This window comes from uncultured Flavobacterium sp. (assembly GCF_963974175.1).
Lineage (GTDB): Bacteria > Bacteroidota > Bacteroidia > Flavobacteriales > Flavobacteriaceae > Flavobacterium.
This window is the reverse complement of record NZ_CAXBBR010000001.1, coordinates 288,358-403,700: the sequence shown is the minus strand read 5'-3', so window position 1 is coordinate 403,700 and position 115,343 is coordinate 288,358. Positions and strand designations below refer to the sequence as shown.

Sequence of the window (115,343 nt, the reverse complement as noted above, 5' to 3'; positions counted from 1 at the left end):
ATATACATTCAGGAATGTTCGCGAATTATGGATATTTCTGAGCAGGTATTGGTTAGTACTTTGGCGCAGTTAGTTCAGAAAGACACTGCTGAGGTTGGTAAAAAACAAAAGCAAGAATACAAAGCATTAGAAGTTGTTAAAAATGAAAATCCTGCCGACGCGGAAAAAGTAGATATTCTTTATCGTTTAGAACGAAAAATTATTGAGATGTTGCTTTTATACGGTGATAAAACGGAAGAATTTGAAGATGTACTTTTAAAATCAAATGGAGAAGGGGAGATTGAGCATGTAATTGAAAAAAAGGAATACAAAGTATTTCACAGAATCTATTTGAGCTTGCAGGAAGATGAGGTAGAATTAGCAAATCCTCTTTTTAGGGACATATTCAACGATCTGATTAATTGTTTTCTTCAAAATGATGGTTTCAGCTTAGAGCAATATCTGATGCATTTGCAGCCTGAGTTTGCTCAAGAGGTTACTGATATTTTAATGGAAGACGAAAGAGTTATTTTACACAATTGGGAAGGACAAAATATCTTTCCGAAATATAAAAAAGACACTATTGGTCAAAATGTTTCAGAGACTATTTTAACGCTGCGCTGGTATTTAGTAGGTAAAATTATTGAAGAAATAAAAAGCTCCATAACATCTGAATCAGATAATACGGAGCCTATGACAATGATTAGAGACTACCTTGGTCTAACTTTTGCTTTTTCGAAAAAATTAGGACGGGTAATGTCTCGCTTTTAATTAAACTATTTCTAATTTTTGTGCTTTGTTTACTAAATCAACTAGGTTAGTAACATTCAATTTCGTTAATAAACGCAATTTGTAGGTGCTTATCGTTTTCTCGTTAAGGCCTAGAATTTCAGCAATCTCGTGATTTTTTTTACCTCCGCTTAAATAACGCAACACTTCAACCTCACGATTGGAAAGCTTACGATACAAACGTTCGCTTTTGCTTTGTTTTGCAATTAAGGCGAGGTTTTTCTTCACGGTTTCGTTCATAATTATCTTACCTTGACTCACTTTTATAATTGATTGGCCTAATGTCTCCAGTTTTTCTTTCTTGTGAACGAATCCTGAAACACCTGCTTTAATAGCATTTGGCGCATAAATCTGTTCAGAAAGACCACTGAATATAATAATTTTTGTCTTTGGAAAGTTTTTCAAAATTGATTTGACTTCAAAAATACTAGAAAGACCTTCTAATTCTAAGTCTAAAATTAAAACATCAATTTCTTTAGTAAGAAGAATATCACGGATCATTAAAAAATTACCAACATTGGCTACTAGTGATATTTCGGCATGATCTTTAAAATAAGATTTCACTCCAAAATGCACTACAGGGAAGTTATCAGCTAAACAAACTTTTATCATGATTTTTGGTTTTTAGAGTTTTTTTTCACAATTCATTATTAAATATAAGAAAAATTATGTTTATTTTCTAATTATTCGGATAAAAGACAATTAATCCCGATTAAGTAAACAAACAGGTATTTCTTTCATTTTGTGTTGGTTAATTTTGTTTAAGCGTTTGTATATGTCAAATACCGTTTTTTCTCTTCCGGAGAAATCAGCACTAGATTTTCCTGCTTGGTCCTGATTCATAGCCCACTCTAATTCGTCATAGGTGGCGCCTAATTGTGCTTCATCTGTTTTTTCATCACCAAATAGTCCGTCAGATGGAGCCGCGTTTAAAATAGATTCTGGAACTTTTAAATAAGCCGCTAACATAAATACTTCTGATTTCATTAAGTCAGCAATTGGACTAAGGTCTACGCCACCATCTCCGTATTTTGTAAAAAAGCCAACGCCAAAATCTTCCACCTTGTTTCCTGTCCCTGCGACTAATAGTCCATGCACGCCAGCAAAATAATATAAAGTGGTCATTCGTAAACGAGCACGTGTATTTGCAAGAGTCAGATTGAGTTTGTTTTCTTCGAAGTCCGTAGGAACCTCGGTTTTGAAAGTTTCAAAAACAGAAGTCAAATCTGCTAGGGTTTCTGAAACATTAGGGTACCTGCTTTTTAATTGATTAATATGCTCACGTCCACGGCTGACATGACTTTCATGCTGATGAATGGGCATTTCAACACATAAAACCTTTAGTCCTGTTTGGGCGCACAATGTTGAAGTTACTGCTGAGTCTACTCCGCCGGAAATTCCAACCACGAACCCATTTACTTTTGCGTTTTCGGCATAGGTTTTTAACCAATTAACAATCTGAGTATTCACTTTCTCAACTTGAAGCGTATTTTTTTTAATCATAATAGTCTACGTTTTAACGAGCAGGAATGTATATTTGCAAAATCATTCAATGGTACGCTTGTTTTTCTGATTCTATATCGGCAAATTTAATTAAAAAATAATGAAATTATATCACATTCTGCTTCTCATATGTCTCTTTTTTCTATCATGTGGTAAGAAAAGCAAAGTAGAAAAAGCTGTAGAAGAAATTCCTGTGGAAATAAAGGTGGAGCGTTTCGACAAAATCTTTTTTGAGACTAAGCCTGAGGATCTTGACAAAGTAAAAAAGGAGTTCCCTTTTTTCTTTCCTCCCGGTAATGACGATGCGGTTTGGTTGGACAAAATGCAGAATCCACTTTGGAGGGAATTGTATACTGAGGTGCAGAAAAAGTACGCGAACTTTGACGCTGTTAAAGTGAAACTAGAAGAGCTTTTTAAGCATGTGAAGTATTATTTTCCTGAAACGAAGACGCCAAAAGTGATCACTGTAATTTCTGAAATGGATTACAATAACAAAGTGATTTATGCAGATAGTTTGGTCATTATTTCTCTTGAAATGTATTTAGGAAAGGAACATAAGTTTTATCAATTTCCTAATTATATCAAGCAGAATTTCGAGGAAAACCAAATTATGCCTGATGTCGTTTCCAGTTTTTACAAACGAAAAGTAGCATCAGATGGGGATAAAAATTTGTTGTCTAAAATGATTAGTGCTGGAAAGGAATTGTACCTTAAGGATCTATTACTTCCTGATTATAGCGATGAGGATAAGATGGGGTATACAAATGAGCAGATCGAGTGGTGTAATGAAAATGAGAGTTATATGTGGCGTTATTTTATAGAAAAAGAAATGCTCTACAGTGACGATCAAAAGTTGGTTCCACGTTTTATAAGTGCTGCTCCTTTTTCTAAATTTTATTTGGAAATTGATAATGAGACACCTGGTCAAGTTGGTGGTTGGATAGGATGGCAAATTGTTCGCTCGTATATGAAAAACAATGAAGTATCTTTGCAACAGTTATTAGATACAAATGCTAAAGAAATATTTGAAAAATCAAAATACAAACCTAAAAAGTAATGTCAGATAAAAACAGATCGGAAATTAAATTCCTTGTAGAGTTAGATGAAAACCGTGTTCCAGAAAAGTTATTGTGGACCGCAAAAGACGGTGGTGTAGAATTAGAAGAAGCAAAGGCGATTATGCTGTCTGTGTGGGATAGTAAAGCCAAAGAAAGTATGCGTATTGATTTATGGACAAAAGAGATGCCTGTAGATGAAATGAAAATATTCTTTCATCAAACATTGGTAGCGATGTCAGATACTTTTCATCGTGCCACAGGTGATGAGAAGATGGCAGATACCATGAAGGATTTTTGCGAGTATTTTGCAGAGAAATTAGAATTGAAGAAATAAGATTAATTTTTTTTCTAATACAAAACATCCCAAAGCTTAATTTTAAGTTTTGGGATGTTTTTTTATGAAGTACGGAATGTAGTTTGTTTTTAGAACTGACCACCGCCTTTAAAAATTTCTTGATTTACTTCGTCGATATAGCTTAGAACATCTTCTTTTCCTAAAGATTCTGTTGCAGAGGTCACGAAATATTGAGGCATTTCGGCCCAATTGTTAGCAAACATACTTTTCTTGTATGCTGCAATATGAGAATCAATTTTTACTTTACTGATCTTGTCTGCTTTGGTAAAAACAATACAAAAAGGAATTTCACTCTCTCCCATATAGGACATGAATTCAATATCTATTGTTTGAGCGTCATGACGAATATCAATTAAAACAAAAGCACAAACTAGTTGTTCTCTCGTCTCGAAATAATCGGTTATAAACTGTTGGAAAACTGATTTTGTTTTCTTGGATACTTTAGCATAACCATATCCAGGTAAATCAACTAAGAACCAATTGTTGTTTATTAGGAAATGATTAATTAGCTGCGTTTTTCCAGGTCTTCCAGATGTTTTAGCTAATTTTTTTTGGTTGGTCAACATATTGATTAATGAGGACTTTCCAACATTAGACCTGCCTATAAAAGCATATTCTGGCAAACGGTCTTTTGGACATTTGCTTACATCGGAGTTGCTAATTACAAATTCGGCGGTATTAATTTTCATATTTTTTTGTGTAAAACCTCTCCTTAGGAAGTGAGGTGCTTATAAATTGGATTTAGTTAGCCATTCTTCAAGCAAGCGATTGAACTCTTCTGGATGTTCCATCATTGCCGCGTGACCACATTTATCAATCCAATATAAGGTTGAGTTGGGTAATAATTTATTAAATTCTTCAGCAACATCCGGAGGGGTTACTTTGTCGTTTTTACCCCAAATAATACAAGTTCGAACATGCATCTTTGGAAGGTCTTTCGCCATATTATGACGAATGGCACTTTTGGCAATTGTTAATGTTTTGATCAGTTTTATTCTGTCGTTAACTGTAGCATAAACTTCGTCAATCAATTCTGGTGTCGCAATTGCAGGGTCGTAAAATACGTCTTCGGCTTTTTTCTTGATATACTCATAATCGCCTCTTTTTGGATAACTATCACCCATGGCACTTTCGTACAATCCTGAGCTCCCTGTTATCACAAGTCCTGCAACTTTTTCAGGGTACATTTTTGTGTGGTATAAAGCAATATGACCTCCTAGTGAATTTCCTAGAAGAATAACTCTATCAAATCCTTTAAAAGTGATAAAGTCCTTAACGTATTTAGCAAAACTTTTTACGTTTGTTTTTAAAATATTTTGGGTATAGATAGGTAAATCCGGGATTACAATTTTGTATCCTTTCTCAGAAAAATGACTGGCTACGGCATCAAAATTACTTAACCCTCCCATTAGCCCATGTAAGATTACAATTGGCGTTCCTTCTCCAGCTTCATAATAGCTGTATTTACCTTCCTTCTTATAGTTTTTTTCCATGTTCTTGAATACGGATTTTCAATTTTCACAAATATAGGATTTAATAAATTAAAAAGAATTTTTGAAAACGATTTTTGAGCATATTAATGCATTTTGGGCGTATTTATTTTTCAGGAGCTGATTATTGTGTGAAAGCAGTCCTTTTAAAGCGGTTTTCTATTGTAAGTAAAAAGGTATTTTAGTTAAAATGTTGAAAATAAAGAGCTGGGAATTTCGATACTTTAAGCTTTCTTTTGAATAACTTATAAAACAGCTAATAGTCTGACAGTCTGTTAGTCTTGTCTCTGAGGCGTTTTGCTTCATTGTGGTGAAACTTATTAACAAAGTGGTAGATAGTGGTAAATAGTGGTGATATTTTTCATATTTTTGCTCTATATCATTTTAAAACTATTCTTTTGAATACAATTGTTGGGACATATGAATGTAAGGTCGATGCTAAAGGAAGAGTGCTGTTGCCAGCGCCTTTGAAGAAGCAATTGACGCTTTCTCTTCAAAGCGGTTTCGTTTTGAAGCGTTCTGTTTTTCAGCCTTGTCTGGAGTTGTATCCTATGGAAGAATGGAATGTGATGATGGCTAAAATTAATAAGTTAAATCGGTTCGTAAAAAAGAATAATGATTTTATCCGAAGATTTACCGCCGGTGTAAAAGTGGTAGAAATAGATTCTTTAGGGAGGCTATTGATTCCTAAAGACTTAGTGTCTTTTGGGAGTATTACTAAGGAGGTTGTCTTTTCTTCCGCTGTTAACATAGTGGAGATTTGGGATAAAGATTTATATGAGACATCGATAAATGGGGAAGACGTAGATTTTGCAGATTTAGCAGAAGAAGTAATGGGAAATATAAATGACGACGACAATGGAATATCATAATCCGGTTTTGCTTCAAGCATCAGTAGATGGTTTAAATATTAAGCCTGATGGCGTTTATGTAGATGTAACCTTCGGTGGAGGTGGGCATTCGAAAGAAATATTAAGCAGGTTAGGGCCAAACGGGAAATTGTTTGCTTTTGATCAGGACGAGGATGCTTTGGCTAATGCTTTGCCAGATGAGCGATTCACGCTTATTAATGAGAACTTTAGATTTATCAAGCGCTTTTTGCGTTTTTACGGATTGAAAAGTGTAGATGGGGTTTTGGCTGATTTGGGAGTTTCTTCTCATCAATTTGATGTGGCTGAACGTGGTTTTTCTACTCGTTTTGATGCTGGATTGGATATGAGAATGAGTCAAAAAAATGACTTAAATGCATACAGAGTAGTAAATGAGTACGATGAGGCTGATTTAAAACGTGTTTTTTTAGATTACGGAGAATTGAAAAACGCTGCTGTTTTGGCAAGAACCATTGTAGAGGCTAGAGAAGTACAACCTATTAAGACTACCGATGAATTGAAGGAAGTTTTGGCAAAATATTTACCAGAAAGAGTAAGGAATAAAATACTAGCTCAGATCTATCAAGCCATTCGAATTGAAGTAAATCAAGAAATGGATGTTCTAAAAGAATTCTTGGAGCAGTCATTAGAAGTGTTAAAACCGGGAGGACGATTAAGTGTAATTTCATATCATTCGTTAGAAGATAGATTAGTAAAACGATTTGTGAAAAACGGAATGTTTGAAGGGGAGCCTGAGCGTGACTTTTTTGGTAATTTTTCCGTTCCGTTTAAGACAATCGGAAAATTAATAGTGCCAGATAAAGAAGAGATAAAGTTAAATAATAGAGCTCGAAGTGCTAAATTAAGAATAGCAGAAAAGATATAATTCAGAATGAAAAACGGTGTTTATAACATATTAAAAGCGAGATTTCTTATCGACGATGACGCGATGAAAAATTGGCGTTTTATCGTTTTTCTTATTCTTTTAGCTATTGTTATGATTGCTAATACACAACGTTTTGAGCAGAAAGTTTTTCAAATTGCCAAATTAACGACTGAGGTAAAAGAATTGCGCTCAGAATTTGTTGACAGACGTTCTCAGTTGATGAAATTGAAAATGGAATCGACTGTTTCTCAAAAAATGGTGGAAAAACAAATTTTCCCATCGACTGTTCCTCCAATTAAAATAAAAGTAAAAAAAGAAGAAGAGAAAACTTTTCTTAAAAAAATATGGCAGTAGAAGATAAACACATATCATATAGAATCTATCTCGTTGCATTTGCTATCTTTTTGGTAGCGATCGCTATTGCTGTTAAATTAACTAATATTCAGTGGGTTGAAGGGGATTATTATAGAAAATTAGCTAAAGAAAGAACGGTTAAGAATTTTGTTATTCCTTCCAATAAAGGGAATATATATTCATCAGACGGGAGTTTGTTAGCGACTTCGATTCCTAATTATGAAATACGCTTTGATGCTTTAGCACCAAAAATGGAAATATTCGAAAAGAATGTTCAGTCACTATCTGATTCGTTGGCATTTGTTTTGGGTAAGCCAAGTAGTTTTTATCAAAATGAACTTAGAAGGGCTAGAGCTAACAATAACCGATATTACCTAATAGCGCGTGATTTAAGCTACACAGATTATATAAAAATCAAAGGATTTCCTTTGTTTAAGTTAGGTGCTTATAAAGGAGGGATTATTATCGAACAAAAAACGGTTAGAGAACATCCAATCGGTAAAATAGCCGAACGTACTATTGGTTATGAAAGAAAAACACCATCCGGTACTTATGATGGTAAAGGTATCGAATGGGCGTATAGAAAATATTTGAATGGGAAAGACGGTAAAATTCTTAAACAAAAAATAGCAAAAGGGCAGTGGAAACCTATTCGTGATGTGAATGAAGTGGATCCGCAAGATGGATATGATGTTATATCAACTATCGATGTTTACATACAAGATATTGCACATCATGCCTTATTGAAACAATTAGAGGAGTATGAGGCTGATCATGGATGTGTTGTGGTAATGGAAACCGAAACAGGAAAAGTTCGTGCTATTTCTAATTTAGGAAGAGCTAATGACGGAACTTATTATGAAACAACTAATTATGCTGTTGCGGAATCTCATGAGCCGGGATCGACTTTTAAATTAGTGGATTTAATGGCGATACTAGAAGACAAAGTAGCTGACACAAGTACAATTTATGATACTAATGGTGGAGAAATAAGATATTCAGGAAAAGCAGTAAGGGATTCGCATAAAGGGGGCTACGGAAAAATATCATTGGCCAGAGGATTTGAATTATCTTCAAATACGGTTATGGTACGGGCAGTTTACGAGAATTATAAAGACAATCCTTCAAAATTTGTCAATCATGTAAATTCTTATGGATTCAATAAGAAGTTGAATATGGATTTCCAAGGGGAAGGAAGGCCTTTTATTCCTCAGCCAAGCGATAAAAGCTGGTCTAATATTTCGCTGCCTTGGATGGCATTTGGATATGGAGTTTCGGTAACACCAATGCAGACTTTGGCATTCTATAATGCTGTTGCCAATAATGGCGTGATGGTAAAACCACAGTTTGTATCAGAAATTAAAGAGTGGAACAAAACCATTGTAAAAATGGAAAAGGAAGTTATCAATCCGAAAATATGTTCTACCGAGACACTTTTAAAGTTGAAAGCAGTTTTAAAAAATGTAGTAAAAAAAGGTACTGCGTCAAAACTCTACTCAAAAGATTTTTCAATGGCAGGAAAGACAGGTACGGCAGCAGTGAATTATGCTAAAGACGGTGGGTCAGGTAAATATTATGCTTCATCATTTGTGGGTTATTTTCCGGCCGATCATCCTAAATATTCTTGTATTGTCGTAGTGCATAAGCCAAGTACGGTGAATAATAATTATTATGGTGCTGATGTAGCGGGACCTGTTTTTAAAAGAATTGCACAAAAGATTTTTACAGATGTTCCTTCGACAAATGAGATAAAAAATATAAACAGAAAAGTCCCTAAACAGGAGATAAATTATAACAACTACTTTGCTAAGTTGCAAAAACAGCAACACTCAATTCCAAATGTTAAAGGTATGCCAGGAATGGATGCTATTGCTTTATTGGAAAATTTAGGAGTAAAGGTGAAAGCAGTCGGAATGGGGAAAGTTAAGACACAGTCGCTTCAGGCGGGTCAGGATATAATAAAAAACACAACTATAACATTAGAATTATTGTGATTATACTAAAAGACATATTATATAAAGTTGCAATCGAAGCCGTACATGGTTCGACGGAAGTTGCTGTAGGTAAAATCGAATTTGATTCAAGAAAAATTGAAAAAAACGATATTTTTGTAGCTATTCGTGGTTCTGTTTCAGACGGGCATGAATATATTCAAAAAGCAATAGAATTAGGAGCTGTAACTATTGTTTGCGATACGTTTCCTGTGAATTTCGAAAAAGAAATTACTTACATTCAGGTAAAAGACACGAATAAAGCATTGGCTTTCATGTCCGCTAATTATTTTGGAAACCCATCTGAAAAATTAAAGTTGGTTGGTATTACCGGAACAAACGGGAAGACTACCATCGCTTCTTTATTGTATCAATTATTTAAAAAAGCAGGTTTTAAAGTAGGATTGATTTCTACGGTAAAAATTTTAGTTGACGATATCGAATACAAAGCAACACATACAACACCAGATTCAATTACCATTAATCATTACTTAGCAGAAATGAGAGATGCAGGTGTTGAATATTGTTTTATGGAAGTGAGTTCTCATGGTATTCATCAAAAAAGAACAGAAGCATTGCATTTTGTAGGTGGCGTTTTTACCAACTTATCTCATGATCATTTGGATTACCATCCCACTTTTGCAGAGTATAGAGATGTTAAGAAATCTTTTTTTGACAACCTTCCAAAAAATGCTTTTGTACTGACTAATGTTGATGATAAAAATGGTGCTGTAATGTTACAAAATACAGTGGCTAATAAACGCACCTATGCTTTAAAATCATATGCTGATTATAAAGCACAAATTCTCGAGAATCAATTGTCGGGATTATTGTTAAAGATTGAAGGGAATGAAGTTTGGGTAAAGCTAATCGGGACTTTCAATGCTTATAATGTTTTGGCAATATATGGTACTGCAGTTGAATTAGGAATGGATAGCTTAGAAACACTTCGATTGTTATCCGAACTAGAAAGTGTTTCGGGAAGATTCCAGTTCATTGTTTCTACTACAAATATCACCGCTATTGTTGATTATGCTCATACTCCAGACGCATTGGAAAATGTTTTAAAAACAACCAATGACATTCGTACTAAAAATGAACAGTTGATTACTGTTGTAGGCTGCGGTGGAAACAGAGATAAAACGAAACGACCAATTATGGCGAGTATTGCCTCTGAATTGAGTGATAAAGTAGTTCTAACTTCTGATAATCCAAGAAATGAGGACCCTGATACTATTATCCAGGAGATGGAAGTAGGTGTTGCGGCAGAGAATTATAAAAAAGTGCTAGCGATAACAGATAGAAAGCAAGCTATAAAAACAGCTTGTCAATTGGCTCAGCCAAACGATATTATTTTGATTGCAGGAAAAGGGCATGAGACCTATCAAGAAGTCAACGGTGTTCGTCATGATTTTGATGACATGAAAATAGTGAAAGAGATATTAGAACAACTTCATAAATAGTAAATATATGCTGTATTATTTATTTGAATACTTAAACAAGACATTAAACATTTCGGGAACGGGAGTGTTTCAATATATAACATTTAGATCGGCATTAGCCTTTATTCTTTCTTTGTTGTTGTCTACAATTTACGGGAAAAGAATTATTCGTTTTTTGCAAAATCAACAAGTTGGTGAAACGGTTCGTGAGCTTGGGTTAGCAGGCCAAAATGAAAAAGCGGGAACGCCAACCATGGGAGGTTTGATTATCATATTTGCTACGCTAGTTCCTGTTATGTTGTTTGCAAAACTGCACAATATTTACGTGGTGTTGTTGATTGTGACGACTTTATGGATGGGAACAATCGGGTTCGTGGATGACTATATTAAAATATTTAAAAAAGATAAACAAGGGTTAAAAGGGATTTTTAAAGTTTTCGGACAAGTGGGATTAGGTCTTATTGTTGGGACGGTTCTTTATTTTAGTCCAGCAGTAACCGTGAGAACGGATACTGGAAAAGGAGATGTTTTTAGTGTTACAACAGAGAACGTTATTACTCAAAGTCCAGTGGAAGAAAAATCTACAGCAACTACAATTCCTTTTTTTAAAAATAATGAATTCGACTATGCTGAACTATTGGCTTGGACAGGTGAAGGATATGAAAAGTGGGCTTGGGTGATTTTTATTCCAGTTGTTATTTTTATCATCACAGCTGTTTCAAACGGAGCGAACTTAACAGATGGAATCGATGGACTCGCGGCAGGTACCTCGGCGATATCAGTATTAGCATTGGGGATTTTTACCTTCGTTTCTGGAAATATTATTTTCTCTAATTATTTAAATATCATGTATATCCCTAATTCGGGGGAAATGACGGTGTTTATAGCTGCATTTGTGGGGTCATTAATTGGGTTTCTTTGGTACAACTCTTATCCTGCATCTGTTTTTATGGGTGATACTGGAAGTTTGACTATAGGTGGGATCATCGCAGTGCTTGCAATTGCAGTTCGTAAAGAATTATTAATACCGCTATTGTGTGGTGTATTTTTAGTCGAAAATTTATCTGTGGTATTACAGGTTAGTTATTTTAAATATACCAAAAAACGCTTTGGCGAAGGCCGAAGAATTTTCCTGATGGCGCCGTTGCATCATCATTATCAAAAGAAAGGATATCATGAAAGTAAGATTGTAACCCGATTCTGGATTGTAGCGATATTATTAGCGATACTTTCGATTATAACTCTAAAATTAAGATAGTATGAGACTAGTAGTTTTAGGTGGAGGAGAAAGCGGAGTAGGGACTGCCATTTTGGGTAAGAAAAAAGGATATGACGTTTTTGTATCTGATTTCGGAAAAATAAAAAACAATTACAAGGAAGTTCTTACTAATAACGGTATTGATTGGGAAGAGGAAAGACATACAGAAGATTTGATTTTAAATGCTGATGTAGTCATGAAAAGTCCAGGGATTCCAGAAAAAGTTCAGATTGTAAAGAAACTGATTGAAAAGGGAGTGCCGGTGATTTCTGAAATAGAGTTTGCAGCACCTTTCACAAAAGCAGTCACAATAGGAATAACGGGAAGCAACGGAAAGACAACAACAACTATGTTAACCTATCACTTGCTTAAATCAGCAGGATTGAATGTAGGACTGGGAGGAAACATCGGGAAAAGTTTTGCAGAGCAGGTTGCAGATGATACATACGATTCTTACGTGCTTGAACTAAGTAGTTTCCAGTTGGACGGAATTGTAGATTATAAACCGCACATCGCTATCATAACGAATATAAGTCCGGATCATTTAGATAGATATGAATATAATTATCAAAATTATATTAATTCTAAAATGAGAATTACGATGAATCAAACCGAGGATGATTACCTCATTTATGATGCAGATGACGAGGCCATTACAGCATGGTTAGAAAATAATAAAACGAAAGCTAAATTAATCCCTTTTTCCTTGACAAAAACATTCAACGAAGGAGCCTTTATACAAAACAACAAAATGGAAGTAAAAATCAATCAAGATGAATTTTTAATGGAAACAGAATCTATTGCATTAGAAGGAAAACATAATATGAAAAATGCAATGGCAGCAACCTCTGTGGCAAAATTGATGCAAATAAGAAAAGCAACAATCCGTGAAAGTTTATCTAATTTTCAAGGAGTGGAGCACCGTCTTGAGAAAGTATTGAAGATTCAGAATGTACAATATATCAATGATTCCAAAGCGACGAATGTAAATGCTACTTTTTTTGCATTGGATAGTATGAATATGCCAACAGTATGGATTGTTGGAGGTGTTGATAAAGGAAATGATTACAATGAATTGATGTCATTGGTTCGTGAAAAAGTGAAAGCTATTATTTGCCTTGGAGTTGATAATAAAAAAATAATCGATGCTTTTGGTAACGTAGTAGATATGATGGTAGAAGTTGACAATATGAATGATGCTGTTAGAATGGCGCAACGATTAACAGAAAAAGGGGATGCCGTTTTATTGTCACCTGCATGTGCGAGTTTTGATTTGTTTGAAAACTATGAGGATAGAGGGAATCAATTTAAGCAAGCGGTTCACAATCTTTAAGCAGAAGTCTATATTTTTTAAAAATTAAATAATACAAATGAAGGAACTAATAAGCAAGTTAAAAGGAGATAAAGTAATATGGTCATTCGTGGCTTTATTAGCGTTGTTTTCGTTTATGCCTGTTTTTAGCGCCAGTAGTAATTTGGCTTATTTGGGTCATGGAACCGGAAATACGTTGGGTTATTTGGTTAAACATTTAGCGCATATCTGTATTGGGTTTCTAATTATTTATGGCGTACATAGAGTGCCGTATCACTATTTTAGAGCAATATCTAAAGTGGCATTACCGGTAGTTTGGATATTGTTGCTATACACATTAGTTAAAGGTACTGTAATTGCAGGAGCAAATGCCAGTAGGTGGATTCAGGTCCCTTTTATTGGGATATCGTTTCAGACGTCGACATTGGCATCGGTTGTGTTATTCATATTTGTTGCACGTTATTTATCTAAAACTAGAGAAGAACCACTTACTTTTAAGTCTTCACTTTGGGAGCTTTGGCTGCCTGTATTTGTTACTCTGATTCTTATTTTACCTGCCAATTTCTCTACTACAGCATTAATTTTTGCAATGATACTCATGTTAGTGTTTATTGGGAAATACCCATTAAAATACATTGGAGCTATTGTAGGTTCTGGAATTCTATTTCTTGCTTTTTTTGTACTTGTTGCCAAAGCTTTTCCTGATTCCAGGTTTTTTAGTAGGGTAACAACTTGGGAAAGTAGAATCGAAAATTTCAGTACGGACAAACCGGATGAAGATGATTACCAAATTGAGAAGGCTAAAATTGCTATTGCATCTGGAAAAATTTATGGATTAGGACCTGGAAAAAGTGTACAGAAGAACTTTTTACCACAATCCTCCTCTGATTTTATTTATGCAATTATAGTTGAAGAATACGGTCTTATAGGTGGTTTTGGGGTTCTAATTTTATATTTATTGTTGCTGTTTCGATTCGTGGTAGCTTCACATAAGGCCAATACCCTTTTTGGAAAGTTGGTCGTCGTTGGACTCGGTTTCCCAATGATATTTCAAGCGATGGTCAATATGGCTGTAGCAGTAGAATTATTACCGGTAACGGGTCAGACATTACCACTGATCAGTAGTGGAGGTAGTTCGATTTGGATGACTTGTTTTGCACTTGGAATTATTATCAGTGTGACTAAAAAGGACGAAGAAATTGAAGAAGAGCTTAAGACTGCTGCTAAACGTGAGGAAGCGCTTCAAAAACTAATTGACGCTGAACTAGATTCTGAAAAAGAGGTTGATGAGGATTATTCGATTACTGACAAGGCGACAAACCCAATGAACGCAGTTTTTAATAAATAATATTTTTAAGGGTTAAATTAATTTTAAAACTAAAAAATTTCTATATAATGAGGCAATACAAATTCATATTAAGTGGTGGAGGGACAGGTGGACATATCTATCCTGCGATTGCTATTGCAAATGAATTAAAATTACGCTTTCCTGATGCCGAATTTCTTTTTGTAGGTGCCAAAGATAAAATGGAAATGCAAAAAGTACCTCAAGCTGGTTTCCAGATTAAAGGATTGTGGATTGCGGGTTTGCAAAGGAAAATAACTTTGCAGAACATGATGTTTCCATTAAAATTAGCCGATAGTTTATGGAAAGCAAAACAAATCATAAAAGAGTTTAAACCGGATGTCGTGATTGGAACGGGTGGTTTTGCCAGCGGACCATTATTGAAAATGGCCAGCATGATGGGAATCCCTACGGTGATTCAAGAACAGAATTCATTTCCGGGAATTACGAATAAATTATTAAGCAAAAAAGCAGATGCAATCTGTGTGGCATATGAAAATTTAGAACGATTTTTTCCAAAAGATAAAATGGTTTTAACGGGGAATCCGGTGCGTCAGGATTTAATTGACATTGATAGTAAAAGAACAGCAGCTATCGAGTATTTTAATTTAGATGCTGCTAAAAAAACATTATTGGTTCTTGGTGGAAGTCTTGGAGCAAGAAGAGTAAATCAGCTAATCGAAAAAGAATTAGGAAATATTCAAGACCAAGATGTGCAGGTAATCTGGCAATGCGGAAAATTGTATTTTGAGGATTATAAAAAATACAATTCGAATGCTGTTCAGGTTGTTTCTTTTATCGAAAGAATGGACTTTGTGTATGCAGCGGCAGATATTATTATTTCTAGAGCGGGAGCGTCATCAGTGTCAGAGTTATGTATTGTGGGAAAGCCGGTAATTTTCATTCCTTCTCCTAATGTATCTGAAGATCATCAAACTAAAAACGCAAAAGCTATTGTTGATAAAAAAGGTGCGCTTTTATTGAAAGAATCGGAACTTGAATCAGAGTTTAGCTTGGTTTTTGAAGCGTTATTAAAAGATAAAGGAAAACAAAATCAATTAAGTGAAAACATCAAACAATTAGCAATGCCTCTGGCGACAAAACAAATTGCTGACGAAATTGTGAAACTAATTAAAACTAAATAAAAACATACTTAAATCAATATGAACTTAAACCAAATACATAACGTCTACTTCATCGGTATCGGTGGCATCGGAATGAGTGCTTTGGCTCGCTATTTTAAAAATATCGGGAAACAGGTTTCTGGTTATGATAAAACGCCTACAGCTTTGACAAAGGAGTTGATAGAGAGTGGTATTGCAATTCATTTTGAAGATAGTATTGATATGATCCCTAAAGATTATTTCATCGAAAATACCTTAGTTATTATTACACCTGCTGTTCCTAAAACGCATTCTGAATGGAACTATTTTGTAGAGCGGGAATACAATATTAAAAAAAGAGCTGAAGTCTTAGGGATAATAACAAAGGATACGTTTTGTTTTGCAGTTGCGGGAACGCACGGAAAAACGACAACTTCCAGTATTTTAGGTCATATTTTGTATGAAAGTGGGGCTGATGTTACTGCTTTTATAGGAGGGATAGTTGAAAATTATAATTCGAATTTAGTAGGTAACGGAAAAACAGTTACCGTAGTAGAGGCTGATGAATTTGATCGTTCTTTTTTGCATTTACATCCTAATATTGCTTGTATCACATCAATGGATGCCGATCATTTAGATATTTATGGTACGAGTGATGCGATTGAAGAGTCATTTGTTGAATTTGCAAATAAAGTAGAAGATAAAAGCAGATTGTTTATAACGAAGGAGCTGCCTTTAGAAGGTGTGACTGTGGCGGTGAATGAAGATGCTGTATATAGTGCTATAAATGTTAGAATAGATAACGGGAGTTACATTTTTGATGTAAAAACTCCAAATGGAATTTTAAAAGATTTCCGTTTTGGATTACCTGGAAAGCATAATTTGATGAATGCTTTAATGGCTATCGCAATGGCAATAAATTTCGGCACCCCAACCGATGCCATTGCAATAGCCTTAGCTTCATTCAAAGGAATAAGAAGACGATTTTCTTATCAGATAAAAACGGATGATTTAGTGTACATAGATGACTATGCACATCATCCAACTGAGATTAATGCAGTCTATCAGGCGGTTAGGGAATTATATCCTACTAAGAAAGTTCTTGCTTTGTTTCAGCCTCATTTGTTCAGCAGAACAAAAGACTTTGCTGATGATTTTGCCAAAAGTTTATCTCAATTTGACGAGCTATTGTTGATGGATATTTATCCAGCTCGTGAATTACCGATGGAAGGAGTAACGTCGGAATGGCTATTGAATAAAGTGGATAATCGAAATAAGAAATTAGTCTCAAAAGAGAATGTGATAGAAAGTATTCTTGAAAGTGATGCTCAAATAATCGTGACGATAGGAGCAGGAGATATTGGGGAATTAGTAGGGTCAATTAAAAAAGCGCTAAATGAAAATATTTAACTGGACAAATACGAGATTAGTGCTCATGATTGGGGTTGTGATTTTCCTTTTTTCATTTACTTCAAATCGAAATGAAAACAGAAAACTTACTAAATCGGTGGTCGTTTTTGTTGGAGATAATGCTCTTTTTGTGAAAAGAGAAACGGTTAATAAATTGTTAATAGAAAATAAAGAGAATGCTTCAAGCATTGGAAAAGATAAATTAGATTTGAATAAGCTAGAGAGAAGACTGGATTCAAATGAGATGATTGAGAAATCAGATGTGTTTGTGAGTATAGATGGTGTTCTAAAAGCAGTAGTAAAACAAAAGACTCCGGTGGCACGGGTTTTAGATGGGAATGGCTCTTTTTATATTGATTACGAGGGAGGTGTGATGCCATTGTCAACTAATTTTACGGCCAGAGTTCCGCTTGTTTCGGGGATGATTAATAGAAAAAATAGCGAAAAATATGCCCAAGTATTTCGGGTGATTTATGACGATGATTTTTTGAAAAAAAACATCATTGCTGTTCAAATTATGCCCAACGGAAGGTTGAAAATGCTGAATAGGAATTATAATTATGAAATTGATTTTGGAAATGTCACAGATATGGAACAAAAATTCAAAGATTATAAGGCCTTTTTTCAAAAAGCAGTTTTAGATAGTTCGTTGTATAAGTATAAAAAAATAGATCTCAGATTTACAAAACAAGTAGTTTGCACTAAATAAATAGATAATGGAAAAAGAGAATGTTGCAGTGGGTCTAGATATTGGGACTACAAAAATTGTTGCCATGATAGGCAAGAAGAATGAGTATGGTAAGTTGGAAATTCTAGGAGTTGGTAAATCTAAAAGTTTAGGTGTTGCTAGAGGAGTGGTAAACAATATTACACAAACCATTCAATCAATTCAACAAGCAATTCAAGAAGCGGAGAATAACTCAGGCTATAAAATTAAGGACGTTGTTGTAGGAATTGCAGGTCAGCACATACGTAGTATTCAGCATACGGATTATATCAGTAGAAATAATCCTGAAGAAGTAATAGGAGGCGATGACATTCAACTTCTGATTGATCAAGTGAATAAATTGGCCATGTTGCCAGGGGAAGAAATAATTCATGTTTTACCTCAAGAATTTAAAATTGATGGTCAATCTGAAATCAAAGAGCCTATAGGAATGTATGGCGGAAGACTTGAATCTAGTTTTCACGTTGTAGTGGGACAAGCATCATCAATTAGAAATGTGGGACGTTGTATCCAAAGTTCAGGAATTGAATTATCAGGATTGACATTAGAACCATTAGCATCATCTGACGCTGTATTGAGTCAGGAAGAGAAAGAAGCTGGCGTTGCCTTGATTGATATAGGAGGAGGAACAACAGATTTAGCTATTTTTAAAGATGGAATTATACGCCACACTGCCGTAATTCCTTTTGGAGGAAATGTGATTTCTGATGATATAAAAGAAGGATGTTCAATCATTGAAAAACAAGCGGAATTACTGAAAGTAAAATTTGGTTCAGCTTGGCCAGGAGAAAATAGAGATAACGAAATTGTTTCTATTCCAGGATTAAGAGGAAGAGAGCCAAAAGAAATTTCTTTGAAAAACTTGTCAAAAATAATTCACGCACGTGTTGTGGAAATTGTGGAGCAAGTTTTTACGGAAATCAAAGCGTATGGACATGAAGACCCTCGCAAGAAATTAATTGCAGGAATCGTTCTTACAGGTGGAGGTGCACAATTGAAACATATTAAGCAGCTAGTGGAGTACATCACGGGAATGGATACCAGAATAGGATATCCAAACGAGCATTTAGCGGGTGACTCTGATGAAGAATTCTCTAGTCCATTATATGCTACAGCGGTAGGATTAGTAATGAACAGCATTGAGAATAAAACACAAAGTGCGGTGAGAATGGATGAAATAGCTCCGCCAAAAGCAGCGGTTTATCGCGCTCCTGTTGTTGAAAGTTATGATAGAAGAGAGGAAGAAGAGGAAGAGGTTGAGACAAGGACTAAAGCGAATAAAGAAGAATCTACTGGAGACAAGATAAAGAGATCATTTTTTGATCGTTATGTTGACAAGATTAAAGATTTTTTAGATAACGCAGAATAAGGGCATCGACCCAAATTAAAAATACAACAATTAATAATTAATATCAAAAACCAAATAAAATGATGAGCAACTCAGAATTTGGAAGTATTTCATTTGATTTACCAAAAAACCAATCAAATGTAATCAAAGTAATTGGTGTAGGTGGAGGCGGAAGTAACGCAATAAACCACATGTTTAAACAAGGAATTAAAGGAGTAGACTTTATTGTTTGTAATACTGATTCTCAGGCATTGCAAAGCAGTTCAGTTCCTAATAAAATTCAACTTGGTGTGAACTTAACTGAAGGACTTGGTGCAGGAGCAAATCCTGACGTCGGTCAACAATCAGCTATAGAAAGTATCGCTGAAATCGAAAAGATGTTGGATCGCAATACCAAGATGGTTTTTATTACTGCAGGAATGGGTGGTGGTACCGGTACAGGTGCTGCACCAGTAATTGCACAATTAGCTAAAGAAAGAGAAATTCTTACTGTAGGTATTGTAACACTTCCATTCTTATTTGAAGGTAAAGTTCGTCAAGAGCAAGCTAAAATAGGTATCGAAAAACTACGTAAACAGGTAGATTCTTTAATTGTTATTAACAACAATAAATTAAGAGAAGTATATGGAAATCTTGGTTTCAAAGCTGGGTTTTCAAAAGCTGATGAAGTTTTGGCTACTGCGTCTAGAGGAATTGCAGAAGTTATAACGCATCATTATACTCAAAATATAGATTTACGTGATGCTAAGACAGTTTTGTCTAATAGCGGAACTGCGATAATGGGATCGGCTGTTTCCGAAGGTGAAAACAGAGCTAAAGAGGCGATTGTGTCTGCTTTAGATTCTCCTTTACTAAATGATAATAAAATCACAGGTGCCAAAAACGTATTGTTGCTCATCGTTTCAGGTTCTAATGAAATCACTTTAGATGAAATAGGGGAAATTAACGACCATATTCAAAATGAAGCGGGTCACAATGCCAATATTATTATGGGTGTTGGTGAAGACGAAACATTGGGTGATGCCATTGCAGTTACTATTATTGCAACGGGTTTTGATATTGAACAGCAAAATGGAATTGTAAATACAGAGCCAAAAAAAATAATTCATACATTAGAGGATGAGCAAAGAAGTGTTCATAATCTATCACAAAATACAGTAGCAGCATTCGATTTAAATGCTGAGAAAACGGTTTCAAGTTCTGATGAAAGAGTTGTTTTTGATCTAGTAGAAGATGATGAAACTAGAGAAGCTGTAGTTCCTGTTGCAGGAAACGAAGACTTGATGGCAATGTCAGAGTTTATTAAGAACTTAGATGTTACTTTCGAAATTGTTTCCCCTATCAAGGATATTGATTTCACTTTTACTACTCCAAAAGCTGCAGAAGTAAAAGAAGTACAACAGCCTAAAGCGTTAGAAAGACAAGAACAAACTACTTTCTCTTTTGATTTACCAATACACAAACCGGAACCAGTACAAAAAGTGGAAGAAGATAAAGTATTGTTTGAATTAACTAATGAAACACGTGAGATCAAAGTGAATCAACCGGTTCAATTTGTACCAGTAACTGAATTATCAGACAAAGGAATTATTAAATATTCTCTTGAAGAGTATATGGAGGTTGAGGATAATTTTACAACTTCTAAACCAGCTGTAAAAGTTGTGGAAGAAGTTATTCCTGCTGAGTTAAACATTACGATGAAGCAAGTTGATAAGACAACAGAGGCACCTTCAAGGTTTGAGGAAATTTCTCCTATGGAAATGACAATTGAAGAGACTTTGAAGCTTAGAGCTGATGAGAGAAGAAAGAAACTAAAAGAATTCAATTACAAGTTTCATAACAATGTTTCTAAAATTGATGAGTACGAAAGAGAGCCTGCCTATAAAAGATTAGGAATAGACATCTCAAATACACAGTCAAACAATACAAATTCGAGAATATCTGTTGGAACTGATAGTAACAATGATTTACAGTTGCGTTCTAATAACTCTTTTTTACATGACAATGTAGATTAACACTCTCATAAACCAATATGATTTAACCCGAAAATTGAATTTAATTTTCGGGTTATTTTTTTTATCTTCGCACACACAATACGGGGTTATATTTTATGGGCCCATATCCTGCTGTCGTTTCAAGCTTTTTCTCGAAAATGCTTTTTTCAAAGCCCTTAAAAGAGCTTCCTTTGGTCGCTTTTTAAGTTCAAGAAAAAATGCAATTTCTCAAAAAAAAAAGGCTTTTCACTATCATCAGGGGCAAAAAAATAGATGCTTTTGCATAAATCACTTATAAGTAAACTAAGCAGCATTGCTTAATTAAATAAAAACAAAAATGAGTTTATCAATACAAATCATGGACGATATTAAAACGGCCATGAGAGCTAAAGATACAGTAGCTTTAGAAGCTTTAAGAGCAATTAAATCGGAAATCCTTTTAGCTCAAACAGCTTCAGGTTCAAAAGAGGAAATCACTGCAGCAGACGAGATTAAATTACTTCAAAGATTAGTAAAAACCCGTAAGGACAGCGCTAAAATTTTTACGGAGCAAAACCGTATGGATTTAGCTGAGCCAGAATTGGCGCAAATTGCTGTAATTAAAAAATTCTTACCCGCTCAATTAAGCGAAGCAGAAGTAGAAGTGGTAATCGCAAAAATCATCGCAGAAACAGGTGCTTCAGGAATTGCGTCAATGGGTAAAGTGATGGGATTAGCTTCGGCTCAGCTAGGTGGAACTGCAGAGGGGAAAACAATCTCTGCAATTGTAAAAAAACTTTTAGTTTAAAAACACAGTAGTTGATTAACGATTTTAGATCACAAATCTAAAATCGTTAGTCAATAATAATTTTTGGCTGCGTAGTTCAACTGGATAGAATATCAGATTTCGACTCTGAGGGTTGCAGGTTCGAACCCTGTCGCGGCCACATAAATAGAAGCAACAAAATGACAAAATAATTTTGCCGTTTTGTTGTTTTTTTTGTTTTTAAATGTGATAGTTTTGAAGGAACAATACTGCAACGACAATAAAGATGATTACTGCGATTCAATTTTTTCTAATTGTATTACTCGGCATTAGTATAGCCGTAATTATTGTTGAACCTATATATGTGTTTGTTTTTAATAAACCGTTTTATATTCATTGGTATCCATTTAGAAGAAAACTTAGTCATATACAACGAGATATTCTAAGAAAGGAATGTGCTTTTTATCGCAGCTTATCAGATAAGAGGAAATTGTTTTTTGAGCATCGTACGGCCACTTTTATCGCTAGATATAAATTTTTTGGAAAAGGCAATTTTGTTGTTACGGATCAGAGTAAGGTGTTAATTACTGCTACATATGTAATGATGACCTTTGGGATGCGACATTATCTGATTGGGATTTTTAATAAGATAATCATTTATCCACAGCACTATTTATCTACTATAAGTAATGAGTATCATAAGGGCGAGTTCAATCGGGGATTGAAAGCTGTAGTTTTCTCATGGAAAGACTTTCAGGAGGGGTTTCTTTTTGACAATGATAATTTGAATCTAGGCATACATGAATTTAGCCATGCTTTGTACTTTCATGGATTGAAGAGCAGGGACCAAAGTGCTGTCGTTTTTTCGAGTACTTATGTTAAAATACAAGAATATTTAGTGCAACCTAATACACTGGAAAAAATAGTTTTATCTGATTATTTCAGGATTTATGCCTATACAAATCAGGTGGAATTTTTAGCCGTAATTTTAGAACATTTCTTCGAAACACCTCATATTTTTAAGAAGGAGTTTCCGGAACTTTATAATAATGTTAGAGACATGATCAATTTCGATGAAAAAGATTCAAATTTCTAAATTTAGTTTTTAGAAAGGTACTTACGGCGTTATTAATTGTAGCAGTTTGCTATGATCTGCTTTTTTAGTTGTAAATTTAAGTTCAATTAAAAACGATGATGTCATGAAAGAGAATGTACCAGTGTCCGTAATTATGACTAAGAATGTAATTAAGCTTAATCTTTCGGATGATTTAACAAAGGCCGAAGCCTTATTTAAAAAACATAAAATCAGACATATTCCAGTTGTGAATAACCACAAAATAATTGGGTTGCTAAGTTATACTGATTTGTTGAGGGTTTCGTATGCAGATGCAGTCGATGATCAGGCTAAGGATGTTGAATCCATAGTGTTTAATATGTTTACCGTTGGACAGGTAATGGCAAAAGATATAATTGAGATTTCTTCCGAAACCACTATAAAGGAGGCTGCTGAAATTTTAGCTAATAATGAGTTTCATGCTCTTCCCGTTTGCGATAATGAGGTGTTAATAGGTATGGTTACGACAACAGATTTAATGAGATATTTACTGCAGCAATATAACGTCGTGAAATGAAAACTGGAACCTCATAAATAAATCACGACTGGCATAATATGTAGGTTGAATTATGCTGTATTGTTAAAGGATCATCCAGCTAATTTAAATTATAACAGTATTTTTTTTATATATTTGTTTTTCAAATTCTCTAATAAATTTCAGATAACATTGTTAAAAGAAATTTATCTTCAACTTTTTCATATACTTAAATAATCTATCCAAAAAAAAAGCGGACTATTTCTGCACTAACTTAGCATTTGCCGTAGTTGTTAGTATTAGTTGGCTAATGATATACTATAATAAACCAATCAAACCATGAAAAGAAGCACTTTATATATACTGCTTTTAAGTCTCGTTTTAATACAGAGCTCTTGTAATTCACCAAGCAAAGACAAACATAAAATTTCTATAGGATTCTCACAAAGTATTGATCACGATATTTGGCGAAAATCAATGGACCATGCTATGCAGGTGGAGGCCGCAATTCATCCTGAAATTAACCTTACTATATACAATGCAAATAGGAAAGCAAGTAAGCAAATTAGAGACATTCAGAAATTCATTGATAAAAAAGTAGATGTTATTATTGTTTCTCCTTTTGAATCAGATTCTATAATCCCCGTTATTGAAAGAGCAAATGTAATAGGGATTCCCGTAATTATTGTTGATAGAAAAGTAAATACGCTGAATTACACGGCCTATATTGGAGCAGATAATGTTGAAGTAGGACGAATTGCAGGGCGACATATTGTTTCTTTATCAAGGGGGAAAGCAAATGTAATTCAAATTAAAGGGGCTTCCTACGCTTCACCTGGTTTGGAAAGGAGTATGGGGTTTAGCCAAATTATAAGTCAATATCCTAACATCAAAGTAATTTCTATAGATGCTCAAAAAGATGAGTTGCCTGAGGATGCGTTTGTCAAAACTTTAGAAAGGTTTCCCAGTATCAATTATGTATATGCCTATAATGATGTAATTGCGTACCAGGCATGGAAGGTGGCAAAAGAAAAAATAGCAACGAATCAAATAAAATTCATTGGTGTTGATGGAATTAATGGGCCAAATGGAGGTATTCAACTTGTTAAAGACGGAGTTTTAGAATCCACTGTTTTATATCCTACAGGAGGGAGTGAAGCTATTAAATTAGCATTGAAAATAGCTAATAAAGAGATTGTGCCTAAAAATAATAAACTCAATACCATATTAATTGACTCAGTTAATGCGGATATTATGAGCAATCAATTGGATAAGATAACAATTCAACAATCTGACATTGAGCAACAACAGGGTGTTATTAGAAGTCAAGAAGAGAAATATGTTACTCAAAGTAACCTTTTAAAGCTTTTGTTTTTTCTATTTATGTTGGCACTAGGTTTAGTTTTCTTCAGTATTTATTCTCGTATAGCAATAAGCCGTAAAAAGATAGAATTGGAAGAGACAAATAAAAAAATTGTTAGTCAAAGAAATGAAATTGAAAAATTTTCTGAAGAATTAAAACTAAGTAATGAAGCAAGAGTTAATTTTTTTACAGGTTTGTCTCATGAATTTAAAACGCCTTTGACTTTAATTTTAAGTTCTGTCGAATCTTTGAGTATTGAACTTAAGAATAAAGGGATTTCTGTAAATAATGAAATTAGCCTGATGTATAGTAATTCCAAGAGATTACTCCGCTTAATCAATCAATTATTAGATTATAGAAAAGCCGAAGATAAAAAGTTTGTGTTAAGAGCTTCAAAAACTAATATTTTAGACTTTTCAAAGAATATTATTGCAGATTTTGAACGGGAGGCTAAAAAGAGAAATATTGATTTTTCATTGACAACTAACAATCCGGAAGTAGAAGTTTATATGGATCGAAATCTTATGGATAAAGTCTATTTTAATTTATTGTCAAATGCCTTCAAATTCACTGCTGAAAAGGGTAAGATTTCGATCGTAATAAAAGAAGACAAACCCAATAAAATCGTTAAAATTTATTTTAAAGATTCGGGTATTGGGATTCCAGACAAAGAATTTAAAGAAGTTTTTAATGCTTTTTATCAAGGTTCAAATAATTATAGAAATAGTTCCGGAATTGGGCTTCATCTTTCAAAATCTTTTATAGAGTTGCATAAAGGACGTATCGAAATTAATTCAAAAAACGGCGCCGAATTTATAATTACAATTCTATTAGGGAAAGAGCATCTAGAAGATAAAGAAATCATAAAAGATTCTGTATTAGTTTATGATGATCATCCAGATTATATAGATTCTGAGGATATTCAAAAGGTAGAACCCCAAAACACTGAAGATAAATACTCCATTCTTTACATAGAGGACAACAAAGAATTATTGGATTTTGTTTCTCTTAAGCTTTCAATGGAATACTCCATCTATACCTCAGACGGGACCAATGCCTTTGAACGCGCATTAGAGTTAATCCCGGATGTTATTATATGTGATTTAAATTTACCGGATAAAAACGGCTTCGAAATTTGCGAGCTACTTAAGAAAGATTTAAGAACATCCCACATTCCTGTAATTATATTAACGGCTTCTGATGATCTGGAATCTTATTCTAAAGCATTGGGGAGTGGAGCAGATTTATTTCTATCGAAACCTTTTAGTATAAAATCATTATCACAATCCATAAAGAGCTTGCTTTTTAACAGAGAGAAGGTACGCTTTTATTATTCAAATAACATTAAAAATATCGTCACTAATGTAGATGTTAATTTTGGCATTTCTGAACAGGATTTTCTTAGAAAGTTGAATGATTTGATAGAAAAAAACATCGATAAATCTTTATATACTGTTGAGGAATTGGCCAAAGACTTAAATATATCGCGCGTACAATTGTATCGTAAAGTAAAAGCAATTTTGGGAATTAGTGTTAGTGATTATATTAACAATATTCGATTAGAAAAGGCAAAAGAACTTCTTTTAAATTCTAATCAAAATATTTCGGAAATTGCCTATTCATTAGGGTTTTCTTCGCCAAATTATTTTTCAACTTCCTTTAAAAATAAATTTGGAGTTACGCCTAAAGAATATAAAAGTAAAAAGTAAATTACTTTCGACGGAACCATTTTCTTCTTAACAAAAAAATAGCGTAACATAATTGTACTTTATGTAACGTAAGAGCAACTACAATGAAGTAGTTGCTTTTTTTTATACGCATAATATATTGTTAGTCAATATCTTGAGTTTTTTTTAATGATTTAATAAAGCATTGTATGAAACTGCACCATTCTTGGTATAAAAGCTGATTTTTTTTAAATATCTTGTTTGTTGAATTCAAGATCTAAACATAATTAATTTTTTGTTTGATTTGAAATTACAGCTGCGAAAGGTCTTGGAAGTTTTTAATTTCTTTTTTATCGCTTCTTTTTTCTGATAGAAATATTTAATATGAGAGTATAAAGTCTTTTTTATGTACTTAGTAATTCTCGTAAATCATCAAAATATGAAAATAAGCCTTAAGTTTTTGTGCCTTCCATTTTGTTTAGCATCATTTAATAGTTGCACTAAAGAGGATAAACCAACTGAAACCTCTATTGTAGAAAAAAACGCCCCGGCGTGTCAAACTCTTAATGAAGGGGATAATGTGTATCGCACATTCTTTAAGCCTTCTGTGGGTTGGGTTGGTGATCCCATGCCATTTTATGAAAATGGTATTTTCCATCTTTTCTATTTGTACGATGCTAGAAATACATTGCCTACTTTTCACCCATGGCATAAAGTAACTACATCTGATTTTGCAACGTTCACCGATCCTAGTGAAATGATAGCCACAGGAACTGCGAATCAGCAGGATGGTGCATTGGGAACCGGATCTGTTTTTAAAAGGAATGGTGTTTATTACGCTTTCTATACAGGTCATAACGGAAATCTTGATCCTAAAGAAAAAATTCTGCTAGCAACTTCTACGGATTTAAAAAATTGGATCAAAGATCCTTCCTTTTTATTTCAGGCCTCTTGGGGATACGATCGCAATGAATTTAGAGATCCAATCGTCATAGAAGATAAAGGTACAGGAACATATAAAATGTTGATTGCGACACGTTCTGAGGTTGGTTTAGTTTCTAACAGCACTGTGCCATGGCGAGCGGTGATCGCGCAATACAGTTCTGCTAATTTAAGAGATTGGATTTTGGAAAAGCCATTTTATGAGGATACAACTACCTTTATAACTGAATGTCCTGATGTGTTTACGATGGGTGATTATCAGTATTTGATTTATTCAAATATTGATGATCGAATGGTACACTATAAATACCGTTTACTGACAGCCAATACTTGGATTACTCCCGTAAATAGTGCGTTAGATGGAATTGCTTTCTACGCTGGAAAAACAGTTACCGATGGCATGAATCGGTATATAGCAGGATGGTGTCCTACAAAAAACAAAAATAGTGATGCAGGTATTTTTGATTGGGCTGGATCGCTTGTAACGCATCGACTTGTACAGCATCCAAATGGAACATTAGATATTGCGATACCTAATGGTGTCGATAGCAAGTTTAGTGTTAATAGAGCTTTAAATGCGAAAATAGGCTTAGGAACTACAAAGCAAGGAGAGGCCTATACATTGAAGGCTAATGCATCTGAAAAAGCATTTTCAGTGTTTGACAGAGAAACTGGATCATTTAAAATTAAAACACATATAAAAGCGACATCATCTACTCAATTTGGTTTTGAATTTGGAGCCTGTGGAACGCGAAATGAAGTATTTGCCATTGTATTTGATTTAGCCAAAAATCAATTAAGATTAGATAAAGTTATAAAAAATGCGGCCTCGCTAAATCTAACGAAGCTTCCGCTAAATGTTCCGGCTAATAAAGAGTTTGATATTACAATCATTGCTGAAAATTCTGTTTGTGTGATATACATTAATGACGAAATTGCTTTTACAAACCGTATCTATAAAATGAATCAGAATCCGTGGGCTATTTTTGCGGATAATGGTGAAGTCACTTTTTCCGCCTTAAAAATTTTTAAATAATAAGGAGTATAGAAAAGGATAACTTTAGTCTTTTTAATCTTTATTATAACCCCAGTTTTATAAAGGTTCAGGTTTAGTAATTAAAATTAATTCTGTTCGTTTTTTACTTTTTTACCTGCGTAATGTTAAAATCAAAACCATCAAAATCTAATTTTGATGGTTTTTTTATGGCTCTACTTCAATGGAATAAATCTGCTGCTTTCCGTGCTGGATGTAAATTGAGAATCTGGGTTCGAGTGCCTTTTGCATAATAAAACGGAGCAGAAGATACATTGGGAATTCTATAAATATAAGTTGTCTTTCTTGTTGCAATTCCGATAGCCAGATATAAAAACAGCACTGAATCTTGAGCTCACATTGCATTTCATCTGTTTAATTTTTCCTAAAAGCTTTAGAATACTTCATAATATAGAATTGATTAATAGATTCATTTTTTTTATAAATTATTTTTGAACTTCCTGTAAAAATAAATTTAAAATTTTATTAATTAAATAAAATTAATCAAGTGACTTTTTTTATTTCTGAATATCCATTTTCAAGAAATAACATGTGTAACATAATTGTATTCTATGTAACATAATTAGAACTATAACGAGATAGTTGTTTTTGTTGTACGGCTGTTAGCTATTGCTATGTATGAGGTTTTGACTTTTTTATACTTTTTTTAAGAGGTATGAATCTATTTGTAACATCTGTAAAATACCAATCTTTTTTTTGCGCATAAATTAGCAATTCAATATAATAATTATACATAATGAAAAAAATAGTTGTTTGGGCTTTGATTGCCTCATTAGCAGGTTTCTTATTTGGTTTTGATACAGTCGTTATTTCTGGAGCAGATAAAAAACTTCAGGTTCTTTGGAATTCCTCGGATACATTCCACGGTACAGTTGTTATGGGAATGGCATTATGGGGAACCGTTATTGGAGCAATATTTGGTGGGATTCCTACTAATAAGATTGGAAGAAAGAATACTTTATTATGGATAGGAATATTATTCTTGTTTTCCGCAATTGGATCAGCTTTTGCCAACAACCCATTTATATTCGCTGCTTTTAGATTTATTGGAGGTTTGGGTGTTGGTGCATCAACAATTGCAGCACCAGCATATATATCAGAAATTGCTCCTGCAAAAGATAGAGGAAAACTAGTTGCTTTTTATCAATTCAATATTGTTTTAGGGATACTTATGGCTTTTTTGTCTAATTACCTTTTAAATGATGTGGGTGAGAATTCATGGAGGTGGATGATGGGAGTACAAGCAATTCCATCTGTGATTTATCTTTTATTAATGATTTCTATTCCTAAAAGTCCAAGATGGCTCTTGTCTAAGTTCAGGAACGAGGAAGCTAGGAAAGTATTGCGAATAATGGGGCAAGAAGCTGATTATGAAAAAATAAAAGAAGAGATAGATAAAGATAATAACGACGCCTCCCTTGCAAATGACACTATATTTTTGAAGAAATACAGAACACCCCTAGTGTTGGCCTTTTTAATGGCCTTTTTCAATCAATTATCTGGAATTAATGCTTTTTTATATTATTCTAGCAGGATTTTTCAGGAAGCGGGTCTTGGAGAAAGTACAGCTTTACTTAGTAGTATTGGAATTGGTGTGGTGAATTTGATTTTCACTCTATTGGGAGTTTTCTTAATTGACAAATTAGGACGTAAAGTATTAATGTACATTGGTTCTGTAGGATATATTATCTCACTTTCACTTGTAGCAATGGCTTTCTTTTTTCACTGGGGTGGAATAGCTGTTCCCGTTTTCTTATTCCTATTTATTGCCGCACATGCAATAGGACAAGGTGCTGTAATTTGGGTTTTTATTTCCGAAATTTTCCCAAATCATTTAAGGGCATCTGGGCAGTCCTTTGGTAGTACTACACATTGGGTTCTGGCGGCTATTATTCCATCATTAATTCCGTATCTATTTTCTACAGTAGGACCGGGAGTTGTATTTTTGTTTTTTGCAGTGATGATGGTTTTTCAACTTTTATTTGTTGCATTTATGATGCCGGAAACAAAAGGAATCTCTTTAGAAGAACTTAGTAAAAAATTAATTAAATAGAAATTATGAAAACAATAGTTAAAAAGGAATTTTTCAGACTCTTGTGTTGCATTATTGGTACAGTTGTCTCAGTAGGGTGCAAGCAATCTATAGTTAATGAAAAGAAGGATTACACGGAATCAGAATTATACAGACCTAATTTTCATTTTACTCCTAAAAAAGGGTGGATGAATGATCCAAATGGGATGTTTTACTATAATGGTTACTACCACCTTTTTTATCAGTATTACCCAGATTCAAATGTATGGGGACCTATGCATTGGGGACATGCCATAAGTACTGATCTCATAACATGGACAGAGAAGCCTATTGCGCTTTATCCAGATGAAAAAGGCTATATCTTTTCAGGAAGTGCGGTTGTTGATGTGAAAAACACTTCGGGATTTGGGAGCTTAAAAAACCCTCCTATGGTTGCCATGTTTACGTATCATGACATGAAAAAAGAAAAAGCGGGGGAGACTAATTTTCAGTCTCAAGGAATAGCCTATTCCTTAGATGAGGGTTTGACGTGGACTAAATATGAAGCGAATCCAATTATTAAAAACCCAAATATTAAAGATTTTAGAGATCCTAAAATGACTTGGGATGCCATTCATCAACAATGGATAATGGTATTGGCAGCAGGCGACAGAACAATGTTTTATGGTTCTAAAAATTTGAAAGACTGGAAGCTTCTTTCGGACTTTGGAAAGGATATTGGCGCTCATGGTGGCGTTTGGGAGTGTCCAGATTTTTTTCCTATGCTTGTTGAGGGTACTGATGATTACAAATGGGTTATGCTATTAAGTATTAATCCAGGAGGACCTAACGGAGGTTCTGCTACGCAATATTTCGTAGGTGATTTTGATGGAAATACATTCGTTATAGACGAGTCTTTTTCAAAAGATGTACAACAGCAAAAAGGGCTTTGGTTAGACTATGGAAGAGATAATTATGCGGGTGTTACTTGGTCCAACATATCTGAGGTGGATGGAAGAAAGTTATTTATAGGTTGGATGTCAAATTGGGATTATGCGCAAAAAGTACCAACAGAAACATGGAGAAGCAGTATGACGATTCCTAGAGAATTAGTACTCGTAAAAGAGGGTAGTCATTATATTGTTTCTTCTAAGCCTGTGAAAGAATTACAAAATTACATTGCAAAGACTATTAAAAAAGACGCACTTATAATAGATAAGGAAACGATTTTAATTGATAAGGGCTTGGTTGATTTGTCAAAGCTAGATATTCGCTTTTCTTTAAAAAATCTTAAAAAGGATGTTTACAGCTTTTCATTGTCGAATGATGCTAACAATACAATTCAATTTGGAATCAATAAAAAGGAGAATTACTTTTTTATTGATAGATCAAAATCAGGAAAAGTAGGTTTCTCTGATCTTTTTGCAAATACTATTTCAAAAGCTCCTTTTAAGGGAGAGTTTGATCAAATGGATGTAAGGATAATTGTTGATAAAACTTCAATAGAAATTTTTTATAATAATGGAAAAACGGTAATGACCGAAATATTTTTTCCAGATAAACCGCTGGAATACTTTTCGGTTTCTAAAGCAGAAACTAAATATACCATTGAAAACGTAATTATTAACCAACTAAATTTTAACTAAACTAACTAAATTATGAAACACAAAATTATTCTCTACTTAATCCTGATGGGGTCCTTTTTTTCTTTATCGGCTCAAAATATAGGAATTAAAGGAGTAGTAACTTCTTCTGAAGATGGGATGTCTCTTCCTGGAGCATCGGTACTAGTTTCTGGTACAAATATTGGAACTTCTACAGATCTAGATGGGCAGTTTTCAATTAACAACGTAGATAAAAACGCAAGTTTAATATTTAGCTATACAGGTTATGCTACTCAAACTATTAAGCTTAATGGTCAAACTACCTTAAATGTTTCATTGAAATCAGAGTCATTAAAATTAGATGATGTTGTTGTAACAGGTTATTCTAAAGAGAAAAAAGCTGATTTAACGGGCGCTGTTACAGTAGTAGAGTTGAAGCCTATAACGGGTCAGGCTTTGAGTTCTGGAAATGCTATGCAAGCTTTACAAGGAAGGGTTGCTGGTTTGACAATTGAAAAGTCAGGAGATCCGAGTGGCGCAAACAGTAGAATTTTAATTAGGGGGGTAAGTACACTTGGGAATACAGATCCTTTGTATGTTATTGATGGAGTTCCTACGGTAAGACCAGAGGTGTTCGCTAGTTTGAGCCCAAGTGCTATTGCTTCTATCCAAGTCTTAAAAGATGCTTCGGCCTCTTCTATTTATGGATCTAGAGCTGCTAATGGGGTAATCATTGTTACCACTAAAAATGCAGGAAAGAGCGATGTTACGACGGTTTCTTTCAGTACAAATGTTTCTGTTCTTTCTGAGAAAAAACAACGATACAAAATGCTTAATGCTTTAGATAGAGGAAAAGTGTTATGGCAAGCATCTGTTAATGACGGTGCAAGTCCATCTGGTGGATATGGTGAAATCTATAATTTTGATTGGAATAACGATTTTAGTAATCCAATACTGAATAGCGTAAGTGTAAAACCATTTGTAGGAGGAGATACTAATGTTCCTGTAGGGGATACGGATTGGCAAGATGCTGTATATCAAACCGGATTACTTGTAAATAATGACCTATCTGTTTCTGGAGGGTCTGAAAAAGCAAATGCAGTTTTGAATTTGGGATATCTAGATAATTCTGGGATGCTAAAATATACTAATTATGAAAGGTATTCTGCTAGATTGAATGCCAATTTCAAGTTGTTTAATGACAAAGTAAGATTTGGCGTCAACTCTCAATTTACCCAATCGAATGAAAGAAGTGCTGCTGGAGATGTAGGAAATGCTCCTACACCGGGTTTGGCTATATCTTTAGCTCCAACCATTCCCGTTTTTACTAGTACTGGCGAGTATGGTGGGCCTATTGGTTCTGGGTATTCAGATAGAAATAACCCATTGTTAATGCAATACTTGAATAGATGGGATAATACTAGAAAAATGTCGTTGTACGGAAATGTATTTACTGAAATTGACATTGTAAAAGGACTGACTTTTAGAAATAGTATTGGGATGGATTTTAATGATTTTAAGAATAAAAATATTGAACCTACTGTTAATAATGGATTTATTACCAGAAGTGTGAATAGCTTGGCTTTAGATACTAATAAATACTCAAGCTTAACAATCTCTAATACTTTAAATTATAGTTTAAGAATATCAGACCATAAATTTGGTTTCCTTATTGGAACGGAATCAACTAAAACTGATTTTAATTCTTTATACGGCCGTGCTGAAGGTTTTGCTGTTGAATCAGAATCTTATTTTACGCTTGCTGCGGCAACTGGGTCAAGAACGACTAACGGTACATCTACAGGAAGCAGATTACTTTCTCAGTTTGGAAAATTTAATTATGCTTTTTCTGATAGATATTTAGCTTCATTTACTATTCGTAGAGATGGTTCGTCAAGATTTGGTCAAGATAATAGATATGGTATTTTCCCGGCTGTTACAGCAGGTTGGAGGATAAACAATGAAGAATTTCTTAAAAATGTAACGGCAGTTTCAAACCTGAAATTACGTGCTGGTTACGGAGAAGTAGGGAATCAATCTATTGGTGATAATGCTCGTTTTGGACTATATGAAGCTAGATACGGACCGAATCAAAATGTATATTATCCAGATTTTTTCAATATTTATTACAATGTGGGTACTTCATATGATTTGAATGGGAATAATACAGGGAATTTACCTTCTGGATTTGTATCCATACAAGCAGCGAATTCAGGGTTAAAATGGGAAACGACCAAAGAGATTAACGTAGGTTTAGATTTTGGTTTTTTTGGAGATAAACTATCAGGTTCATTTGATTATTTTTCTAGAAATACCGAAGGAATCTTAATTGTTCCACCAGTAGCTTCAGCAGTAGGTGAAGGGCAACAACGATTTGTAAATGGAGCATCTACCGCAAATAAAGGATGGGAGCTTACAGTAGGATATGCAGAAACCTTATCTAATGGTTTGTATTTTAATGTAACCACTAATTTTGGTGCAACTAAAAATAAAATAACTGATTTACCAGAAGAAGTTAGAGCAGCATACCCTGGAACAGCAGCTAATTCGATAATTGGTCATTCTCAATTTGAAATTTTTGGTTATAAAACTGATGGCTTGTTTCAAAGTCAAGAAGACATTGATTCACATGCTACTCAAATCGCTTCTCGTTTGGGAGGTATTAAATATATTGATATCAATTCTGATGGAGTGATTAATTCTGATGATAGAACTTTTATCGGAAGTACTCTTCCAAAACTAGAATATGGTATTAACATTAGCTTAGCGTATAAAAATATTGATTTCTCCGTTTTCGGTTCTGGTGTAGCGGGAAGAATTGGACAGGATCCATATATCTATTGGAATAATTTTGTTCAGGGAAGAGAAAATGCAGGGCCAGGTACTTTAAATGCTTGGACTCCTACTAATACTAATACTGACGTGCCTTCTCTTTCATTAGCAAATAATGACAATAAAGTTTCTGATTATTTATTTAGAAACAATTCCTACTTCAAAGTTAGAAACATGCAAATTGGTTATTCGTTTTCAGATAAGCTAGTTGAAAAATCTGGATTCATTACTAGTTGCAGAGTATATGCTCAAGGAGAAAATTTATTTTGGTTTACACCAAAAGGATATATAGGACAGGACCCAGAGCGAACAGATGTTAACAGAATACCAGTACCAACGACATTGTCATTAGGTCTAAACATTAATTTTTAAGCAATTATCATGAAGAAATACAATAAAATAGTTATTAGCTGCCTGTCAATCTTGTTTTTGGCATCCTGTAGCTCCGATTTTTTAGATTATGAACCAACAGGAGTATTGTCTTCTGGAAATGTGGCAACGGCTGGAAATGCTGATGCCCTTGTTACCGCAGCGTATGCTGCAATTGGTAATGATGAAATGGTAGGGCCAATAACGAACCAATGGGTGTATGGAAGTGTCCGATCTGATGATGCCTACAAAGGTGGAGGTGGTCGTGGCGATGTTGATGTAATTGATACTTATGAACAATACAATACAACTATTGCAGATTATGGTGATTGGATGTTGCCTAGAACTTGGACAAATCATTATAAAGCAATTTCTAGAGCAAACTTTGCTTTGTCTGTGATCAATGAGATTCCAGATGCAGACTACCCATTAAAAAAAGTAAGACAAGCGGAATTGCGTTTTTTAAGAGCACATTCTCATTTTATGCTAAAGTTACTGTTTAACAAAGTTCCTTTTATAACCGAAGATTTAACTCAAGAGGAAATCTTAAAAACGTCAAATGATTTGACAAGTGACGCTTTATGGGACAAAATTGCAGAAGATTTTCAATTTGCATTCGATAATTTACCACAAAAACAGGATCAGGTGGGTAGAGCCAGTAAAAATGCAGCTGCTGCTTATCTTGCAAAATTAAATTTATATCAAGCATATAAGCAAAATGACGCGCATAAAGTAACTAGTATTGATGCAGTAAAATTACAAAAGGTAATAGATTATGCTGATAAAGTTACTGGTGCTTTAGAGGCCGATTATGGAAATAATTTTTTGGATGGTCATGATAATGGTCTTGAATCGATCTGGGCTGTTCAGTTTTCGATTAATGATGGTACAAATACTGGAAGAGTAAGTTTTGTTACAGGCTTAAATTCACCACACGGAACTCCTCTTTATGGATGTTGTGGTTTTCATATGGCTAGCCAAAATATGGTAAACGCTTTTAAAACAGATGCCAATGGATTGCCATTATTGGATACTTTTAATAATTCAGATGTTTTCAATATAATTACTAATGGAAATGCTCCTCTTGCCTCAGGAGTTACAGTTGATCCAAGAATTGACCACACAGTAGGAGTTCCTGGAAGACCATTTAAATATAAAAACACATTAAAAACTTCAGGCGATATGGTTTATAATTTCAGTTGGGCTAGAGATCCAGGTGTTTATGGGTATTTTGGTAATATGAAAGAGCAACAATCTCCAGACTGTTCTTGTTATGTAAAAAACGGACCATTTATAGGTACTTCTAAAAACGTTGATTTTATCAGATATGCAGATGTTTTATTATTCAAAGCAGAGGCATTAATTCAATTAAATAGATATACAGAAGCATTGCCAATAATTAATCAAATTAGAGCTAGAGCAGCTGCAAGTGGGTCTATGCCGTTAGCTGCAGGAGCATCAAATGTATATAAAGTACAGCCTTATGCATCTTTCTCATCAAAAGATTATGCAATCAAAGCGCTTATGTTTGAAAGACGTTTAGAATTTGGTATGGAAGGACCACGATTCTTTGATTTGGTAAGGTGGGGAATTGCTGAGCCTGTTTTGAATGCTTATCTTAATGTAGAGAAGACTAAAAGGGATTTTCTTACTAATGCTAAGTTTACGGCAGGTAGAGATGAGTATTATCCAATACCTCAAAGAGAAATTGATTTTACGGCAGGTTTATACAAGCAAAATCCTGGTTATTAAGGTCAAAATTTGTTTTGGTGTTTGTTTAAATGTGTTAAAGGCAAGATGTATTCTTGCCTTTAACTTTTTAACTGTTTCGTTGAATAGGTCATTTTTTTACTTATTTTTAATTTTTAATTAGTTTTTATTATGAATGCAAAATACAATTTGAGTGCAGTATGTTTTGGGGAAGTCCTATGGGATATTTTTCCAACACATAAAAAAATTGGAGGAGCTCCATTAAATGTGGCTTTACGGATGAACTCTTTAGGGGTTGAAACGACAATGATAAGTCGCGTAGGTGAGGATGAAAATGGAGAAGATATTTTATCCTTTTTAAATGCTCAAGAAGTTACTACTGACTTAATTCAAGTAACTAAGGAATATAAAACGGGTGCCGTTCATGTAATGATAAATGAAAAGGGAAATGCTTCTTATGATATATTATATCCTTCAGCTTGGGATAAAATTGTAGAAACAGAAGTTATGGATAAAGTAATTTCTGAAGCTGATGTTTTTGTTTTTGGAAGTCTAGCATCAAGAGATGAAGTTTCTAGAGAAACTTTGATTTCACTATTGGACAAGGCGAAGTATAAGGTTTTTGATGCGAATCTAAGAGCTCCATACTATACTACAGAAGTGTTAAGCGAGTTAATGCAAAAAGCTGACTTTATTAAGCTGAATGATGAAGAATTACGTGAAATAAGTAGAGAGTTAGGGTCGCCGTACAATTCATTTGAACAAAACATGAAATTTATTTCAGAGAAAACGAATTCAAAACAGCTCTGTGTAACTAAAGGAGAATTTGGAGCAGTTTTATATTGTAATGATAAATTTTATTACAATAGCGGTTATTTTGTGAAGGTAGTCGATACAGTAGGTGCTGGAGATTCATTTTTAGCTTCCCTTCTTATACGGTTGCTTCGAGGGAAATCGCCACAAAAGGCACTAAATTATGCCTGTGCGGTGGGAGCTCTAGTTGCAGGTCAAGAAGGCGCTAATCCTAAGATTAGTGAAAAAGAGATTAAGAAATTTATGATGATTTAATATAGTAAAACTCAATAAACGAAATGAAAAATGCCCCAAATAGTGTCTAACTTTATGGGGCATTTCCATTTAAAGGGCTTTTTTGTTTTTATATTGTTGTCAACTTTTTCAAATCGGCAATAGTTGCGATTGGGTCAGTAGCTTTAAATACATAGCTTCCTGCTACCAGAACATCTGCTCCTGCTTCTACAAGTTGCTTTGCGTTTTTATTAGTAACACCACCATCTACTTCAATTAATGTTGTTGCTCCTTTTCTAGTGATCAAAGATTTTAGTTTTTGAACTTTTGCATAGGTGTTTTCAATAAAAGACTGTCCTCCAAATCCTGGATTCACACTCATGATACAAACCAAGTCGATATCATTGATGACGTCTTCTAACAAGTCAATATTAGTATGTGGGTTGATAGCTACTCCAGCTTTCATTCCTTCCGCTTTGATGGCTTGTAGCGTTCTGTGAAGATGTGTACAGGCTTCATAGTGTACGCTTAGTATATTGGCGCCTAATTCAGCAAAAGTTTTGATATAACGGTCTGGATCAACAATCATTAAATGTACATCGATCGTTTTCTTAGCATGTTTGTTAATCGCTTCCAATACTGGCATTCCGTATGAAATGTTTGGAACAAAAACACCATCCATGATGTCAATATGAAACCAGTCTGCTTCACTATTGTTAATCATTTCGATGTCGCGTTGCAGATTTCCAAAATCGGCGGCCAATACTGATGGTGCAATAAGTGTATTTTTCATTGTGTTGTTGTTTAATCTGAGTTTGTTTCAGATTTTTTAGTTGTAGTTTCTGCAAAATTAGGTTATTTAAAACAAATGCGAAAGTTTTTTTGCTGGGACAACTTCAGGAAGAAGCGGGTTTAGTGCGTAAGGGATTGCAATGGAAATCCTTTTTTATTTATGGAGCGATAGCATAATAAATAAAAAAGATTGTAATGGAAAGCCCGACCCGAAGTTTTCACGAAGGGTAACGCCCATATTATTTCAAATTTCAAAATTTCCGGTTGGATATTCAAACCTAGAGATTGGTAAACAATAGACATAGAATATTCAATTTTGAAGTTTGAGGGACTGAAACAAATTCAGTCTAAAAAAACAAAACTCCGGAAACCCGAGAGCTTCGCTCGAACAGACCGAGAGTTTTTTTTGATAAAAAACAAAACTCCGGTAATCAGCCGGAGTTTCAATCATCAATCAAAAAACGAACAGTCAATCAAACTGTTGTTCATTTTGAATTAAAATGCTTAATAGTTTAACCATTTTAATTGGGGGATATTTTTAACCTAGGTAGGTTTTAAGTATTTTACTTCTAGAAGTATGTTTCAATCTACGGATTGCTTTTTCCTTGATTTGACGTACACGCTCACGAGTTAGGTCGAAAGTTTCTCCAATTTCTTCAAGAGTCATTGGGTGTTGGTCACCAAGTCCAAAGTACAAACGAACTACATCAGCCTCTCTTGGAGTTAATGTTTCTAATGAACGCTCGATTTCAGTACGTAAAGATTCGTGGATTAATTCTCTGTCTGGGTTTGGAGATTCACCTGAACGCAATACATCGTAAAGGTTAGAATCTTCTCCTTCAACAAGAGGTGCATCCATTGACAAGTGACGACCAGAGTTTTTCATAGACTCCTTTACATCATTTACTGTCATATCTAGTTCTTTTGCAATTTCCTCAGCAGATGGTGGACGCTCGTTAGATTGCTCTAATAAGGCATACATTTTGTTGATTTTATTGATAGAACCAATTTTATTTAAAGGCAAACGAACGATACGAGATTGTTCTGCCAAAGCTTGTAGTATTGATTGACGAATCCACCATACAGCGTATGAGATGAATTTAAAACCACGTGTTTCATCAAAACGTTGAGCTGCTTTAATAAGACCTAGATTTCCTTCGTTAATTAAATCAGGAAGTGTTAATCCTTGATTTTGGTATTGTTTTGCTACCGAAACAACGAAACGTAAATTTGCTTTTGTTAATTTTTCAAGGGCTTTTTGATCCCCGGCTTTAATCTTTTGTGCTAATTCTACTTCTTCGTCAGCGGTAATAAGGTCAACTTTTCCAATTTCTTGTAAATATTTGTCTAATGAAGCAGTTTCACGATTAGTTACCTGCTTGGTGATTTTAAGTTGTCTCATGTTTTTGTGTCCTCAGTTTTAAAGTGTACTGGTAGTTATACGTATCAAGTTGTAAAAAAGTTACAATTGAGATAAATAATTTTAATTTTAAATTGTATTTTATATGTAATGTTTTAATTTTTAGGGTTTTAATAAATTTATTTGTAAATTTAGACAGACGTCATTTATAAAAAAGGACTAAAAAATTCAAATCACATATTAATCTACCTGATGAGATTTTGATTTTAGATAATCAAAGGTGCAGTTTGATTATGTGTTTATAATTTTAAAATTCTATTATAAAATAAGTGGCTTTTTTTTAATGTGCTGTGTATAAATAATATAACTTAAAATTATTCATTATGGAACAATCAAAAATTGATGCAGTAGAAAGTAACTTTCACAAACTTGAAGATATTAAAAACTCATGTGAGAGTTTAATTCAAAAAATTGGGCATTTGCAAGTTGATTTATTTAATTTTCCAAATGCTAAATTAGAGAAGTTTTTAGGCAAACTAAATGGAGCATTAAGTGGTTCTCATAGTGAAATTGTCGAAGTGACATCGGCATATGAGAATGAGGTCTATATGCCTGCCAAAGGAATGGAGACATTTAATTCAGCTCAAGATGAAATGGATGAAAAGGCTTGATATAATTAAAAAGAAAAACAATTCGTTTTGTATCGCGAAATTTTAGTACAAGACATATAATAATAAGAAACCCATCTCAAAGTTATTGAAATGGGTTTTTTATTGATAAAAAGGGTGTAATACCAAATGAACACCTTAGTTTTTATGGCATTCCCTTCGGTCGGGCTGTCCGCACTCGCTTTATTGTTCCGTTCCACTCCACAATAAGAGCTCAAACAATTGCTCCCATCCCTAATGCAAGATCCATTGGGCGGCACGAGTCGTTTTATACTGAACAGTTAATTAGTCGTGTAATTCATCGCTAAAAATTAAATTAGTCTATTTTGTTAAGCGGTTTTAAATATTAAGCTTCTTCCATAACTTCTCCTTCATACTCAGATGCGATTAGATCGCTTCGGTCTAACCAATATTCAGAGGTGATCATTTCGTAGTTTTCATTATCAGAAGTATTCAGTTCCCAAAGAATTCCATCAGCATCAGGAAACTCTACTGCAGTAGTCATCGGTTCTTCAAAAAGGCGTTTGATAAGGTTGCCTTCCGTAAGTCCGTTGTTTAGTATTTTTAAGAACTGCTCTTTAGTCAAGATATTATTTTCTTCAGAAGTGATTTTACATTTTAATAGTACTGCTTTTGCATTAGGGAACTTTCCGTTGTATGCATGATGCAATAATTGGTTGCAATGAAACAAAGGAGCATGTAACTTGATTACAGGATATTCTTCGCAAATCTTGTCCAGAAGCATATCGTTAGAAATTTGTTCTATTTGTCCCTCGGTTAATTCTTCAGACAACTTGTAAGATAACAAGATAGCTGCTGCTTCATTAGGCTCATAATCACTTAGAGCCATAGAAAGTAGTGCACGCAACTCTTTATTATCTCTGCTTTTTGCATCTGGAAATCCATATAAGGCAAGAAGGTTTACATAGTCCTCAGTTGACCAGTATGTGCTTAACTCTTCTATTGTTTGAATGTTCTTTATCGTAACTTGATATTTCATTTTTATCTTTTTGTGTAAAAAAATGGAGTATAATCTATATCATACTCCATTTTATCCTATTGCGTACAGGAAGTATTATTTTTTAATAGTTGGCTTGTTTTTGTCCAACAAGGCTTTTTCTAGGACTTCAACTCTTTTTTTGAGTTTTTCGTTTTCAAGAGCGTTATTATAGTTGGTTTTATTCGTTTCCATAACTTTATCTATCAAACTTTCTAACTCTGCTGGTGACAATTTAATATATTCAACAGGAACGTTTTCGGTAGTTTTTACTTTAACTACAGGAACTATAGGAGTAACCACAGTTGTAGTTGTACTGTCGTTCGCCGTTTTGATTGCAGGAGCAGGAGCAGGAGCAATGCTGTCTTTTGCTGTTTTGATTGCAGGAACAGGAGCAATGCTTTCTTTTGCTACCGTTTTAGTCTCTTTGTTAGTAGCGATCGCTTTTAGCTGTTGAGTCTCTTTCTTTTCGATAGCCTTTTTTTCAATTGAGTTTACTTCCTCTAATGAATTTTGAGCTGTCTTCTTTTGTTCAAGAATAACCACAGCTTTGTCAATATCATTGTCGGCCTTCGCTTTTTCTAAGTCTGTTTCCAGTCCTTCAAGTTTGTTTTGGTATTCTTGTTTAAGGACTAAAATTTTCTCGCTGTTATCTGCGTTGTTTTGCGCAATTTTTTCATCAAGATATACTTGAGTTTCCTTGTCTTTGATGTCTAATTGTTCGTTTAACTTTGCATTGTAAACTTCATCAGGATTCGTTTTCTTACCACCAAAGCTTACTTTAATTCCAGCATTATACATGATGTGCGTCTGTAAATTGTCCGGACTCGATAGATCGGCAACATCAGCTGCAGATGTGATCATTCCTCTTGCTCCACCAGTAATTAAAATGTTTTTGCTTAACGGAATGTTCAATCCTAAACCTGCAGATGCAAATTCTTCGCTATCTACAGCCGTATTTGTTCTGCCTAGATAACTGTTTTGGCTATTTAAATAACCACCACCTAATATTAAGTAAGGTGTTACACCGTTACCGTCATTTAATCTAGCTCTCAATTCTAAACCATACATAGATAAGTTGTCAAAAGAAGTCGAAATTTGTTCGTTTTCGGTAGCTTGTAAATAGAATGCACGGATTCCAATATATTGATTAAAGTCAAATCCTGCGTAAAGTCCTAACAAATAGGTGTCTTTAAAAAGAGATTTATCATCAAATTTGATGTAATTAGCACTTGGTTCTAAAATCCATTGAATCCCTTTGAATCCATTGCTGAACTTGCTATAATATGCTTTGTCTAATTCGCTTAAAGTACCTGGTTTTCTTCCGCCTAAGTAAAATTGTAAAGAAGCTTGGGCAGACCAATTAGTTAATGCTTTGGTTTCAAAATCACTGTTGGTAACACCAAAATCAGTTTTGTTCTCTTCGGTAAGCAAATTTTCGCCTGCATTAAAGTTGTAACGGTTGTATTTCCCCTCGATAGTAAATACAATTCGATCGGTTAACTTCGTTTTAAATCCAAGACCTGCGCTAGCGTATATTTGGTCAAAATCATTTCTGTCTTTTATGGCTATATTTTGAACTCCAGAACCTAATGTTAGATAAGGAATGAAACGTCCTCTACCAAGATTGGTCTTAAATTCACCTCCCCAACGCGTCAATTTAATGTCTTGTGACTGAAACATAGCGTCGTTATAGCCAGCTATTCCAAAATCAGAAAAGCTAGTTTTTAATCCTAGCGATTGTAAATAAACCGCGCGGATTTCTACATATTCGCCAAAACCAAAACCAATTTTCCCACCTACAGAGGTTGCGTTTTCTAGTCCGGATTGTTTATCATAAAAAGTATAGTCAACAAAAGGCGAAGCGGTAAAGCTAATGTCTTTGACTTGTGCAAACCCTATCGTTGACAGGGTTAATAGCAGTAAGTTTATCGTTTTTTTCATAATTTTGTTTTTAGTTGATTTCTTGAGCAACCACAATTGGTGATTCGATCACCATAGAATTCATTTTAAGTGTTGCAATTTCGATATTTTTTTTATGAATTGTTATTTCATTTTTTAAATTATCAATCAGTGCTTCATTTTTCATTTGTTTGTTTTTGTCTATGAGGAAAAAGAACAAGCAAAATATCAGTCCAATAGCCATGACTATAATCACAGGGAATGTTGTGAATATCCCAAATCCTAAGTCAATATCTCTACCGGTTTGAAAAAGTTCAAAATTAAGGGTGTATAAAAATACTGAGATAATTATGTACCCCATTAATAGAATATTTCTCATGGTTTAATTATTAAGTTTCTTTAATTTTTTTTCTATAGAAATAAGATTTTTTTGATTCCCTTTATATTCTTCAACCAAAGAAGCAATTTCGGCAGTATTCAAGAAAGGTTTGTGTAAGGTGTCTGTTTTGACGTAATGTGCCAACGATTTTTCACCAAAATCGACTGTAATTTCTTTTTGCCTTTCTAGGATGCTTTTTTCTTCTTTTTGAAGCGACACTTTATCTGTGTATAAATGGATGCGCTGGCTCGCTTCTTCTGCTAATTCTGCGCTTGCTACGTATGCTTTTGCACTACTATCTTTTATTTTGTCAGTAACGACAGTGGTTCCTTCTATTACATTTTCGGTTACATTTTCAATGAAATTTTTTATTGAATCGAAAGCTGAAGTTGATTTTTTATCTGAAGCTTTTTTATTTGCCATGACTATTTAGTTTTGTTTTGTTGTTTTTTTCTTTTACCTATGATATAGAATACTGCAAACAGTACTATTACGGCTCCTACTGCAAAAAACGCATAATATAATCTGTTTTGAGTTTTGTTTGCATCTTCTTGATTTTGTGAATTAATATCATGTTGCTCGGTTTTGACTGCAATGCTGTCATTTAATGAAGCGACAGATGTGTTTATGTTGTTAACATTTCCAGTTAGACTTGATATTTTTGAATCAATTGTGCTGATTTGTTCTGCTATTTTTGATTCTTCTTCTTTTGCGAATTCTCCAAAAATATCTTGAGCGTTGTAATCTTCTCTGATTTTTTTACTCAAAAAATCTCGTTGATCATTAATAGAAATCACTTGTTCTTCTACATCTGAAATGTTTCTGTTCAATGACTTTACTTTTCTTTTTTGCTCATTTATTTTACTGTTTATTGTGCCTAGAAGCGTATCTATTTTTGCAAAATCTTTTGGAGGTGCACCTTTGTCATATAATGCTTTGTGCTGTGCATCATAAACTACTTTTTCTTGATTCAGTAAATCAATTTTTTTAGCAGCTAAGTCCATTTCTTTTTTTTGTAAAGCAACTTGCTCCTCAATGTTTTCTTTTTGGCCTTTAAGTTCATTTAGTTTTAAATTTACTCCTTGAATGCCTTTGTCAATTTTAGAGTCGTTCATTCGGGTCATAGATTCTTTTGTGCTTTTTAGCACGTTTAGTAAAGAATCTTTTTTTCTTGAAAGCGCTACAATTTGTTGCTTGATTTCTTCTTGCTCTACAAGTGTTTTGTTTAGTTCGGAATTGGTTTGAACAATTTCTTTTTGGATAATTGGATTTTCATTATCTTGCTTTTTTACACATGAAGCAAATGTAATTAAGCAAATGGCGAGTAAAGTTATTTTTTTCATCTTGTGATTATTTAAGTGGTTTAATATTTAGACACAAGAATAATCGATAGGTCACATTCTTTTTTTTTTTTTTTGAATAAAGTGACTTTTGTATTTATTAGGTGTCTTAACTATAAGTTACTCATAAATAAGGATAGCAAAAGAAAATGAAGTTAGGTAGAATATAAGGCCTAGGTTTTATTTTTATTAAATTCAATAAATAATATATTATGAAAATAAAAATAACATTTATAGTTTTACTTTTCACAGCTGTGGTTGTAGGACAAAATCAGAATGAAGGTGAAATAATTATTTCCAAAACACATTTAATTTCGCTTTTACAAAAATTTAAACAGCAGGATGATATTAAACTTGATAAAGAGGAAGTGACTAAGGAACTATTGTTTATTAATAAAACAGTAAAGAACGATAGTTTGACACAAAGAGTACGAGTCTTAGAAAATCAGATAGTAGTTTTAAATGCTAAGATTGATCCTGGAGCGAGAGATACTGTTGTTGTCTCCTCTTCAAAAACAATTGTAATTAGAGATACTCTATATAGAGCTATTGTAGATTCAAATGGGTATCAAAAATCAACTGTCGTTAGAGAGGACAATGAAAATTATGAAAATCAATTGAATACGTTGAATAGGAAATACGATGCCTTATTACGAAATCAAGAAGCGCTATTAGCGCGTCAAAAACAGAATATCGTTGTCGTTAATCCTGCTGTTGCTTTAAATAAGGAAACAAAACCGGATGAAAGCATTACTGCTGTAACAACGTTTGATCCAGTATCCAGTTTAGTTGTTGTAAAAGATTCTTTACCTAGTAATTCCACTGAGCTTAAAATAAAACCAGAGGTTAGGTCTGTGGTGGTTCCGGATGTAGTGAAAACAAAAATATCTGAAGTGCATACACAAGTATTTTTTGATAATAATTCGGCACAAATAAATAGCGGTGATACAGTACGTTTGCAGCAACTTGTTGAAGTGTTGAATGAGAATGAAAGTTTATCAGTTTTTTTGGAAGGTTATACGAGTAAAAAAGGGAATTCTGATTACAATAACAAATTATCTTTGTTACGTAATGATTCGGTAAAACAGTTTCTAGTAGAACGCGGGGTTTCAGTAAAAAGAATCTTCTCTCAACATCATGGTGTTGATTCAAAAAGTTTAAATGAAGCTGCAGCTCGTAGAGTTGATGTCAGCATCGATGTAAAGGACTAATCAAAATTATTTGATTTATTTTCAATTTAATAGTGACCTTTTGAGATTTTGGGTGTCTAAACTGCATAAAGTATATATAAATTGGAGAAATACAGTAGTGTGACTGATGAAGAATTAGCATCAATAATTGGCAAAACTAATGATACAGTTCTGTTTGGTGTTTTATATGATAGATACGAGCATTTGGTTTATAATAAGTGTTATGGATTTGTTCGGTCTATTGATGAAGCTAAGGATTTGACACAGGATGTTTTTTTACATGTTTATATAAAAATCGCTACTTTTAATGGCAAATCTAAGTTTTCAACTTGGTTGTATTCCGTTACCTATAATTTCTGCGTCAATTACTTAAGTCGCGATAAAGAACGGAAGATTTCATCACATTCTAGTCAAGTAGAAACGCAGTATGATTTAGCAATTGAAGTTAATGACTTTAGTTTATATCAAATGCAAGTCAATAAGCTAGAAAAAGCTTTAACATTAATCCCTCCTGAGGATCGAATGATTCTGCAGATGAAATACCAAGATGATGTTCCTATAAAGGAGCTTCAGGAAGTATTAGAATTATCAGAAAGCGCCGTAAAAATGCGGTTGTCAAGAGCAAAAGTAAGAATAGCCGAAGTGTATAATAAACTAGAGATATAATGGAGAATGAGAACCCTTTTAAAAAGATAGGCCTTCCACCACAAGAAGTACCTAAGGAATTAAAGCAAAAGGTAATGGATGATGTCAATGCAGTAAAATTCATTATGGAAGTAACTAGCTTGTTTTCGTCAAACTATGCTTCAACGATAGAAAGTATGTTTAAGACTAAAAATAAAAACAATAATAACGATACAAATAAATAGAACATGGAAGTTTTAGACCAGTTACGATCAGATACTTTAAATACCGTAAACACGCTTTTCTTTAAAATAGGAGAGGGGTTAATTAGCTTTATTTATGCTCTACTTGTTTTAATAATAGGTTGGGCGATTTCAAAAGGGATTATTTTTATTCTACGTAAAGCCCTTACCGTTTCTAATATTGATAAAATAGGGGATAAAATAAATCAATCAGATTTGTTCGGAAAAACAGATTTTAAAATTAATATATCAGAAGTTATCATAGGATTTGTGCGCTGGATATTGATTTTGGTATTTATGATAATTGCTGCCGATGTTATGCAGTGGACAATTATCTCTGTCGAAATAAGTAATTTGTTGCGTTATTTACCACGTTTATTCAGCGCAATAGCACTGTTCATGATTGGGATTTACATTGCTAATTTTGTTAGAAAAGCAATCCATGGTTTATTTACATCTTTGAATATGAGTGGTGCAAAAATAATTAGTGGCATGGTGTTTTATGGTATCGCAATTCTAGTAACTATCACGGCGCTCAATCAAGCAGGGGTAGATACCACAATAATTACTAATAATATTACGATAATTCTAGGAGCTTTTTTATTGACTTTTGCTTTAGCATTTGGCTTAGGCTCTAAAGATGTAATTACTAATTTATTATTTACTTTTTATGCTAGGAAAAATTATACTGTAGGCGAAAAAATAAAAGTAAACGGAAACGAAGGTGAAATTATCGCAATAGACAATATAAGTTTAACACTCAAAACTGCAACAGGAAAAGTAATAATTCCTATACTCCAAGTTATTGAAAATACTGTTGAAGTAAAGGAATAAGTCTAGAATAAGTAGACTTGAAAATAATTATTAAAAAATAAAAAAAAATGAAGAAAACAATACTAACTCTTTTTGTACTACTGTTTTTATCCTCGTTACAGGCACAAAAAAAAGCAAAGGTAAAAGGAGACAAAAATGTAATCGAAAAAACATATTCTCTAAATGGATTTGATACTATTGAGCTGTATGATGACCTTGAAGTAACTTTTACGACTGGAAACTTAAGTAGTAATTATTTCCTTAAAGCCGACGCAAATTTGCATGATGTAGTAAAGTTTGAAGTTAGAGATAGCGTACTTAGAATATCATCTTCTGAAAAAATCACCTCCAGTAAGCGACTAGAAATCGTATTGAATGTGACCACTATTCATGCCATCAAACTCTATAATGATTCTCAACTAAAACAATTAGGTTCATTAGTAGTAAACGATGATTTTGATATTATGGGTAACGATGATTCAAAAATGAAGCTGAACATCAGCGCCAGAAATATTAACTTTAGCCTAAACAATAATGCGGATGCAGATCTAGATTTACAAGCGCAGTCAATTAAAATGATTTTGAGTGATAAAATTGATGCAAAAGCAGTTATTAAAACAGATCTTCTCGATTTACAAATGTACAAAGATGCGGAGCTAAGTGCAAAAGGTGATACAGAGACTTTAAGATTAAGTCTTGTTGGGAGGCCGATTTTAAGAGCTTCAAAATTAATGACCCGCTATGCTGATGTTATGCAACATGATGGCTCTCAAGCTACCTTAAATTGTTCTAAAGAAATTGCAGTTTTTCTTGAAGGAAAGTCAAAATTGTATTTACACAATACCCCAAATGTGAAAATGAATGGAATTCATGGTACATCCGAGCTGTTAAAACGATAATTTAATATATTCAAAAGCCCGCTTCGTACTAGACTGAAACGGGATTTTTTTTGCAAAATAATTAAATAGTAGTATTCTTAACTAATTAGTTTCTTGTCGTCTTTGCTGTTTAATACGAGCACTCCCTTTATTGTTACTCTTCACAATAAGAGCACGCAGCTGCATATCCCGTATTGCAGTCAAACCCAAACAAAAACCCCATTTCAAATGAATGAAATGGGGTTTTTTATAAATAAACCTTTAGTAAACTAAGATCTGATTACTCTTTTCTTTCCTCACGTGGAGGTCTTGGCATAAGTGCTTTTCTTGACACTTTTTCTTTTCTTGTTTTCGGATCCATACCTAAGTATTTCACTTGGAAAACATCGCCCATGTTCACAACATCAGAAACATTTTCTGTGCGTTCCCATGCTAGCTCAGATACGTGAAGTAACACTTCATTTCCTGGAGCTTCTAGGTATTCGACAACTGCACCAAAGTCAAGCATTTTGATTACTTTAACATCATATGCTTCATTCATTTGTGGTTTGAAAGTGATTGACTTAATTTTAGCCAATACTGCTTCAATTCCAGCAGGATCTGTTCCTAAGATTTCAATAACTCCTTCTTCAGTAGTTGGATCTTCATTGATAACAATTGTTGTTCCAGTTGTTTTTTGTAATTCTTGAATCACTTTTCCACCAGGTCCGATCAATGCTCCAATAAAAGCATTAGGAATTCTTCTTGTAATAATTTTAGGAGCATAAGCTTTAACATCTCCTTTAGGAGCTGCTAAAGTTTCGATTAATTTTCCAAGGATATGTAAACGTCCGTCACGAGCTTGCGCTAGTGCTGCTTCCATAATCTCATATTTTAAACCGTCAATTTTGATGTCCATTTGACAAGCTGTAATTCCTACAGAAGTTCCAGTAACTTTAAAGTCCATATCTCCTAAGTGATCTTCATCACCAAGAATGTCAGACAATACAGCATAACGATCTCCATCAGTAATCAATCCCATTGCAATTCCAGAAACTGGACGAATCATTTGGATACCTGCATCCATCAATGATAATGTTCCAGCACAAACTGTTGCCATAGAAGAAGAACCGTTAGATTCTAATACTTCAGAAACCACACGGATGGTGTAAGGACAATCAGTAGGGATCATGTTTTTTAACGCTCTTTGCGCTAAGTTTCCGTGACCAACTTCTCTTCTTGAAGTTCCTCTTAAAGGACGAGCTTCACCAGTTGAGAAAGGAGGGAAGTTATAATGCAAGTAGAATTTTTCTTCTCCCTGTTGAGATGGAGAGTCAATTTGGTTTGCTTCTCTAGATGTTCCTAAAGTTGCTGTTGCCAATGCTTGAGTTTCTCCACGTGTAAACAATGCAGATCCGTGTACAGATGGTAAGTAATCTACTTCACACCAGATATCTCTAATTTCTGTAGTTTTTCTTCCGTCTAAACGTGTTCCTAAATCTAGGGTTACGTTACGAACTGCTTCTTTGTTTGTTTTTTTGAAATATTTAGAAACTAAATCTCCATCTACTGCCAATTCTTCTTCAGTAAATAAAGTTTTAACTTCTTCTTTCAATTCGTCAAATGCAGCTGTACGTTCTTGTTTAGAAGAACCTTTACTTGCAATTGCATATATTTTATCATAAGATGCTGCTTTTACTTTAGCGTAAATAGCTTCGTCTTCTCTTTCTCCTTCGTAAGTACGAACTTCTTTTTTTCCAAAAGCAGCTACTAATCTTTCTTGTGCAGAAATTTGATTTTTGATATGTTCGTGAGCAAATTTAATTGCTTCAAGCATTTCTGCTTCTGAAATCTCTTTCATTTCACCTTCTACCATCGCGATAGAGTCCATAGAAGCTCCAATCATCATATCAATATCTGATAATTCTAATTGTGCACGGCTTGGATTGATGATGAATTTTCCGTCGATACGACCTACTCTAGCTTCAGAGATTAATGTTTCGAATGGAATGTCAGATAAAGCTAAAGCTGCTGATGCTGCTAAACCTGCTAATGCATCTGGCATTACATCTTCGTCAAAAGACATTAATTGAATCATTACCTGAACTTCAGCATGGTAGTCACTTGGGAAAAGTGGACGTAAAACACGGTCAACAAGACGCATTGTTAATACTTCACTATCACTTGGTCTAGCTTCTCTTTTGAAAAAACCACCTGGAAAACGTCCAGCTGCAGCAAATTTTTCACGATAATCTACCGTAAGTGGTAAAAAGTCGATACCTGGACTTGCTTTTCTTGAAGATACCACTGTTCCTAAAATAACAGTTTTTCCTATTCTGATTACTACAGATCCGTCTGCTTGTTTTGCTAAACGACCTGTCTCGATTGTGATGTTTCTTCCATCACCTAAATCGATAGTTTCTACAAATAATTGTGGAATCATAAATTTATTTTTTTTAGTTAAACATGGGTTCTAGTTGTGTTGTAGTTGTTGTTTTGCGTAGTTAATGCCTAAAACCCAATGAAAAACCAAACTTTTTTTATTCTTATGTAAAAAACAAAAAGAGGCACTCTCGCGCCTCTTTAGTATATTGATTATTTTCTGATACCCAATACTTTGATAATCTCACGATATCTGTTGATTTCTTTCTTTTTCAAGTAATCTAACAAAGATCTTCTTTTTCCTACTAGCAATACTAATGAACGCTCTGTGTTATAATCGTGACGATTTTTTTTCAAATGTTCTGTTAGGTGGCTAATTCTGAAAGTGAACAAAGCAATTTGAGCTTCTGCTTTACCTGTGTTTGTTTTTTCTCCGTGTTGTGCGAAGATGTCTTCTTTAATCTCTTTAGTTAAATACATTCCAATATTTGTTTAATGATTTTTATGTATGTCATACAGCTATTGTAGGACGGGTGCAAAAGTACTATTTATTTTTGAAATAATATTTAAATTTATAAATATTTTAAGTTTAAATCAATTCCCGTTTTTGAGCTGGCTCTTTTATGATTTAATTTCAAAGAGAGTCTTAGTATAGTTTTGCAATCTCCTGATTTACAAATTCTAAAAATTTCTCGTCAGCCTCTGTAAAAGGATCTAAAACATGACTGTCGATGTCAATTTGTCCAATGTTTTCTCCGTTTACAAAAAGAGGAACCACTACTTCAGACTTTACCGTGAAGCTGCAGGCGATGTAATTGTCTTGTGCTGCTACATCAGGGACAACAAAGTTTTCATTTGAAACCGCTACCTGTCCACAAATACCTTTTCCAAAAGGAATAACAGTATGGTCCGTCTCTGCTCCTACATAGGGTCCTAGATGCAAGGTTTTTGTGTCTTGATTTGCAAAATAAAATCCAACCCAATTGTAATAATCTACATTGTCTTGTAATAGTTGGCAAACGGATAGAAGTTTTTCGTCTCTAGAAAGACTATTATTTAATGTAATTGCAGTTACCTTTGGTTGTAATTCCTGAAATGTCATGTTTTCTGATTTTTATACAAAAGTATTTAAAGTCTCTTTCAAAAATTATATAAATTTGTTAAAAAATAGATTTTGAAAAAATATTTTATTCGTTATAAACCTTTTTTACTGTTTTTGACAAAGTTTTTTTTGACTTTTATTATTCTTACGGTACTATATCAAGGTTTTTTGGGTAGGTTCGAAGATAATAAGATTGATTCTATTACCAAATTAGTTGCCAGAAATACAGAACAGTTAGTGGGTTTATTTCATACGGACGTAGCGTTAGAAGAAAATAAAGCAGAAACTTTTATTAAGTTGCTTTATAATCAGAAGTATGTTGCTCGGATGATTGAGGGATGTAACGCTATTAGCATCATCATCTTATTTATTTCATTTGTTGTGTCATTTTCAGGAAAGTTAAAGCCCACCTTGCTTTTTATTTTTGGAGGGAGTGTCGTGATTTATATATTAAATGTGATGCGAATCGCGCTGCTAACTGTCTTGATGTATCATTTTCCAAAGCAAGAGCCTTTGCTGCATGGAGTATTATTTCCTCTATTCATTTATGGAGTAGTTTTCATTTTGTGGGTAATTTGGGTACGTAAATTTTCATTATATGCTAAAAACACTGCTGTCACATAAGTTAAGAATTTTTCTGGGATTAGTGTTTGTAGTATTACTTGCTACGGTACGTGCTTATGAAAATCAATTGTTTTATGACCCTTTTTTGAATTATTTCAAAAGCGACTTTAATGTCTTGCCATTACCTTCTTATAACCCTTTTTGGTTATTCATTGGATTGCTGTTCCGTTATGGACTGAATTCTATGCTGTCATTAGGGTTGATTTATGTGCTTTTTAGAGATGTTACAATGATTAAGTTCGCTTCATTTCTTTATATTTTTTTCTTTCTTATTTTTGTATCCTTATTCTATACTATTATTTATTTGTACGGGGCTAACAATGACATGGTGCTTTTTTATGTACGGCGATTTCTGATTCAACCTATTTTTGTGATTTTGTTTATCCCTGCATTTTATTATCAGAAGCTAAATAATTAGGTTTTCTGATACTATTTTAAATTAACAATCTGCAAATATTTTAAAGAATCTTAAGTTAGATTTTTTAAAATATTTGCAGATTGTAATACAATTAGTGTGCTATGATTGCCTAGTTCTTAGCTTTCCAGTAATGCCTTAAATCTAGAGTATAAGGATATTCAGGATTGATTAACTCTATAGGAGTGTCAGGTTTAAGTTCTGATTTAGATTCTACTAAAAATCGAGAAGTTGCGGCCTGGTTTGATATTGCTTCTGTTCCTATTGCTGCAATAGTCGTAGAAGGAGTGTGACCAAAATCCCAAAAACGGCTCATTTTTCTTGATTCTGCTTCAAAGCTATTTACAGGGTAGGTGTCAAAACTTCTTCCTCCAGGATGATTTACAAAATAAGTACAACCACCAATAACTTTATTGTTCCAAGTATCTACTAAGTCAAAAACTAAAGGTACGTCAATACCAATGTTTGGATGCAATGCGGATGGTGGATTCCAGGCTTTGTAACGAATTCCAGCTACGTATTCTCCTTTTGTTCCTGTGCTTCTTAATGGAATTCTGCATCCTTTGCATAATAATATATGACGGTCTGGAACAATTCCAGAAACTTTTACTTGTAAACGTTCTAATGATGAATCTACAAAACGAGAAGTTCCCGTACTAGAAAGCTCTTCTCCAAGTACGTGCCAAGGCTCTATACCTAATCGGATTTCTAATTGAACGTTATCAATAGTAACGTTACCATGATGTGGAAATCTAAATTCAAAGAATGGATCAAACCAAGAAATATCAAAGTTATATCCAGAATCTTTTAAATCATTAACTACATCGATCATATCTAAATAGGCAAAATGAGGTAGTAAAAATTTATCATGCAACTCAGTTCCCCAACGAATTAGTTTTTTCTCATAAGGTTCTTTCCAGAATTTAGCTACTAAGGCACGAACTAATAAATTTTGAACCAAATTCATATGCTTGTGCGGCGGCATATCAAAAGCACGTAACTCTAAAATACCTAACCTTCCTGTTGAGGAATCTGGCGAATATAATTTATCAATACAAAATTCAGTCCTGTGTGTGTTTCCGGTAATGTCCGTCAATAGGTTTCTAAAAATTCTATCTACCATCCAGAATGGAACTTCTTTGTCTTTTGGAATTTGTTCAAACGCAATTTCCATTTCGTATAATTTCTCATCTCTTCCTTCATCTATTCTCGGCGCTTGACTCGTAGGTCCAATAAAAGGGCCTGCAAATAAATAGCTTAAAACGGGATGATGTTGCCAATAAGTTATTAAGCTTCGCAGTAAATCAGGTCTTCTTAATAGTGGACTGTCTTCTGGTTTTTCAGCTCCTAGAGTTACGTGATTTCCTCCGCCAGTTCCAGTATGACGACCATCAACCATAAATTTATCTGTCCCTAAACGGCATAAAAAGGCTTCTTCATATAATGCAGAAGTGTTATCAACTATTTCTTGCCATGTTTTTGCAGGATGCACATTTACTTCAATCACACCAGGATCTGGGGTAACCATCATTTTCTCAACTCTGTAATCAGTTTTAGGTTGGTAACCTTCAATTCTAACAGGCATTTGTAGTTTTTCTGCCGTAATTTCAATTGAGGTAATTAAGTCGATATAGTCCTCCAGATAGTCTGTAGGAGGTAAAAAGATATATAGCATTCCGTCACGTTCTTCTATACACATTGCTGTAATAAAAGTATCAACTTCAAATAAGGTTTCGTCTTTTTCCTCGTTCTTTTTCTGCTTATCTTCTTTTTTGGATAAAACCCTTTTTGCTGCTTCAAATAGTTTCGAAATAGTTCCGTAACGTTTTTTTACTTTTTCATCATAATCACCTAAAGCAGGTAAATCTTCAAATAAGCTTCTGTCCACAACAATTTCTCTCTTGTTTTTAGAAGTTTTTGGAAGTGAATCCAATGGTAAACGTAATCCGATTGGGGAATTACCAGGAACTAAAAAACAATTTCCTCTTCTAAATTCCCAAGCGCAGCTTTCCCAATTATCAGCAACATGGTCCTTTCGTATTGGGAGAACAAATCCTGCTGGATTGTTCAAGCCTTTTTCTAAAAGCATCGCTAGCTTATGTCTTTCTACAGAATCTTTTAAATTTACTTTTAAAGGATCTAAATTTACAGGAAGCTTTCCTTCTTCTAAAGCCCAATAGATAGGGTCTTCGTAAGTTGGTGTTACGTTTTTAGAATCAATTCCTAAATGTTTGGTAAGTTCAGTTGCAAATTTTTCAGCATCGTGGAAGTTGAATTTTGTTTCTCCTTCTTTGGCTACCAAAGCGTCATTTTTCCATAATGGCAAACCGTCTTTTCTCCAGTATAATGCATATTGCCAACGAGGGAATAATTCGCCAGGATACCATTTACCTTGTCCAAAATGGATAAATCCTCCGTGAGCAAATCGCTGTTTTAAACGAAGTGCTAAATCATAAGCTAATTTTCGTTTCAAAGGACCATCAGCGGCAGTGTTCCATTCAGCACCCTCGAAATCATCAATAGAAACGAAAGTGGGTTCTCCACCCATTGTTAGGCGCACATCGCCTTCAATTAAATCTTTCTCAACATCATTTCCTACCTGCATAATATCTTCCCATTGCTTGTCAGAATAGGGTTTTGTTACGCGTGGATCTTCATGAATTCTGGTTACCGTATTTTCAAAGTCAAAACTAACTTCGCATTTTTCTGTGGCACCAGTTACAGGTGCTGCGCTTTCATAATGTGGTGTGCAACACAATGGGATATGTCCTTCGCTTGCAAAAAGTCCAGAAGTTGGATCAAGTCCAATCCATCCAGCACCTGGTAGGTAAACTTCAACCCAGGCATGTAAATCTGTAAAATCTTTTTCAGGTCCAGAAGGTCCGTCTAGAGATTTAACATCGGGAGCTAATTGTACAATGTATCCAGAAACAAATCGTGCAGCTAATCCAAAGTGGCGTAAAACATGAATCAATAACCAAGCAAAATCTCTGCAAGATCCACTCTTGATACGCAAAGTTTCTTCGGGTGTTTGCACCCCAACTTCCATTCGTAAATTATAACTAAGTTCTTTGTAAACGGCTTGATTGATTGAGACTAAAAAATCATTAGTTGGTACTGATTTGTTTAGCTTTAGACCCTCCATAAATTTCAGGAAAATAGGACTTTCTTCGGTTAAATTTAGGTAAGCGGTTAATTCTTGTTGAAGCATTGGGTCATATGTAAAAGGAAATTCCTCTGCATATTCTTCTACAAAATAATCAAATGGGTTAATAACTTGCAGTTTTGCAATTACTTCCACTTCTACCGTTAGCTCTTTAATTTTTTCAGGAAAAACGATGCGGGCTTGGTAATTTCCAAAAGGATCTTGTTGCCAATTTATGAAATGGTTTTCTGGAGATATTTTAAAAGTATAGCCTTCAATAGCAGTTCTTGAATGTGCAGCAGGACGAAGTCTAAAAACATGTGGAAACAACTTAACACTTCGGTCAAAAGTGTAAGTTGTTTTGTGGGATAGGGCAATTTTAACAGCCATAATAGTAGTATTTTGTTTTTGACAATTTAATAAAAAAATATGTCATTAATATAGGTTCGGATAAGATATAAAAACATATAGGAAAATGAAAGTTTAGACACTATAAAATTATGGATACTATAAATTAAGTCCTTTTTAATAAGAAATAAAAAAGTCATCAGAGGCATACATCGGAATTAAATCTCCATTTAAATTTTCACATTCAATATTCATATATGTACAAGAAGCATTTCCAAAAAGACTTGCAACGGCAACTTCTGAACCGTCTTTTCCATGAGCGATTTTAACTAAACTACTTAAATTTGATAAGCGAGTGGGATCAAAAATGATCCATTGTCCACCTATATAAACCTCAAAACAAGCATGAATATCTGGCGGATTAATATTTGTTGCATAGCATGTAAAATATCTTGCAGGAATGTTTAACGCTCTACATAGAGCAATTCCAAGATGAGCAAAATCTTTACAAACACCTTCTCGCTGGTTCAATGTGTCATAAGCGGATGTGCTTGCGTCAGTTGTCCCTGGTACATAGTCGACATTATTAAATATCCAATCATTTACCGCAACTGCTTTTTCAATATCAGATTGTAGATATCCAAAAAGTTTAAAAGCCAAGTTCATTAATTTATCAGAAGGGCAAAGTCTACTTGGAGATAAATAAGGCACGATTTTATTATCTAAATCAAAAATAGAAGTGTTTTTAAACAATGTTTTTTTGCTTACTGTTTTATATTTAACGTCTATTTCCCCTTGATAACATACTTGAAATGGTACAAATTCATTGGCTTGAACTGTAATGAATCTAATTTTTGAATCCGGTAAAGAGAATTCTTTAAAAGGTAGATTAGGTGCTATTTCAAGAGATTCTGAAATGATCTTTTGGTTGTAAGAATTTCCTAAAGCTTGAATGTTAAAAATGCATGTGCTTGACGTATATACATCGTAGAAAAGGTCTGCTTTGATTCTAAATCTCATTGGACAAAAGTACTGTATATTAGAATATAACATGATGAATTTGTTAAAAAAAACTGTAAATTCGCGCCTTATAAAAATCGTGCATGAATACACCTATATCTTTTTTAGACTCCTATAAAAAAACAATTAATTCCTACGATGAGGTTATTAATAAAAGTGGAGAAGTAAAACCCTATTGGGCGACTATTTTTGCGGCTTTAGAAGCTGTAGGTGTGGAGGAATTAGGGGTCAGAAATAGAGAAATCATTAATAAACTCAAGGAGAATGGAGTTACTTATAATGTGTATGATTCAGAAAATGAATTAGTTCGACCATGGAAATTAGATCCTATTCCTTTTGTAATTCATCAATCTGAATGGGCGGCAATTGAAAAGGGACTTATTCAAAGAGCCAATTTACTCGATTTGATTTACAAGGATATTTATGGGGAGCAGCTATTAATTAAAAATAATATTATTCCAGCGGAGTTAGTTTTTAATAATTCAGGATTTTTAAGACCTTGTTTTGATATACAACAAAAGGAATTTCACCAACTTTCACTTTTAGCATGTGATATAGCTAGGGGGCCAGACGGTAAAATGTGGTTGTTGGATAATCGTGTTCAATCCCCTTCAGGATCAGGATATGCTTTGGAGAATAGAATTGTTATGGCAAATGTTTTTCCGCAACTTAATAAAAATATTCACCGTGGTAAATTAGGTCCGTATTTTAGTGAATTGCAAAAAACAGTTGGGAAACTTAGTACTAACGTTGAAAATCCAAATGTGGTTTTTTTATCGCCTGGAGCAGGAAACGAAACTTATTTTGAACATGTTTATCTTTCTTCGTATTTAGGATTTAAATTAGTAGAAGGAAGCGATTTACTAGTTCGAGAAGGATTTGTTTGGTTAAAAACGATTGACCAATTAGAACGTGTGGATGTAATTATAAAGCGTATTGATGACCAGTGGTGTGATCCTTTAGAACTTAATAAAAATTCACTACTAGGAATTCCAGGACTGTTACAAGTAATGCGTTTAGGAAATGTTACGGTAATTAATCCTCCGGGAATTTCAGTTTTAGAAAATCATGGATTGATGGCATTTATTCAAAATGCTTGTAAATTTTTATTGAAAGAGCCGCTAATCATGAACTCCACGGCTACTTGGTGGTGCGGGCAAACTAAGGAATTAATTTATGTTTTGAATAATTTACCAAAATTAATTATTAAGAAAACTAATAGAGATTTAGGTTTTAAATCTGTTTACGGAAGAAAATTAAATAAAGAACAATTGAAGGATCTCAAAGCTACTATTTTGAGCAATCCAAAAGAATATGTGGCTCAAGAGGAAGTGAGTTTATCAACTACGCCTTCTTTAATTGACGGGAAAATTCTCCCTAGATTAGCTGTAATTCGGGCTTTTTTAATTTCTGATGGTAGCAATTATAAAGTGATGAAAGGTGGGCTTACTCGTAGTTCAGTTGTCGAAGATAAGTTTCAAATTTCGAATCAATTTGGAGGAATTTCAAAAGATACCTGGATTATTTCTGATAATCTAGAAGAATTAGAAGAGCCGCAAGAGCGGCAAGAAGATATTATAGAAATTAAAAAAAATAATCCCATTTCTATTAGTACGGCTTTGACGAGTAGAAATGCTGAAAATTTATTTTGGGTAGGAAGGTTGTCTGAAAGAACATTGGTGTTAACTAGTTTCTTGAAAATAATTTTTAATCGATTAAACGAAAATGTAAGTAGTCATGGAAAAAAACAACCTGAATTTTTAGTCGTTTTGCTTAAAGCGGTTACACATCTTACACAAACTTATCCTGGCTTTGTAGGTGAAGATGGAGAGGAAGATGAGACTGTTTTTGAAAAACCCCTAGCGGAATTGATTCCATTGATTAATGATTCCAAAAAGGAAGGGTCGCTAACTTATAATGTGCAGTCGCTTTTATATACTATCAATCATATCAGTGAAAAATGGAATAACGATACTAAAGGAATTATATATTTAATAGAAGAAAGTTTAGTTAGTTTAAAAGCGTCTAATGAACAAAACATTAGTCAAACTACTCACGGCCTTGATAAATTATATATAAGGCTAATGGCATTTTATGGTAATACTTACGAAACGTTACCAAGAGAAAATGGTTTTTATCTGTTTGAAGCTGGAAAGAATATTGAGCGATTTTTATCGCTTGTTTCAGTCATTCAAACTTTATTTTGTTTTAAAAGAAGTGAAGAGGTAGAACAGCTTTTATTAGAATCTGTTTTAGAAAATCATAACTTATTAGCTCAGTATCGGAGTAATTATAAATCACAATTAAATTTAGTTACAGTTCTAAACATGTTGTTTTTAGAGAAAAATTCGCCTTATACGCTTGCTTATATTTTAGATACGCTTTCATATAATATTTCTAATTTACCAAAAAAATCAGAATTCAACCAATTGAGTATTACTGAAAAGAAGGTATTAGAAGCAAGTACAATAATTAAATTAATTGACCCTGAGGAATTAGAACAAGCTGACGAAAATAATTTTAGAAAGACATTAGATAGCACTATCAACAACGTTTCTGAATTAATTTCATCGGTAACTAGTAGCTTGTCTAGTTTGTATTTTAATCATTCAGTGATGCAACTTTCATTTTTAGCCACAGACAAAGATAATTCTGATGAAATATAAATTAGTACATAAAACGACCTATACCTACATAGATTCAATTCATAACTATCAATGTATTGTTTGTTTACATCCGATAAGTTCAGAAAGGCAAAATTGTGAAGATTTTAAATTGACAATAGAGCCTAATCCTCAAAATTTATATGCTCGAAAAGATTATTTTGGCAACACCCAATATTATTTTTCTATTTTAAAACCACATAAAGTTTTACAAGTTATTTCCACCAGTATTGTTGAGGTTTTTACGCCAAAAATAGTAGTAGCTAATGCAATTACGTGTGCTGAGGCACTAAATTTGTTTGACACTAAGTTGGTATTGAAGAATGAATTGTTACAATTTCAACTTCCAAGTCCTTTCATTTTTTGGGATGAAGAAATAAAACTTTTTGCCCAAACTTGCTTGGCTCCCAATGAATCGCTTTATGAATCAATTGCTAAATTGTCTGAAAAAATATTTACAGAGTTTGAATTTAGCTCAGGAGCAACTACAATAAACACACCATTAAATGAAGTTTTAAAACTCCGAAAAGGAGTTTGCCAAGATTTTACCCATTTAATGATTGCTTGTGTTAGAAGCTTAGGATTTGCCGCTCGCTACGTAAGTGGTTATCTAGAAACTCTTCCTCCAAAAGGTAAAGTGAAGTTGCAAGGTTCTGATGCTTCTCATGCATGGGTTTCTGTTTATGTACCTGAAATGGGCTGGTGTGAATTTGATCCTACAAATAATATAATATCAGGTGAACGCCATATTGTTACTGCCTATGGTCGAGATTACTCCGATATTTCTCCATTAAAAGGAATTATTTTTAGTTCAGGAGAACATAAGATAAAGGTGGAAGTTGATGTGATTCCAATTTTATAATTAAATTATTTATTTTTAATTATCTATCCATGCTTTTGTAATATAAAGCTCAATATTCGATTTGTTTTGCGTACCTTTAAGTAGGCTTAGTTATTTAACAATCAGTATTTTGTATGTATGAAGATAATTAAACATTCCGGTGATATTGTTGATTTTGACCCTGAGAAGCTCAGAAAGTCGCTGATGAAATCTGGTGCAGACGATTTGGTAGTTGAGGATATCTTGCGTAAAATTAGCAAGGAAATCTACGACGGAATTTCAACAAAAAAAATATACAAACGCGCTTTCGTTTTGCTAAAAAAGGAGGCGAACTCACATGCAGCCCGATATAATTTAAGGTCGGGGTTAGAGTTGTTGGGGCCTGCCGGTTTTTTCTTCGAAAAATATATCGCTCGACTTTTTGATGCTGAAGGCTATCACACAACCACCAATTTAACTTTGCCTGGCAAATGTGTTTCTCATGAAATTGATGTATTGATTAAGAAAGGCGATGCGCTAGAAATGGTTGAATGTAAATTTCATTCTGCTAGAGAAACGAAGTCTGACGTCAAAGTTTCCTTGTATGTTTTTTCGAGATTTAATGATTTGAAAGAAAGAAAACAGATCGTCTTCTCAAAAAACGAAACGATTTCAAAATGCTGGATAGTAACTAATAATCGATTTACGTCTGATGCGGTAGATTATGCAAAATGTTCGGGTATGAATTTATTGAGTTGGGATTATCCGAAAGGTAATAATTTGAAAACTAAAAATGATATTGATTGTCTTTATCCTGTGACCTGTCTTACTACATTGTCTTTGGCAGAAAAAGATAAATTGTTAATATTGGATGTAATCTTGGCAAAAGAACTAATAAATAATTCAGAACATTTGGATAAAATTGGTTTGAGCGCTAATAGGATTAAAAATGTTTTAAAAGAAGTAAGAGAGTTAGTCAGATGTATTTAAAATAAATATTGGTTTGATTTTTTAACCTTAATAACTGGGTCATGAAAGTAAAATTTATTGGAGCGGCAGGAACCGTAACAGGTTCAAAAACATTAATTGAAAGCAATGGAGTGCGTATTCTGATAGATTGCGGACTATTTCAGGGGATAAAGCCTTTGCGGGAACTGAATTGGCAGCCTTTGCCGGTTTTAGCTTCTTCTATTGACTTTGTTCTTCTTACGCATGGGCATTTAGATCATTGCGGTTGGTTGCCGAGATTAGTGGATCAAGGTTTTAAAGGTAAAATATATTGTTCAGGACCTACAAAAGAAATTGCTGAGCTTATTCTTTTGGATAGTGGTAAGATTCAGGAAGAAGAAGCTGAAAGAGCAAACAAAGAAAAATATTCTAAACACGAAGTGGCAGAGCCGCTGTATAATGTAGAACAAGCAAGAAAAGTTTTTCCACATTTCAGAGTCATTAATGCAAATGAGTCCGTGCCCTTAGATGCTGAAATTTCGGCTGTTTTTGTCAATGCGGGACATATAATTGGAGCATGTAGTATTGAGTTAACGATCGAAAATAAAACATTAGTTTTTTCAGGTGACATTGGTCGAGATAACGACGTTTTAATGTATCCGCCCACAAAACCAAAAAAAGCAGATTATGTCTTTCTGGAAAGTACCTATGGAGATCGAATTCATCCTGATACTGATCCTAAGTTAGAATTAGAAACGTATATTAATAATACGTTCAAGAAGGGAGGTACGGTCTTTATACCAAGCTTTGCAGTGGAGCGTGCACAAATGATCATGTATTTGCTTTGGCAACTCAAAGAAGAAGGTAAAATCCCTGACATGCCTTATATTGTAGATTCGCCTATGGGAGTGAGTGCTTTCGACATTTTTTTTGAAAATAGAAAGTGGCATAAGGTATCTTTAGAAGATTGTATAGCGATAAATAAAATGTTTACCATGATTACTGATTATAAGGAAACGATTGATACGATCTATAATAAACGACCAAAAGTAGTTATCGCCGCAAGCGGAATGGTAACTGGCGGAAGGATTTTGAGTTATTTAGAACGCTACATCAGTGTACCTGAGACTACCGTAATTATTGTTGGTTATCAAGCAGAAGGAACCAGAGGAAGGAAATTACTAGAAGGAGCTAAAGAGGTCAAGATTTATGGGAAATATTATCCCGTTGAAGCAAATATTCTAGAAATAGAAGGACTGTCAGCTCATGCAGATCAAAAAGGGCTGCTCAACTGGCTTTCAGAATTGGAAAACAAACCTATAAAAGTATTCTTAGTTCATGGTGAAAACCAGCCTGCAGATGAACTTCGAATAAAAATAAAAGAGGTTTACGGATTTGATTGTTCTGTGCCTTTAATGGGACAGGAATTCGAGCTCTAAATTTTGCATTGATGTAATTTAGAACAAAAGCCCATAGAGAAATCTTTGGGCTTTTGTTTTGGAGATAATTCCGAGTGTTTTTTACCTAAAAAAAAGAGAATACGAACGTGTTAATTCCAAACTTCTGTGGCCAAAAATATTTAATTAATAAAAGCGATAACTAATTACAGGACTAAGCCATTTCAAATGGTCGTTTAAGCGTTAATTAAACTTTAAAATTATGCAATAAATTGTGGTTAATATAATTTATACCTACTTTCACGCATTAATAATTTAAGCGTTAAACCCCAAAGAATGAATAGTTTTGATTGGAAGAATTTAATAGACCCGCTTTTTTACATTCACTTTGATGTAAATGGAGTAAAACTAGGTATTTATATTGTGTTATTTATCATCTTTGCTGAAACAGGCCTGTTTGCTGGGTTCTTTTTACCGGGTGATAGTTTGCTTTTTTTGGCGGGAATTTATAATAGAGAGTTAATAGAAAATGTACTTTTTATAAGTAGTGATTTTATTAATGTAGTGATTTTATCAACTTCTGTTGCAATCGCTGGTATTTTAGGTAATATAGTGGGATATTGGTTTGGGTCTAAAAGTGGATATTATCTATATAATAAAAAGGATACTTTTTGGTTTAAGAAAAAATATCTTGTCCAATCCAAAGACTTCTTCGAAAGACATGGAGGTAGAGCTATTATTTTTGCCAGATTCTTACCTATATTCAGAACCTTTGCTCCAATTGTAGCGGGGATTGTAACTATGGATAAAAAGAAGTTCATGTTTTATAATGTCGTAAGTTCATTTCTGTGGTCCTTTACATTGATTTTTGCAGGTCATTACTTATATGGGTTTTTACTCGAGAACTATCAAATAGATTTAAAGAACCATATTGAATTGATAATTATTGGTTTAGTGGTATTAACACTTTCTCCTGTACTGCTTAAATTGGCTAAAAAAAGTACAGTAGCTGAGGAATAAAAAGATATATACAAAACGAAGCGTCAGTAGTGTTCTTCATATAGTGATATAAATAAGAAATCCGTCCCGTTATTAAACAGGGCGGATTTTTTTATGTAAACGTTTTGATATTACATGGTTCTGGTTAATCGATACCTATTTGTAGTCCGTTGCAGTTTTCTTCTTTAATATCAGTTAAAGCACATTCATTGGTTAATATCATTGTAATAACTGAGGTAGGATTTTATAATGCTATACGTATTGCTTTTTTAGAATTAATATTCCGGATTTCAGTATATCAGTATAAATGAAAAATCCGTTCTGTAATTAAACAGAACGGATTTTTATATATAAAATGGTTTGAGATATTACATCATTCCCGGCATACCGCCACCCATTGGCATTCCGCCTCCGTTTTCTTCTTTAATATCAATCAAAGCACATTCAGTAGTCAAAATCATTCCGGCAACTGAAGCAGCGTTTTCAAGCGCTACACGTGTTACTTTTTTAGGATCGATAATTCCAGCTTTCAGCATATCTACATATTCGTCCGTTTTAGCGTTGTAACCAAAATCGCCTTTTCCTTCGGCTACTTTTGCAACAACAACAGAACCTTCAAGACCTGCATTTTCAACAATGGTTCTTAATGGAGATTCAACTGCACGAGATACAATTTGTATTCCTGTTGCCTCATCTGCATTGTCAGCTTTTATAGTGCTTAATACATTTTTAGCTCTTAATAATGCAACACCACCACCAGCAACAATTCCTTCTTCTACAGCTGCGCGCGTTGCGTGAAGTGCATCGTCAACTCTATCTTTTTTCTCTTTCATTTCTACTTCAGAAGCAGCACCAACATAAAGAACAGCAACTCCACCAGCTAATTTAGCTAAACGCTCCTGTAATTTTTCTTTGTCATAATCAGAAGTTGTAGCTTCCATTTGACCTTTAATTTGGTTTACACGGTTTTTAATCATGTCAGCTTCACCAGCACCACTTACAATTGTAGAGTTGTCTTTGTCGATAGTTACTTTTTTAGCAGTACCTAACATTTCTAAAGTAGTATTTTCAAGAGTATATCCTCTTTCTTCAGAGATTACAGTTCCTCCAGTTAAGATAGCGATATCTTCAAGCATCGCTTTTCTTCTGTCTCCAAAACCAGGTGCTTTTACAGCAGCGATTTTTAAGGCTCCACGTAATTTATTTACGACCAATGTTGATAGTGCTTCACCATCTACATCTTCAGCAATAATTAATAATGGTTTCCCAGATTGAGCAACTGGCTCAAGAACTGGTAATAATTCTTTTAGAGAAGAAACCTTTTTGTCGTATAACAAGATATAAGGATTCTCTAACTCTACTTCCATTTTTTCAGAATTGGTAACAAAATAGGGTGAAAGATATCCTCTGTCAAATTGCATTCCTTCAACAACATCTACATAGGTATCTGTTCCTTTTGCTTCTTCAACGGTGATAACACCTTCTTTTCCTACTTTTGCGAAAGCAGTAGCAATTAATTCACCAATTACTTCGTCGTTATTTGCAGAAATAGAAGCGATTTGTTTGATTTTGTCTGAATCAGTACCTACAACTTTTGATTGTTTTGCTAAGTCAGCAACAATAGCTTCTACTGCTTTATCGATACCGCGTTTCAAATCCATTGGATTTGCTCCTGCAGCAACATTTTTTAATCCTTCTTTTACAATTGCTTGCGCTAAAACAGTTGCAGTTGTAGTTCCATCTCCAGCCAAATCATTGGTTTTTGACGCTACTTCTTTTACCATTTGAGCTCCCATGTTTTCTAACGGGTCTTTCAATTCAATTTCTTTAGCTACAGTAACTCCATCTTTTGTTACTGTTGGTCCACCAAATGATTTTCCAATAATTACATTACGACCTTTTGGCCCTAGTGTAACTTTAACTGCATTTGCTAACGCATCAACGCCACGTTTTAGTCCGTCACGTGCTTCTATATCAAATTTTATATCTTTTGCCATTTCTTTTATTTTGTTTAAATTTTTTGAAGAGACAAGTTACTACTTGTCTGTATTATTTTAGATTTATTTCTGCAATTATATTATTGCAAGAATATCATCTTCTCTCATTATCAAATAATCTTTACCTTCTAATTTCAATTCAGTTCCAGCATATTTTCCGTAAAGAACGCTATCTCCAACTTTTACAGTCATTGTATGTTCTTTTGTACCATTCCCAACTGCAACAACAGTTCCTTTTTGTGGTTTCTCTTTAGCAGTATCTGGAATAAAAATCCCTGACGCAGTTTTAGTTTCAGCAGCTACTGGTTCTATAAGAACGCGGTCAGAAAGTGGTTTAATGTTTAAAGCCATGATTTTATTTTTTAATTATATTAGTGTGTATTGAAAGTCAGAAATTATGCCACCCTTATTAAACTGACATAATTTCTTATAAAAAATGCCAGCTTTGACAGGCTGGCATTTTTTATAATATATGTGATGAATTATTTTGTAGCTGGTACGTCTTGTATCGGTGTAGCAGGTGCAACTGGAGCTGCAGTTTCTGTGTTGTCAATAATTTTAGAATCCGTATCGCTTAATGTTCCTGTGAAGCTTAAACTTGATAATAATATTAATGCGATAAGTATTGTAGCCAATGTCCAAGTACTTTTATCTAAAAAGTCAGTTGTTTTTTGTACCCCACCTAACATTTGAGAACCACCTATTGTAGATGATAATCCACCACCTTTAGGGTTTTGAACCATTATTACTACAATCAATAGAAAACAAACTATTGTTATTAAAACTAAAAAAATTGAAAATGTGCTCATTGTTTAATTATTATTTTGTTGTAAAATCTTAATATCCGCTATACGGTCTGCAAAGAAACTACTTTTTTCTGGATATTTCAAAATTAATATTTCATAAGCTTGAATCGCTTTTTGATATTTTTTTTGTTCTAAATATACCCTGGCTAAAGTTTCAGTCATTAGTGAAGAATGATCGTCCTTATTTATATCAATTCGAATCGTAGATGCTACTCCATGTTTAACGGGGGAGATCTTTGGGCTGGTTTCAATAAACTTATCGATTAATGCGGCTTTTTTCTTTTGACCTTCGTTTTGTGGTGTTGGTTTTGGAACGTTTATTTTTTCGTTACCCCTGTCGATAGGCTGTGTTCTGGATAGTTGAAGCCATTCTTGGAAAGAATGTTGCTCGTTCTTAGAAAAATCTAATGGCGTACCGATGGCTAGTTTCTCTTCAGTAGAATTTAAATCAGTGTTTAAGTCAACAGTAGAGGATTCTTTTATAGAGGTTAGAATAGATTGTTCTAATGTATTCTTTTTAGGCTCTATTTTCTCTTCAAAGGTGATTATTTCGCCGTCTATGACATCGATGTCCAAAAGTTCAAGCGCTTTTTTATCATACAATTCTTTTTGAATAGCGATAAAACTGTCTGAAGTTATGAAGTCAAACAATACCGTTCTGTCGGTTGTATGTGCAGCAGTAACTTTTAAAACAAAATTATACTTAAAACTATTTTGGTTGTATAGTCCTTTTAATCGCAAAGCTCTTGCACTTTGAAAAAAAGGAAATTCATCCAATACTTTTTCTAAAGCTAAAGTTTGCACCTCAGAAATAGTGTTTGGTTTATTGATTAAGGTTGTATAAGCAGTTACGTTCATTTTTAGGTTTCAGATTTTTTAAATCGAATAGCAAAGTGTGATTACCATTTTGCGAGAGATTCATTAAATATGTCTTGCGTGATTCTTTCATAAATCACTTTAATGGCACTGTTTAAAGTGGAGCCAGAAAGTTGTTGGGCAGCTGGATAATCGTAAAAGAATTCAAACGTTTTTTCGAAATTATCGACTTCCTTCTTTTTATTAGTAAATCTTACGTTTACTCTAATTTTTAAGCGGTTTTGAGAAGCTTGTTGATCTGCGGTCGCTGTCATTGGACTTATTCTGTAATCGACAATCTCTCCTTCATAAATTAAATCTCCTCCACTTTTTACTAAATTTAGATTAGTTTGATTCATGATGATATCTTGCAAGGCAAGTGTAAATGTCCTGTCAATTCCAGGTTCAATCAACTCTGCATTGTTTTGAAAAAAGTTAACCTGGAATGTTTTTGCATCGATCTTCCCGGTTCCCGTGAAGTTGTACACGGAACAACCGCTTAAAATAAATAACGAAAATAGAGCTAGTAAAGAATATATTTTTTTCATATTTATTATTGAAAATTTCAATTTTACCAAATATACTAATTTGGATTGTAGAATTGATTTTTGACGTTTTATTTGTGTTACAAATCGAATTGTTTGATTTTCCTATACAAGGTCCTTTCCGAAATCCCTAACTCATCAGCTGCTGCTTTTCTTTTTCCTTTGTTTTTTTCTAATGACTTTTTAATCATTTCGATTTCCTTTTGTTCTAATCTCAATACTTCTTCTTCCTCTTCTACAGTTTCTGCGAAGGTATAATTATCGTCATTCTCTTGATAGTTTCCTTCATTGCTTTGGCTGGAGATCAATGCGGTTCTTGGTTCTTCTTCAAAGTCGATTTCGTTATCATTCTCTTTAGATCCGTATATTTTTGTAATCAGGTTTTTATTGGTTTCCTGAACTTTAGAACTACCATTTTCCATCAATTCTAAAGTAAGTTTTTTTAGATCATGCAAATCACTTTTCATGTCAAAAAGTACTTTGTATAAAATTTCTCTTTCGTTGCTAAAATCGCTCTCGTTTTTTTTATCTTTTATAACAGAAGGTAAATTACTGCCTTCAGAAGGTAAATATGATTGTAAAACAGCAGCAGTAATATCACGATTGGTTTCCAGAACAGAAACTTGTTCAGCAACATTTCGCAGCTGACGTATGTTTCCGCTCCAGCGAAATTTTTGTAATACTTGCACTGCACCTTCGTCTAGTTTTAATGGTGGCATTTTGTATTTGAAGGCAAAATCAGCAGCAAATTTTCTGAATAATAAATGAATATCATCTTTTCTGTCTCGTAATGGAGGTAGTAGAATATCAACGGTACTTAAACGATAATATAAGTCTTCTCTAAACTTTCCTTTTTCGATAGCATCAAATAAATTGACATTGGTAGCTGCTACGATTCTTACATCTGTTTTTTGAACCTGAGAAGAACCAACTTTCATAAATTCGCCATTTTCTAGAATACGAAGTAATCGAACTTGGGTTGTTAATGGGAGTTCACCTACTTCATCAAGAAAAATAGTTCCGCCATCTGCTACTTCAAAATAGCCCTCACGAGTACTTGTTGCTCCTGTAAAAGCACCTTTCTCATGACCAAAAAGCTCACTGTCAATTGTTCCTTCTGGTATAGCGCCACAGTTTACAGCTATGTACTTCCCGTGTTTTCTGTGCGAAAGGGAATGTATAATTTTTGGAATGCTTTCTTTTCCAACACCACTTTCACCTACAACCAATACTGAAATGTCAGTAGGCGCAACCTGAATGGCCTTTTCTATTGCACGATTAAGTTTCGGGTCATTACCGATAATCTCAAATCGTTGTTTTATAGCTTGAACTGTATCCATGTTCTATATTGTTTAAAGTTGTTTTTGTTTAAAGTTTAAAGTCGGCCAATTGAGGAAAACTTTAAACCTTAAACTGTACACTTTTTTTAATTCATTTCGCTAAATCCCACAGCTTCCCCTTTCAAAGTTCCGCTAGTACAAGATGTTATTTTTACATTTACAAAGTCACCAATAGCGTACGTTTCTTTCGGGAAAACTACTGTGATACTTTGTGAGTTTCTTCCAGAAAATTCTTCAGTAGATTTTTTCGAAACTTTCTCCACTAAAACCTCTACGGTTTGTCCGATAAATTCCTCAGAGCGAGACCAGGCATGTTTTTGTTGTAAGTCTACAATTTCTTGTAATCTTCTAGCTTTGGTTTCATCGGTAACATCGTCTTCCATTTTTCTTCCTGCCAATGTTCCAGGTCTTTCAGAGTAGGAATACATATAGCCAAAGTTATATCTTACATACTCCATTAAGCTCAAGGTGTCTTGATGGTCTTCTTCTGTTTCCGTTGGGAAACCGGCAATCATATCTTGTGATATGGATCCGTTTGGAATAATAGATCTGATTTTATCAATTAATGTCATGTATTCTTCGCGGGTATGCAAACGGTTCATCTCCTTCAAGATTCTATTACTTCCTGATTGAACGGGTAGATGAATGTGTTTACATATATTTGGATGTTTTGCAATTACGTGCAAAACACTTTCGTGCATGTCTTGTGGATTAGAAGTAGAAAAACGAATTCTCATTTTTGGAAATCCAACAGCCACCATTTCTAATAATTGATCAAAATCAACTGCGGTTGCTTTTTGCATTTCAGAAGCGGTTGCGAAATCTTTTTTTAATCCACCTCCGTACCAAAGATAACTGTCCACATTTTGCCCAAGAAGTGTAATTTCCTTAAAACCTTTGTCCCATAAGTCCTGAATTTCCTTCATTATACTTTGAGGTTCACGACTGCGCTCGCGTCCGCGGGTGAAAGGTACTACACAAAAAGTGCACATATTGTCACAACCGCGAGTGATAGAAACTAAAGCAGTAATGCCATTACTCATCAAGCGAACCGGTGAAATATCACCATAGGTTTCGTCTTTCGACAAAATCACATTGATTGCGTCACGTCCTTCTTCAACTTCTGCTAATAAATTAGGGAGGTCTTTGTAGGCATCAGGCCCCACAACAAGATCCACAATTTTTTCTTCTTCCAGAAACTGACTTTTCAATCGTTCTGCCATACAACCTAGAACCCCAACTTTCATTTTCGGGTTTATGCGTTTCACTGCATTGTATTTCTCTAATCTTTTTCTAACTGTCTGTTCAGCTTTATCACGAATGGAACAAGTATTTACTAGAACTAAATCGGCTTCTTCTAGAACTTGAGTAGTATTGTATCCGTTAACTGATAGTATCGAAGCTACAATTTCGCTGTCCGAAAAATTCATCGCACAACCGTAGCTTTCTATAAATAGTTTTTTAGTATTCTCGGGTTTGTTTTCCAGTACAAGACTTTCGCCTTGTTTGCTTTCTTCAATTATCTTTTCCATCATATTTTTTCAAGGCACAAAGATAAGGCAATTGCAATAGATGTGACAAGATGTCAGATAAAGATTTAACAATGTTTTTGGTTTTTATTTGTAATGCGGTTTAAGATTATAGTATGGAGCTGTTTCCAGCTTTGCGTTACAATCTTTTATCTTGTTTTTTTAACAAAATAAAAGTATTCGCACTTTAAACGAAGTTTGCTGAATCCTTAAAAAAGTAAATGTATTGTGAAGTAGTTCGGGCTAGAGAAATATATTTAGATAGCCTTGAATAAAACAGCCTGTACCTGAATATTTATAACAATTAGCTAAGTCCCATTATTAAAACTAGAATAAAAATCCGATGACTAATTTAAAGTAAAGTGTTTTTCATTGACTTAGATAGGGAGCGTTTTTTAGACTTTACTAGTTATTGATATATTCATGTTTTTAATTAAAAAAATATGAATTATACAACTATTATAGATAATTTTGTAATGTTTTCGTAAAGAATCAGTGTTATATTTGTGATATATAAACGGTTAGCGTTCTGTTATAGCGTTAGTTAAAAAAATAATTCGACATGAAACAGTTATTAAATTTCGGCGGAATTTCAAAAAAGTATTTAGCGATAGGCACATTTTTCTTTTTTCAAAGTATTGTTTGGGCCCAGGAAGATCAAACAATAGATGTGAATTTGAATGTGGATGGTGGTCAGAGTGATTGGTATGCGGAGCCATGGGTTATGGTGGTAGGAGCAGCGGTGTTTATAATAATAATAGTTGCGTTACTAAGGGGTAAGAGTAGCAAGTAACTCCTTGATGCTTTTTTGTAGTAATTAGATTATTCAAGTAAATACAGGTGTAAATAGCTCCTCAAACGCTGCGTTTATGCCTGTTTGTATTTTATGTAGCGATGAATACTAATACATAAAAAGGACAGGATTTCCATCGCGATATTTCATTTCTTATTGATATCCCTTTTACAAAAAGCCATTAGCTAATTTTTTAAAGGAGTCTAATTGACTTTGTTGTCAAGTTGAATCAGGACTTAATTCTTTGATCGATAAATTACATACTTTTTCAGAAGGTAGCCGGCAATTTGCCACGTGATCGTCATGATCTGGATTCATTTTCTTTCTCATTTCGTTTTTTTTACTTTTCATTGTACGTATTTTAAAGATATCAGTTGGATAAAGATGTAAATGATTTTTCCTGCCTATTGTATTTATTGTTTCTATTAAAGGGAATGTTTTTATTTTTCGATCTTTTATCAGGTCATAGCAACAAAATAGGAGCGTGTTCTCTTCGGTAAGGTTTACGACTCGAGAAAGTTTTAGATGAAAAAAGTCCCTTTTATTTCTAAAAGAGAGTTTTGACTACAAAATTAAATACAATAGTAAAGTTTAAAATAGGTTCACATCTAGTTGAATTCTTGCAATTTTATTAGCGGGATTCCACATTGCAGTTGCCGAAACGGGTAGTTGATAATGAAATATTTCAATGTTTTTAGTGACTGTCATACCTGCATTTACGATGTCAAAATCACTTTGCGCTTTGTTGGTATATAAGTGCTTACTTCCATTAATAGGAAAAGCAGCCCCCATAAATACATTTAGATTTACTTTTTGATCTCTAATCAACGGATAACTTAATTCTACATAGGTAGAGTTTCTATTACGATAGTCATTGCTATTATTAAGTTCGCGATCGTTTAAGCCACTATATAATAATACATCAGCTTCAATGCGTAAAGGAAAGGTTTCTGGGAAACGATAGGAAGTTCTTAAATCAATGATGTGTGTGGTAGTAAGTTTGTCGTAGTTAAATACTCTTGGCGTGGTGATTCCTGTTGTGTTAAATAGATCCCATAAACCGATGGAGAAATTATTTTTTTGGTATTGAACGAAATAATTTATTTCAGTGTATTTTCCATCAAATCCTGCTCCTCCCCATAGTCCAACTGTAAAGTTTTGTTCTTTGTCTAAGGCATAATGAATGTATCCAGTAGCGGTCATCCCATCATTAATAACTAGTCCTCTCCATAAATGGCTGGTTCTAAGGTTAACATTAAAGTCTAATCGAGATTTTTTTATTTCTTCTTTAGAGGTAAGTATTGTGTCTGAAACTGTTGTTTTTTGAGCGTATCCAGCTAACCCTGTAAGTGAGATTACAGCGGCAATTATAAATTTCTTCATTTTATTTTAATTTATTAGGAGCGGTTTTAACTAAGCATTAGATAACATAATGCTGCAAGGCTAGATCCTATTATCGGACCTACAATTGGTACCCAGGCGTAGCTCCAGTCGCTATTCCCTTTTAGAAGTATGGAATGTACAATTCTGGGGCCTAAGTCTCTAGCAGGATTGATCGCGTATCCGGTAGTGCCTCCTAAACTTAGTCCAATCGCCCATACTAAAATAGCAACAGGTAAAGCTCCTATTGATCCTAATCCTATTTTGGCGTCAGCCGCAGCTGCAATGTGTACATCTGGTCCTGCGAGGTAAAAAATCACAAAAATAAGAACGAAGGTACCTATGATTTCGCTAATTAAATTAGAAGTGTAGTTTCTAATAGCCGGACCTGTACTAAAACAAGCTAATTTTCCAGCTTCATCTTCGGTTGCTGCAAAATGATCTTTGTGCGAAAGCCAAACTAAGAAAGCGCCTAACATAGCTCCAATCATTTGAGCGACAATGTAAGGGACTACTTGGCTCCAGGCAAATTTGCCTACAAATGCTAGTCCGAGTGTTACTATAGGGTTTAAATGGGCGCCGCTTATAGGGCCTGCCACTGCTACCCCAACAAAAACGGCAAATGCCCATGCTGCGGTAATTACAATCCATCCTGAATTATTTCCTTTGGTGTCTTTAAGAACTACGTTTGCAACTACTCCATTACCTAATAAGATAAGGAGCATTGTGCCTATTATTTCTGCTATAAATGGTGTCATTTTTCAGTGTTTTTTTTATGATTTGCAATTAGTCTTCAATCCAGTTTCCAACACGTCCAACTGCTTTATCCCAGTTTTTTACTAGTTCATCTACTTCCACTTTAGGCATTTCTGGAGAAAATTCTCGATCAATGGACCATTGTTGTTGTAGTTCGTCTACACTTTTCCAGTAGCCTACGGCCAGTCCTGCTAGGTAGGCAGCGCCTAATGCCGTTGTTTCTAGCGTTTTAGGTCTGATTACTTTAAAGCCGAATAAATCTGATTGAAATTGCATCAGTAAATTATTAACAGCGGCTCCGCCATCCACTCTCAGTTCTGTCCCTTTCTTGCCAAAATCTGCTTCCATCGCTTTTACTAAATCATACACTTGATAAGCAATTCCTTCTAGCGTTGCTCGCGCTATATGTGCGTTTGTAGTTCCTCTGGTAATACCTAGAATCGCTCCTCTGGCATATTGGTCCCAATATGGAGCGCCCAATCCTGTCAAAGCAGGCACAAAATAAACACCACCGTTGTCTGGAACACTCGATGCTAGGGCTTCGATGTCCTCGGCTGAATCAATCATCTTTGCACCGTCTCGCAACCATTGTACTGCCGCTCCTCCTACAAAAACACTTCCTTCTAAGGCATAAGTTATTTTGCCGTTAATTTTCCAAGCGATTGTAGTTAGTAAATTATTTTTAGAATAAACAGGTTTGTCGCCAGTATTCATTAGCATAAAGCAACCGGTTCCGTAGGTGTTTTTAACCATTCCGGGTTTAGTGCATAATTGTCCAAAAAGTGCTGCCTGTTGATCTCCTGCGACACCTGCAATTGGGATTTTTGTCGAAAATAGCGTAGTACAGGTTTCTCCATATATTTCACTGCTTTGTTTCACTTCGGGAAGCATAGCTCTTGGTATATTAAATAATTCAAGTAATTCAGTATCCCATTCTAATGTGTGAATGTTTAATAATAAGGTTCTGCTTGCATTAGAGACGTCGGTCATGAACATTTTGCCTCGTGTTAGTTTCCAGATTAACCAAGTGTCTACAGTTCCGAAGCATAGCTTTCCTTGCTCTGCTTTTTCTCTAGCACCTGGGACATTGTCTAAAATCCATTTTACTTTTGTTCCCGAAAAATAAGCGTCTAAAACTAGTCCTGTCTTTTTTTGAATCATCTCTGCATGGCCGGCTGCTTTTAATTCGTCACAATATTTTGCTGTTCGGCGATCTTGCCAAACAATGGCATTGTATAAAGGTTCGCTTGTTTCTCGATCCCAAACTATTGTTGTTTCGCGTTGATTGGTAATTCCAATTGCAGCTATTTCCTTTCCTGAAATTCCTGTTTTTGCGATTACTTCTGCAGCGCAACTAATCTGAGAAGACCAAATCTCATTAGGATCATGTTCTACCCATCCCGGTTTAGGGAATATCTGTTCAAAAGGTTTTTGAGAAATACTTACAATTTCTCCGTCATGGTTAAAGACGATTGCCCTAGAAGATGTTGTTCCTTGGTCTAGGGTCAAGATTAATTTGTTTTTCATGGTTGTTATATAGTGGTTAGTATTATACAGAAGGGGTAATTAATTTGATTTAAATTCGGTTAAAAGAAACCCGTTTGCGAGTGTTTTAAATTGAGCGATTTGCTGTTCGACCCAAGTATCATCGTGTCCCAGTTCTTTTGCAAGTAGTTTTGCAACTTTGTCTGAAGCTTCAATAGCTGCACGAGCATCTAAGAACAAAAGACGCACTCTTCTCGATAGGACATCATCTATGGTTCTAGCCATCTCGTTTCGTATAGCCCATACTACTTCGGCAAGAGTATAGTCGTAATTTGGGTGTAGCTTTTCTTTTAATTTTGGTTCTTGGTTTTGGAGTTCTATTATTTTAGGAATATCAGTTCCGTAAATGTATAAATGGTTTTTACGATCAAGAGTAGTGCTTATTATGTTTCCGTGAATGGGTATATGTTCTGTTTTACATTCTTTTTTAGGTAAATGACGAACTGTGATTGCTTTGTCAATAATGTCTTCGGCAATTTTTCTGTAAGTTGTCCATTTGCCTCCAGTAATTGTGATTAATCCTGTTTCTGAAACAATTATTTTATGGCTTCTAGAAACTTCTTTCGTGCTTTTTCCTTCTTTTTCTGGTGCTGCAAGAGGTCTGAGTCCAGCAAAAACAGATAATACATCTGCGCGAGTAGGTTTTTTCGCCAAGAATCTTTGCGCAGTTTCAAGTACAAATTCAATTTCTTTTTCTAATGCTATAGGTTCTAAACTATGACTTTTTATTAAAGTGTCTGTTGTTCCCACAACAATTTTATCATGCCATGGTACCGCAAATAAAACTCTTCCGTCACTTGTTTTAGGAATCATCAATGCGTGATCACTAGGTAAGAATGATTTGTCAAAAACAAGGTGGATTCCTTGGCTTGGTACAATGTATTTTTTGTAAACAGTATCGTTTAGCTTCATTATTGCATTGGTGAATACACCAGTTGCATTTATAACGGCTTTTCCTTTTAAGTCGAATAATTCTCCTGTTTCTTGATTTTTAACCTGAACTCCAGTAACTTGATTGTTGCTGTCTTTTAGTAAATTAACAACCTTAGTATAGTTTAAAAGGCAAGCGCCGTGTTCTACTGCGGTTTGAGCGATATTAATAGCTAAACGCGAATCGTCAAATTGACCGTCTTGATAGATGACGCCACTAATTAATCCTTTTTGTTCAATTGTAGGAAGTAGTTCAATTGTTTTTTTCTTCGAAATATATTTAGATTTCCCCAAGCTTAATTTACCTGCAAGCATGTCATAGATGGTAAGACCTAAGGTGTAGAAATAACCACCCCACCAGTTGTAGTTAGGAATAACGAAAGATTGATTTTTAACAAGATGCCCAGCGTTTTGTGCCATTAAGCCTCTCTCTTTAAGTGCTTCTCTAACAAGAGATATGTCACCTTGTTCAAGATAACGTACGCCACCATGAACTAATTTAGTACTTCTACTAGAAGTTCCTTTAGCAAAATCTACTGCTTCAACCAAAATAGTTTTGTACCCTCTGCTGGCAGCATCAAGTGCAGTACCAAGTCCGCTAGCGCCTCCACCAATGATGATTACATCCCATTCTGGAGTTTGTTTTAGTTTTGTTAATTGTTCAGATAGTTTCATTGTGTGTAATGTTTATTGTTTTTTAGTTCCGTATGCTTTCGAATTACAAACATAGTGAAATTAAACGAAACCAAATTAAACTAAATGAAATTTATTAATGAAATTTATTTTTGTATCTTTAAATGCTACCAATATTAAATAATTACGAGTTATTATGACTATAATCAATAGAAGACAAGAGGATATACTTAAGGAGTTAGATCAAAAAGGATATGTGAATGTGGTAGATTTGTGTGAAACGCATAATGTTTCAACCGTAACCATACGAAAGGACTTAAATTTTTTGGAAAACGAAAAGCTTTTGCATCGTACGCATGGAGGAGCTAGCAAGCAGCCTATTTATGCTTTTGAAAGAGATGTAAGTGACAAGGAGGCTTTACAGGTAGAGCAGAAAAAGCAAATTGCCTTAGAAGCATTAAAGTATATAAGTAACAACGATTATATCATATTAGGTTCGGGTTCTAATATTCATTATTTGTCTCGAATTATTACAGGGTTTAATAAGCTGACAGTACTTACGCCGTCATTAAAGGTTTCATTGGAACTATGTAAAGAGCCAAGTATTGATACAATTCAGTTAGGCGGAGATATTCGAAACAGTTCCACTTCTGCAGTTGGACCTATTGCTGAGGCTATTTTAGGGCAATTTTCTTGTAATAAATTGTTTTTAGGAACTGATGGGGTTCATTTAGAGTTCGGTCTAAGTACGTCAAATGCACTTGAAGCACATCTAAATCAGGCAATGATAGAAGTCGCTGAAAAAGTTATAGTTCTGGCTGATTCAACAAAAATGAATATTAGGGGTTTTGGTAAAATATGTAATTTAAACAAAATAGACGTCTTGATTACTGATGATGGGATTGATCCCGAAACTAAAACGAAGCTCGAAGAAATAGGTATAAATGTAGTTGTAACAGCTAAGCTGTAATTTTATTTTTTGAATTAAGACCTTTTTAGTAATCTGAATTCCAATGTTTAGGGACTAAATGTTTCGGTTGTATTTGAAGACGTGTTTTGTTGGAAAACAGTATGGGTCTTACCTTTATTTTAGTGCTTATTAATTTTTAATGCCACTTTTAAAATTGTCAAAAGCACTATATTTAAAAAAAACTTCTACTTTTGTCTCAGAAAAATAGAGCAATGGCAAAGAATTTAGTAATAGTGGAGTCCCCTGCAAAGGCGAAAACAATCGAGAAATTTTTAGGTAGTGATTTTCAGGTAGAGTCAAGTTACGGGCATATTGCCGACTTGCCTTCTAAAGAAATTGGGGTAGATGTAGAGAATGGTTTTAAGCCTAAATATGAAGTTTCTGCTGATAAGAAAGCCTTAGTAACTAAGTTGAAAGGATTAGCTAAAAAAGCCGAAATGGTTTGGTTAGCAAGTGATGAGGATCGCGAGGGTGAAGCTATTTCTTGGCATCTTGCCGAAGAATTAAAATTAGACAAATCAAAGACAAAACGAATTGTATTTCATGAAATTACCAAGACCGCTATCCTAAAAGCGATTGATAATCCTCGTGAAATAGATTATAATTTAGTAAATGCACAACAGGCTCGTCGCGTCTTAGACCGATTAGTAGGTTATGAATTATCTCCTGTTTTATGGAGGAAGATTAAAGGAGGACTTTCAGCTGGTCGTGTGCAATCTGTTTCGGTTCGTTTAATTGTGGAGCGTGAAAGAGATATTCAGGAATTTAATGCAGTAGCAAGTTATTCTATTGTTGCAGAGTTTACCAATGAGTCAGGGAAATCATTTAAGGCAAAGCTTCCTAAAAATTTCAATACCAAAAAAGAAGCGGAAGATTTTTTAAACAAAAATATTGGTTCTACTTATAAAGTAGCAGACTTAGAAACAAAACCAACCAAAAAATCACCAACAGGACCTTTTACTACTTCGACATTACAACAAGAAGCGGCAAGAAAATTATATTTACCTGTTGGAATTACAATGCAATTAGCGCAGCGTTTATACGAAGCTGGACTTATAACTTATATGAGAACGGATAGTGTGAATCTATCTAAAGATGCCATGGAAGCTGCTGAGGCAGAAATCATAAAATCGTACGGGAAAGAATTTTCTAAACCTCGAACTTTTGTCAATAAAAGCAAAGGGGCGCAGGAAGCACACGAGGCTATTCGTCCCACAGACATGTCGCGTCATACGGTGAACATTGATAGAGATCAAGCTCGTTTATATGATTTGATTTGGAAAAGAACTTTAGCTTCGCAAATGAGTGATGCAAAGTTGGAACGAACAAACGTAAAAATTGAAGCAAACAATCACGGTGAAATTTTTACGGCTTCTGGTGAGGTTTTGCTTTTTGAAGGTTTCTTGAAAGTGTACTTGGAAGGTCATGATGACGATGAAGAGGAGCAAGAAGGGATGTTGCCAGCAATGAAAGTCAATGAAAAACTACAGAATAATTACATTACAGCAACGGAACGATACTCAAGAGCTCCAGCGCGTTATACAGAAGCTTCTTTGGTTAAAAAACTGGAAGAACTAGGAATTGGTCGTCCGTCAACTTATGCACCTACCATTTCTACTATTATCAACAGAAATTATGTTGAGAAAGGAAATCTGGACGGTCAGGAACGTAATTATACGCAATTGGTTTTGCAATCAGGAAAACTAGAAGAGAAGTTGCTTAAGGAGAATACAGGTTCTGATAAAGGAAAATTAGTTCCAACAGACATAGGAACAATTGTTACTGATTTCTTAGTGAAGAATTTCGGAAATATTTTAGATTATAATTTCACTGCAAAAGTAGAGCAGGATTTTGATGAAATTGCAGAAGGGAATGTGAACTGGACGGAGATGATGCAGGAATTCTATGATAAATTTCATCCAATAGTAAAAGATGTAGAAGCAAATGCTGAAAGAGAAAGCGGTGAAAGAATTCTAGGAAAGGATCCAAAAACTGGAAAACAAGTTTCCGTTCGTTTAGGAAAATTTGGACCAATGGCTCAAATTGGAGAAGCAGATGATGAAGAGAAGAAATTTGCTAGTTTAATGCCTGACCAAAATATTGGAAATATTGGTTTGGAAGAAGCGTTGAATTTGTTTTTGCTTCCGAAAAATTTAGGAGTGTATAAAGAGGAAGAGGTTGAGGTGAGTAATGGTCGTTATGGTCCTTACATTCGTCATGGAGCCGCTTTTGTTTCCTTGCCAAAAGGAGAAAATCCTTTAGATGTAGATTTTGACAGAGCAAAAGAATTGATTGATGAGAAAGCAATCGCTGATGCGCCTATTGCAGTCTATAAAAGTGAGGGTGTTCAGAAAGGTGTTGGTCGTTTTGGTCCTTTTATTAAATGGAACGGTTTGTTTATCAATGTAAGTAAGAAATATAATTTTGATAATTTGTCACAATCAGATATTGAAGCCTTGATTGAAGATAAATTGCAGAAAAATATTGATAAAGTTCTGCATAACTGGGAAGAGGAAGGGATTTTAGTTGAAAAAGCACGTTGGGGGCGCTCTGTTATAACCAAAGGAAAGATAAAAATTGAACTTCCCAAAGAAGTTGATGCTACAAAATTGACATTGGAAGAAGTTCAGGAAATGATAGCTAAGAAGACACCTGCAAAAAAAGTGGCTGCCAAAAAAGCGCCAGCTAAGAAAGCAGCTGCTAAAAAGCTCGCAGTTAAGAAACCTGTAGCAAAAAAGAAATAGAATGGAATTTGATTTTTTAGAACCTATCGATACTGAAATTCTTGAATTAGTTCAGGGGTTGACTTCTCAACAGTTGGGGAGTAAGGTGGTTTTTCATACAAAAGACCAGTTTCCAGATTTAAATAAGATTAATATTGCTGTAATTGGGGTTTTAGAGAGCCGCGGTAGTGGTGAAAAGACAGAAAATGTTGATTTATCAGCAATTCGTAAAGAATTGTATACTATGTTTCCGGGTAACTGGGATGCGTCAATCGCTGATTTAGGGGATATCTTGGCCGGAAATTCTATAGAAGACTCTTATTTTGCTTTGCGAAAAGTAGTTTCAAACTTAATTAAGAAAAAAATCATCCCTATAGTTATCGGTGGTTCCCAAGATTTGACATTTGCACTATATAGAGCTTTTGACGAATTGGAACAGATGGTAAATTTAGTTTCAATAGACAGTAAATTCGATTTTGGAAAAGAAAATGATGAGGTTTCCGCTTCATCTTATTTGACTAAAATAATTATTGATGAGCCGAACAATCTGTTTAATTATTGCAACATAGGGTATCAGACTTATTATAATTCGCAAGAAGAGATTGACCTAGTTGAGAAGCTGTTTTTTGACGGCTATAGATTAGGAGAGATTTCTAATAACATTGCGTTAGCGGAGCCAGTATTTAGAGATGCAGATGTAGTTAGTCTTGATTTGAATTCTGTGAAATCATCAGATTCGGGAAATTTTAATACGTTTGCGCCTAATGGTTTTAACGGAAAAGAGATATGTTCTTTGTCTAGATATTCTGGTATTAGTGATAAAGTGTCTATATTTGGGATATTCAACCATAATAATTCAGCTCAAGAATCTGTTCTGATTGCGCAGATAATTTGGTATTTTATAGAAGGATTTCATTACAGATCTAATGAATACCCTTTTGGAAGCCGAGAAAATTATATAAAATATATCGTTCCTCTTGAAGAAGAAGTTCTTATTTTTCATAAAAGTGACAAAACGGACAGATGGTGGATAGAAATACCATTTATTTCCAATGGGAATAATAAATTAAAGAGAAATACGTTATTACCTTGTTCTTACGATGAATATTTAGGAGCATGTAATCAGGAATTGCCCGAAAGATGGTGGAAGGCACAACGTAAAAACAGCATTTAGAAAGAAGGTTTTATACAACTAAATTAATTTTATAAAAAAGAATGTTTAGTTTAAATTTATTGTTTTTTTAAAAAATAATAAATAGGTTTACAAAGTTTTATAATAATGAATATATAACCCGCATTTATATGAAGAAGTTCATTGCATTTATGGCAATATTGGCACTGTTAGTCGGCTGTGGTAAGTCAGGCGACAAAGGTGAGTTGGTCGGAGCTAAAGGAGGTAAATGGCATCCTGAGAAACCATATGGTATGACTTTAGTACCGGGAGGTGCTTTTACTATGGGTAAATCTGATGATGATGTAGCTTCAATACAAGATGCACCAACAAAGACAGTAACTGTTAGGTCATTCTATATGGATGAAACTGAGATAACAAATAGTGAGTACCGTCAATTTGTGGAATGGGTAAAAGACTCTACAATGAGAGTGCGTTTAGCTATTCTTGCAGACATGAGTGGTATAACCGCCGCAGATGGAAAAGGAAAAGGTAAGAATTCTGGCAGTATAGGGGATTTTGCATTCAATGATTCAGATCCTGAAAAAATGACAGCTTACGACAAGTACATGTACGATAACTATTATAGTATTGGTACAGATGATGATCCTTATGCTGGAAGAAGGCTTAATAAAAATGTAAAGTTAATCAAAGACCCTAAATTATATCCAGATGAATATTATGTAGAAGTTATGGATTCAATGTATTTGCCATTGGAAGCTTCTTATAACGGATTGCGAACTATCGATGTTGATAAATTGAAATTTCGATATTCTTGGATGGATATTCAAGCTGCAGCAAAAGCTAAGGTTGGGAAAAGGAAAGATTTTATAAAAACAGAAGAAGTAAAAGTATATCCAGATACCACAGTTTGGATTAAAGATTTTGCATACTCGTATAATGAGCCAATGCATAATGACTATTTCTGGCATAAAGCGTATGGAGATTATCCTGTCGTTGGAGTAAAATGGACACAAGCAAAAGCTTTTTGTGCTTGGAGAACATTAAATAAAAACAGCTATATTAAATCAAAGAAAAAAGGGCGTGATTTAATTAACTCATTTAGATTGCCAACAGAAGCGGAATGGGAATATTCTGCAAGAGGAGGTTTAGAGTCAGCTACATATCCTTGGGGTGGACCTTATACTAAGAACGATCGCGGTTGTTTTCTTGCAAATTTCAAACCAAACAGGGGAGATTATGCAGCCGATCAAGCATTGTATACAGTGGAGGCGAAATCATATGAGCCAAATGGTTATAATTTATATAATATGGCAGGAAATGTTTCTGAATGGACAGATTCTTCTTATGACCCAAATGCATATGAATATGTTTCCTCAATGAATCCAAATGTATTAGATGCTTCTAATAAACGTAAGGTAGTTCGTGGGGGGTCATGGAAAGATGTTGCTTATTTCCTACAGGTAAGTACAAGGGATTTCGAATATGCTGATTCTGCACGAAGTTTTATCGGATTTAGAACCGTTCAGGATTACATGGGATTGCAAACGACCGGAAACGGTAAAAAAGTTAAAAACAGATAAAAAAAACTCCTTAAATCAAAAAAAATTATGGCATTATTAAGTAAAAAAGCAATGAATTTCTCATATGGAATGGGAGCTGCAGTAGTAATCATAGGTGCGTTATTTAAAATTACGCATATTGAGTTTGGAATTATTACTGGAAATTTAATGTTGACAATTGGATTGGTTGTTGAAGCCTTAATTTTTGCTCTTTCTGCATTTGAGCCCGTTGACGATGAGTTAGATTGGACATTGGTTTATCCAGAATTAGCTAACGGTGTAAAAGGACCGGCTAAAAAAAGAGTAGAAGCGCCTTCAGATTCACAAGGAATGTTATCTCAAAAATTAGATGCTATGTTGAAAGATGCTAAAATTGACGGAGAATTAATGTCAAGTTTAGGAAACAGTATCAAAAATTTTGAATCTGCGGCAAAAAGTATTGCTCCAACTGCTGAATCTATGGCTTCAACACAAAAATACAGTGAAGAGTTAAGTATAGCGGCTGCGCAAATGGAATCTCTAAACAGTTTATATAAAGTACAGTTGCAAAGTGCTTCAAGAAATGCACAAATCAATGAAGAAGTTCTTGATAACAACTTAAAATTAAAAGAACAAATGCAGTCATTGACGACTAACTTATCATCATTGAACAATGTTTATGGTGGAATGCTTTCTGCAATGGGTAACAAAGGGTAATTAGTTTCGAACTATACAAAAAACAACTAACTAATTATTAGAAAATATGGCAGGAGGAAAACTAACCCCAAGACAGAAGATGATAAATCTGATGTACTTAATTTTTATCGCAATGTTAGCTTTGAATATGTCCAAAGAGGTTTTATCAGCTTTTGGGATATTAAATAAAAAAATTGTTGAATCAAACTCAATTACTGATACTAGAAATGAAAGTTCATTTTTGCAATTAGCTCAAAAAGCAGTGGATCAACCAGGGCAGTTTGGAGACAAAAAAGTAAAAGTTGAGAAAATAAGAGCGGTTTCTAAAGAGTTTAACGACTATTTGGAAAACATAAAAACAGCAGTTACCAAGGATTTAGTAAGAGATAAAGAAGGAAATTTGCCTTACGAACAAATGGATAAAGGAGATTTAATTGACAGGATGTTTTTTACTGGAGATAAAGTTTCTAAACAAGGTCAAGAGTTTCTTGATAAAGTGAATAATTACTCTGCTCAAATAAAACAAATTGGAGGAAGTTCAATTGCTGAATCTGAAATGAAAAAAATTGAAGCAAGATTTGCTACAACTCCGGTATACTCAGAAAAAGCAGGTGCTAAATTAGCTTGGATAGATTATAATTACAAAGGATTTCCACTTATTGCTACTATAACTAAATTATCTCAATTACAAGCAGATATAAAAGCGACAGAAAGTGATGTAATGAGCGGAATGTTTCAAACTGACTTAGTTGCTGCAGCTTCATTAACTGCTTATCAACCGATAGTAGTGCTAGATAAATCAGTGTTTTTTCAAGGTGAGGCAGTTACAGGTAAAATTATATTAGGAAAATTTGACCCATCATTAAAGGCTAAATCCGTTATTATTAATGGTTCTAGTGTTCAAGCAGAGGCTGGTCAAGCTAAGTTTTCTTTTGGATCAGGTAATATTGGAGAGCACCCAATAGGAGGTTCTTTCAATTTTGATGAAGGTGGTAAAGTAGTAAGTTTACCTATAAAAGATAAATATGTTGTTGTTGCCAGACCTAAATCAGCTACAATATCAGCTGATAAAATGAATGTTGTATATAGAGGAGTTGTAAATCCTATGACAATATCATTTGCTGGAATTGCAGATAGTGATGTGTCAGCAAGCGCTACTGGTTTGTCTAAAGTGGGTGGTGGAAGATACAACATGAGCCCTGGAGGAGGAACAGAAACAATAATTAATGTTACTGGAACGCTTCCAAATGGTGATAAAGTTTCGGATAGAAAAACATTTAGAATTAAAGGAATTCCGGGTCCAACTGGTACTATTAGAGGAGAAACAGGTGTAGTAAAAGGACCTAAATCAAATTTAGAGATTGCTACAATTGGTGCTAAGCTAGAAGATTTTGATTTTGAAGTTGGTTTAGATGTTGTAGGTTTCAATTTAAAGGTTACAGGTCAAGGAACAGTTGTTGTTCAGGGAGATAAATTGAATGCACAATGCAAAGCTGTTCTTTCTAAAGCAGGAAGAGGAGATCAAGTTACGATTTCAGAAATTAAAACTAAGCTTGTTGGTGCTGGTAGTTATTTATTGCCAAGAACTGCTCCAGTTATTTTTGAAATACAATAATAAGCAAGTGGTCTTAAGGGCTACTTCAATATCTTATAATCATATTATGATGAATGTTAGAAATTTTTTAATAGTTATTATTTCCATTACTGGAGGTTTTGCTTCTTTTGCACAATCTAATTTGCTAAATGCAAAAACACCAGATGAGATAGGTCTTAAAACTGCGGCACAACTCATATCAGACAATGATAAGCCATTGGCTTATGGTTATGTGCATGACAGAGATATTTTGATGGGTAAAACTGTTTGGGAAATTATAGATTTAAGTGAAAAAATAAATTTTCCTTTATATTTTCCAATAGATACTGCAAATATTGGTTCTAACAGACGTTCGTTATATGATGTTCTGATTAAAGCTGTGAAAAGTAAAGAAATTACTGAAGTTTATTCGGATAGTTATTTTAATACAAAAAAATCATACAAGGATATACAGTCAGCATTAAGTTTTACTGAGATGACAGATGCCGGTAGAGAGCAAGTAAACGCAGGTTTACAAGTATCTCCTGAATATATTTTAACCTCTGATATAACAGCGCAAGACGTGGTTCAGTATAAAATTAAAGGATATTGGTATTTCGACAAACGTCAAAGTGAATTAAAATACCGTTTATTGGGTATATGTCCGGTGACACCTGATGTTTATACGTTGAATAATGATGAGAAGGATTATATCGAGTTGTTTTGGGTGTTCTTCCCGTCTGCTAGAGAAGTTTTGCATGATGCAAAAGCTTTTAATGATGCCAATTCTGCAATGCCAATCTCGTTTGACCAAATATTGAACTCCAGACATTTTAACAGTGTTATATACAAAGAAGAAAATGTATATGGAGATAGAGCAATTGACGAGTACATGAAAGATAATGCACAAAATCAATTGTTAGAAGCTGAAAGAGTAAAAGAAAAAATTCGTGATTTTGAATCAGATATGTGGAATTATTAATTTCATATTTTGTTAAATAAAAGGAAACTCTTATCGATTACGATAAGAGTTTTTTTTATAAGTATTTTTTAATTTTGGTACTTTTAATGTTCTTTCTTTGTGTTTTGTTTTAACGGTTAGTTTTATAGTATGATTGATTATTTAATAATAGGTTCAGGACTCGCGGGTATTGGATTTGCTGAAACAGCTTTGCAGAATAATAAGACGATTTTGGTAATGGATAATAATTCCCAAAATTCTTCCAAGATTGCGGGAGGATTGTACAACCCTGTTATTCTTAAGCGTTTCAGTGAAGTTTGGCAGGCACAAGAGCAGTTGCTGGCTATGAATGAGTTCTATAGAGTTTTGGAAGATAAACTAAAGACTAAAGTTGATTTTAAGAAACCTATTCTTAGGAAGTTTTTTTCTATAGAAGAGCAAAACAATTGGTTCGCAGCGTCAGATAAAGCTGCATTGGCACCATTTTTATCTACGGAATTAATCAAAAAAAAATATTCGGGAATCGATTCGCCGTACAATTACGGGGAAGTATTACAGACAGGGTATGTAGATACTGTAGTTCTATTAAAGAAGTATAGGGAGTATCTCGTTAGTAATAATTTGTTCCTAGAGGAGTCATTTGATTATGAATTACTCGAGATTATACCTGGCGGTATTCGGTATAAAGATATTGAAGCCCAACACATTATTTTTGCAGAGGGTTTTGGGATGCATGCTAATCCTTTTTTTAAGCATTTACCTTTAGACGGTACAAAAGGGGAGTTGTTTATAATTAAGGCTCCTGGACTTGATTTGGACGTTATTATGAATACAAGTGTTTTTATCTTGCCTTTGGGTGACGATCTTTTTAAAGTGGGTGCAACTTACAACTGGAAAGATAAAACAGATCTAATTACTGAAGAAGGGAAGCAGGAATTAATTGACAGAATAAAAGAAATTGTTAGCTGTGACTTTACAATTGTCGAACATTTTGCCGGAGTGCGCCCAACAGTAAAAGACAGGCGGCCCTTAGTAGGTACACATCCCATGTACTCTTCAATACACATATTAAATGGATTAGGTACGCGAGGCGTAATGCTTGGGCCTACGATGGCTAAGGCTTTGTATGATGCCGTAGAAAATGAGATTCCTTTGGATTCCTCAATTAATATAAGAAGATTTCTTCCTAAAGGAGAGAGGTAGTCTTGTTATTGCTTAAAATTGGGATCATAGGACACAAACATATTAATATATATATTTCTGGACCATCGTAATACAATTGGAAATAGAACAAGAAGGGAAGCTATTATAGATATAAAAGCCACTTTTAGTGAAGAATTTAATAGCACATACGATATTATAAAGGCTGCGATTCCAATAGCTACATTTAGTCCGTAACTAACATACATAGCTCCATAAAAGAAGGAAGGTTCAATTTGGTATTTCAACCCACAATGGCTGCAATTTTCGTTCATTTTTAAGATATTACCCAAATGAAGTGGATTTGGGTCTAAATACATACTTTCTTTCTGACATTTTGGACAAGTTCCTGTTAAAATGCTATATAATTTGGATCCTTTTTTTAACATTTGCAAAAAATTTAATTTTTCCTTTTTTTGGAGTTACAAATTTACTAATTCGAAAAGGAATAAAATCATAATACATGCTTAATATACACAATTTATCTGTCTCGTTTGGAGGTTCCTATTTATTTGAAGAAGTTACTTTTAGATTAGGTGCCGGAGACCGTGTTGGTCTTGTTGGAAAGAATGGTGCAGGTAAATCGACAATGCTCAAAATGTTGGCTGGGGATTTTCTACCTGATACAGGCGTGATTTCTCAAGAAAAAGAAGTTCGTATGGGCTTTTTACGTCAAGATATTGATTTTGAGCAAGGCCGTACAGTTTTGGAAGAGGCTTATGAAGCTTTTGTCGATATAAAGATAGTAGAAAAGAAATTAGAAGAAATCAATCATCAATTAGTCACTCGTACTGATTATGAAAGCGAGGAATATTCGAAAATAATTGAAGATTTATCTGATTATACGCATCGTTTTGAATTATTAGGTGGTTATAACTATGTGGGTGATACCGAGAAAATTCTTCTTGGATTAGGTTTTAAAAGAGAAGTGTTCAACAATCAAACGGAGACTTTTTCAGGGGGTTGGAGAATGCGTATTGAATTAGCCAAATTATTATTGCAAGCCAATGATGTATTATTGCTGGATGAGCCAACCAACCACCTTGATATTGAAAGTATCATTTGGTTGGAGAGTTTCTTGCGTAATTATATAGGTGTTGTAGTAATTGTTTCGCATGATAAGATGTTTTTAGATAATGTTACCAATAGGACAATTGAAATCTCTCTAGGTAAAGCATATGATTTCAATAAGCCTTATTCTCAATACTTAGAGTTGCGTCACGAAATACGTGAAAAACAATTGGCTACACAAAAGAATCAAGCCAAAAAAATTGAAGAGACAGAAAAATTAATCGAGAAGTTTCGTGCCAAAGCATCCAAAGCTTCTATGGCACAGTCGATGATTAAGAAACTGGATAAAATTGAACGCATCGAGGTCGATGAAGATGACAATTCAGTAATGAACATTTCGTTTCCACTCTCTAAAGTTCCAGGACGAGTGGTAATCGAAGCAGACCATGTTACAAAAAGCTACGGAGATAAAACCATTTTAAAAGACATTTCACTGTTGGTAGAACGTGGAAGCAAGATTGCGTTTGTCGGTCAAAACGGACAAGGTAAATCAACTTTCATTAAGGCGATAGTCAATGAATTTGAATATGAAGGAGATATAAAGTTAGGGCATAACGTACAAGTAGGTTATTTTGCGCAAAACCAAGCAGAATATCTGGATGGTGAGATTACTTTACTTCAAACTATGGAAGATGCCGCATCGGATACTAATCGTATGAAGGTGCGTGATATGTTGGGTTCATTCCTGTTTCGTGGCGACGATGTTGAGAAAAAGGTAAAAGTCCTTTCAGGAGGAGAAAGGAACCGTTTAGCGCTTTGTAAATTGTTATTACAACCTATAAATGTGTTGGTAATGGATGAGCCTACAAATCACTTGGATATTAAATCTAAGAACGTTTTGAAATCAGCATTACAAAAATACGAAGGAACTTTACTTCTGGTTTCTCACGATAGGGATTTTCTTCAGGGTATGTCGAATATTGTTTATGAGTTCAGAGATCAAAAGATAAAAGAGTACTTAGGAGATGTTAACTACTTCTTAGAGCAACGCAATTTAGAGAATATGCGCGAGGTCGAGAAGAAAGATGCACTTAAAGCAGCTGCTCCTAAAGACAGTAATAAAGCTTCCTATGAAGAACAAAAGAAGGGGAAAGCTTTACAAAATCGTTTGAGTAAAATTGAAAGTCAAATTAAGCAATTAGAAAAAGACATTCAGCATGACGATAAAATGTTAGCTTCAAATTACAATAAAAACATTGAAGATGCTTCTTTCTTTAAAGCATACAATAAAAAGAAAGCCGAGTTAGATAAATTACTTTTGGACTGGGAAGTGGTTCAAGAAGAGATTGATAAAGCCTAATTAATAGGTCGTTTTAGAATTTATGAGGAGCTTTTTCCAGCTGTTCATTCCATCCTTTCTGGTCTCGTTTATTTTTTTCTACATACTAAAAGGAGCTTCCGTAGGTCGCTCTTTTAGTCTAATAAAAAATATAACGAGGCTGTAAAAGGATTTCATTGCCATCTGGGCTATTGCATCCTTGCAGTGAATAACTTCTTTTTTAAGAAATTAAACCTGCCTTCTTCGAATGTGAAATCGCTTGGGCACTATTTTTAAAATAGCAAACCGAAATATCCAGCGTTTCTAGATTTTCCAATACTTTCGTTACCTTCTCTTTTTTATATTCCCCCGTTTGTCTTATATATACCGCTTTGACAGTCAATGGAAAAATTTTACTTATAGCTTCATATAAAAAAGGATCATGTTGGGAGTCATCTCCAATCAGTACATACTTCAAACTGGGATAGAATTCTAAAATATGTTTTATTTTTTCAAACTTATGATTATGGCCTCCTCTTCCAGACCATAAAAAATTCAATAGACTTGTTTTAATATCTTTTAACAGTAAAACAGCTTTGGGTAATTTGTGGATTTCGGTAAATAGCACAAGAAATCGGTATAAATTCCACTCACTACTGGAGACGTAAAAAAAAGCATTTAGTTCTCCTACATTCGCTCTTCCTGAAGAGCTTAATGCTTGGAAGTGCGGGACAACATCTTCAAAAACTTTTCTGGAATGGACATTTCTAAATAAGAGGTGGTATAATTTTTTAAATGGATTTAGGGTATACGATACCAGAAATGTATCATCAATATCAGATATGATTCCTAAATTACCTATCCTTGGTCGGAAGTAGCTTTCTTTGGTTACAATAGTCTCGTTCTTATAAATAATACTTACTTTATAGTCAATCCAACCATAATCATCAGTTTGTGCTAACGGGATGCAAAATTTGAAATAACCGTCAATTAACGTTTTTGTATGTATTTTTATATCGTTATGAACTAGGTACACGTCTGCGTTTGCTTGTGTTTTAATTCGAAACATACTGATTACAGATCTTGCATTTCGTAAGTTTTTTGACAGGAAATCGTAATCTTTTTTTGTGGTAGGTTTGAAAACATGCCCCATCACAATTAGTTCTTGCTCATTTGCATAACCACGATATAATTTTAGGATCGGTCTCATTTTGTTTACTACTTTTGAAGTATGTTGAAAATTAATTATTTTTAATCAATAAAAGAAGTAAAACCTTGAAAAAGAATATCATATTGATTGTTAATCCTGTTGCGGGGGGAATTGACAAATCAGAAATTATTGAAGCAACTTCACTTTTTGCAAATAACGAAGGGCTGAATTTTGTGTTGTATACCACTACAGCTATTGATGATATTTCTAAAATAAAGAACTTATATGATGCATTCAAACCGGAAAGGGTAATTGTAGCCGGAGGTGATGGAACCATAAAATTAGTTGCTGAAGCATTGGAAGGCGTAGATGTTATTTTTGGAATAATACCAGCTGGTTCTGCTAATGGATTGGCTACAGATTTAAATATCCCTAAAAAACTGGAGGAAAGCCTGCTAATAGCTTTTCACCATGCATTTATGGAAATGGATATGATCGTTATCAATGATAAGAAAAGTTTGCATCTCAGTGATCTAGGTTTAAATGCAGAACTCATAAAAAACTACGAGAATAGTGCTGTGCATGGAAAGTTAGGGTATGCTTTACAAGTTTATAATACGTTGGCTGATAAAGAAGAGCCATTCACAGCCACAATTACTGCTAATGGTCAAATAATAGAATGTATAGCGCAAATGTTAGTTATAGCCAATTCTAAAAAATACGGAACAGGTGTAGTTATTAATCCCGAGGGCATAATGAATGATGGAAAGTTCGAATTGGTAGTTTTAAAAAATTTGGATTTGAGCATTTTTGCTAAAATTATTACCGGTAATATACCAATCGAATCTGGAGATGTAGAAATTATTTCAACTGATAGAGCGAATATCAAATTGCATTCACCGGTAAGTTTTCAAATTGACGGGGAGTATTGTGGTAGAGAAATAGAACTGAATGTAGCCATTTCTCCTCACAAATTAAAAGTTGCTATTCCTTAATGTTTTTTTTATTTAAAGGGATTTCGTTCCTTCCATTCCATTTTAGGTTCAAAATAGCTAAAAGTTCTTGAAACAAACAAGTTAATAAAAGGATTGCTGTGTTGCATCATCCCGTACATATTCACAGGTTTTGCGCCCACTGAACTTTTAATTTCTAATGCTGTCCTGGCAAAAATAATACGGCTGTATCTTTTGTTAATTGAAAAACCAATCATGTCATAGAGCATATTTAGATATAACATCTTTTCTCTTTGGTAGATTTCGTCATAACCTAGGAAATAGGTGTCAATATCTTTCCCGTTTTTTATCAGTGTGTTGAATCCAATTAATTCGTCTCCGACGAAGTAACCGTAAAAAAGAAATTTATCTTTTAGTAGTGTTTTTAAAGTTGTAAAATGGTTTTCAGATAAATAAAAGGTATTAAACGGAGCGTTCTTAGCCACATTCATATACAATGAATATATTCTTGTATTATAATTTGTGATTTCTTCGAGAGATAACTTTCTTTTCGAAATTGCTTCTGCTTTTTTTCGAGCCCTTTTATACTGGTCTCTGTATTTTTTAGATAAATCTGCAATGTAATCATCAAAATTAGACCAGGAATCCCTAATATTGAAGATCATATTAGGTTGGGTTGTAAACTTAAAAAAGGATTTAAATTCTGGAATTTGGAAATGCTGAACTCCCTCTTCTGAAAAATCTTTAAAGATTGTAAGATGGATTTTTGTGCCGTTTGTACGGAAATTTTTCTTTAACTCATCTGTCGCTTTTTTTAATAATGCGAATCCTTCTGAAGTAGGTAATTTTGCACTGAAACAACATCCATTTTGCCCAGTTAGCATATTGTTACCAAGTACCAATACATTAGAACTGAAATTTTTAAAGACGAAGTCGCGTACGATTGTTTTTAGGCAATGGTCTCTTTCTCCAAAGGAATGTAGTTCACTCAAGTTGATGTACTGCGTCACTGCTATGCCGACCAATTCTTCATTAAGAAACATTCCGATAAAATGGCACTGCACATTTTTTGGAGCTGAAATCGCTAATATTTCTAAATAATCTCTAGAAAGAAATATATTGTTTGTTGCCAAAGAGTCCCAATTTGGAGGAGTATTTGTAACCGAAGAATAAATTTGGAAGGAAAAGGTAGAGCTCAAGGGATCGAAAAGTTAGTATTTGTCTAAATTAATATATAAAGTTAAATAGCAAAGCAATTAGACAAATTTTAACTAATTTTAATAAAAACGGAAATCATGAATATATACAATGAAGTTACAGCTCAGCCAATATTAAAAGATTTGAAAGACTGGAAGTATAATGATAGCGGAATCGAAAAGAAATTTGTATTCAAGAATTTTAGTCAAGCACTCGCTTTTATAGTCCAGGTAGGTATTATAGCTGAGAAACAAGGGCATCATCCCGAACTATTCAATGTGTATAATAAGGTAGATATTCGCTTATCAACTCATGATGCAGACGGTTTGACGGATAAAGATTTTAATTTGGCAAAAGCCATTGAGCAACTATAAAATAAATCTCGCCTCTTTATTCTAAAAAGAGGCGAAACTTTATGATAAAAGGAAATGGTTATTCCCAAGCGCAAATTATACCACCCATTAACATAAGGCAAACAATCCAAAAACCACCGTTTATTAAAGTGTATTTCCAGCTTCTTTTTTCGAATAATGCATTGGTTCCAATAATTGGTAATGCAAGAAACAAACCAGCAATAAAGCCGTGAAGTAGGCCGTGTTTAAAGGTACGGAAAGCGGTTCCGTAATCAGCCATAAAACTCACATAAGATGGTTTTGCCAATGTTGGGTCGCCACCAATCATACCGACTGCACCCCATTGATGAATGACTAAAAATTGAAGAGTCATCGCAATTAGAAAAGCATAAAATACTGCCATTCCAAAAATTAAGAACATGTTTCTAGCTTTCATTATGTCTTCGGTCATACCTGCTTCTTTCATCCACATAGTTCCAAAAACTTTTGGGTGATACCAAACAAATCCTACCAGTAATGTTGTGACTGCTGCAACTAAAAGTGCTAAAAAATTGATTTCCATAGGGTTAGTTTTTTAATTAACAAATCAAATGTAGTATATTTTTTAGTAATATTAAAATGACATTATGTAGGAAAAACACTCTTTAATTTAATAATAAGATGTAGTTCGTCGATTTTATTTGTCGATAATCTGTTTAGTATGTACATTTAATCATTGGAAAACGTATAAATTCAAGATTATGAAAAATATTTTCACTCTACTACTAACAGTTTTGGCATCAGTTGCAATGATGGCAGAAGTTTCAGTTTCTGACAAAACAGTTCTTTTGAAATTGTATAATGCTACAAATGGAGCAAATTGGAATACAAAGTGGGATTTATCTTCCCCTATATCAACTTGGTATGGTGTTGTATTGGAAGGAGATAAAGTAGTGTCGATAAATTTAGCAGATAATAATCTTACTGGTGAAATACCGAGTGAAATAGTGAATCTTACTGATTTAAGAGAGTTGAATTTACATAAAAACGGGATATCTGGTACAATACCATCAGCTTTAGAAAATTTAAAACAATTAGTGGTTTTGGATTTGTCATTTAATAAATTGACAGGGACTATTCCATCTTCAGTAGGGGAGTTGAACAAGTTGGTCGTTCTTGAACTTTATATGAATAGACTTTCTGGTGAATTACCTGCTCAAATTGGAAAATTAAAACACTTAGAAACGTTGGCCGCTTTTAATAATGAATTGGAAGGTCAAATACCAAGTTCGCTTTATGATGTTGCTACGTTAAAGACATTGCTTTTAAGCAGTAACAAGCTAAGAGGTAAATTAAGTGCCGAAATTGCGAAGTTAACAATGTTAGAGAACCTTAGTTTATTTGAAAACCAAATGGAAGGTCAAGTTCCTTTTGATTTAGAGAAATTAAATAACTTAAAAGAAATGAATATTTCTTACAACCAATTTAGTGGATTGATATCAAGAAAATTAGCAGTGTTAGATACTTTAAATATGACAATGGTAAATGATAAAGGTGTTGCTATTTTGTTAGATGTGGCGATGGATATTGAAAGACCTTTAGTGTCTGAAGATTAATAATAATAACTTCATATTAAATATATAGTTTGTTGTTTTGAATAAGTTTAGTTAGTTTTATTAAACCTGTGTGGCTTGAGCTTCATGGGTTTTTTTATTTTAATTATGTAATAACTATTATGGTAAAGCTATTAAGTTATTAGAGCAATGTAATATCAATAATGTCAACGAGTGCAAATAAATAGGTTTAAAAGGATTGAAATAACGAACATAACATTGGTGTTATAAGATTATTATGATGTTTGATGTTAATGCAAAAAAAAGTTTAGAGAGTTTCGTTGCTACAAAAAAAAGCTTCACATTGCTATGAAGCTTTTTTTATTGACTGTGTGTTGACAACTGTAAGTTGTTTTCTCTTGGTGTATGTGAGTCATTGTTAAGATTTAAGAGTAAATGCAATAAAAAAAACCTTTCATTTCTGAAAGGTTTTCTTAGTAGCGGGAACTGGACTCGAACCAGTGACCTTCGGGTTATGAGCCCGACGAGCTGCCTACTGCTCTATCCCGCGATGTGCGTTTGCAATCTCAATAAAATTAACTTAGTAGCGGGAACTGGACTCGAACCAGTGACCTTCGGGTTATGAGCCCGACGAGCTGCCTACTGCTCTATCCCGCGTTGTTTCGGGTGCAAAGGTACAACGAATTTTATCATTTGCAACAAAAATTTTAAAAAATGTTTTATTTTATCTATTCACTTGATATAACTACCTTTGTAAAATAAATAATATATTAAATGTCACATAAAGCAGGTTTTGTAAATATCATCGGGAATCCAAACGTTGGGAAGTCCACATTAATGAATGCCTTTGTAGGGGAAAGATTGTCTATCATTACGTCTAAGGCACAAACGACTCGTCACAGAATCCTTGGGATCGTAAACGGAGAAGATTTTCAAATGATCTTGTCTGATACTCCTGGGATTATTAAGCCAGCGTACGAAATGCAAGCATCGATGATGAACTTTGTAAAGTCCGCTTTTGAAGATGCTGACATTTTAATTTACATGGTCGAAATAGGAGAGCAAGATTTAAAAGACGAAGCGTTCTTCAATAAAATCATTCATTCAAAAATACCTGTTTTATTATTGTTGAATAAAATTGACAATTCTAATCAGGAACAATTAGAAAAACAAGTGGCTTTTTGGACAGAGAAAGTGCCTAATGCAGAAATATATCCTATATCAGCTTTGCAGAACTTTAATGTTCCAGAAGTTTTCCAAAGAATAATTTCGCTTTTACCAGAATCACCGGCCTATTATCCAAAAGATCAATTAACAGACAAGCCAGAGCGTTTCTTTGTAAATGAAACGATTCGTGAGAAAATATTGTTGAATTACAGCAAGGAAATTCCATACGCGGTAGAAATTGTAACCGAAGAATTCTTTGAAGATGAAAACATCATTAGAATACGTTCTTTGATTATGGTGGAGCGTGAAACGCAAAAAGGAATTATTATTGGGCATAAAGGAGCTGCACTAAAAGAAGTAGGGATGGACTCTCGTGCCGATTTAGAGAAATTCTTTGGAAAGCAAATCCACATCGAGTTATATGTGAAAGTAAATAAAAACTGGAGAAGCAACGTAAACATGTTGAAACGTTTTGGTTACAACCAATAAGCTTGTAGTTTTATCGTTTTGATGTTATATCAAGAGTAAAGAATCTAGCGTTTAGTTTCGTCAGATCTTAAAAATAAAAAAAAATCAATATTGGAATTTAAATTCCAATATTGATTTTTTTTTGCAAAATTCGCTCGTGACGGGATAAGGTTTGTAATAATTAGGATGCTAGAATCTTTAAGAAGAGCGTTTCTAGTTCATTCATTTGGTCATGGCCATTTTCGCGAATTTGTTTTGCGATAAAATACAATAGAAACCATGAAAATATCATGAGGCCAATAACTATAAAATCGAACGTCATGCTATTTTTTAAAACATAGTCAGAATAGGCTATGCCACTAAAAGTTAAAAATATTCCGGCAATTATAAAATGTAGAAACATAAAAAAGGTCCATAAGGTAGGGTCAGGGCCAAATAAGCCTCTTATATGTGTTTCGTTGTCGTTTTTGGGCTCTAATTCCAAATGTAAATGAGGGGAATAATAGGACTTTTTGTTGTCTTTGATATTTAGCCAAATATGCGTCCCACCCGTTTTTACAGAAAAATCGTCGCAGTTTGATTTTTTGTAGTTTTCAAATTTTTGAAGTACTATGTCTGTGTTTTCTGGAACATCTTTGTAAAATCGTAAACGAAGTCTTAATTCATTATTGGTGTCCATGATAGCAATGTTATATCAGTTAAAAAGGTAAGGATGTGCTAATGTATCAAAAAAATTGATAGTCACGGGATTAAACACTACCTTTGCGGAATATTTGAAAATTAGATTATGAATAACATTGTTGCGATAGTAGGAAGACCTAATGTAGGGAAATCAACCCTTTTTAATAGGCTGATACAAAGAAGAGAAGCTATTGTAGATTCAGTTTCGGGAGTTACCCGAGATAGAAACTATGGTAAAAGCGAGTGGAACGGAAAAGAGTTTTCTGTGATTGATACAGGAGGATATGTTCGTGGTTCTGATGACGTTTTTGAAGGCGAAATCCGTAAGCAAGTAGAATTAGCGATCGACGAAGCCGATGTTATTATATTTGTCGTTGATGTCGAAGAAGGGATCACGCCAATGGATGATGCTGTTGCGAGACTATTACGTAAAGTAACTAAACCGGTTTTACTTGCTGTAAATAAGGTGGATAATGCGATGCGTGAAAAAGATGCAATTGAATTCTATAACTTAGGTTTAGGAGAATATTACACTTTTGCAAGTATTTCAGGAAGTGGAACTGGAGATTTATTGGACGCATTAATTGATGCATTTCCTATAAAGCCAGAACCAACACAGGAAGAAATTGAATTGCCTCGTTTTGCAGTAGTAGGAAGGCCAAATGCTGGAAAATCAAGTTTTATTAATGCATTAATTGGTAAAGACAGGTATATTGTTACTGATATCGCTGGTACTACTCGTGATTCTATTGATACGAAATTTGACCGTTTTGGTTTCGAATTTAACTTAGTTGATACTGCGGGAATTCGTCGTAAGGCTAAAGTAAAAGAAGATTTAGAGTTTTATTCTGTAATGCGTTCGGTGCGTGCCATCGAGCATTCTGATATTTGTATTTTGATAATTGATGCCACTCGTGGATTTGAAGGTCAGGATCAAAGTATTTTTTGGCTAGCTGAAAAGAACAGAAAAGGAGTTGTGATTTTAGTAAACAAATGGGATTTAGTTGAAAAGGAAACGATGTCAACTCGTGATTATGAAGAAAAAATAAGAGAAGAATTAATGCCATTTACTGATGTGCCTATTCTTTTTGTTTCTGCATTAACAAAACAACGTTTATTGAAAGCATTAGAAGCAACTGTAAAAGTTTTCGAAAGTAGACAACAACGTATTGCTACTTCTAAATTCAATGAGTATATGTTGAAAGTGATTGAAGCGTATCCACCACCTGCAACAAAAGGGAAATATGTAAAAATCAAATACTGTATGCAGTTGCCGACTAAAACGCCACAGTTTGTATTTTTTGCTAATATGCCACAATATGTAAAGGAACCGTACAAACGTTACCTTGAAAATAAAATTAGAGACAACTGGGATTTCTCAGGTGTTCCAATCGATATTTACATTAGAGAGAAATAGTTTTTATTTCCATATTTATAGAAGAAAGTTTATCGAGTTAGTCATAACTCGGTAAACTTTTTTACATTTATAATAAAAAATGGCATCTATAAATAACAAGGTAGTTTGGATTACTGGAGCTTCCAGTGGTATTGGGGAGGCTTTAGCGTATGAATTAAGCCAAAGAAACTGCAAGCTCATACTTTCTGCGCGGAATATCGAAAACCTCGAGCGTGTGAAAGCCAAATGCTCAAATGCAGACGTGGCTGTCCTTCCTTTTGATTTAGCAGATTTTAATAATGCTAACAATCATGTTGAAAAAGCCATTTCTTTTTTTGGAAAAATCGATGTCCTAATCAATAATGGAGGAGTGAGTCAACGCTCACTTTTAGTCGATACTGATTTTGAGGTAGACAAAAAACTCATTGAAGTAGATTATTTAGGAACGGTTGCTATCACAAAGGCGTTATTACCGCATTTTATTTCGAAAAGAAAAGGACATTTTGTAACCATCACTAGTTTAATGGGCAAATTCGGTTCTCCATATCGCTCCGGTTATTGTGGGGCAAAACATGCCTTACATGGTTTTTTTGATGTGTTACGAATGGAGCATCAAAAAGACAATATCAATGTCACAATCATTTGCCCGGGATTTATACAGACGAATGTCGCAGTAAACGCACTGACGGGAGATGGATCACTACAAAACAGCAACGACCAAGCTACGCTGAACGGTATGCCGGTAGCAGTCTTCGCTAAAAAATTAGTAAAAGCTGTCGAATCAAATTCGTTTGAATCTTATATAGGAGGAAAAGAAGTGCTTGGCATTTATATAAAACGATTTTTTCCTAAACTGCTACATCGTCTTGTGCTAAAAAGCGAAGTGAGATAATCTACCTTTATTTTTCTTCTATAGATATTATTATAAAAATCACCTTTAGTACTGTTTTACGTTTGTTTTGTGTAAAAAGGGAGCGCTTAAAATTGGATACGATAATAATCGCCGATTCTTTCTTTTTGAAAGTATCATATAATTTTTTTTATCGGTTTTTAATTAAATAGCTGCTGTTTGTTCTATCTCTAGTCATCTAAAGTATCCATAGGATGATCACCGTACCAGTCTTTAAATGTTTTTGTCGTGGTGTATTTATCAGTCAGAACCGTATAAACCATAAAAAGGATTAGTAATTCTCCAAAAATCACTAAACTTAGGAGTATGGGTAATGCTATGTTGGTTTGACATAAACCGACAAAAATAAATACAAATGCAGTAGTAAACCACACTAGTTTTATTGCAAAATTTTTCATGATTTTTTTCTACTAAATTTACAAGTAATAGTTTAAAAAATAAGTTAACTATTTGATAATCAATTATTAAAATAATTAATAATTAAAAATTAAATTGATTTGCCGTAAATGAAGTAGGTTAATACAAAATACTAGAAACTTGGTGTTAGTTAACAAATGAAAGAGTTTATAATCATAAAAAAAGCTGCAAATTGCAGCTTTTTTTTATAATTGAATAAAGTGAATCTTTTTTACCAACTTCCGCTTGATCCCCCTCCAGAAAATCCCCCACCGCCAAATCCCCCACCGAATCCGCCGCCGCCAAATCCTCCACCAGAAGACCCACCGCCAAAACCACCGCCTCCGCCACCACGACCAAGACTGCTTAGGAGAATGACGTCTAATAAGCTTGGGCCACCGCCACCGCGATTACCCGAGTTACCGCCACCACCTTTGTTTTTAGAAATAAGGACAAGGATAATAACGATAATAATAATGAAAGGTAAAACAGGAAAATCTTTTCCTTTGGTCTGTTTTCTTTCGCCTTTGTATTTTCCTTTAAAGACATCAATCAACGCATCTGTTCCTTTGTCAAGTCCGTTGTAATAGCTACCAGATTTAAATTCAGGAGTAATGATATTTCTAATTATCTCACCACCAATTCCCGCAGTTAAACGATCTTCAAGTCCGTAACCAGGATTAATTGCTATTTTTCTTTCGGCTTTAGCCACCAAGATTATAACACCATTGTCTTCTTTTGCTTGGCCGATTCCCCAAGTTTGAGCCCAGCGAGTGGCTAATTGGCTCACGTCTTCGCCTTTCAGGCTTTCAATGGTAATGACTACGATTTGAGTAGTAGTGGAATCAGAATAATGGATTAATTTTTCTTCTAATTGAAGTTTTTCCGTTGAGCTAAGAACGTTGGCATAGTCATAAACTGAAGTTGCTAAACTGGGTTTTTCAGGTATTGTAAATTGTGCGAATCCTATTTGTGTAATAAAAAAACAAATAAGTAGTTTAAAATAAAGAGAGATATTTAATTTAGGTATAATCATATTAGCCTTTTGAGATTTCGTTTGATAATTCATTCGTGTCATCTTCTGACCAGGGGAAATGTTTTTTTAATTGTTCTCCAGCGATAAGAATTCCGTCAACTAGGCCTTGTTTGTAATTGCCGTTTTTAAAATGAGCAACCATAGCCTCTTTTGTAGTGTCCCAAAAATCATTTGTAACAACATCATTAATCCCTTGATCTCCGCAAATTACAAATGTTTTGTCTTCTACTGCAAGGTAAATTAAAACCCCGTTTTTTAGTTCGGTTTCGTCCATTTTCAGTTCGTTAAAAACTTCTAGCGCACGATCAAATGCGTCTAATTCAGTCGTTTTTTCTAAATGAACTCTAATCTCTCCAGAAGTGTTTTTTTCGGCCACGCGAATAGCTTCAACAATTTCTTGTTCTTCTTCTTGGGTTAAAAAATCTTCTACTTTTGACATGGGAAAAATTTTTGAATGAAGATTAACGATTTTTCATTTTAGAAGTATTTACTCTGCAATCAAAAATCGTTAATCAAGAAAATGAAATCGTTTTTTAGAATTGTACTTCAACCGGTTTTTCAGCACCTACAACAGCTTCGAAATATGGTTTTTCCTTAAATCCGAACATACCTGCAAAGATCGAGTTTGGGAAAATTTTGATATGATTGTTGTATGGTTTTACCGCCTCGTTAAAACGCGTTCTGGCTGTAAGAATTTGATTTTCTGTGCTTGCCAATTCATCCTGTAATTTCAAGAAATTTTGGTTTGCTTTTAATTCAGGGTAACGTTCTACACTAACCAATAATCTGGAAAGAGAACTGCTCACGCCACTTTGTGCTTGATTGAATTGTGCTAATTGTTCCGGAGTGATGTTTGTAGGGTCAACTGTTACCGAAGTCGCTTTGGCACGTGCTTCTATAACTGCAGTCAAAGTGCTTTTTTCGAATTCAGCAGCTCCTTTTACAGTATTCACTAAGTTTCCGATTAGGTCATTTCTTCTTTGGTAAGAAGTTTGAACATTACCCCAAGCTTCATTAATACCCTGCTCATATACCACAGCAGTATTGTTGATTCCTTTTACATAACTGTATATACCGATGATAACTACGGCTCCGATAATCCAAGGCAAAAATCTTTTCATGTTTGTTTAATTTAAAGTTGATTTTTAATATTTGTTAATTGTGTTCTTATTGTTTCTAATTTTCGGATAATTTCAAATTTATCCAATGTTTTCTTTTGCCCTTCTTTTAAATGGGTTTTTGCCCCTTCTAATGTGAATCCTCTTTCTTTTACCAAATGATAAATAAGCTGCAGGTTTTTTATGTCTTCCGGAGTAAACATCCTGTTTCCCTTTGCGTTTTTTTTTGGCTTGAGAATGTCAAACTCACTATCCCAAAAACGAATCAGGGAAGCATTTACGTCAAAAGCTTTGGCAATTTCACCAATGCTATAATATCTTTTATCTGGTTGTAGCTCTATGTGCATTAGTCTAATGATTGATTTTCTTGGTTAGCTAATTTTGATATGGCAACATATTCCACTGCTGAAATGTTTCCGTAATAAAAATTAAGCGGATTAACTACTTTGCCGTCTTTGTGTACCTCATAATGTAAATGAGGGGCTTCAGATCTACCTGTGCTTCCCACATATCCTATGATGTCTCCACGTTTTACTCTTTGTCCTGCTTTACAATTGTATTTACTCAAATGCCCATACAGGGTTTCGTATCCATAACCATGCCTAAGGACAATATGATTCCCATAACCAGAAGCGTTGCTGTTTGCTTGTGCCACAACTCCGTCGCCAGTTGCAAAAATCGGGGTGCCTACTTTAGCTGTAAAGTCCATTCCTTCATGCATTTTACGCGCTTTAGTAAATGGGTCTGTACGATATCCAAAGCCTGAAGCCATGCGTTTTAAATTTTCGTTCCTGACAGGCTGAATGGCAGGAATGGCAGATAATAATTTGTTTTTGGCTTTTGCCAATTTTAAAATATAGTCAAGCGATTTCGATTGGATGGCTAATTCTTTTGTAAGAACATCTACTCTTTTGGTGGTATTAAGGACCAATTGTGTGTTGTCATATCCCTTTAAAGCAGCATAGCGATCTTCGCCACTAAATCCTGATTTTCGTTCTTCCTCCGGTATTGGCGATGTATTAAAATACGTTCTGTATAAATTGTTATCCCGGTCTTCAATAGCACCAATTACATTGTCAAGCTGATCCATTCTTTTGTCTAAAACGGCATAATTCAATTTTAAATTGTCATTTTCACGAATTAGTAGCCGGTCTTTAGGCGTATCAAAGTAAGGAGTGTTTAATAAAAGCACAAATATAAGCGAGCCAAATAATGCCGAGGCCACTAAAAACAAGATGACAAAACCAAATTTCTTTCTTTTTTTTGTTTTTATTTTTCGATACGCCAGATTTTCCGAATCGTAATAATATTTTACTTTCGCCATATTTTAAAATACCCTATTTTTGCACATTGTAAAATGTAAGATGAACAAATTTAATAAATGTTTCATTTGTTCCCGCGTTTTTTCAATAATAAATAAAATAATGTGCCTATTCCAGCTATTCGTTGCAAGTTCTCGTTTAGTTCTCGTTTTTTCTAATGATGCAGCAGGGGCTTCCGCTGGTTGTTCTGCCTTTTTAAGAAAAAATCGACTACTCAATCTCGAAGCTTTACACTGCAAACAAGAAGTGTTCAGTGAATTCCGATGAAAATAGGAGCGTGTGAGATAATCTGGTGCATAAAATGCTTTCGAGCAAAATATAAATTAAAAAACTTTGTGCCTTAGCGCCTTAGTGGCAAAAATAAATAAATAATGAAATCACAAGACGTACGTAAACAATTTTTAGACTTTTTTGAAAGCAAGGGACATTTAATTGTTCCGTCAGCACCCATAGTTCTTAAAGATGATCCCACTCTGATGTTTAATAACTCAGGAATGGCACAGTTTAAAGAATATTTTCTGGGTAATGCCACACCAAAAAGCAATAGAATTGCCGACACTCAAAAATGTCTTCGTGTTTCAGGAAAACATAATGACTTAGAAGATGTAGGTTTTGATACTTATCACCATACTATGTTCGAAATGCTAGGAAACTGGTCTTTTGGCGATTATTTCAAGAAAGAAGCCTTGCCTTGGGCTTGGGAATTTTTAACCGAAGTGTTGAAATTAGAGAAAGACCGTTTGTATGTTTCCGTTTTTGAAGGAAACGAAGCAGAGAATGTGCCTTTTGATCAGGATGCTTTTGATATCTGGAAACAATTCGTTCCTGAAGATCGAATTATCCTTGGAAACAAAAAAGACAATTTCTGGGAAATGGGAGATCAAGGACCTTGCGGACCATGTTCTGAAATTCATATCGATTTACGTACTGATGAAGAAAGAGCTGCAGTTTCAGGTAGAAGCTTAGTTAATGCCGATCATCCGCAGGTAGTTGAAATATGGAACAACGTATTTATGGAATTCAACCGTAAAGCCGATGGTTCTCTTGAAAAGTTACCAGCACAGCACGTAGATACTGGAATGGGATTTGAGCGTTTGTGTATGGCAATGCAAAACACTACTTCAAATTATGATACCGATGTGTTTACACCGCTTATTGAAAAAGTGGAGGAAATTACAGGGTTAAAATACACTTCAAACGAGGTGAAAGATATCAGTGAAGAGCAAAATAAAACCAATATTGCGATTCGTGTAATTGTAGATCACGTACGTGCGGTAGCCTTTGCTATTGCCGACGGACAATTGCCTTCTAATACCGGAGCAGGATATGTAATTCGTCGTATTTTGCGTCGTGCAATACGTTACGGATTTACTTTTTTGAATACCAAAGAACCTTTTATATTTAAGTTGGTTGCTGTTTTAGCAGATCAAATGGGTGAGTTTTTTCCTGAAATTAAAAAACAACAAGGCTTAGTTACTAATGTAATCAGAGAAGAAGAAACGTCTTTTTTGCGTACACTAGATCAAGGATTGCAGTTGTTAGATAACGTGATAGCTACAAATCAAGGGAAAGAAGTACCGGGAGCAAAAGCATTTGAATTGTACGATACTTTTGGGTTTCCAATCGATTTGACGGCATTGATTCTTAGAGAAAGAGGATTCAGTCTGGACGAAGCTGGTTTTGATAAAGCCATGCAAGAACAAAAAACACGTTCTCGCGCTGCCTCTGAAGTTTCAACAGACGACTGGAAAATTTTAGTAGAGGGAAATACAGAATCTTTCGTAGGCTATGACCAAACAGAAAGTGAAGCAAAAATCACCCGTATTCGTAAAGTCGACTCGAAAAAAGATGGTGTTATGTACCAAATCGTTTTAGATAGCACGCCGTTTTATCCAGAAGGTGGAGGACAAGTGGGAGACAAAGGGGTTTTGGTTTCGGCAAATGAAACAATTCAAATTACAGATACTAAGAAAGAGAATAATTTAATTCTGCATTTCACTAAAAAATTACCGGAGAATGTAAACGGTGTTTTTGTGGCTAAAGTGGATAGTAAATTAAGATCAGATACTACAAAAAATCACTCTGCAACACACTTGATGCATCAGGCATTGAGAAGCATATTAGGAACACATGTGGAACAAAAGGGATCGTTAGTAAGTCCAAACCATTTGCGTTTTGACTTTTCTCATTTTGCAAAAGTGACAGATGAAGAATTACAGCAAGTAGAAGACTTTGTTAATGCTAGAATTCAAGAACAATTACCATTAATAGAGCGCAGAGATATTCCTTTCGCGCAAGCGGTAGAAGAAGGTGCTATGGCTTTGTTTGGTGAGAAATATGGAGATCATGTTCGCGCAATTAAATTTGGCGAAAGCATGGAGCTTTGTGGAGGAATTCACGTTAAGAATACTGGCGAAATCTGGTATTTTAAAATCGTTTCAGAAGGAGCCGTTGCCGCAGGAATTCGACGAATCGAAGCGATTACTGGTGATGCTGTTAAAGTTTTCTTTGCTTCTCAGGAAAATGCATTGAATGAGATTAAACTCGCGCTAAAAAATCCTCAAGATGTAATTAAAGCGGTAGTGTCTGTGCAAGAAGAGAATGCGAAATTAAAAAAACAGGTTGAGCAATTAATTAGAGATAAAGCAAAAGGTTTAAAAACAGAATTGGCACAGCAAATCCAAGAAATAAACGGAATACAGTTTCTAGCTGTTCAAGTGGATCTTAACGCAGAAGGAGCTAAAGATTTGGCATATGACTTAGGGAATTTAGGAACTAATATGTTTTTAGTTTTGGCTACAGCCGAAGAAGGAAAGCCAATGCTAAGTTGTTATATTTCTAAAGAACTGGTTGCTGATAAAAAATTAAATGCAGGACAAGTAGTTCGTGAATTAGGGAAGTACATACAAGGTGGAGGAGGAGGTCAGCCTTTCTTTGCAACAGCAGGAGGAAAAAACGCAGACGGTATTCAGGAAGCTTTAAATAAAGCAGTTGATTTCGTGAAGTAGTTCACATTTATATTAAAACAACAACCCTTTCCCTTTGCATGGCAAATCGAAAGGGTTTTTGATGATGTGAAAGCGACTTTCAGAGGTTAATTTAAACAATTTTGTATTGAACAAGAGATATAAATCGAGACTTTGGGGATAAAAAAATAGTTCAGTTGAATATTGCGTCGTTCAAGTATTTGAAATAGATAACAGGGGGTTTTTAATTTCCCATTTCAATAAATCACCATTTAAACGAGTTTTTAGGTCGTTGGGCTTGTTTAGTTTGCTTAATTCAATTTATTTTCTACATTTATTCGCCCTAAATATAGCCAGCCCCTATAACCTACTATCATGAAAGACTTAAATAAAATATTTTTTTTCGTATCTATTGTTGCCGTTTTATTGACTTCGTGCTCGGATGATAAAAGCGGTAAAAGTAAATTCCTTACAAAGTTAGTTGAAGTTTCAGAGGATGGGACGTCAGTTACAACTTTATTCAAGTACAATGACAAGGAAATCGTCAATATAGATGGTGTTCAATTGCATACAGATTTTACTTATACAAACGGTCTGATTACAAAAATAAGTACACTAGATAAAGCTACTAAGCTTAGTAGTACGGTTGAATATTCATATGATACTGATAAGTTAATACAGGTACTCTCTCCAGGAAATTACGTGATAAATTACATTCACAATACAGACGAAACTATTTCCTACGAGAAAAAGAGTTTGAATTCAGGGAATCAAGACGCAAAGCTTTATCACGGAGTATTGTATTTTAAAAATAAAAATTTAGTAAAAGACGAAAGGATTTTAGATGATACTGCAGCAGGTGTTGTTTCAAAATATACTGTAAATTTTCAATATGATTCTAAAAACAATCCTTTTTATTCTATTTTGGGATATAGTAAATTATTGGACCACAATGAGGTAATTTCATTGAATAATATGGTTAGTAATGTTGCTGAAAGTAGTATTGCCAATTCAGCAGATCAAATCACATCTTCAGCTAAATTTTACAAAGGGACGTTTAAATACGACACGGAAGATTACCCAACGGAACAGCTTACCGAAACAGCTAAATCTGGATATTTGAAATCACAATATTTTTACTAATATTATTTGGTTTACATCTTGGAGTAAAGTGTAATTTTAAGTTAATGATTCTAGGTTGTTAAATCTTGTCGGATTATTTTTTTTGCTTTATCTGAAATAAAAGCGTTGGAGAAAAATTAGGATAATTTTACTTGTAATCTTGTTTTTTCTTGTTCTTTAAGTAATGAAGAATGCCCAATGTAAGTTACTCCAGATGCCGTTTTAGTAAAGAAGATCGTTAAATGTTTTCGACTGATACACGAAGTGCTATCTAAAACCTAGTTTGGGAGGGTAAATTTGTTTTTGATTCTAATAAGAATCATATTAAAACGGAATCATCAGATTCTCCGTTAATTTATAAGTTTTCAACACTCTTCTTAATTCTTTTGGACTTCAAATTCTGAAAGGATTTTAGATTTACTACCATTTATTTCATTAAAATTATTCAAATTTGTATAAAATAAATTGTTGATGCATTTCAGAACTCAAATACCCATTCCGAAAAACACCCAGCCGATAGATTATAATTCGAAGATCATATCTTTGGGTTCTTGTTTTGCGGTAAATATGTCAGAGATACTAGATTATTTTAAATTTCAGAATTCCTGTAATCCATTTGGTATTTTGTTTCATCCGCCGGCAATCGAAAGGCTAATTGCCTTCGCTGTTTCACAAAAAGTCTTTACGGAAGCTGATATTTTTTTTTACAATGAACGCTGGCATTGTTATGATGCCCATTCTGATTTAAGTAATCCTGATCCAATTGCGCTGATAAATGATTTGAATACAATCATCCAATCAACATGGAAACAACTAAGTGAAGCCACAGATATCATCATAACGTATGGGACGGCCTGGGTTTATCGAAATAATGAAAATAGCGCAATCGTTGCTAATTGTCATAAAGTGCCTCAAAAGCAGTTTGAAAAGCAATTGTTGTCAATCGAAGTGATTCAAAAAAGTATTCAAAATACAATCCATTTAATTCAATCTATAAATCCAGAAGTAAAAATCATTGTTACGGTTTCGCCGGTGCGACACATCAAAGATGGTTTTGTCGAAAATCAATTAAGCAAGTCCCATCTGATAAGTGCTATTCATGGAGCTTTTTCCTTGCAAGTTTCGGCTTTTAACTATTTCCCCAGTTACGAAATCATGATGGATGAACTTCGTGATTATCGGTTTTATGCTGACGACATGTTGCATCCCAGTCAACTTGCAATTGACTATATTTGGAAGCGTTTCAAGGAAACTAATATTTCAGAAACTGCATTGTCAATAATGGAGGAAGTAGAAACGATTCAAAAAAGTTTGTCTCATAAACCTTTCAATCCTGATTCAGAAAGTCATCAAAAATTTGAAGCTAAACTGAAGGATAAAATCGCTACATTGGTTTCTCAATATTCATTTATGAAATTTTAATTATGCTTAGAAGATTACTTGTTTTTATGGGATTGATAGTTACAGTTGTGCTATTATTTAAATATTGTGAATTCAAGAAAGAGGACGACTCTGCAATGGATTACAATACGAACCTGATACAGCAACAAATTGTTAACGTAGGTAAGCTTGTTGTAACAGAAGGGCATTTCTCTGAAGTGGTTACGTATAAGAATAAGGCAGAATACTTGATGGGTATAGTTTCATTCGATAAAAAAGCGTTGATTGTCGTTAATGCTGATGTTACTGTTGCTTATGATTTGCATAAAATGAAATATGACATCGATGAAAAAAATAAAACGATTTCAATTTTAAGTATTCCAAAAGAAGAAATTAAAATTAGTACCGACATTCAGTTTTATGATGTGGAACAAAGTAAGCTAAATCCTTTTACTGGGGATGATTACAATAAAATTAATAAATCAGTAAAAGCAAATCTTGCCAAAAAGATAGAAAAGTCGACACTTAAGACCAATGCTCAAAACAGGTTGGTTAGTGAGTTGTCGAAGTTTTTAATTCTTACCAATAGTTTAGGATGGACCTTGAAATACGAAGGAGTCGTAATTGAAAACGAAAAAGATTTTGGACAGAAAATAAAATTATAGCAGGTTTACAATTTGTTTTAAATAATAAGGGTTTGAATAGTAGTAATCTGATTCAAACCCTTTTTTATTATTTTGATAGTCCTAATTCTGCTCTCATGGATTCTCTCATCTCCGCTTTTCGAATTTTACCTGTAACGACCATTGGGAATTCATGTACAAATTTCACGTAATAGGGAATCGTATAGTGTGATATTTTTCCGCGGCAATATTCTTTAACTTCAGCCTCAGTGAGTTTATAATTGTCGTGCATTTGAATCCAAACGCAAACCTGTTCTCCCATTTTTTCGTCTGGAATAACGAAAAACAGAGACTTCTTTTATGTTTTCATGGGTGTATAGAAACTCTTCAATCACTTTTCGGTAAATGTTTTCCCCGCCACGCATAATCATATCCTTGATTCTTCGAACAATGTTGATATAGCCTTAGTCATCCATATTGGCTAGATCGCCACTGTGCATCCAACCGGCAGTATCGATCGATTCTTTCGTTTTTTTCGGATCATTCCAATAGCCCAGAATTACGCAATTGCCACGGGTGGATAATTCTCTTGTTTCCCCTAGAGAAACCACTTGATGGGTTTCCGGATGGATGATTTTTATTTCGGTATGCAGTAATATTTTACCCACTGTACTCTCTCTTTTACCGAAGGAGGTGACATGCCTTGTTTGTGTGCTCAACGGACTTGTTTCGGTCATGCCATAACCAATTCCCATTTCGGTTAAATTCATTTCAGACAGGACTTTTTTCATCAGTTCGGTAAGGCAAAGGGAGCCAGCCATAATTCCTGTTTACAAACTGCGCAAGTCATATAGTTTTCGGTTGAAATGGTCTAATTCAGCAAAAAAAACATCGTTGAAACCCCATAGAGGGCCGTTGCTTTTTCTTCAGAAATCGCTTTAAGGGTTTGTCACTTGTTCCGCTACTATAACTGTATTTTTCATGATTCTGAATTTAAAAAAGACTGAATTGTTGTTGCAATATGGGAAGGGTTTTCTTTGTGCGGAAAATGTCCGCAATCATCAATCAGATTGGCCTTGGCTTTTTTGCCTATTAGTTGTGCAATGCTTGTGCAATGTGTGTTGGTTGCATATTCGTCTTGTTTCCCCTGAATAATTAGGCTTGAACATTGAATTTTTGGTAGCTCAGTTTCGATATTCCAATTCTTAAAATCGTGTGAAAGCCAGCATTCTTGCCAATTCTGAAAAAGCAAGCCTGTTTTGTCGCCATGGTATTTCTTTAATTGGTGAATGATTTTTTCCGAGTATTGCATCGTATTTCGTATCCCTCCCGTAGTCACTTCTTCCACTTTCGAATGGCCGGCAATACTTACGATTGCAGCGCAGTCTTTATATTTTGCAGCATAGAGAAGTGCAATGCTTCCTCCGTCGCTGGAGCCAATTAAAACAATTTTTTTAAGGTTTTGTGTCGTGATTATTTTTTTTAGAAAGTCAGCTTCCGCTTCTAAATAGCCTTTAGACCATTTAGCGGTGGTTGCGGCTGATTTTCCATGACCCAATCGATCGTATGTAAATCCGACTGAACCCATTTCTTCACATAGTGTTGAAGGGAAGCCTTTCCAGCTTTCAGAGCAGCCTAAAGCATCATGGAGAAAAAGGAGTAGGGTGTTATTTGTGCAATTTGCAGGAGTTATGTAGTTGCAGGAAATTGTTTTACCTTCTATTTTAACCGTTATCGTCTCGCTGCTGCACATATTTATTTCTCGTTTTGAGATTTAAATGTAACCATTTTTTATAGCATAGAAAGCCTTTTTTAGCATATGATAATTTAAAAACAAGCGAAATTACTTTTAGGAGTCTATAAGATAGTTTAAGACTGTATTTTTTAGTGCATTTCGCTTTTAAAAATAAAAAACCGCCAATTCGCAAATTAAATAATTGCAAATTGGCGGTTTAGTTTTTTATACGAGGTTAATATGTGAATCCGCGACTATTAATTTATACGTTTTCTTTATCAAAAATCAAATCCAAACCTCCACTAATTAAATGTGCTATTTCTGGTCTCTTTAGTTTTAACTCTTCAAGATAATTCAAAACTTTATCCAGTTGCTGAGTTTCGTTTCTATCTTTTAGAAGTTCTGCAATTTCAACAGCAAGCAACCAGTCTTTGGGATGATCCTTTTTTAGTTTATGAAAAATAGGGTCAAAGGAAGCATGTATGTCTTTGGACTCTCTAATGATGCGGACCGTTTGGTATAAAACCTCTAAATCATCACGTTCAGCGGTGTGTTTTGCTTTAATGGTGGTGCTGGTGGGCATATGCGTAATTAAATCAAAACTATTCACATCAGCAGGGCCAGAAAATGCCGAAACTACTTTTTTACCCACGGCCATATCATAAACGCCCCACTCTGGTTGGAATAGAATCGTTTTGCCATGCGTTACGGTACAGTTCTTAAAACGGATAAGGATAATTTCTCCTTGTAAATTTCTGGATCCAGTAATGATTTCTCCTTCGACAGTAATGTTTCCCTCAAATTCCAGTTTTACCGTTTTTGACTCTAAGATATCATATGCATTTAAATCTTTCGGGCTCATATCTTCTATAGCAAGATTGATTCCCTCTAATTTTCCAATTGGGCTACCAAAACCTTCGGCGTGAGTTGCAGTTCCATGGCCTACTAATTCTTTTTCGCGGGAAGCGAGTGCTGTTTTTCCTGTCGTTTGTATGTATATCGGTTTACCTTCGTGCTCAATTACATTGGTAAAAACTCCCGAAATTTGTAAGCCAGTGCTTAATTCGATTGTTCCTAAAGCATTGGAATTAACCAGTTTCTCTATTCCGGATAAACCGCCAGTTCTCAATGCCATTTTATTAGCAAACTCTTCCAAAACTAAATTCAGATAAGCAAAAGTGGGTGTTACATAAAGCTGAGGTTGCAGCTTTGTGATATCAAAACTTTTATGGGCGGCAGTAATATCATACGGGAATTTCTCCACTTGATCCGTCATGCAATGGGCGCTTTCTCCAATTGAAGACAAAAGTCCAGCTCCATAAATTTTAGGGTTTTCAACAGTTCCAATTAATCCGTATTCCACAGTCCACCAATGCAGGTTTCGTATTTGAGCCATCTCAGATAGTTCGCCCATATTGTTTTGTAAATCTTCAACTGCTTTTTCGGCTGCGTCAATCGTAGCTTGTGGCGTGTCTTCTGCTTCTTTCACAATCGAAAGCAAGCGGATGGCTTCATACATTTGGTAATCCTTATCAGAGGATATAGCTTTGCAGCCTATTTCTCCAAAACGACGCAAATATTCTGCATATTCCGGATTAGCGATAATCGGGGCGTGACCCGCGCCTTCGTGGATAATATCTGGCGCTGGCGTGTATTCTATATGTTCGAGTTGACGAATGTCTGATGCAATAACCAGCACATTATATGCCTGAAATTCCATAAAGGCGTTAGGCGGAATAAATCCGTCTACGGCTACGGCGGCCCAACCAATTTCGGTCAGGATACGGTTCATGCCGTACATACTGGGTATATTGTCGATTTCTATTCCTGTTTTTTTCAATCCTTCCAGATACGAGCTATGGGCCACTTTAGACAGGTAATCCACATTTTTACGCATAACATAGCGCCACACCGCTTGATTAATAGGCGTATAATCGCTATAATCCTGAGGTTTAATAAATTGCTTCAAGTGCTTTGGCAATCGGTCTAATAATGGATTACTTTCAATATTTGTGTTCATGTCGAAAACGTTGTAGTTATAGTACAAAAGTACGAATTCTGGGAGCTATATCCCGCTTTTCATTGCAAGTTTTTATTTCGTCATTTGTTTTTCTAAAGTTGATAAAAGAGCTTCCTTCGGTCGCTTTTTATAAACAAGAAAAATAAAAACGACTTTCATAAAAAGCTTTCCATTGCAATCGGGGCTAAGGGAATTGTGGTAAAATGTAAGATTAGATGTTTTTAATAATGTCATTGCGAGGAACGACGCAATCAAGCGAGACGACATCTACAATAAAACAAAAAACTATTGGAGCGGAAATACTGGTTGAGATTGCCTCATTCTTCGCAATGATAAAGCACATCAATCTTATACTATTTAAAATAAAAACAATTTATTTTAATCCACTTCAAAAAGTAGTACTTGCGTTTT

At 34.3% G+C, this 115,343-nt stretch carries 103 protein-coding genes and 3 tRNA genes (2 of these 106 only partly in view); 60 read left to right on the top strand and 46 right to left on the bottom strand.

Annotated elements, in window-relative coordinates:
• Positions 1–750, top strand: partial view of a DNA primase gene (gene dnaG, locus AAC069_RS01780; protein WP_339918810.1) — the end only. Its footprint begins 1,218 nt before the window's first position; 750 of the gene's 1,968 nt are visible here — the last part of the coding sequence; the start codon falls outside the window, past its left edge; it ends in the stop codon at positions 748–750.
• On the opposite strand, the gene AAC069_RS01775 is transcribed toward dnaG, so the two are convergent.
• Positions 751–1,380 carry a response regulator transcription factor gene (locus tag AAC069_RS01775; RefSeq protein ID WP_339918809.1) on the bottom strand — a complete coding sequence of 210 codons (630 nt, stop codon included), beginning with the start codon at positions 1,378–1,380 and terminating at the stop codon, positions 751–753.
• 90 nt (positions 1,381–1,470) lie between these two features.
• Positions 1,471–2,271: an NAD(+) synthase gene (gene nadE, locus AAC069_RS01770; RefSeq protein ID WP_339918808.1), complete on the bottom strand. Its 801-nt coding sequence runs from the start codon at positions 2,269–2,271 to the stop codon at positions 1,471–1,473.
• Between the two features lie 100 nt (positions 2,272–2,371).
• On the opposite strand from nadE, the gene gldB reads away from it, so the two are divergent.
• Together gldB and gldC are read left to right on the top strand one after the other, a co-directional pair.
• Complete coding sequence (gldB, locus tag AAC069_RS01765) at positions 2,372–3,328, top strand: gliding motility lipoprotein GldB (RefSeq protein ID WP_339918807.1); 957 nt, start codon at positions 2,372–2,374, stop codon at positions 3,326–3,328.
• Positions 3,328–3,663: a gliding motility protein GldC gene (gene gldC / locus AAC069_RS01760; RefSeq protein WP_339918806.1), complete on the top strand. Its 336-nt coding sequence runs from the start codon at positions 3,328–3,330 to the stop codon at positions 3,661–3,663. The genes gldB and gldC overlap by 1 nt, the downstream gene beginning before the upstream one ends.
• 89 nt (positions 3,664–3,752) lie before the next feature.
• On the opposite strand, the gene yihA is transcribed toward gldC, so the two are convergent.
• Both yihA and AAC069_RS01750 read right to left on the bottom strand, forming a co-directional pair.
• Positions 3,753–4,373: a ribosome biogenesis GTP-binding protein YihA/YsxC gene (gene yihA / locus AAC069_RS01755; RefSeq protein ID WP_339918805.1), complete on the bottom strand. Its 621-nt coding sequence runs from the start codon at positions 4,371–4,373 to the stop codon at positions 3,753–3,755.
• Between the two features lie 39 nt (positions 4,374–4,412).
• The gene (locus AAC069_RS01750) at positions 4,413–5,177 is read right to left on the bottom strand and encodes an alpha/beta hydrolase (protein ID WP_091083845.1); all 765 of its coding nucleotides are present in this window, start codon (positions 5,175–5,177) and stop codon (positions 4,413–4,415) included.
• A gap of 395 nt (positions 5,178–5,572) precedes the next feature.
• Between AAC069_RS01750 and AAC069_RS01745 the strand changes: the two genes are divergently transcribed.
• From AAC069_RS01745 to AAC069_RS01630, 24 genes are all read left to right on the top strand, one after another.
• Positions 5,573–6,046: a division/cell wall cluster transcriptional repressor MraZ gene (locus AAC069_RS01745; protein ID WP_339918804.1), complete on the top strand. Its 474-nt coding sequence runs from the start codon at positions 5,573–5,575 to the stop codon at positions 6,044–6,046.
• Positions 6,021–6,929: a 16S rRNA (cytosine(1402)-N(4))-methyltransferase RsmH gene (gene rsmH / locus AAC069_RS01740; RefSeq protein ID WP_339918803.1), complete on the top strand. Its 909-nt coding sequence runs from the start codon at positions 6,021–6,023 to the stop codon at positions 6,927–6,929. Before AAC069_RS01745 ends, rsmH begins: the two co-directional genes overlap by 26 nt.
• Before the next feature lie 6 nt (positions 6,930–6,935).
• Positions 6,936–7,283: an FtsL-like putative cell division protein gene (locus AAC069_RS01735; protein ID WP_339918802.1), complete on the top strand. Its 348-nt coding sequence runs from the start codon at positions 6,936–6,938 to the stop codon at positions 7,281–7,283.
• Positions 7,274–9,277: a penicillin-binding protein gene (locus tag AAC069_RS01730; protein ID WP_339918801.1), complete on the top strand. Its 2,004-nt coding sequence runs from the start codon at positions 7,274–7,276 to the stop codon at positions 9,275–9,277. The genes AAC069_RS01735 and AAC069_RS01730 overlap by 10 nt, the downstream gene beginning before the upstream one ends.
• On the top strand, positions 9,274–10,737 hold the full coding sequence (locus tag AAC069_RS01725) for a UDP-N-acetylmuramoyl-L-alanyl-D-glutamate--2,6-diaminopimelate ligase (RefSeq protein WP_339918800.1): 1,464 nt from the start codon (positions 9,274–9,276) through the stop codon (positions 10,735–10,737). The genes AAC069_RS01730 and AAC069_RS01725 overlap by 4 nt, the downstream gene beginning before the upstream one ends.
• A gap of 7 nt (positions 10,738–10,744) precedes the next feature.
• Complete coding sequence (gene mraY, locus AAC069_RS01720) at positions 10,745–11,974, top strand: phospho-N-acetylmuramoyl-pentapeptide-transferase (protein WP_339918799.1); 1,230 nt, start codon at positions 10,745–10,747, stop codon at positions 11,972–11,974.
• A gap of 1 nt (position 11,975) precedes the next feature.
• Complete coding sequence (gene murD / locus AAC069_RS01715; protein WP_339918798.1) at positions 11,976–13,307, top strand: UDP-N-acetylmuramoyl-L-alanine--D-glutamate ligase; 1,332 nt, start codon at positions 11,976–11,978, stop codon at positions 13,305–13,307.
• A gap of 37 nt (positions 13,308–13,344) precedes the next feature.
• The gene (locus AAC069_RS01710) at positions 13,345–14,634 is read left to right on the top strand and encodes an FtsW/RodA/SpoVE family cell cycle protein (RefSeq protein WP_339918797.1); all 1,290 of its coding nucleotides are present in this window, start codon (positions 13,345–13,347) and stop codon (positions 14,632–14,634) included.
• Between the two features lie 47 nt (positions 14,635–14,681).
• A complete protein-coding gene (gene murG, locus AAC069_RS01705; protein WP_339918796.1) occupies positions 14,682–15,776 on the top strand; it encodes an undecaprenyldiphospho-muramoylpentapeptide beta-N-acetylglucosaminyltransferase in 1,095 nt (364 codons plus the stop codon).
• 18 nt (positions 15,777–15,794) lie between these two features.
• Positions 15,795–17,144, top strand: a complete 1,350-nt coding sequence (gene murC, locus AAC069_RS01700) for a UDP-N-acetylmuramate--L-alanine ligase (protein ID WP_339918795.1) — start codon at positions 15,795–15,797, stop codon at positions 17,142–17,144.
• Entirely contained in the window at positions 17,131–17,853 is a 723-nt protein-coding gene (locus AAC069_RS01695) for a cell division protein FtsQ (protein WP_339918794.1), read from the top strand. Before murC ends, AAC069_RS01695 begins: the two co-directional genes overlap by 14 nt.
• 7 nt (positions 17,854–17,860) lie before the next feature.
• Positions 17,861–19,240 (top strand): cell division protein FtsA, encoded by a 1,380-nt coding sequence (ftsA, locus tag AAC069_RS01690; RefSeq protein ID WP_091083873.1) that lies wholly within the window; start codon positions 17,861–17,863, stop codon positions 19,238–19,240.
• Between the two features lie 59 nt (positions 19,241–19,299).
• The gene (gene ftsZ, locus AAC069_RS01685; protein ID WP_339918793.1) at positions 19,300–21,234 is read left to right on the top strand and encodes a cell division protein FtsZ; all 1,935 of its coding nucleotides are present in this window, start codon (positions 19,300–19,302) and stop codon (positions 21,232–21,234) included.
• Between the two features lie 316 nt (positions 21,235–21,550).
• Positions 21,551–22,000 carry a GatB/YqeY domain-containing protein gene (locus AAC069_RS01680; RefSeq protein WP_339918792.1) on the top strand — a complete coding sequence of 150 codons (450 nt, stop codon included), beginning with the start codon at positions 21,551–21,553 and terminating at the stop codon, positions 21,998–22,000.
• Positions 22,001–22,065: 65 nt separating this feature from the next.
• A tRNA-Arg gene (locus tag AAC069_RS01675) sits at positions 22,066–22,139 on the top strand.
• Between the two features lie 105 nt (positions 22,140–22,244).
• Entirely contained in the window at positions 22,245–23,054 is an 810-nt protein-coding gene (locus tag AAC069_RS01670; protein WP_339918791.1) for a zinc-dependent peptidase, read from the top strand.
• 103 nt (positions 23,055–23,157) lie between these two features.
• A complete protein-coding gene (locus tag AAC069_RS01665; RefSeq protein ID WP_339918790.1) occupies positions 23,158–23,589 on the top strand; it encodes a CBS domain-containing protein in 432 nt (143 codons plus the stop codon).
• Between the two features lie 297 nt (positions 23,590–23,886).
• Positions 23,887–26,619, top strand: a complete 2,733-nt coding sequence (locus tag AAC069_RS01660; RefSeq protein WP_339918789.1) for a substrate-binding domain-containing protein — start codon at positions 23,887–23,889, stop codon at positions 26,617–26,619.
• A gap of 397 nt (positions 26,620–27,016) precedes the next feature.
• The gene (locus tag AAC069_RS01655; protein ID WP_339918788.1) at positions 27,017–28,555 is read left to right on the top strand and encodes a glycoside hydrolase family 32 protein; all 1,539 of its coding nucleotides are present in this window, start codon (positions 27,017–27,019) and stop codon (positions 28,553–28,555) included.
• A 754-nt stretch (positions 28,556–29,309) separates the two neighbouring features.
• Positions 29,310–30,626 (top strand): sugar porter family MFS transporter, encoded by a 1,317-nt coding sequence (locus AAC069_RS01650; protein ID WP_339918787.1) that lies wholly within the window; start codon positions 29,310–29,312, stop codon positions 30,624–30,626.
• 5 nt (positions 30,627–30,631) lie between these two features.
• Positions 30,632–32,230 carry a glycoside hydrolase family 32 protein gene (locus AAC069_RS01645; protein ID WP_339918786.1) on the top strand — a complete coding sequence of 533 codons (1,599 nt, stop codon included), beginning with the start codon at positions 30,632–30,634 and terminating at the stop codon, positions 32,228–32,230.
• A 12-nt stretch (positions 32,231–32,242) separates the two neighbouring features.
• Positions 32,243–35,392, top strand: a complete 3,150-nt coding sequence (locus AAC069_RS01640; protein WP_339918785.1) for a TonB-dependent receptor — start codon at positions 32,243–32,245, stop codon at positions 35,390–35,392.
• A gap of 9 nt (positions 35,393–35,401) precedes the next feature.
• A complete protein-coding gene (locus AAC069_RS01635) occupies positions 35,402–37,141 on the top strand; it encodes a RagB/SusD family nutrient uptake outer membrane protein (protein ID WP_339918784.1) in 1,740 nt (579 codons plus the stop codon).
• A gap of 129 nt (positions 37,142–37,270) precedes the next feature.
• On the top strand, positions 37,271–38,167 hold the full coding sequence (locus AAC069_RS01630; protein WP_339918783.1) for a carbohydrate kinase: 897 nt from the start codon (positions 37,271–37,273) through the stop codon (positions 38,165–38,167).
• Between the two features lie 88 nt (positions 38,168–38,255).
• On the opposite strand, the gene rpe is transcribed toward AAC069_RS01630, so the two are convergent.
• Positions 38,256–38,918 (bottom strand): ribulose-phosphate 3-epimerase, encoded by a 663-nt coding sequence (gene rpe / locus AAC069_RS01625; RefSeq protein WP_339918782.1) that lies wholly within the window; start codon positions 38,916–38,918, stop codon positions 38,256–38,258.
• A 537-nt stretch (positions 38,919–39,455) separates the two neighbouring features.
• Positions 39,456–40,319, bottom strand: coding sequence for a sigma-70 family RNA polymerase sigma factor (locus AAC069_RS01620; protein WP_007137700.1), 864 nt, complete (start codon positions 40,317–40,319; stop codon positions 39,456–39,458).
• Between the two features lie 341 nt (positions 40,320–40,660).
• Between AAC069_RS01620 and AAC069_RS01615 the strand changes: the two genes are divergently transcribed.
• Positions 40,661–40,948, top strand: a complete 288-nt coding sequence (locus AAC069_RS01615) for a hypothetical protein (protein WP_339918781.1) — start codon at positions 40,661–40,663, stop codon at positions 40,946–40,948.
• Positions 40,949–41,291: 343 nt separating this feature from the next.
• On the opposite strand, the gene AAC069_RS01610 is transcribed toward AAC069_RS01615, so the two are convergent.
• From AAC069_RS01610 to AAC069_RS01590, 5 genes are all read right to left on the bottom strand, one after another.
• Positions 41,292–41,945 (bottom strand): hypothetical protein, encoded by a 654-nt coding sequence (locus tag AAC069_RS01610; protein WP_339918780.1) that lies wholly within the window; start codon positions 41,943–41,945, stop codon positions 41,292–41,294.
• Positions 41,946–42,020: 75 nt separating this feature from the next.
• Positions 42,021–43,886, bottom strand: a complete 1,866-nt coding sequence (locus AAC069_RS01605; protein ID WP_339918779.1) for a hypothetical protein — start codon at positions 43,884–43,886, stop codon at positions 42,021–42,023.
• Between the two features lie 10 nt (positions 43,887–43,896).
• Positions 43,897–44,223, bottom strand: coding sequence for a hypothetical protein (locus AAC069_RS01600; protein WP_339918778.1), 327 nt, complete (start codon positions 44,221–44,223; stop codon positions 43,897–43,899).
• 3 nt (positions 44,224–44,226) lie between these two features.
• A complete protein-coding gene (locus tag AAC069_RS01595; protein ID WP_339918777.1) occupies positions 44,227–44,646 on the bottom strand; it encodes a hypothetical protein in 420 nt (139 codons plus the stop codon).
• Between the two features lie 2 nt (positions 44,647–44,648).
• On the bottom strand, positions 44,649–45,566 hold the full coding sequence (locus tag AAC069_RS01590; protein WP_339918776.1) for a hypothetical protein: 918 nt from the start codon (positions 45,564–45,566) through the stop codon (positions 44,649–44,651).
• 209 nt (positions 45,567–45,775) lie between these two features.
• Between AAC069_RS01590 and AAC069_RS01585 the strand changes: the two genes are divergently transcribed.
• The 5 genes from AAC069_RS01585 to AAC069_RS01565 all read left to right on the top strand — a co-directional run bounded on the left by AAC069_RS01585 (position 45,776) and on the right by AAC069_RS01565 (position 49,331).
• A complete protein-coding gene (locus tag AAC069_RS01585) occupies positions 45,776–46,774 on the top strand; it encodes an OmpA family protein (protein WP_339918775.1) in 999 nt (332 codons plus the stop codon).
• 81 nt (positions 46,775–46,855) lie between these two features.
• A complete protein-coding gene (locus AAC069_RS01580; protein ID WP_339918774.1) occupies positions 46,856–47,419 on the top strand; it encodes a sigma-70 family RNA polymerase sigma factor in 564 nt (187 codons plus the stop codon).
• A complete protein-coding gene (locus tag AAC069_RS01575) occupies positions 47,419–47,622 on the top strand; it encodes a hypothetical protein (RefSeq protein ID WP_339918773.1) in 204 nt (67 codons plus the stop codon). The genes AAC069_RS01580 and AAC069_RS01575 overlap by 1 nt, the downstream gene beginning before the upstream one ends.
• 3 nt (positions 47,623–47,625) lie before the next feature.
• Positions 47,626–48,453 carry a hypothetical protein gene (locus AAC069_RS01570; protein WP_339918772.1) on the top strand — a complete coding sequence of 276 codons (828 nt, stop codon included), beginning with the start codon at positions 47,626–47,628 and terminating at the stop codon, positions 48,451–48,453.
• A gap of 47 nt (positions 48,454–48,500) precedes the next feature.
• A complete protein-coding gene (locus AAC069_RS01565) occupies positions 48,501–49,331 on the top strand; it encodes a DUF2807 domain-containing protein (RefSeq protein WP_339918771.1) in 831 nt (276 codons plus the stop codon).
• Positions 49,332–49,590: 259 nt separating this feature from the next.
• Here the strand turns inward: AAC069_RS01565 and AAC069_RS01560 are convergent, their stop codons facing one another.
• The 3 genes from AAC069_RS01560 to AAC069_RS01550 all read right to left on the bottom strand — a co-directional run bounded on the left by AAC069_RS01560 (position 49,591) and on the right by AAC069_RS01550 (position 52,773).
• Positions 49,591–51,732 carry a polyribonucleotide nucleotidyltransferase gene (locus AAC069_RS01560; RefSeq protein WP_339918770.1) on the bottom strand — a complete coding sequence of 714 codons (2,142 nt, stop codon included), beginning with the start codon at positions 51,730–51,732 and terminating at the stop codon, positions 49,591–49,593.
• 152 nt (positions 51,733–51,884) lie between these two features.
• Positions 51,885–52,151 carry a 30S ribosomal protein S15 gene (rpsO, locus tag AAC069_RS01555; protein WP_091083924.1) on the bottom strand — a complete coding sequence of 89 codons (267 nt, stop codon included), beginning with the start codon at positions 52,149–52,151 and terminating at the stop codon, positions 51,885–51,887.
• A gap of 166 nt (positions 52,152–52,317) precedes the next feature.
• Positions 52,318–52,773, bottom strand: coding sequence for a GAF domain-containing protein (locus tag AAC069_RS01550; protein ID WP_339918769.1), 456 nt, complete (start codon positions 52,771–52,773; stop codon positions 52,318–52,320).
• 72 nt (positions 52,774–52,845) lie between these two features.
• Here AAC069_RS01550 and xrtF point away from each other — a divergent pair, with 72 nt between their 5' ends.
• Entirely contained in the window at positions 52,846–53,397 is a 552-nt protein-coding gene (gene xrtF / locus AAC069_RS01545) for an exosortase family protein XrtF (protein WP_339918768.1), read from the top strand.
• On the top strand, positions 53,372–53,815 hold the full coding sequence (locus tag AAC069_RS01540; RefSeq protein ID WP_339918767.1) for an exosortase F system-associated protein: 444 nt from the start codon (positions 53,372–53,374) through the stop codon (positions 53,813–53,815). Before xrtF ends, AAC069_RS01540 begins: the two co-directional genes overlap by 26 nt.
• A gap of 109 nt (positions 53,816–53,924) precedes the next feature.
• Here AAC069_RS01540 and AAC069_RS01535 read toward each other — a convergent pair whose 3' ends face one another.
• On the bottom strand, positions 53,925–57,347 hold the full coding sequence (locus tag AAC069_RS01535) for a transglutaminase family protein (RefSeq protein ID WP_339918766.1): 3,423 nt from the start codon (positions 57,345–57,347) through the stop codon (positions 53,925–53,927).
• A gap of 135 nt (positions 57,348–57,482) precedes the next feature.
• Positions 57,483–58,325 (bottom strand): transglutaminase family protein, encoded by an 843-nt coding sequence (locus AAC069_RS01530; protein ID WP_339918765.1) that lies wholly within the window; start codon positions 58,323–58,325, stop codon positions 57,483–57,485.
• A gap of 83 nt (positions 58,326–58,408) precedes the next feature.
• On the opposite strand from AAC069_RS01530, the gene AAC069_RS01525 reads away from it, so the two are divergent.
• From AAC069_RS01525 to AAC069_RS01505, 5 genes are all read left to right on the top strand, one after another.
• On the top strand, positions 58,409–60,991 hold the full coding sequence (locus tag AAC069_RS01525; RefSeq protein WP_339918764.1) for a circularly permuted type 2 ATP-grasp protein: 2,583 nt from the start codon (positions 58,409–58,411) through the stop codon (positions 60,989–60,991).
• Positions 60,981–61,850, top strand: a complete 870-nt coding sequence (locus AAC069_RS01520; RefSeq protein WP_339918763.1) for a transglutaminase family protein — start codon at positions 60,981–60,983, stop codon at positions 61,848–61,850. The genes AAC069_RS01525 and AAC069_RS01520 overlap by 11 nt, the downstream gene beginning before the upstream one ends.
• A gap of 117 nt (positions 61,851–61,967) precedes the next feature.
• Entirely contained in the window at positions 61,968–62,798 is an 831-nt protein-coding gene (locus tag AAC069_RS01515; RefSeq protein WP_339918762.1) for an ATP cone domain-containing protein, read from the top strand.
• 41 nt (positions 62,799–62,839) lie between these two features.
• Positions 62,840–64,195 carry an MBL fold metallo-hydrolase gene (locus AAC069_RS01510; protein ID WP_339918761.1) on the top strand — a complete coding sequence of 452 codons (1,356 nt, stop codon included), beginning with the start codon at positions 62,840–62,842 and terminating at the stop codon, positions 64,193–64,195.
• Positions 64,196–64,489: 294 nt separating this feature from the next.
• Positions 64,490–65,173: a VTT domain-containing protein gene (locus AAC069_RS01505; RefSeq protein WP_339918760.1), complete on the top strand. Its 684-nt coding sequence runs from the start codon at positions 64,490–64,492 to the stop codon at positions 65,171–65,173.
• Positions 65,174–65,520: 347 nt separating this feature from the next.
• Here AAC069_RS01505 and groL read toward each other — a convergent pair whose 3' ends face one another.
• The 7 genes from groL to miaB form a co-directional block, all read right to left on the bottom strand.
• A complete protein-coding gene (gene groL / locus AAC069_RS01500; protein ID WP_339918759.1) occupies positions 65,521–67,149 on the bottom strand; it encodes a chaperonin GroEL in 1,629 nt (542 codons plus the stop codon).
• 75 nt (positions 67,150–67,224) lie between these two features.
• A complete protein-coding gene (locus AAC069_RS01495; RefSeq protein WP_074721502.1) occupies positions 67,225–67,500 on the bottom strand; it encodes a co-chaperone GroES in 276 nt (91 codons plus the stop codon).
• A gap of 131 nt (positions 67,501–67,631) precedes the next feature.
• Positions 67,632–67,958, bottom strand: a complete 327-nt coding sequence (gene secG / locus AAC069_RS01490) for a preprotein translocase subunit SecG (RefSeq protein WP_339918758.1) — start codon at positions 67,956–67,958, stop codon at positions 67,632–67,634.
• Positions 67,959–67,961: 3 nt separating this feature from the next.
• Positions 67,962–68,813 (bottom strand): tetratricopeptide repeat protein, encoded by an 852-nt coding sequence (locus AAC069_RS01485; protein WP_339918757.1) that lies wholly within the window; start codon positions 68,811–68,813, stop codon positions 67,962–67,964.
• A gap of 41 nt (positions 68,814–68,854) precedes the next feature.
• Entirely contained in the window at positions 68,855–69,358 is a 504-nt protein-coding gene (locus AAC069_RS01480; protein ID WP_339918756.1) for an LptE family protein, read from the bottom strand.
• A gap of 77 nt (positions 69,359–69,435) precedes the next feature.
• On the bottom strand, positions 69,436–70,695 hold the full coding sequence (locus AAC069_RS01475; RefSeq protein WP_339918755.1) for a sigma-54 dependent transcriptional regulator: 1,260 nt from the start codon (positions 70,693–70,695) through the stop codon (positions 69,436–69,438).
• A gap of 86 nt (positions 70,696–70,781) precedes the next feature.
• Entirely contained in the window at positions 70,782–72,227 is a 1,446-nt protein-coding gene (gene miaB / locus AAC069_RS01470) for a tRNA (N6-isopentenyl adenosine(37)-C2)-methylthiotransferase MiaB (protein WP_339919016.1), read from the bottom strand.
• A 559-nt stretch (positions 72,228–72,786) separates the two neighbouring features.
• Here miaB and AAC069_RS01465 point away from each other — a divergent pair.
• A complete protein-coding gene (locus tag AAC069_RS01465; protein WP_339918754.1) occupies positions 72,787–73,017 on the top strand; it encodes a hypothetical protein in 231 nt (76 codons plus the stop codon).
• A gap of 219 nt (positions 73,018–73,236) precedes the next feature.
• Here AAC069_RS01465 and AAC069_RS01460 read toward each other — a convergent pair whose 3' ends face one another.
• From AAC069_RS01460 to AAC069_RS01440, 5 genes are all read right to left on the bottom strand, one after another.
• Positions 73,237–73,368 (bottom strand): hypothetical protein, encoded by a 132-nt coding sequence (locus tag AAC069_RS01460; protein ID WP_339918753.1) that lies wholly within the window; start codon positions 73,366–73,368, stop codon positions 73,237–73,239.
• Between the two features lie 240 nt (positions 73,369–73,608).
• Positions 73,609–74,400 carry a hypothetical protein gene (locus AAC069_RS01455; protein ID WP_339918752.1) on the bottom strand — a complete coding sequence of 264 codons (792 nt, stop codon included), beginning with the start codon at positions 74,398–74,400 and terminating at the stop codon, positions 73,609–73,611.
• A 26-nt stretch (positions 74,401–74,426) separates the two neighbouring features.
• Positions 74,427–75,155 (bottom strand): MIP/aquaporin family protein, encoded by a 729-nt coding sequence (locus tag AAC069_RS01450; RefSeq protein ID WP_339918751.1) that lies wholly within the window; start codon positions 75,153–75,155, stop codon positions 74,427–74,429.
• A 28-nt stretch (positions 75,156–75,183) separates the two neighbouring features.
• Positions 75,184–76,680: a glycerol kinase GlpK gene (glpK, locus tag AAC069_RS01445; protein ID WP_339918750.1), complete on the bottom strand. Its 1,497-nt coding sequence runs from the start codon at positions 76,678–76,680 to the stop codon at positions 75,184–75,186.
• A gap of 39 nt (positions 76,681–76,719) precedes the next feature.
• Positions 76,720–78,303: a glycerol-3-phosphate dehydrogenase/oxidase gene (locus AAC069_RS01440; protein ID WP_339918749.1), complete on the bottom strand. Its 1,584-nt coding sequence runs from the start codon at positions 78,301–78,303 to the stop codon at positions 76,720–76,722.
• Positions 78,304–78,457: 154 nt separating this feature from the next.
• Here AAC069_RS01440 and AAC069_RS01435 point away from each other — a divergent pair, with 154 nt between their 5' ends.
• From AAC069_RS01435 to AAC069_RS01400, 8 genes are all read left to right on the top strand, one after another.
• A complete protein-coding gene (locus AAC069_RS01435; RefSeq protein ID WP_339918748.1) occupies positions 78,458–79,231 on the top strand; it encodes a DeoR/GlpR family DNA-binding transcription regulator in 774 nt (257 codons plus the stop codon).
• Positions 79,232–79,443: 212 nt separating this feature from the next.
• Positions 79,444–81,975, top strand: coding sequence for a type I DNA topoisomerase (gene topA / locus AAC069_RS01430; RefSeq protein WP_339918747.1), 2,532 nt, complete (start codon positions 79,444–79,446; stop codon positions 81,973–81,975).
• Position 81,976: 1 nt separating this feature from the next.
• The gene (locus AAC069_RS01425; RefSeq protein WP_339918746.1) at positions 81,977–83,128 is read left to right on the top strand and encodes a formimidoylglutamase; all 1,152 of its coding nucleotides are present in this window, start codon (positions 81,977–81,979) and stop codon (positions 83,126–83,128) included.
• Positions 83,129–83,256: 128 nt separating this feature from the next.
• Complete coding sequence (gene gldK, locus AAC069_RS01420; RefSeq protein WP_339918745.1) at positions 83,257–84,669, top strand: gliding motility lipoprotein GldK; 1,413 nt, start codon at positions 83,257–83,259, stop codon at positions 84,667–84,669.
• Positions 84,670–84,696: 27 nt separating this feature from the next.
• Positions 84,697–85,344, top strand: coding sequence for a gliding motility protein GldL (gene gldL / locus AAC069_RS01415; protein WP_339918744.1), 648 nt, complete (start codon positions 84,697–84,699; stop codon positions 85,342–85,344).
• Between the two features lie 46 nt (positions 85,345–85,390).
• Positions 85,391–86,938 (top strand): gliding motility protein GldM, encoded by a 1,548-nt coding sequence (gene gldM / locus AAC069_RS01410; RefSeq protein ID WP_339918743.1) that lies wholly within the window; start codon positions 85,391–85,393, stop codon positions 86,936–86,938.
• Between the two features lie 49 nt (positions 86,939–86,987).
• On the top strand, positions 86,988–87,878 hold the full coding sequence (gldN, locus tag AAC069_RS01405; protein ID WP_339919015.1) for a gliding motility protein GldN: 891 nt from the start codon (positions 86,988–86,990) through the stop codon (positions 87,876–87,878).
• A 129-nt stretch (positions 87,879–88,007) separates the two neighbouring features.
• Complete coding sequence (locus AAC069_RS01400) at positions 88,008–89,060, top strand: FAD-dependent oxidoreductase (protein WP_339918742.1); 1,053 nt, start codon at positions 88,008–88,010, stop codon at positions 89,058–89,060.
• Between the two features lie 5 nt (positions 89,061–89,065).
• Here the strand turns inward: AAC069_RS01400 and AAC069_RS01395 are convergent, their stop codons facing one another.
• Positions 89,066–89,446: a DUF983 domain-containing protein gene (locus AAC069_RS01395; RefSeq protein ID WP_339918741.1), complete on the bottom strand. Its 381-nt coding sequence runs from the start codon at positions 89,444–89,446 to the stop codon at positions 89,066–89,068.
• 74 nt (positions 89,447–89,520) lie between these two features.
• On the opposite strand from AAC069_RS01395, the gene AAC069_RS01390 reads away from it, so the two are divergent.
• Positions 89,521–91,428 carry an ABC-F family ATP-binding cassette domain-containing protein gene (locus AAC069_RS01390; protein WP_339918740.1) on the top strand — a complete coding sequence of 636 codons (1,908 nt, stop codon included), beginning with the start codon at positions 89,521–89,523 and terminating at the stop codon, positions 91,426–91,428.
• A gap of 199 nt (positions 91,429–91,627) precedes the next feature.
• Here AAC069_RS01390 and AAC069_RS01385 read toward each other — a convergent pair whose 3' ends face one another.
• Positions 91,628–92,596 carry an App1 family protein gene (locus tag AAC069_RS01385; protein WP_339918739.1) on the bottom strand — a complete coding sequence of 323 codons (969 nt, stop codon included), beginning with the start codon at positions 92,594–92,596 and terminating at the stop codon, positions 91,628–91,630.
• 65 nt (positions 92,597–92,661) lie between these two features.
• Here AAC069_RS01385 and AAC069_RS01380 point away from each other — a divergent pair, with 65 nt between their 5' ends.
• Positions 92,662–93,531, top strand: coding sequence for a diacylglycerol kinase family protein (locus AAC069_RS01380; protein ID WP_339918738.1), 870 nt, complete (start codon positions 92,662–92,664; stop codon positions 93,529–93,531).
• An 8-nt stretch (positions 93,532–93,539) separates the two neighbouring features.
• Here AAC069_RS01380 and AAC069_RS01375 read toward each other — a convergent pair whose 3' ends face one another.
• The gene (locus tag AAC069_RS01375) at positions 93,540–94,688 is read right to left on the bottom strand and encodes an 8-amino-7-oxononanoate synthase (protein WP_339918737.1); all 1,149 of its coding nucleotides are present in this window, start codon (positions 94,686–94,688) and stop codon (positions 93,540–93,542) included.
• Positions 94,689–94,784: 96 nt separating this feature from the next.
• Between AAC069_RS01375 and AAC069_RS01370 the strand changes: the two genes are divergently transcribed.
• Positions 94,785–95,060, top strand: coding sequence for a 4a-hydroxytetrahydrobiopterin dehydratase (locus AAC069_RS01370; RefSeq protein WP_339918736.1), 276 nt, complete (start codon positions 94,785–94,787; stop codon positions 95,058–95,060).
• A gap of 58 nt (positions 95,061–95,118) precedes the next feature.
• Here AAC069_RS01370 and AAC069_RS01365 read toward each other — a convergent pair whose 3' ends face one another.
• Positions 95,119–95,601: a DUF1761 domain-containing protein gene (locus AAC069_RS01365; protein ID WP_339918735.1), complete on the bottom strand. Its 483-nt coding sequence runs from the start codon at positions 95,599–95,601 to the stop codon at positions 95,119–95,121.
• Positions 95,602–95,779: 178 nt separating this feature from the next.
• On the opposite strand from AAC069_RS01365, the gene AAC069_RS01360 reads away from it, so the two are divergent.
• Entirely contained in the window at positions 95,780–96,634 is an 855-nt protein-coding gene (locus AAC069_RS01360) for a Two component regulator three Y domain protein (RefSeq protein ID WP_339918734.1), read from the top strand.
• A gap of 435 nt (positions 96,635–97,069) precedes the next feature.
• On the opposite strand, the gene AAC069_RS01355 is transcribed toward AAC069_RS01360, so the two are convergent.
• Positions 97,070–97,142 (bottom strand) — tRNA-Met (locus AAC069_RS01355).
• 34 nt (positions 97,143–97,176) lie between these two features.
• A tRNA-Met gene (locus AAC069_RS01350) sits at positions 97,177–97,249 on the bottom strand.
• 117 nt (positions 97,250–97,366) lie between these two features.
• Between AAC069_RS01350 and era the strand changes: the two genes are divergently transcribed.
• The gene (gene era, locus AAC069_RS01345; RefSeq protein ID WP_339918733.1) at positions 97,367–98,248 is read left to right on the top strand and encodes a GTPase Era; all 882 of its coding nucleotides are present in this window, start codon (positions 97,367–97,369) and stop codon (positions 98,246–98,248) included.
• Between the two features lie 160 nt (positions 98,249–98,408).
• On the opposite strand, the gene AAC069_RS01340 is transcribed toward era, so the two are convergent.
• Entirely contained in the window at positions 98,409–98,906 is a 498-nt protein-coding gene (locus tag AAC069_RS01340; protein ID WP_339918732.1) for a hypothetical protein, read from the bottom strand.
• A gap of 108 nt (positions 98,907–99,014) precedes the next feature.
• Between AAC069_RS01340 and der the strand changes: the two genes are divergently transcribed.
• Positions 99,015–100,325: a ribosome biogenesis GTPase Der gene (gene der, locus AAC069_RS01335; RefSeq protein WP_339918731.1), complete on the top strand. Its 1,311-nt coding sequence runs from the start codon at positions 99,015–99,017 to the stop codon at positions 100,323–100,325.
• Positions 100,326–100,404: 79 nt separating this feature from the next.
• Positions 100,405–101,196 carry an SDR family oxidoreductase gene (locus AAC069_RS01330; RefSeq protein ID WP_339918730.1) on the top strand — a complete coding sequence of 264 codons (792 nt, stop codon included), beginning with the start codon at positions 100,405–100,407 and terminating at the stop codon, positions 101,194–101,196.
• A gap of 188 nt (positions 101,197–101,384) precedes the next feature.
• On the opposite strand, the gene AAC069_RS01325 is transcribed toward AAC069_RS01330, so the two are convergent.
• The 6 genes from AAC069_RS01325 to AAC069_RS01300 form a co-directional block, all read right to left on the bottom strand.
• Positions 101,385–101,612 (bottom strand): hypothetical protein, encoded by a 228-nt coding sequence (locus AAC069_RS01325; RefSeq protein ID WP_339918729.1) that lies wholly within the window; start codon positions 101,610–101,612, stop codon positions 101,385–101,387.
• 230 nt (positions 101,613–101,842) lie between these two features.
• The gene (locus AAC069_RS01320; protein ID WP_339918728.1) at positions 101,843–102,646 is read right to left on the bottom strand and encodes a TPM domain-containing protein; all 804 of its coding nucleotides are present in this window, start codon (positions 102,644–102,646) and stop codon (positions 101,843–101,845) included.
• Between the two features lies 1 nt (position 102,647).
• On the bottom strand, positions 102,648–103,085 hold the full coding sequence (locus AAC069_RS01315; protein ID WP_339918727.1) for a TPM domain-containing protein: 438 nt from the start codon (positions 103,083–103,085) through the stop codon (positions 102,648–102,650).
• Positions 103,086–103,179: 94 nt separating this feature from the next.
• Complete coding sequence (locus AAC069_RS01310) at positions 103,180–103,767, bottom strand: LemA family protein (protein WP_091084057.1); 588 nt, start codon at positions 103,765–103,767, stop codon at positions 103,180–103,182.
• 11 nt (positions 103,768–103,778) lie between these two features.
• Positions 103,779–104,111 carry a MerR family transcriptional regulator gene (locus AAC069_RS01305; protein WP_091084060.1) on the bottom strand — a complete coding sequence of 111 codons (333 nt, stop codon included), beginning with the start codon at positions 104,109–104,111 and terminating at the stop codon, positions 103,779–103,781.
• Positions 104,111–105,088 (bottom strand): M23 family metallopeptidase, encoded by a 978-nt coding sequence (locus AAC069_RS01300; protein WP_339918726.1) that lies wholly within the window; start codon positions 105,086–105,088, stop codon positions 104,111–104,113. The genes AAC069_RS01305 and AAC069_RS01300 overlap by 1 nt, the downstream gene beginning before the upstream one ends.
• A gap of 369 nt (positions 105,089–105,457) precedes the next feature.
• Here AAC069_RS01300 and alaS point away from each other — a divergent pair, with 369 nt between their 5' ends.
• From alaS to AAC069_RS01280, 4 genes are all read left to right on the top strand, one after another.
• Positions 105,458–108,094 (top strand): alanine--tRNA ligase, encoded by a 2,637-nt coding sequence (gene alaS, locus AAC069_RS01295; protein ID WP_339918725.1) that lies wholly within the window; start codon positions 105,458–105,460, stop codon positions 108,092–108,094.
• Between the two features lie 333 nt (positions 108,095–108,427).
• Entirely contained in the window at positions 108,428–109,195 is a 768-nt protein-coding gene (locus AAC069_RS01290) for a hypothetical protein (RefSeq protein ID WP_339918724.1), read from the top strand.
• A 450-nt stretch (positions 109,196–109,645) separates the two neighbouring features.
• The gene (locus AAC069_RS01285; RefSeq protein ID WP_339918723.1) at positions 109,646–110,596 is read left to right on the top strand and encodes a GSCFA domain-containing protein; all 951 of its coding nucleotides are present in this window, start codon (positions 109,646–109,648) and stop codon (positions 110,594–110,596) included.
• A 2-nt stretch (positions 110,597–110,598) separates the two neighbouring features.
• Complete coding sequence (locus AAC069_RS01280; protein ID WP_339918722.1) at positions 110,599–111,219, top strand: DUF4230 domain-containing protein; 621 nt, start codon at positions 110,599–110,601, stop codon at positions 111,217–111,219.
• A 67-nt stretch (positions 111,220–111,286) separates the two neighbouring features.
• Here AAC069_RS01280 and AAC069_RS01275 read toward each other — a convergent pair whose 3' ends face one another.
• The 5 genes from AAC069_RS01275 to AAC069_RS01255 all read right to left on the bottom strand — a co-directional run.
• A complete protein-coding gene (locus AAC069_RS01275; RefSeq protein WP_339919014.1) occupies positions 111,287–111,514 on the bottom strand; it encodes a hypothetical protein in 228 nt (75 codons plus the stop codon).
• 127 nt (positions 111,515–111,641) lie between these two features.
• Positions 111,642–111,998, bottom strand: a complete 357-nt coding sequence (locus tag AAC069_RS01270; RefSeq protein WP_339918721.1) for an AMP-binding protein — start codon at positions 111,996–111,998, stop codon at positions 111,642–111,644.
• Positions 111,999–112,156: 158 nt separating this feature from the next.
• A complete protein-coding gene (locus tag AAC069_RS01265; RefSeq protein ID WP_339918720.1) occupies positions 112,157–112,930 on the bottom strand; it encodes an alpha/beta hydrolase in 774 nt (257 codons plus the stop codon).
• Between the two features lie 244 nt (positions 112,931–113,174).
• A complete protein-coding gene (locus AAC069_RS01260) occupies positions 113,175–114,932 on the bottom strand; it encodes an aromatic amino acid hydroxylase (RefSeq protein WP_339918719.1) in 1,758 nt (585 codons plus the stop codon).
• A 378-nt stretch (positions 114,933–115,310) separates the two neighbouring features.
• A protein-coding gene (locus AAC069_RS01255; RefSeq protein ID WP_339918718.1) for an esterase-like activity of phytase family protein crosses the window boundary here: on the bottom strand, positions 115,311–115,343 show its end. Its footprint extends 1,098 nt past the window's final position; only the last 33 of its 1,131 coding nucleotides appear in the window; its start codon lies beyond the right edge, outside the window — the gene reads right to left on this strand; its stop codon occupies positions 115,311–115,313.

Excerpts from the sequence above, each read along its gene's own strand:
- AAC069_RS01775 (WP_339918809.1), bottom strand. The coding sequence starts at position 1,380 with ATGATAAAAGTTTGTTTAGCTGATAACTTCCCTGTAGTGCATTTTGGA.
- nadE (WP_339918808.1), bottom strand. The coding sequence starts at position 2,271 with ATGATTAAAAAAAATACGCTTCAAGTTGAGAAAGTGAATACTCAGATT.
- gldB (WP_339918807.1), top strand. The coding sequence starts at position 2,372 with ATGAAATTATATCACATTCTGCTTCTCATATGTCTCTTTTTTCTATCA.
- gldC (WP_339918806.1), top strand. The coding sequence starts at position 3,328 with ATGTCAGATAAAAACAGATCGGAAATTAAATTCCTTGTAGAGTTAGAT.
- yihA (WP_339918805.1), bottom strand. The coding sequence starts at position 4,373 with ATGAAAATTAATACCGCCGAATTTGTAATTAGCAACTCCGATGTAAGC.
- AAC069_RS01750 (WP_091083845.1), bottom strand. The coding sequence starts at position 5,177 with ATGGAAAAAAACTATAAGAAGGAAGGTAAATACAGCTATTATGAAGCT.
- rsmH (WP_339918803.1), top strand. The coding sequence starts at position 6,021 with ATGACGACGACAATGGAATATCATAATCCGGTTTTGCTTCAAGCATCA.
- AAC069_RS01735 (WP_339918802.1), top strand. The coding sequence starts at position 6,936 with ATGAAAAACGGTGTTTATAACATATTAAAAGCGAGATTTCTTATCGAC.
- AAC069_RS01730 (WP_339918801.1), top strand. The coding sequence starts at position 7,274 with ATGGCAGTAGAAGATAAACACATATCATATAGAATCTATCTCGTTGCA.
- mraY (WP_339918799.1), top strand. The coding sequence starts at position 10,745 with ATGCTGTATTATTTATTTGAATACTTAAACAAGACATTAAACATTTCG.
- murD (WP_339918798.1), top strand. The coding sequence starts at position 11,976 with ATGAGACTAGTAGTTTTAGGTGGAGGAGAAAGCGGAGTAGGGACTGCC.
- AAC069_RS01710 (WP_339918797.1), top strand. The coding sequence starts at position 13,345 with ATGAAGGAACTAATAAGCAAGTTAAAAGGAGATAAAGTAATATGGTCA.
- murG (WP_339918796.1), top strand. The coding sequence starts at position 14,682 with ATGAGGCAATACAAATTCATATTAAGTGGTGGAGGGACAGGTGGACAT.
- murC (WP_339918795.1), top strand. The coding sequence starts at position 15,795 with ATGAACTTAAACCAAATACATAACGTCTACTTCATCGGTATCGGTGGC.
- AAC069_RS01695 (WP_339918794.1), top strand. The coding sequence starts at position 17,131 with ATGAAAATATTTAACTGGACAAATACGAGATTAGTGCTCATGATTGGG.
- ftsA (WP_091083873.1), top strand. The coding sequence starts at position 17,861 with ATGGAAAAAGAGAATGTTGCAGTGGGTCTAGATATTGGGACTACAAAA.
- ftsZ (WP_339918793.1), top strand. The coding sequence starts at position 19,300 with ATGATGAGCAACTCAGAATTTGGAAGTATTTCATTTGATTTACCAAAA.
- AAC069_RS01680 (WP_339918792.1), top strand. The coding sequence starts at position 21,551 with ATGAGTTTATCAATACAAATCATGGACGATATTAAAACGGCCATGAGA.
- AAC069_RS01670 (WP_339918791.1), top strand. The coding sequence starts at position 22,245 with ATGATTACTGCGATTCAATTTTTTCTAATTGTATTACTCGGCATTAGT.
- AAC069_RS01665 (WP_339918790.1), top strand. The coding sequence starts at position 23,158 with ATGAAAGAGAATGTACCAGTGTCCGTAATTATGACTAAGAATGTAATT.
- AAC069_RS01660 (WP_339918789.1), top strand. The coding sequence starts at position 23,887 with ATGAAAAGAAGCACTTTATATATACTGCTTTTAAGTCTCGTTTTAATA.
- AAC069_RS01655 (WP_339918788.1), top strand. The coding sequence starts at position 27,017 with ATGAAAATAAGCCTTAAGTTTTTGTGCCTTCCATTTTGTTTAGCATCA.
- AAC069_RS01650 (WP_339918787.1), top strand. The coding sequence starts at position 29,310 with ATGAAAAAAATAGTTGTTTGGGCTTTGATTGCCTCATTAGCAGGTTTC.
- AAC069_RS01645 (WP_339918786.1), top strand. The coding sequence starts at position 30,632 with ATGAAAACAATAGTTAAAAAGGAATTTTTCAGACTCTTGTGTTGCATT.
- AAC069_RS01640 (WP_339918785.1), top strand. The coding sequence starts at position 32,243 with ATGAAACACAAAATTATTCTCTACTTAATCCTGATGGGGTCCTTTTTT.
- AAC069_RS01635 (WP_339918784.1), top strand. The coding sequence starts at position 35,402 with ATGAAGAAATACAATAAAATAGTTATTAGCTGCCTGTCAATCTTGTTT.
- AAC069_RS01630 (WP_339918783.1), top strand. The coding sequence starts at position 37,271 with ATGAATGCAAAATACAATTTGAGTGCAGTATGTTTTGGGGAAGTCCTA.
- rpe (WP_339918782.1), bottom strand. The coding sequence starts at position 38,918 with ATGAAAAATACACTTATTGCACCATCAGTATTGGCCGCCGATTTTGGA.
- AAC069_RS01620 (WP_007137700.1), bottom strand. The coding sequence starts at position 40,319 with ATGAGACAACTTAAAATCACCAAGCAGGTAACTAATCGTGAAACTGCT.
- AAC069_RS01615 (WP_339918781.1), top strand. The coding sequence starts at position 40,661 with ATGGAACAATCAAAAATTGATGCAGTAGAAAGTAACTTTCACAAACTT.
- AAC069_RS01610 (WP_339918780.1), bottom strand. The coding sequence starts at position 41,945 with ATGAAATATCAAGTTACGATAAAGAACATTCAAACAATAGAAGAGTTA.
- AAC069_RS01605 (WP_339918779.1), bottom strand. The coding sequence starts at position 43,886 with ATGAAAAAAACGATAAACTTACTGCTATTAACCCTGTCAACGATAGGG.
- AAC069_RS01600 (WP_339918778.1), bottom strand. The coding sequence starts at position 44,223 with ATGAGAAATATTCTATTAATGGGGTACATAATTATCTCAGTATTTTTA.
- AAC069_RS01595 (WP_339918777.1), bottom strand. The coding sequence starts at position 44,646 with ATGGCAAATAAAAAAGCTTCAGATAAAAAATCAACTTCAGCTTTCGAT.
- AAC069_RS01590 (WP_339918776.1), bottom strand. The coding sequence starts at position 45,566 with ATGAAAAAAATAACTTTACTCGCCATTTGCTTAATTACATTTGCTTCA.
- AAC069_RS01585 (WP_339918775.1), top strand. The coding sequence starts at position 45,776 with ATGAAAATAAAAATAACATTTATAGTTTTACTTTTCACAGCTGTGGTT.
- AAC069_RS01575 (WP_339918773.1), top strand. The coding sequence starts at position 47,419 with ATGGAGAATGAGAACCCTTTTAAAAAGATAGGCCTTCCACCACAAGAA.
- AAC069_RS01570 (WP_339918772.1), top strand. The coding sequence starts at position 47,626 with ATGGAAGTTTTAGACCAGTTACGATCAGATACTTTAAATACCGTAAAC.
- AAC069_RS01565 (WP_339918771.1), top strand. The coding sequence starts at position 48,501 with ATGAAGAAAACAATACTAACTCTTTTTGTACTACTGTTTTTATCCTCG.
- AAC069_RS01560 (WP_339918770.1), bottom strand. The coding sequence starts at position 51,732 with ATGATTCCACAATTATTTGTAGAAACTATCGATTTAGGTGATGGAAGA.
- rpsO (WP_091083924.1), bottom strand. The coding sequence starts at position 52,151 with ATGTATTTAACTAAAGAGATTAAAGAAGACATCTTCGCACAACACGGA.
- AAC069_RS01550 (WP_339918769.1), bottom strand. The coding sequence starts at position 52,773 with ATGACATTTCAGGAATTACAACCAAAGGTAACTGCAATTACATTAAAT.
- AAC069_RS01540 (WP_339918767.1), top strand. The coding sequence starts at position 53,372 with ATGCTAAAAACACTGCTGTCACATAAGTTAAGAATTTTTCTGGGATTA.
- AAC069_RS01535 (WP_339918766.1), bottom strand. The coding sequence starts at position 57,347 with ATGGCTGTTAAAATTGCCCTATCCCACAAAACAACTTACACTTTTGAC.
- AAC069_RS01530 (WP_339918765.1), bottom strand. The coding sequence starts at position 58,325 with ATGAGATTTAGAATCAAAGCAGACCTTTTCTACGATGTATATACGTCA.
- AAC069_RS01525 (WP_339918764.1), top strand. The coding sequence starts at position 58,409 with ATGAATACACCTATATCTTTTTTAGACTCCTATAAAAAAACAATTAAT.
- AAC069_RS01520 (WP_339918763.1), top strand. The coding sequence starts at position 60,981 with ATGAAATATAAATTAGTACATAAAACGACCTATACCTACATAGATTCA.
- AAC069_RS01515 (WP_339918762.1), top strand. The coding sequence starts at position 61,968 with ATGAAGATAATTAAACATTCCGGTGATATTGTTGATTTTGACCCTGAG.
- AAC069_RS01510 (WP_339918761.1), top strand. The coding sequence starts at position 62,840 with ATGAAAGTAAAATTTATTGGAGCGGCAGGAACCGTAACAGGTTCAAAA.
- AAC069_RS01505 (WP_339918760.1), top strand. The coding sequence starts at position 64,490 with ATGAATAGTTTTGATTGGAAGAATTTAATAGACCCGCTTTTTTACATT.
- groL (WP_339918759.1), bottom strand. The coding sequence starts at position 67,149 with ATGGCAAAAGATATAAAATTTGATATAGAAGCACGTGACGGACTAAAA.
- AAC069_RS01495 (WP_074721502.1), bottom strand. The coding sequence starts at position 67,500 with ATGGCTTTAAACATTAAACCACTTTCTGACCGCGTTCTTATAGAACCA.
- secG (WP_339918758.1), bottom strand. The coding sequence starts at position 67,958 with ATGAGCACATTTTCAATTTTTTTAGTTTTAATAACAATAGTTTGTTTT.
- AAC069_RS01485 (WP_339918757.1), bottom strand. The coding sequence starts at position 68,813 with ATGAACGTAACTGCTTATACAACCTTAATCAATAAACCAAACACTATT.
- AAC069_RS01480 (WP_339918756.1), bottom strand. The coding sequence starts at position 69,358 with ATGAAAAAAATATATTCTTTACTAGCTCTATTTTCGTTATTTATTTTA.
- AAC069_RS01475 (WP_339918755.1), bottom strand. The coding sequence starts at position 70,695 with ATGGATACAGTTCAAGCTATAAAACAACGATTTGAGATTATCGGTAAT.
- miaB (WP_339919016.1), bottom strand. The coding sequence starts at position 72,227 with ATGGAAAAGATAATTGAAGAAAGCAAACAAGGCGAAAGTCTTGTACTG.
- AAC069_RS01465 (WP_339918754.1), top strand. The coding sequence starts at position 72,787 with ATGAAACAGTTATTAAATTTCGGCGGAATTTCAAAAAAGTATTTAGCG.
- AAC069_RS01460 (WP_339918753.1), bottom strand. The coding sequence starts at position 73,368 with ATGAAAAGTAAAAAAAACGAAATGAGAAAGAAAATGAATCCAGATCAT.
- AAC069_RS01455 (WP_339918752.1), bottom strand. The coding sequence starts at position 74,400 with ATGAAGAAATTTATAATTGCCGCTGTAATCTCACTTACAGGGTTAGCT.
- AAC069_RS01450 (WP_339918751.1), bottom strand. The coding sequence starts at position 75,155 with ATGACACCATTTATAGCAGAAATAATAGGCACAATGCTCCTTATCTTA.
- glpK (WP_339918750.1), bottom strand. The coding sequence starts at position 76,680 with ATGAAAAACAAATTAATCTTGACCCTAGACCAAGGAACAACATCTTCT.
- AAC069_RS01440 (WP_339918749.1), bottom strand. The coding sequence starts at position 78,303 with ATGAAACTATCTGAACAATTAACAAAACTAAAACAAACTCCAGAATGG.
- AAC069_RS01435 (WP_339918748.1), top strand. The coding sequence starts at position 78,458 with ATGACTATAATCAATAGAAGACAAGAGGATATACTTAAGGAGTTAGAT.
- topA (WP_339918747.1), top strand. The coding sequence starts at position 79,444 with ATGGCAAAGAATTTAGTAATAGTGGAGTCCCCTGCAAAGGCGAAAACA.
- AAC069_RS01425 (WP_339918746.1), top strand. The coding sequence starts at position 81,977 with ATGGAATTTGATTTTTTAGAACCTATCGATACTGAAATTCTTGAATTA.
- gldK (WP_339918745.1), top strand. The coding sequence starts at position 83,257 with ATGAAGAAGTTCATTGCATTTATGGCAATATTGGCACTGTTAGTCGGC.
- gldL (WP_339918744.1), top strand. The coding sequence starts at position 84,697 with ATGGCATTATTAAGTAAAAAAGCAATGAATTTCTCATATGGAATGGGA.
- gldM (WP_339918743.1), top strand. The coding sequence starts at position 85,391 with ATGGCAGGAGGAAAACTAACCCCAAGACAGAAGATGATAAATCTGATG.
- gldN (WP_339919015.1), top strand. The coding sequence starts at position 86,988 with ATGAATGTTAGAAATTTTTTAATAGTTATTATTTCCATTACTGGAGGT.
- AAC069_RS01400 (WP_339918742.1), top strand. The coding sequence starts at position 88,008 with ATGATTGATTATTTAATAATAGGTTCAGGACTCGCGGGTATTGGATTT.
- AAC069_RS01395 (WP_339918741.1), bottom strand. The coding sequence starts at position 89,446 with ATGTTAAAAAAAGGATCCAAATTATATAGCATTTTAACAGGAACTTGT.
- AAC069_RS01390 (WP_339918740.1), top strand. The coding sequence starts at position 89,521 with ATGCTTAATATACACAATTTATCTGTCTCGTTTGGAGGTTCCTATTTA.
- AAC069_RS01385 (WP_339918739.1), bottom strand. The coding sequence starts at position 92,596 with ATGAGACCGATCCTAAAATTATATCGTGGTTATGCAAATGAGCAAGAA.
- AAC069_RS01370 (WP_339918736.1), top strand. The coding sequence starts at position 94,785 with ATGAATATATACAATGAAGTTACAGCTCAGCCAATATTAAAAGATTTG.
- AAC069_RS01365 (WP_339918735.1), bottom strand. The coding sequence starts at position 95,601 with ATGGAAATCAATTTTTTAGCACTTTTAGTTGCAGCAGTCACAACATTA.
- AAC069_RS01360 (WP_339918734.1), top strand. The coding sequence starts at position 95,780 with ATGAAAAATATTTTCACTCTACTACTAACAGTTTTGGCATCAGTTGCA.
- era (WP_339918733.1), top strand. The coding sequence starts at position 97,367 with ATGTCACATAAAGCAGGTTTTGTAAATATCATCGGGAATCCAAACGTT.
- AAC069_RS01340 (WP_339918732.1), bottom strand. The coding sequence starts at position 98,906 with ATGGACACCAATAATGAATTAAGACTTCGTTTACGATTTTACAAAGAT.
- der (WP_339918731.1), top strand. The coding sequence starts at position 99,015 with ATGAATAACATTGTTGCGATAGTAGGAAGACCTAATGTAGGGAAATCA.
- AAC069_RS01330 (WP_339918730.1), top strand. The coding sequence starts at position 100,405 with ATGGCATCTATAAATAACAAGGTAGTTTGGATTACTGGAGCTTCCAGT.
- AAC069_RS01325 (WP_339918729.1), bottom strand. The coding sequence starts at position 101,612 with ATGAAAAATTTTGCAATAAAACTAGTGTGGTTTACTACTGCATTTGTA.
- AAC069_RS01320 (WP_339918728.1), bottom strand. The coding sequence starts at position 102,646 with ATGATTATACCTAAATTAAATATCTCTCTTTATTTTAAACTACTTATT.
- AAC069_RS01315 (WP_339918727.1), bottom strand. The coding sequence starts at position 103,085 with ATGTCAAAAGTAGAAGATTTTTTAACCCAAGAAGAAGAACAAGAAATT.
- AAC069_RS01310 (WP_091084057.1), bottom strand. The coding sequence starts at position 103,767 with ATGAAAAGATTTTTGCCTTGGATTATCGGAGCCGTAGTTATCATCGGT.
- AAC069_RS01305 (WP_091084060.1), bottom strand. The coding sequence starts at position 104,111 with ATGCACATAGAGCTACAACCAGATAAAAGATATTATAGCATTGGTGAA.
- AAC069_RS01300 (WP_339918726.1), bottom strand. The coding sequence starts at position 105,088 with ATGGCGAAAGTAAAATATTATTACGATTCGGAAAATCTGGCGTATCGA.
- alaS (WP_339918725.1), top strand. The coding sequence starts at position 105,458 with ATGAAATCACAAGACGTACGTAAACAATTTTTAGACTTTTTTGAAAGC.
- AAC069_RS01290 (WP_339918724.1), top strand. The coding sequence starts at position 108,428 with ATGAAAGACTTAAATAAAATATTTTTTTTCGTATCTATTGTTGCCGTT.
- AAC069_RS01285 (WP_339918723.1), top strand. The coding sequence starts at position 109,646 with ATGCATTTCAGAACTCAAATACCCATTCCGAAAAACACCCAGCCGATA.
- AAC069_RS01280 (WP_339918722.1), top strand. The coding sequence starts at position 110,599 with ATGCTTAGAAGATTACTTGTTTTTATGGGATTGATAGTTACAGTTGTG.
- AAC069_RS01270 (WP_339918721.1), bottom strand. The coding sequence starts at position 111,998 with ATGGCTGGCTCCCTTTGCCTTACCGAACTGATGAAAAAAGTCCTGTCT.
- AAC069_RS01265 (WP_339918720.1), bottom strand. The coding sequence starts at position 112,930 with ATGTGCAGCAGCGAGACGATAACGGTTAAAATAGAAGGTAAAACAATT.
- AAC069_RS01260 (WP_339918719.1), bottom strand. The coding sequence starts at position 114,932 with ATGAACACAAATATTGAAAGTAATCCATTATTAGACCGATTGCCAAAG.